Source organism: Nonomuraea sp. NPDC050227 (assembly GCF_044459705.1).
GTDB lineage: Bacteria > Actinomycetota > Actinomycetes > Streptosporangiales > Streptosporangiaceae > Nonomuraea.
Genome location: NZ_JBITJF010000012.1, coordinates 1 through 109446, shown reverse-complemented (window position 1 = coordinate 109446; position 109446 = coordinate 1). Strand labels below are relative to the sequence as shown.

112 protein-coding genes (1 of these 112 only partly in view) are annotated in these 109446 nt (G+C 72.3%); 60 read left to right on the top strand and 52 right to left on the bottom strand.

The features are described from left to right. Both ACIBK9_RS38300 and ACIBK9_RS38295 read left to right on the top strand, forming a co-directional pair. Positions 1 to 416, top strand: partial view of an MOSC domain-containing protein gene (locus tag ACIBK9_RS38300; protein WP_387664154.1) — the 3' portion only. 400 nt of this gene lie to the left of the window's left edge; only the last 416 of its 816 coding nucleotides appear in the window; the start codon falls outside the window, past its left edge; the stop codon is at positions 414 to 416. A gap of 76 nt (positions 417 to 492) precedes the next feature. Beyond that, positions 493 to 1761 (top strand): MFS transporter, encoded by a 1269-nt coding sequence (locus tag ACIBK9_RS38295; RefSeq protein ID WP_397163657.1) that lies wholly within the window; start codon positions 493 to 495, stop codon positions 1759 to 1761. A 4-nt stretch (positions 1762 to 1765) separates the two neighbouring features. Here ACIBK9_RS38295 and ACIBK9_RS38290 read toward each other — a convergent pair whose 3' ends face one another. Together ACIBK9_RS38290 and ACIBK9_RS38285 are read right to left on the bottom strand one after the other, a co-directional pair. Then, the gene (locus tag ACIBK9_RS38290) at positions 1766 to 3340 is read right to left on the bottom strand and encodes a bifunctional 3'-5' exonuclease/DNA polymerase (protein ID WP_397163655.1); all 1575 of its coding nucleotides are present in this window, start codon (positions 3338 to 3340) and stop codon (positions 1766 to 1768) included. Between the two features lie 15 nt (positions 3341 to 3355). After that, positions 3356 to 4843 carry a metallophosphoesterase family protein gene (locus tag ACIBK9_RS38285; protein WP_397163654.1) on the bottom strand — a complete coding sequence of 496 codons (1488 nt, stop codon included), beginning with the start codon at positions 4841 to 4843 and terminating at the stop codon, positions 3356 to 3358. A 129-nt stretch (positions 4844 to 4972) separates the two neighbouring features. On the opposite strand from ACIBK9_RS38285, the gene ACIBK9_RS38280 reads away from it, so the two are divergent. Further along, positions 4973 to 5383: a hypothetical protein gene (locus ACIBK9_RS38280; protein ID WP_397163653.1), complete on the top strand. Its 411-nt coding sequence runs from the start codon at positions 4973 to 4975 to the stop codon at positions 5381 to 5383. On the opposite strand, the gene ACIBK9_RS38275 is transcribed toward ACIBK9_RS38280, so the two are convergent. Then, complete coding sequence (locus ACIBK9_RS38275; protein ID WP_397163969.1) at positions 5362 to 6936, bottom strand: FAD-binding oxidoreductase; 1575 nt, start codon at positions 6934 to 6936, stop codon at positions 5362 to 5364. The two genes, ACIBK9_RS38280 and ACIBK9_RS38275, sit on opposite strands and share 22 nt — an antisense overlap. Positions 6937 to 6967: 31 nt before the next feature. Between ACIBK9_RS38275 and ACIBK9_RS38270 the strand changes: the two genes are divergently transcribed. From ACIBK9_RS38270 to ACIBK9_RS38245, 6 genes are all read left to right on the top strand, one after another. Further along, a complete protein-coding gene (locus tag ACIBK9_RS38270) occupies positions 6968 to 7477 on the top strand; it encodes a helix-turn-helix domain-containing protein (protein ID WP_352363842.1) in 510 nt (169 codons plus the stop codon). Continuing rightward, entirely contained in the window at positions 7470 to 8957 is a 1488-nt protein-coding gene (locus tag ACIBK9_RS38265; RefSeq protein ID WP_397163652.1) for a glycerol-3-phosphate dehydrogenase/oxidase, read from the top strand. Before ACIBK9_RS38270 ends, ACIBK9_RS38265 begins: the two co-directional genes overlap by 8 nt. Positions 8958 to 9068: 111 nt before the next feature. Continuing rightward, positions 9069 to 9938 (top strand): sucrase ferredoxin, encoded by an 870-nt coding sequence (locus ACIBK9_RS38260; RefSeq protein WP_358284847.1) that lies wholly within the window; start codon positions 9069 to 9071, stop codon positions 9936 to 9938. 100 nt (positions 9939 to 10038) lie between these two features. Beyond that, positions 10039 to 10350 carry a WhiB family transcriptional regulator gene (locus ACIBK9_RS38255; RefSeq protein ID WP_125634885.1) on the top strand — a complete coding sequence of 104 codons (312 nt, stop codon included), beginning with the start codon at positions 10039 to 10041 and terminating at the stop codon, positions 10348 to 10350. 329 nt (positions 10351 to 10679) lie between these two features. Continuing rightward, positions 10680 to 11900, top strand: coding sequence for an esterase-like activity of phytase family protein (locus ACIBK9_RS38250; protein WP_397163650.1), 1221 nt, complete (start codon positions 10680 to 10682; stop codon positions 11898 to 11900). A gap of 67 nt (positions 11901 to 11967) precedes the next feature. Continuing rightward, positions 11968 to 12765 (top strand): alpha/beta fold hydrolase, encoded by a 798-nt coding sequence (locus ACIBK9_RS38245; protein WP_397163648.1) that lies wholly within the window; start codon positions 11968 to 11970, stop codon positions 12763 to 12765. 67 nt (positions 12766 to 12832) lie between these two features. On the opposite strand, the gene ACIBK9_RS38240 is transcribed toward ACIBK9_RS38245, so the two are convergent. After that, the gene (locus tag ACIBK9_RS38240) at positions 12833 to 13462 is read right to left on the bottom strand and encodes a TetR/AcrR family transcriptional regulator (RefSeq protein ID WP_397163646.1); all 630 of its coding nucleotides are present in this window, start codon (positions 13460 to 13462) and stop codon (positions 12833 to 12835) included. 83 nt (positions 13463 to 13545) lie between these two features. Between ACIBK9_RS38240 and ACIBK9_RS38235 the strand changes: the two genes are divergently transcribed. Beyond that, a complete protein-coding gene (locus tag ACIBK9_RS38235) occupies positions 13546 to 14178 on the top strand; it encodes a maleylpyruvate isomerase N-terminal domain-containing protein (RefSeq protein ID WP_397163645.1) in 633 nt (210 codons plus the stop codon). Positions 14179 to 14204: 26 nt separating this feature from the next. Here the strand turns inward: ACIBK9_RS38235 and ACIBK9_RS38230 are convergent, their stop codons facing one another. Continuing rightward, positions 14205 to 14438: a DUF397 domain-containing protein gene (locus ACIBK9_RS38230; protein ID WP_352327185.1), complete on the bottom strand. Its 234-nt coding sequence runs from the start codon at positions 14436 to 14438 to the stop codon at positions 14205 to 14207. Between the two features lie 133 nt (positions 14439 to 14571). After that, positions 14572 to 15453 carry a helix-turn-helix transcriptional regulator gene (locus tag ACIBK9_RS38225; protein WP_358284839.1) on the bottom strand — a complete coding sequence of 294 codons (882 nt, stop codon included), beginning with the start codon at positions 15451 to 15453 and terminating at the stop codon, positions 14572 to 14574. A 231-nt stretch (positions 15454 to 15684) separates the two neighbouring features. On the opposite strand from ACIBK9_RS38225, the gene ACIBK9_RS38220 reads away from it, so the two are divergent. Further along, on the top strand, positions 15685 to 16056 hold the full coding sequence (locus ACIBK9_RS38220) for an ATP-binding protein (protein ID WP_364328401.1): 372 nt from the start codon (positions 15685 to 15687) through the stop codon (positions 16054 to 16056). 32 nt (positions 16057 to 16088) lie between these two features. Here ACIBK9_RS38220 and ACIBK9_RS38215 read toward each other — a convergent pair whose 3' ends face one another. After that, the gene (locus tag ACIBK9_RS38215; protein WP_397163643.1) at positions 16089 to 16715 is read right to left on the bottom strand and encodes a phosphoribosyltransferase; all 627 of its coding nucleotides are present in this window, start codon (positions 16713 to 16715) and stop codon (positions 16089 to 16091) included. 85 nt (positions 16716 to 16800) lie between these two features. Beyond that, the gene (gene rsgA, locus ACIBK9_RS38210; RefSeq protein WP_358284832.1) at positions 16801 to 17898 is read right to left on the bottom strand and encodes a ribosome small subunit-dependent GTPase A; all 1098 of its coding nucleotides are present in this window, start codon (positions 17896 to 17898) and stop codon (positions 16801 to 16803) included. Positions 17899 to 18240: 342 nt separating this feature from the next. On the opposite strand from rsgA, the gene ACIBK9_RS38205 reads away from it, so the two are divergent. Together ACIBK9_RS38205 and ACIBK9_RS38200 are read left to right on the top strand one after the other, a co-directional pair. Next, complete coding sequence (locus ACIBK9_RS38205) at positions 18241 to 18729, top strand: sigma-70 family RNA polymerase sigma factor (RefSeq protein WP_352327191.1); 489 nt, start codon at positions 18241 to 18243, stop codon at positions 18727 to 18729. Then, complete coding sequence (locus ACIBK9_RS38200) at positions 18726 to 19448, top strand: anti-sigma factor family protein (RefSeq protein ID WP_397163641.1); 723 nt, start codon at positions 18726 to 18728, stop codon at positions 19446 to 19448. The genes ACIBK9_RS38205 and ACIBK9_RS38200 overlap by 4 nt, the downstream gene beginning before the upstream one ends. Before the next feature lie 55 nt (positions 19449 to 19503). On the opposite strand, the gene ACIBK9_RS38195 is transcribed toward ACIBK9_RS38200, so the two are convergent. Then, positions 19504 to 19827: an ArsR/SmtB family transcription factor gene (locus tag ACIBK9_RS38195; protein ID WP_397163640.1), complete on the bottom strand. Its 324-nt coding sequence runs from the start codon at positions 19825 to 19827 to the stop codon at positions 19504 to 19506. A gap of 87 nt (positions 19828 to 19914) precedes the next feature. On the opposite strand from ACIBK9_RS38195, the gene ACIBK9_RS38190 reads away from it, so the two are divergent. Next, on the top strand, positions 19915 to 20913 hold the full coding sequence (locus tag ACIBK9_RS38190) for a zinc-dependent alcohol dehydrogenase family protein (protein WP_397163638.1): 999 nt from the start codon (positions 19915 to 19917) through the stop codon (positions 20911 to 20913). Positions 20914 to 20968: 55 nt separating this feature from the next. On the opposite strand, the gene glyA is transcribed toward ACIBK9_RS38190, so the two are convergent. From glyA to ACIBK9_RS38170, 4 genes are all read right to left on the bottom strand, one after another. Continuing rightward, positions 20969 to 22222 (bottom strand): serine hydroxymethyltransferase, encoded by a 1254-nt coding sequence (glyA, locus tag ACIBK9_RS38185; RefSeq protein WP_352328178.1) that lies wholly within the window; start codon positions 22220 to 22222, stop codon positions 20969 to 20971. A gap of 148 nt (positions 22223 to 22370) precedes the next feature. After that, positions 22371 to 23303 (bottom strand): YihY/virulence factor BrkB family protein, encoded by a 933-nt coding sequence (locus ACIBK9_RS38180; protein ID WP_358284824.1) that lies wholly within the window; start codon positions 23301 to 23303, stop codon positions 22371 to 22373. A 58-nt stretch (positions 23304 to 23361) separates the two neighbouring features. Further along, entirely contained in the window at positions 23362 to 23736 is a 375-nt protein-coding gene (locus ACIBK9_RS38175; protein WP_352363810.1) for a YccF domain-containing protein, read from the bottom strand. Between the two features lie 54 nt (positions 23737 to 23790). Further along, positions 23791 to 24555, bottom strand: a complete 765-nt coding sequence (locus ACIBK9_RS38170) for a TIGR03084 family metal-binding protein (protein WP_397163968.1) — start codon at positions 24553 to 24555, stop codon at positions 23791 to 23793. Positions 24556 to 24611: 56 nt separating this feature from the next. Here ACIBK9_RS38170 and ACIBK9_RS38165 point away from each other — a divergent pair, with 56 nt between their 5' ends. The 6 genes from ACIBK9_RS38165 (at position 24612) to ACIBK9_RS38140 (ending at position 28295) form a co-directional block, all read left to right on the top strand. Beyond that, positions 24612 to 24737, top strand: coding sequence for a hypothetical protein (locus ACIBK9_RS38165; RefSeq protein ID WP_352328175.1), 126 nt, complete (start codon positions 24612 to 24614; stop codon positions 24735 to 24737). Between the two features lie 67 nt (positions 24738 to 24804). Next, the gene (locus ACIBK9_RS38160; protein ID WP_311132608.1) at positions 24805 to 24888 is read left to right on the top strand and encodes a putative leader peptide; all 84 of its coding nucleotides are present in this window, start codon (positions 24805 to 24807) and stop codon (positions 24886 to 24888) included. Positions 24889 to 24992: 104 nt separating this feature from the next. Next, positions 24993 to 26666, top strand: a complete 1674-nt coding sequence (locus ACIBK9_RS38155) for a nitrite/sulfite reductase (protein WP_397163635.1) — start codon at positions 24993 to 24995, stop codon at positions 26664 to 26666. Further along, entirely contained in the window at positions 26663 to 26806 is a 144-nt protein-coding gene (locus ACIBK9_RS38150) for an Insertion element protein (protein ID WP_103955276.1), read from the top strand. The genes ACIBK9_RS38155 and ACIBK9_RS38150 overlap by 4 nt, the downstream gene beginning before the upstream one ends. Further along, on the top strand, positions 26803 to 27531 hold the full coding sequence (locus ACIBK9_RS38145; protein WP_352328173.1) for a phosphoadenylyl-sulfate reductase: 729 nt from the start codon (positions 26803 to 26805) through the stop codon (positions 27529 to 27531). The genes ACIBK9_RS38150 and ACIBK9_RS38145 overlap by 4 nt, the downstream gene beginning before the upstream one ends. 59 nt (positions 27532 to 27590) lie before the next feature. Beyond that, on the top strand, positions 27591 to 28295 hold the full coding sequence (locus ACIBK9_RS38140) for a sirohydrochlorin chelatase (RefSeq protein ID WP_387664114.1): 705 nt from the start codon (positions 27591 to 27593) through the stop codon (positions 28293 to 28295). A 32-nt stretch (positions 28296 to 28327) separates the two neighbouring features. On the opposite strand, the gene ACIBK9_RS38135 is transcribed toward ACIBK9_RS38140, so the two are convergent. From ACIBK9_RS38135 to ACIBK9_RS38125, 3 genes are all read right to left on the bottom strand, one after another. Beyond that, positions 28328 to 29026, bottom strand: a complete 699-nt coding sequence (locus tag ACIBK9_RS38135; RefSeq protein ID WP_397163633.1) for a hypothetical protein — start codon at positions 29024 to 29026, stop codon at positions 28328 to 28330. 2 nt (positions 29027 to 29028) lie between these two features. Next, a complete protein-coding gene (locus ACIBK9_RS38130; protein WP_352363802.1) occupies positions 29029 to 29529 on the bottom strand; it encodes a SigE family RNA polymerase sigma factor in 501 nt (166 codons plus the stop codon). A 71-nt stretch (positions 29530 to 29600) separates the two neighbouring features. Further along, on the bottom strand, positions 29601 to 30353 hold the full coding sequence (locus tag ACIBK9_RS38125) for a DUF1707 domain-containing protein (protein WP_387664110.1): 753 nt from the start codon (positions 30351 to 30353) through the stop codon (positions 29601 to 29603). 145 nt (positions 30354 to 30498) lie between these two features. Between ACIBK9_RS38125 and ACIBK9_RS38120 the strand changes: the two genes are divergently transcribed. Beyond that, positions 30499 to 31845 (top strand): ankyrin repeat domain-containing protein, encoded by a 1347-nt coding sequence (locus ACIBK9_RS38120; protein WP_358284811.1) that lies wholly within the window; start codon positions 30499 to 30501, stop codon positions 31843 to 31845. 86 nt (positions 31846 to 31931) lie between these two features. Here ACIBK9_RS38120 and ACIBK9_RS38115 read toward each other — a convergent pair whose 3' ends face one another. From ACIBK9_RS38115 to ACIBK9_RS38105, 3 genes are all read right to left on the bottom strand, one after another. Beyond that, the gene (locus ACIBK9_RS38115) at positions 31932 to 32702 is read right to left on the bottom strand and encodes a SigB/SigF/SigG family RNA polymerase sigma factor (RefSeq protein WP_397163630.1); all 771 of its coding nucleotides are present in this window, start codon (positions 32700 to 32702) and stop codon (positions 31932 to 31934) included. A 173-nt stretch (positions 32703 to 32875) separates the two neighbouring features. Then, a complete protein-coding gene (locus tag ACIBK9_RS38110) occupies positions 32876 to 33766 on the bottom strand; it encodes a maleylpyruvate isomerase family mycothiol-dependent enzyme (protein ID WP_397163628.1) in 891 nt (296 codons plus the stop codon). Then, the gene (locus tag ACIBK9_RS38105; protein WP_358284805.1) at positions 33766 to 34317 is read right to left on the bottom strand and encodes a sigma-70 family RNA polymerase sigma factor; all 552 of its coding nucleotides are present in this window, start codon (positions 34315 to 34317) and stop codon (positions 33766 to 33768) included. Before ACIBK9_RS38105 ends, ACIBK9_RS38110 begins: the two co-directional genes overlap by 1 nt. 158 nt (positions 34318 to 34475) lie before the next feature. Between ACIBK9_RS38105 and ACIBK9_RS38100 the strand changes: the two genes are divergently transcribed. Next, positions 34476 to 34901: an OsmC family protein gene (locus ACIBK9_RS38100; RefSeq protein WP_352363790.1), complete on the top strand. Its 426-nt coding sequence runs from the start codon at positions 34476 to 34478 to the stop codon at positions 34899 to 34901. Between the two features lie 33 nt (positions 34902 to 34934). Further along, positions 34935 to 37064, top strand: a complete 2130-nt coding sequence (gene glgX / locus ACIBK9_RS38095; protein ID WP_397163627.1) for a glycogen debranching protein GlgX — start codon at positions 34935 to 34937, stop codon at positions 37062 to 37064. Positions 37065 to 37092: 28 nt separating this feature from the next. Here the strand turns inward: glgX and ACIBK9_RS38090 are convergent, their stop codons facing one another. After that, positions 37093 to 37494, bottom strand: a complete 402-nt coding sequence (locus ACIBK9_RS38090; RefSeq protein ID WP_358284798.1) for a hypothetical protein — start codon at positions 37492 to 37494, stop codon at positions 37093 to 37095. Positions 37495 to 37626: 132 nt separating this feature from the next. Between ACIBK9_RS38090 and ACIBK9_RS38085 the strand changes: the two genes are divergently transcribed. The 3 genes from ACIBK9_RS38085 to ACIBK9_RS38075 are packed head-to-tail and all read left to right on the top strand — an operon-like array spanning position 37627 to position 39848. Then, a complete protein-coding gene (locus ACIBK9_RS38085; protein WP_352325690.1) occupies positions 37627 to 38349 on the top strand; it encodes a pyrimidine reductase family protein in 723 nt (240 codons plus the stop codon). Continuing rightward, entirely contained in the window at positions 38346 to 39482 is a 1137-nt protein-coding gene (locus ACIBK9_RS38080; RefSeq protein WP_397163626.1) for an ATP-dependent DNA ligase, read from the top strand. The genes ACIBK9_RS38085 and ACIBK9_RS38080 overlap by 4 nt, the downstream gene beginning before the upstream one ends. A 27-nt stretch (positions 39483 to 39509) precedes the next feature. After that, a complete protein-coding gene (locus ACIBK9_RS38075; RefSeq protein WP_357964915.1) occupies positions 39510 to 39848 on the top strand; it encodes a hypothetical protein in 339 nt (112 codons plus the stop codon). Positions 39849 to 39873: 25 nt separating this feature from the next. Here the strand turns inward: ACIBK9_RS38075 and pgeF are convergent, their stop codons facing one another. Together pgeF and ACIBK9_RS38065 are read right to left on the bottom strand one after the other, a co-directional pair. Next, positions 39874 to 40581 carry a peptidoglycan editing factor PgeF gene (pgeF, locus tag ACIBK9_RS38070; RefSeq protein ID WP_397163624.1) on the bottom strand — a complete coding sequence of 236 codons (708 nt, stop codon included), beginning with the start codon at positions 40579 to 40581 and terminating at the stop codon, positions 39874 to 39876. 9 nt (positions 40582 to 40590) lie between these two features. Then, complete coding sequence (locus tag ACIBK9_RS38065) at positions 40591 to 41232, bottom strand: GNAT family N-acetyltransferase (RefSeq protein ID WP_397163623.1); 642 nt, start codon at positions 41230 to 41232, stop codon at positions 40591 to 40593. A 57-nt stretch (positions 41233 to 41289) separates the two neighbouring features. On the opposite strand from ACIBK9_RS38065, the gene ACIBK9_RS38060 reads away from it, so the two are divergent. Then, entirely contained in the window at positions 41290 to 42735 is a 1446-nt protein-coding gene (locus ACIBK9_RS38060; protein ID WP_397163622.1) for an aldehyde dehydrogenase family protein, read from the top strand. 17 nt (positions 42736 to 42752) lie between these two features. After that, a complete protein-coding gene (locus tag ACIBK9_RS38055; RefSeq protein WP_358284786.1) occupies positions 42753 to 43640 on the top strand; it encodes a tetratricopeptide repeat protein in 888 nt (295 codons plus the stop codon). A 73-nt stretch (positions 43641 to 43713) separates the two neighbouring features. Here ACIBK9_RS38055 and ACIBK9_RS38050 read toward each other — a convergent pair whose 3' ends face one another. Then, the gene (locus ACIBK9_RS38050; RefSeq protein ID WP_352365635.1) at positions 43714 to 44115 is read right to left on the bottom strand and encodes an RNHCP domain-containing protein; all 402 of its coding nucleotides are present in this window, start codon (positions 44113 to 44115) and stop codon (positions 43714 to 43716) included. Position 44116: 1 nt separating this feature from the next. Further along, entirely contained in the window at positions 44117 to 44485 is a 369-nt protein-coding gene (locus ACIBK9_RS38045) for an RNHCP domain-containing protein (RefSeq protein ID WP_352325680.1), read from the bottom strand. A 319-nt stretch (positions 44486 to 44804) separates the two neighbouring features. Here ACIBK9_RS38045 and ACIBK9_RS38040 point away from each other — a divergent pair, with 319 nt between their 5' ends. Continuing rightward, positions 44805 to 46922 (top strand): acyl-CoA dehydrogenase, encoded by a 2118-nt coding sequence (locus tag ACIBK9_RS38040; RefSeq protein ID WP_397163620.1) that lies wholly within the window; start codon positions 44805 to 44807, stop codon positions 46920 to 46922. On the opposite strand, the gene ACIBK9_RS38035 is transcribed toward ACIBK9_RS38040, so the two are convergent. Next, positions 46882 to 47418: a YceI family protein gene (locus ACIBK9_RS38035; RefSeq protein WP_397163618.1), complete on the bottom strand. Its 537-nt coding sequence runs from the start codon at positions 47416 to 47418 to the stop codon at positions 46882 to 46884. The genes ACIBK9_RS38040 and ACIBK9_RS38035 overlap by 41 nt on opposite strands. A 148-nt stretch (positions 47419 to 47566) precedes the next feature. Between ACIBK9_RS38035 and ACIBK9_RS38030 the strand changes: the two genes are divergently transcribed. From ACIBK9_RS38030 to ACIBK9_RS38015, 4 genes are all read left to right on the top strand, one after another. Beyond that, positions 47567 to 48742, top strand: coding sequence for a sensor histidine kinase (locus tag ACIBK9_RS38030; protein ID WP_397163617.1), 1176 nt, complete (start codon positions 47567 to 47569; stop codon positions 48740 to 48742). Then, positions 48739 to 49386: a response regulator gene (locus tag ACIBK9_RS38025; protein ID WP_397163615.1), complete on the top strand. Its 648-nt coding sequence runs from the start codon at positions 48739 to 48741 to the stop codon at positions 49384 to 49386. Before ACIBK9_RS38030 ends, ACIBK9_RS38025 begins: the two co-directional genes overlap by 4 nt. A gap of 106 nt (positions 49387 to 49492) precedes the next feature. Continuing rightward, on the top strand, positions 49493 to 49687 hold the full coding sequence (locus tag ACIBK9_RS38020) for a hypothetical protein (RefSeq protein ID WP_352325673.1): 195 nt from the start codon (positions 49493 to 49495) through the stop codon (positions 49685 to 49687). Between the two features lie 5 nt (positions 49688 to 49692). Next, on the top strand, positions 49693 to 50505 hold the full coding sequence (locus ACIBK9_RS38015; RefSeq protein WP_397163614.1) for an MBL fold metallo-hydrolase: 813 nt from the start codon (positions 49693 to 49695) through the stop codon (positions 50503 to 50505). 377 nt (positions 50506 to 50882) lie between these two features. On the opposite strand, the gene ACIBK9_RS38010 is transcribed toward ACIBK9_RS38015, so the two are convergent. Further along, positions 50883 to 51455 (bottom strand): hypothetical protein, encoded by a 573-nt coding sequence (locus ACIBK9_RS38010; protein WP_397163612.1) that lies wholly within the window; start codon positions 51453 to 51455, stop codon positions 50883 to 50885. A 324-nt stretch (positions 51456 to 51779) separates the two neighbouring features. Between ACIBK9_RS38010 and ACIBK9_RS38005 the strand changes: the two genes are divergently transcribed. After that, entirely contained in the window at positions 51780 to 52079 is a 300-nt protein-coding gene (locus tag ACIBK9_RS38005) for a hypothetical protein (protein ID WP_358284770.1), read from the top strand. A 112-nt stretch (positions 52080 to 52191) separates the two neighbouring features. Here ACIBK9_RS38005 and ligD read toward each other — a convergent pair whose 3' ends face one another. Beyond that, entirely contained in the window at positions 52192 to 53202 is a 1011-nt protein-coding gene (ligD, locus tag ACIBK9_RS38000) for a non-homologous end-joining DNA ligase (RefSeq protein ID WP_387664074.1), read from the bottom strand. 346 nt (positions 53203 to 53548) lie between these two features. Here ligD and msrB point away from each other — a divergent pair, with 346 nt between their 5' ends. Further along, entirely contained in the window at positions 53549 to 53950 is a 402-nt protein-coding gene (msrB, locus tag ACIBK9_RS37995; RefSeq protein WP_352325044.1) for a peptide-methionine (R)-S-oxide reductase MsrB, read from the top strand. Positions 53951 to 54145: 195 nt separating this feature from the next. Here msrB and ACIBK9_RS37990 read toward each other — a convergent pair whose 3' ends face one another. The 3 genes from ACIBK9_RS37990 to hemG form a co-directional block, all read right to left on the bottom strand. Further along, complete coding sequence (locus tag ACIBK9_RS37990) at positions 54146 to 55036, bottom strand: hypothetical protein (protein ID WP_397163610.1); 891 nt, start codon at positions 55034 to 55036, stop codon at positions 54146 to 54148. Between the two features lie 307 nt (positions 55037 to 55343). Further along, on the bottom strand, positions 55344 to 56045 hold the full coding sequence (gene hemQ, locus ACIBK9_RS37985) for a hydrogen peroxide-dependent heme synthase (RefSeq protein WP_352365611.1): 702 nt from the start codon (positions 56043 to 56045) through the stop codon (positions 55344 to 55346). A 5-nt stretch (positions 56046 to 56050) separates the two neighbouring features. Then, positions 56051 to 57454 carry a protoporphyrinogen oxidase gene (hemG, locus tag ACIBK9_RS37980; RefSeq protein WP_397163609.1) on the bottom strand — a complete coding sequence of 468 codons (1404 nt, stop codon included), beginning with the start codon at positions 57452 to 57454 and terminating at the stop codon, positions 56051 to 56053. Positions 57455 to 57561: 107 nt separating this feature from the next. Between hemG and ACIBK9_RS37975 the strand changes: the two genes are divergently transcribed. Next, complete coding sequence (locus ACIBK9_RS37975) at positions 57562 to 58521, top strand: DUF4349 domain-containing protein (RefSeq protein ID WP_397163607.1); 960 nt, start codon at positions 57562 to 57564, stop codon at positions 58519 to 58521. A 3-nt stretch (positions 58522 to 58524) separates the two neighbouring features. Here the strand turns inward: ACIBK9_RS37975 and hemE are convergent, their stop codons facing one another. Beyond that, complete coding sequence (gene hemE / locus ACIBK9_RS37970) at positions 58525 to 59547, bottom strand: uroporphyrinogen decarboxylase (protein ID WP_397163606.1); 1023 nt, start codon at positions 59545 to 59547, stop codon at positions 58525 to 58527. A 629-nt stretch (positions 59548 to 60176) separates the two neighbouring features. Here hemE and ACIBK9_RS37965 point away from each other — a divergent pair. From ACIBK9_RS37965 to ACIBK9_RS37945, 5 genes are all read left to right on the top strand, one after another. Next, positions 60177 to 60773 carry a DUF3000 domain-containing protein gene (locus tag ACIBK9_RS37965; RefSeq protein WP_352365603.1) on the top strand — a complete coding sequence of 199 codons (597 nt, stop codon included), beginning with the start codon at positions 60177 to 60179 and terminating at the stop codon, positions 60771 to 60773. A 45-nt stretch (positions 60774 to 60818) separates the two neighbouring features. Further along, the gene (locus ACIBK9_RS37960; protein ID WP_397163604.1) at positions 60819 to 62033 is read left to right on the top strand and encodes an HRDC domain-containing protein; all 1215 of its coding nucleotides are present in this window, start codon (positions 60819 to 60821) and stop codon (positions 62031 to 62033) included. Between the two features lie 132 nt (positions 62034 to 62165). Beyond that, positions 62166 to 63311: a Gfo/Idh/MocA family oxidoreductase gene (locus ACIBK9_RS37955; protein WP_358284758.1), complete on the top strand. Its 1146-nt coding sequence runs from the start codon at positions 62166 to 62168 to the stop codon at positions 63309 to 63311. Beyond that, positions 63308 to 64468 carry a DUF993 family protein gene (locus ACIBK9_RS37950; protein ID WP_397163601.1) on the top strand — a complete coding sequence of 387 codons (1161 nt, stop codon included), beginning with the start codon at positions 63308 to 63310 and terminating at the stop codon, positions 64466 to 64468. Before ACIBK9_RS37955 ends, ACIBK9_RS37950 begins: the two co-directional genes overlap by 4 nt. Continuing rightward, positions 64465 to 65325, top strand: a complete 861-nt coding sequence (locus ACIBK9_RS37945) for a sugar phosphate isomerase/epimerase family protein (RefSeq protein ID WP_397163599.1) — start codon at positions 64465 to 64467, stop codon at positions 65323 to 65325. The genes ACIBK9_RS37950 and ACIBK9_RS37945 overlap by 4 nt, the downstream gene beginning before the upstream one ends. On the opposite strand, the gene ACIBK9_RS37940 is transcribed toward ACIBK9_RS37945, so the two are convergent. From ACIBK9_RS37940 to ACIBK9_RS37905, 8 genes are all read right to left on the bottom strand, one after another. Further along, positions 65322 to 66365 carry a glycoside hydrolase family 88 protein gene (locus ACIBK9_RS37940; RefSeq protein WP_397163597.1) on the bottom strand — a complete coding sequence of 348 codons (1044 nt, stop codon included), beginning with the start codon at positions 66363 to 66365 and terminating at the stop codon, positions 65322 to 65324. The genes ACIBK9_RS37945 and ACIBK9_RS37940 overlap by 4 nt on opposite strands. Positions 66366 to 66422: 57 nt before the next feature. Continuing rightward, complete coding sequence (locus ACIBK9_RS37935; protein WP_397163596.1) at positions 66423 to 67025, bottom strand: class I SAM-dependent methyltransferase; 603 nt, start codon at positions 67023 to 67025, stop codon at positions 66423 to 66425. Positions 67026 to 67042: 17 nt separating this feature from the next. Then, the gene (locus ACIBK9_RS37930) at positions 67043 to 69613 is read right to left on the bottom strand and encodes a PEP/pyruvate-binding domain-containing protein (protein ID WP_397163595.1); all 2571 of its coding nucleotides are present in this window, start codon (positions 69611 to 69613) and stop codon (positions 67043 to 67045) included. 34 nt (positions 69614 to 69647) lie between these two features. Beyond that, the gene (locus ACIBK9_RS37925; protein ID WP_397163594.1) at positions 69648 to 70565 is read right to left on the bottom strand and encodes an alkaline phosphatase family protein; all 918 of its coding nucleotides are present in this window, start codon (positions 70563 to 70565) and stop codon (positions 69648 to 69650) included. An 8-nt stretch (positions 70566 to 70573) separates the two neighbouring features. Beyond that, complete coding sequence (locus ACIBK9_RS37920; protein ID WP_387664033.1) at positions 70574 to 71347, bottom strand: sugar phosphate isomerase/epimerase family protein; 774 nt, start codon at positions 71345 to 71347, stop codon at positions 70574 to 70576. A 31-nt stretch (positions 71348 to 71378) separates the two neighbouring features. Continuing rightward, positions 71379 to 72377, bottom strand: coding sequence for a LacI family DNA-binding transcriptional regulator (locus ACIBK9_RS37915; RefSeq protein WP_397163592.1), 999 nt, complete (start codon positions 72375 to 72377; stop codon positions 71379 to 71381). A 124-nt stretch (positions 72378 to 72501) separates the two neighbouring features. After that, positions 72502 to 73605, bottom strand: a complete 1104-nt coding sequence (locus tag ACIBK9_RS37910; protein ID WP_397163590.1) for a hypothetical protein — start codon at positions 73603 to 73605, stop codon at positions 72502 to 72504. Positions 73606 to 73696: 91 nt separating this feature from the next. Then, entirely contained in the window at positions 73697 to 75124 is a 1428-nt protein-coding gene (locus ACIBK9_RS37905) for an FAD-dependent monooxygenase (RefSeq protein ID WP_397163588.1), read from the bottom strand. Between the two features lie 93 nt (positions 75125 to 75217). Between ACIBK9_RS37905 and ACIBK9_RS37900 the strand changes: the two genes are divergently transcribed. Continuing rightward, entirely contained in the window at positions 75218 to 75511 is a 294-nt protein-coding gene (locus tag ACIBK9_RS37900) for a helix-turn-helix domain-containing protein (RefSeq protein WP_352365580.1), read from the top strand. Positions 75512 to 75524: 13 nt separating this feature from the next. On the opposite strand, the gene ACIBK9_RS37895 is transcribed toward ACIBK9_RS37900, so the two are convergent. After that, positions 75525 to 76913: an LCP family protein gene (locus tag ACIBK9_RS37895; RefSeq protein ID WP_397163586.1), complete on the bottom strand. Its 1389-nt coding sequence runs from the start codon at positions 76911 to 76913 to the stop codon at positions 75525 to 75527. Positions 76914 to 77266: 353 nt separating this feature from the next. Between ACIBK9_RS37895 and ACIBK9_RS37890 the strand changes: the two genes are divergently transcribed. From ACIBK9_RS37890 to ACIBK9_RS37875, 4 genes are all read left to right on the top strand, one after another. Continuing rightward, complete coding sequence (locus tag ACIBK9_RS37890; protein ID WP_397163585.1) at positions 77267 to 77995, top strand: hypothetical protein; 729 nt, start codon at positions 77267 to 77269, stop codon at positions 77993 to 77995. 61 nt (positions 77996 to 78056) lie between these two features. After that, a complete protein-coding gene (locus ACIBK9_RS37885) occupies positions 78057 to 79220 on the top strand; it encodes a thiolase family protein (protein ID WP_387656872.1) in 1164 nt (387 codons plus the stop codon). Continuing rightward, positions 79217 to 81304, top strand: a complete 2088-nt coding sequence (locus ACIBK9_RS37880; protein WP_397163583.1) for a 3-hydroxyacyl-CoA dehydrogenase NAD-binding domain-containing protein — start codon at positions 79217 to 79219, stop codon at positions 81302 to 81304. The genes ACIBK9_RS37885 and ACIBK9_RS37880 overlap by 4 nt, the downstream gene beginning before the upstream one ends. A gap of 88 nt (positions 81305 to 81392) precedes the next feature. Next, positions 81393 to 81788, top strand: coding sequence for an SSI family serine proteinase inhibitor (locus ACIBK9_RS37875; RefSeq protein ID WP_397163581.1), 396 nt, complete (start codon positions 81393 to 81395; stop codon positions 81786 to 81788). Positions 81789 to 81830: 42 nt separating this feature from the next. On the opposite strand, the gene ACIBK9_RS37870 is transcribed toward ACIBK9_RS37875, so the two are convergent. Next, on the bottom strand, positions 81831 to 83294 hold the full coding sequence (locus tag ACIBK9_RS37870; RefSeq protein ID WP_358284725.1) for an amino acid permease: 1464 nt from the start codon (positions 83292 to 83294) through the stop codon (positions 81831 to 81833). A 90-nt stretch (positions 83295 to 83384) separates the two neighbouring features. Here ACIBK9_RS37870 and ACIBK9_RS37865 point away from each other — a divergent pair, with 90 nt between their 5' ends. Then, positions 83385 to 84023 (top strand): DedA family protein, encoded by a 639-nt coding sequence (locus tag ACIBK9_RS37865; RefSeq protein ID WP_397163579.1) that lies wholly within the window; start codon positions 83385 to 83387, stop codon positions 84021 to 84023. On the opposite strand, the gene dxs is transcribed toward ACIBK9_RS37865, so the two are convergent. After that, complete coding sequence (gene dxs / locus ACIBK9_RS37860) at positions 83968 to 85860, bottom strand: 1-deoxy-D-xylulose-5-phosphate synthase (RefSeq protein ID WP_397163578.1); 1893 nt, start codon at positions 85858 to 85860, stop codon at positions 83968 to 83970. The two genes, ACIBK9_RS37865 and dxs, sit on opposite strands and share 56 nt — an antisense overlap. Before the next feature lie 140 nt (positions 85861 to 86000). Here dxs and ACIBK9_RS37855 point away from each other — a divergent pair, with 140 nt between their 5' ends. Genes ACIBK9_RS37855 through ACIBK9_RS37845 form a run of 3 tightly spaced genes read left to right on the top strand, consistent with a single transcriptional unit; the run spans position 86001 to position 88549 of the window. After that, complete coding sequence (locus tag ACIBK9_RS37855) at positions 86001 to 86897, top strand: neutral zinc metallopeptidase (RefSeq protein WP_397163577.1); 897 nt, start codon at positions 86001 to 86003, stop codon at positions 86895 to 86897. Positions 86898 to 86950: 53 nt separating this feature from the next. Beyond that, on the top strand, positions 86951 to 87763 hold the full coding sequence (locus ACIBK9_RS37850) for a neutral zinc metallopeptidase (RefSeq protein WP_397163576.1): 813 nt from the start codon (positions 86951 to 86953) through the stop codon (positions 87761 to 87763). 36 nt (positions 87764 to 87799) lie between these two features. After that, positions 87800 to 88549, top strand: a complete 750-nt coding sequence (locus ACIBK9_RS37845; protein ID WP_397163575.1) for a neutral zinc metallopeptidase — start codon at positions 87800 to 87802, stop codon at positions 88547 to 88549. Here the strand turns inward: ACIBK9_RS37845 and ACIBK9_RS37840 are convergent. The 5 genes from ACIBK9_RS37840 to ACIBK9_RS37820 form a co-directional block, all read right to left on the bottom strand. Next, on the bottom strand, positions 88546 to 89751 hold the full coding sequence (locus ACIBK9_RS37840; RefSeq protein WP_352325906.1) for an ROK family transcriptional regulator: 1206 nt from the start codon (positions 89749 to 89751) through the stop codon (positions 88546 to 88548). The genes ACIBK9_RS37845 and ACIBK9_RS37840 overlap by 4 nt on opposite strands. A gap of 35 nt (positions 89752 to 89786) precedes the next feature. After that, a complete protein-coding gene (locus tag ACIBK9_RS37835; RefSeq protein WP_397163573.1) occupies positions 89787 to 91049 on the bottom strand; it encodes a sugar ABC transporter permease in 1263 nt (420 codons plus the stop codon). After that, entirely contained in the window at positions 91046 to 91810 is a 765-nt protein-coding gene (locus ACIBK9_RS37830; protein ID WP_352365555.1) for an ATP-binding cassette domain-containing protein, read from the bottom strand. Before ACIBK9_RS37830 ends, ACIBK9_RS37835 begins: the two co-directional genes overlap by 4 nt. 60 nt (positions 91811 to 91870) lie before the next feature. Next, positions 91871 to 92989, bottom strand: a complete 1119-nt coding sequence (locus ACIBK9_RS37825; RefSeq protein WP_358284711.1) for a substrate-binding domain-containing protein — start codon at positions 92987 to 92989, stop codon at positions 91871 to 91873. 308 nt (positions 92990 to 93297) lie between these two features. Then, positions 93298 to 94347, bottom strand: a complete 1050-nt coding sequence (locus ACIBK9_RS37820) for an aldo/keto reductase (RefSeq protein ID WP_397163571.1) — start codon at positions 94345 to 94347, stop codon at positions 93298 to 93300. Positions 94348 to 94396: 49 nt separating this feature from the next. Between ACIBK9_RS37820 and ACIBK9_RS37815 the strand changes: the two genes are divergently transcribed. From ACIBK9_RS37815 to ACIBK9_RS37805, 3 genes are all read left to right on the top strand, one after another. After that, positions 94397 to 94792, top strand: a complete 396-nt coding sequence (locus ACIBK9_RS37815) for a MerR family transcriptional regulator (RefSeq protein WP_397163570.1) — start codon at positions 94397 to 94399, stop codon at positions 94790 to 94792. A gap of 168 nt (positions 94793 to 94960) precedes the next feature. Then, on the top strand, positions 94961 to 95275 hold the full coding sequence (locus tag ACIBK9_RS37810; protein WP_397163568.1) for a hypothetical protein: 315 nt from the start codon (positions 94961 to 94963) through the stop codon (positions 95273 to 95275). A gap of 89 nt (positions 95276 to 95364) precedes the next feature. Next, entirely contained in the window at positions 95365 to 95904 is a 540-nt protein-coding gene (locus tag ACIBK9_RS37805) for a DinB family protein (RefSeq protein ID WP_397163566.1), read from the top strand. Positions 95905 to 95913: 9 nt separating this feature from the next. On the opposite strand, the gene ACIBK9_RS37800 is transcribed toward ACIBK9_RS37805, so the two are convergent. Continuing rightward, entirely contained in the window at positions 95914 to 96603 is a 690-nt protein-coding gene (locus ACIBK9_RS37800) for a sulfite exporter TauE/SafE family protein (RefSeq protein ID WP_397163564.1), read from the bottom strand. Positions 96604 to 96824: 221 nt separating this feature from the next. On the opposite strand from ACIBK9_RS37800, the gene ACIBK9_RS37795 reads away from it, so the two are divergent. After that, positions 96825 to 97538 (top strand): neutral zinc metallopeptidase, encoded by a 714-nt coding sequence (locus ACIBK9_RS37795; RefSeq protein ID WP_397163562.1) that lies wholly within the window; start codon positions 96825 to 96827, stop codon positions 97536 to 97538. Here the strand turns inward: ACIBK9_RS37795 and ACIBK9_RS37790 are convergent. Further along, positions 97475 to 98155, bottom strand: coding sequence for a TetR/AcrR family transcriptional regulator C-terminal domain-containing protein (locus ACIBK9_RS37790; RefSeq protein ID WP_397163561.1), 681 nt, complete (start codon positions 98153 to 98155; stop codon positions 97475 to 97477). The genes ACIBK9_RS37795 and ACIBK9_RS37790 overlap by 64 nt on opposite strands. Positions 98156 to 98225: 70 nt before the next feature. Here ACIBK9_RS37790 and ACIBK9_RS37785 point away from each other — a divergent pair, with 70 nt between their 5' ends. Together ACIBK9_RS37785 and ACIBK9_RS37780 are read left to right on the top strand one after the other, a co-directional pair. Next, complete coding sequence (locus ACIBK9_RS37785) at positions 98226 to 99164, top strand: ATP-binding cassette domain-containing protein (RefSeq protein ID WP_397163560.1); 939 nt, start codon at positions 98226 to 98228, stop codon at positions 99162 to 99164. A gap of 14 nt (positions 99165 to 99178) precedes the next feature. Further along, the gene (locus ACIBK9_RS37780; RefSeq protein WP_397163558.1) at positions 99179 to 99973 is read left to right on the top strand and encodes an ABC transporter permease; all 795 of its coding nucleotides are present in this window, start codon (positions 99179 to 99181) and stop codon (positions 99971 to 99973) included. A gap of 153 nt (positions 99974 to 100126) precedes the next feature. Here ACIBK9_RS37780 and acnA read toward each other — a convergent pair whose 3' ends face one another. Together acnA and ACIBK9_RS37770 are read right to left on the bottom strand one after the other, a co-directional pair. Continuing rightward, the gene (acnA, locus tag ACIBK9_RS37775) at positions 100127 to 102856 is read right to left on the bottom strand and encodes an aconitate hydratase AcnA (protein ID WP_397163556.1); all 2730 of its coding nucleotides are present in this window, start codon (positions 102854 to 102856) and stop codon (positions 100127 to 100129) included. A gap of 145 nt (positions 102857 to 103001) precedes the next feature. Next, positions 103002 to 103730, bottom strand: coding sequence for a metal-dependent hydrolase (locus ACIBK9_RS37770; protein ID WP_358284688.1), 729 nt, complete (start codon positions 103728 to 103730; stop codon positions 103002 to 103004). Between the two features lie 311 nt (positions 103731 to 104041). Here ACIBK9_RS37770 and ACIBK9_RS37765 point away from each other — a divergent pair, with 311 nt between their 5' ends. From ACIBK9_RS37765 to ACIBK9_RS37750, 4 genes are all read left to right on the top strand, one after another. Next, on the top strand, positions 104042 to 104776 hold the full coding sequence (locus ACIBK9_RS37765) for a PadR family transcriptional regulator (protein ID WP_397163554.1): 735 nt from the start codon (positions 104042 to 104044) through the stop codon (positions 104774 to 104776). A gap of 55 nt (positions 104777 to 104831) precedes the next feature. Beyond that, on the top strand, positions 104832 to 105314 hold the full coding sequence (locus tag ACIBK9_RS37760) for a DUF1707 domain-containing protein (RefSeq protein ID WP_358284683.1): 483 nt from the start codon (positions 104832 to 104834) through the stop codon (positions 105312 to 105314). Positions 105315 to 105407: 93 nt separating this feature from the next. Next, the gene (locus ACIBK9_RS37755; RefSeq protein ID WP_397163553.1) at positions 105408 to 106088 is read left to right on the top strand and encodes a DUF6879 family protein; all 681 of its coding nucleotides are present in this window, start codon (positions 105408 to 105410) and stop codon (positions 106086 to 106088) included. Between the two features lie 166 nt (positions 106089 to 106254). Beyond that, complete coding sequence (locus tag ACIBK9_RS37750) at positions 106255 to 107136, top strand: CAP domain-containing protein (RefSeq protein WP_397163552.1); 882 nt, start codon at positions 106255 to 106257, stop codon at positions 107134 to 107136. A gap of 43 nt (positions 107137 to 107179) precedes the next feature. Here the strand turns inward: ACIBK9_RS37750 and ACIBK9_RS37745 are convergent, their stop codons facing one another. After that, a complete protein-coding gene (locus ACIBK9_RS37745) occupies positions 107180 to 109414 on the bottom strand; it encodes a hypothetical protein (protein WP_397163550.1) in 2235 nt (744 codons plus the stop codon). Positions 109415 to 109446: the final 32 nt, after the last annotated feature.

Here is a 109446-nt window from a genome sequence, read left to right as displayed (position 1 = left end):
CCGGCGACCGGGTGAGCCTGGCCGACGGCTACCCCCTGCTGCTGACCACGACCGCCTCACTCGGCCGGCTCAACGACTGGATCGCCGAGACGGCGGCCGAACGCGGCGAGGAGGTCCCCGAGCCGCTGCCCATGCACCGCTTCCGGCCCAGCGTGGTGATCGACGGAGTGGAGCGGCCGTTCGCCGAGGACGAGTGGAAGCGGCTGCGCATCGGCGCGGTCGCCTTCCGGGTGACCAAGGGCTGCGACCGCTGCGTGCTGACCACGATCGACACCGCGACGTACACCAAGGGCAAGGAGCCCATCAGGACGCTGTCCCGCCACCGCAAGTGGGACGGCAAGGTCTGGTTCGGCATCAACCTGATCCCGGACGCCCCCGGCACGATCACCGTGGGGGATTCCGTCACCATCCTCTGAAAAGGGCACCTTTCCCAATAGAAATGGATGCCTGTCCTCTTTGGGGGGATGTCGGGGGCTATGCGAGACTTCACAGGTGACCAGCGCCCCCACGAAACCCCCCGTCTCCCTGCCTGACCTCGTCAGCGTCCAGCGTCGAACCCTGGTCGTCCTGTCCGCCGCGCAGATCGTGGGCGGCGTCGGGGTGGCCGTCGGCCTGGCGCTCAGCTCGGTGGTCGTGGACGAGCTGTCCGGCTCGACCGTGATCAGCGGGTTCGCCGGAACCGCGACCGTGCTCGGGGCGGCGCTGCTCGCGCTGCCGACCGCGCGGCTGTCGAGCCTGGGGGGCCGCCGGGTGGGCCTGTCGCTGACCTACCTGGCGGCGCTGGCGGGCTGCGCGCTCTCGGTGGCCGCGATCAGCCTGGGCAACTGGCCGCTGCTGCTGGCCGGGCTGGTGCTGGTCGGCGGCGGCAGCGCGGGCAGCCTGGCGGCCCGCTACTCGGCCACCGACCTGTCGCCCAAGGGCCACTCGGCCCGGCACCTGTCGCTGGTGGTGTGGGCCTCGACCGTCGGCTCGGTCGCCGGGCCCAACCTGGCCGAGCCCGCCGACCGCATGGGGATCGAGGCCGGGCTGGCGGCCAAGGCGGGGCCGTTCGCGTTCGCGGCGCTGGCGTTCGCCGTGGCGCTGGTGATCATCATCGGCGGCCTGCGCCCGGACCCGCTCAAGCTGGCCCGCACGCTGGACGGCGCCCCCGAGCCCGGCCCCGGCCGCCACCGCACGATCAGGACGGGCCTGCGCACGCTGCGCGAGACCCCCATGGCCCGCCGCGCGCTCGTCATGATCGCGGTGGCCCACACAGCGATGGTCTCGATCATGTCGATGACGCCCGTGAAGCTCCACCACGACGGCTCGAACCTGAACGTCATCGGCCTGGTGATCAGCCTGCACATCGCCGGCATGTACATGTTCTCGCCGGTCGTCGGCTGGCTGGCCGACCGGGCGGGCAAGGTGCCGGTGCTGGTGCTCGGGTCGGCGCTGCTGCTGGCCGCGGCCGTCCTGGCGGGCACCGCGGGGCACCGGGTGTGGCAGGTGACGACGGCCCTGGTCGTGCTCGGGCTCGGCTGGTCGTGCGGGCTGGTCGCCGGGTCGGCGCTGGTCACCGAGTCGGTGCCGATCGACCGCCGGCCCGCCGTGCAGGGCCTGTCCGACCTGCTGATGAACGTCTGCGGCGCCACCGGGACGATCATCGCGGGCGCCATCGTGGGCATCCTGTCCTACGGCGTGCTCGGCCTGGTCGTCGGCGTCATGGTCACGCTGGCCGGGCTCTGGCTGGTCTCGGCCCGGTACCGCGACAGACCGGCCTGAACGGTCACTTGGCGTCGGCGTAGCACCCCACGGCCACCGTCTCCATCGGGAAGCGCACCGGGGTCGAGCCGAACAGCAGCCTGCTCGCCTCCGCGGCCGCCGCCGTCACCGCCGCGGTGACCTCCTCGGCCTGCTCCAGCGGGCAGTGCACCATGACCTCGTCGTGCTGGAAGAACACCAGCCTGGCGGGCTCGGGCAGCAGCCCGCGCAGCACCGCCAGCAGCGCCAGCGCCCATTCGGCGGCCGTGCCCTGCACCACGAAGTTCCTGGTGAACCTGCCCCGGTCGCGGGCCGCCCGGCCGCCCTCCGGGCCGGACACCAGCTCCTTCCACCGCCCGGACGGCGGCGGGCTGGTCCGCCCGAGCCACGACCGCACCAGCCGCCCCTCCTCCCCGGCCTTGGCCGCGTCCTCCACGAACTGGTACGCCTTGGGGAAGCGCTGGCGCATGACGGCCAGCAGCTTGGAGGCGTCGCCGCTGGTGCCGCCGTACATGGCGGACAGCATGGCGATCTTGGCGTTGTCGCGCTCGCCGCCGAACGACTGGGCCAGCGCCGAGTACAGGTCGATCTCCCCCGCCGCCCTGGCCAGCCCGCCGTCGCCGGCCATCGCGGCCAGCACCCTCGGCTCCAGCTGGGCCGCGTCGGCGACGACCAGCGTCCATCCCGCGTCGGCCACCACGACCCGGCGCATCACCTTGGGGATCTGCAGCGCGCCGCCGCCGCTGGTCGCCCACCGGCCGGACACCACGCCGCCGACGACGTACTCGGGGCGGAAACGCCCGCCGCGCACCCACTGGTCGGCCCACACCCAGCCGTGGAAGCTGTAGAGCCGGGCCAGCTCCTTGTAGGCCAGCAGCGGCGCGACGGCGGGATGGTCGATCTTCTTCAGCTCCCACGACCGGGTCGTCTTCAGCGCCACCCCCGCCCCCTTGAACGCCTTGACCAGCTGCTGCACCGAGTCGGGGTTGACCGGCCGCCCGAAGGCCGCCGCCACCTCGTCGGCCAGCGCCTGCAGCTTGGCCGGGCGCATGCCGTGCACGGGCCGCGGGCCGAGCAGGTCGGTGAGCAGCGCGTCGTGCACGTCCAGGCGCCAGGGCATGCCCTCGTGCGACATCTCGGCCGCGACCAGCGCGCCCGCGGACTCGGCGGCGACCAGCAGCCGGAAGCGGCCGGGCTCGGGCAGCGCCTCGATCCGGCGGAGCTGGTCGGCCAGCACCTCGGCCACCGCCTCGGCCCCCAGCGGCTCCGGCGCGAACAACGTGCCGGGCACGCTCGGCTGGTCGTCGGGCACCGGCAGGCCGTGCAGCCGGGCGTGGGCGGCCCGCGCCGAGCGCGGCTCGCCGTAGCGGCCCTCGTGGGCGAGCAGCAGCCCCTCGGTGAGCGCGAGGTCGTGGCAGCGCGCGACCCGCACGCCCCGCTCCAGCAGCTGAGCGTACGTCTCCCGCGTGTCGGCCCAGACCCACCGCGGCCCGCCCCCGGACTCCAGCTCCCGCACCGCGGACGCCGGGTCGGCCGCGCGCCGGGCCGTTCCTCCGACGGGGAGCACCGTCTCCCCCGCTACCACGACATACACGCACATAAGGGTGCCAAACGGCTACGACAAATCGATGTGCACCTCGTCCTCCAACGGCGGCCGGAGCTCCTGCTCCAGGCAGCCGGTGGCGGCGAAGCAGCGCAGGGTCAGCCGGCCGGGTGTGACCGACGCGTGCAGGAACTGCTTGAAGAACGGCGGCTGGTCCCAGTCGGACAGCTCCGACAGGAAGCGGTGGAACACCTTGTCCACCGGCAGCCGGAACGGCCACGGCCAGGCCCCGAGCAGCCGCGCCGCCCAGCGCATCCGCCGGGTCACCGTGACCGCGCCCTCGACCGGCCGGGCCGGACGGTTGCCGATCTGGCTGGACATGATGCACACCGCCTCGTCGGGGGTGAGACAGAGCCACTTCATCCGCAGGCGGCGGGCGTAGAGCTGGCTGTAGAAGGACAGCGAGTCGCCGCGCAGCGGGTAGCACTTGAAGTCGTCCTCGGCCACGCCGGCGACGTCCACCCTGCCGATGATGTGGGTGGCGTGCATGAAGGCGCCGCCGCCGCCGGTCACGATGTACTGGATCACCCGGTCGCCCACCTTGACCGGATAGCGCTGGTAGTTGTGCACGTCTCCGCCGATGGCCGCGACGTACCGGTGGGCCGGGTCGCGCACGATGTCATCGATCGTGCCGCCTTCCTCCAGCGGTGACGGCTTGTGCACGTTGCCGGTGTAGATGGGCTTCCCGGTCACCAGGATCTTCGGCCGCGGGTCGAGCGAGACGCGGCGCAGCCAGGCCGTCTGGGCCTTGTCGATCACGTTCTTGATGCCGGTGTCCACGCCCACGACCAGCAGGCTGTCGCTCTCGATCGCCCAGTACGGCGCCGGCTGCGCGGCCTGCTGGGCCGGCCGTCCCCGGAGCTCGCGCGCCTCGGCCAGCCTGCCCTCGTCGATCGTCTCCGGCTTGCGCCACAGCAGCCCACGCAGCCCGCGGTCCGGCGTCGGCTTGAGCGGCGGGGCGTCGCAGAAGACCCGCATGAAGCCTCCGAGCCCGTCGTACCAGTCGTGGTTGCCGGGGATCGCGTAGATCGGCGCCTGGTAGTCCTTGTACGGGCGGAAGAACTTGTTCCCGTACTCGTTGCCCGACCCCGTCGGGTAGATGACGTCGCTGGCGATGACCGCGAACGAGGTGTCCTGCCCGAGCCTCAGCATCCCGGGGACGACGGCGTACTGGGAGGCGTCGCCCTCGCCGGTGTCGCCCAGAATCAGGAAATTGAAATGTCCCCCGACGCCGGGCTTGATGCGAAATTCCGGATCTATCCCGCGGGCTTCCTGAGCCGCGATCCACCGTTTCCGCACCTCCCCCGAAGGATCACCGAACAAGGTCGCCAGGATCTCGTTCCTGGACAACCAGAGCGTGCGTAAATTCAGCCAGGTGAATCCGCCCTTGTCCGGTCTGAGCTGGGCGAACGTCCCCGGTTCTGCGCAGGCCCAGCCGGCCCCCGCCTTCGACACCCGTGACGAATGCTGCTTCCCGCGCTCGGCCGCGACTTCCACCATGACCACATCTTTACCGGCATCCACCATTCGCGCACACTCCACGCTCCGTACTCCCGGAAACACAGATGGTGCGGCATGGTGTAACCTCACGTCCCCAAGCAAGCCCTTGGGACGCGGAGGTGGGCTCCCATGAACCGGAACGGCCCGGACGACGCGACCCGGATGGGCAGCCCCGACGCGGCGGCCGTGCAGGCGTTACTCGCCTACGCCCTCACCCTCCCCCGCCGGGGCGGCCGGGGCGTCGACCGGGCGCTCGAAGCCGTCGCCCAGAGCCGGGCGCTGGCCGCCCGCTCCCCCGCCGAGCACACCGGCCTGCTGGCCCACTGCCTGCGCACCACGGCCAGGATGCTGCTCGACCGCTCCCGCGCCACCGAGGCGCTGCCCATGGCGCAGGAGGCCGTGGCGCTCAGCCGCGGGCTGGAGGGCGGCCACCTCGCGGTCTCCCTCTACCGGCTGGCCGAGGCGTACGAGGCCCTCCACCGCTACAGCGACGCCGCCGAAACGCTGGCGGAGGCCGATCAGATCCCCGGCGGCGACTGAGGGACCAGCACCCCCGGGTTGAGGATCCCCGCCGGGTCCAGCCGGTCCTTGACGGCCTGGAGCACGCCCACGCCCAGCGGGCCCAGCTCCGCGCCGTAGGCGTCCCGGTGGTCGCGGCCCACCCCGTGGTGGTGCGAGATCGTCCCGCCGGCCTCGACGATCGCCGCGTTCACCGCCTCCTTGGCCCGCTCCCACTGCTCGACCGGGTCGCCCTGCTGCGGGGTCACCACGGTGAAGTACAGCGAGGCGCCGGTCTCGTACACGTGCGAGACGTGGCACATGACCAGCGGCGAGCCGAGCGCGCCGAGCAGGGCCAGCCGGACGGCGTCGTACAGGCGCGGCAGGTTCGACCAGAACCCGGCCGTCTCCAGGGTCTCCACGGTGGCGCCCGCGCCGAGCAGCGAGTCGCGCAGGTACGGCGCGGAGAAGCGGCCGTGCTCCCACGCCTGGCCGGGCTCGGGCCCCAGCGGCTCGCCGCCGTGCCGGGCCAGGACCGCGGCGGCCGCGGCGTGCCGGTGGCCGATCCAGTCGCCCTCGACGCCGAGGATCACCAGGCAGCCGGAACCGCCGCCGCCGATCGCGTCCGGCCGGGCCAGCCCGATCATGGTCTCGGTCTCGTCGGAGAGCCGCAGCACGGTGGGAAGCGGGCCTTCCTGGGCGAGTGCCCGCACGGCGGCCGTCCCCGCTCGGAACGACTCGAACCGCCAGCCCTCGTAACGGCGCTCGGCCGGCCGCCTGCGCACCCGCAGGCGCAGCGACGTGATGACGCCGAACGCCCCCTCCGAGCCCAGGACGAGCTGGCGCAGGTCGGGCCCGGCCGCGGACTTGGGCGCGCGGCCCAGCTCCAGCGACCCGGACGGCGTCGCCAGGGTGAGGCCGACGACCATGTCGTCGAAGCGCCCGTACCCGGCCGAGGCCTGGCCGCTGGAGCGGGCCGCGGCGAAGCCGCCGAGCGTGGCGTACTCGAAGGACTGGGGGAAGTGCCCCAGCGTGAGGCCGTGCTCGGCGAGCAGCCGCTCGGCCTCGGGGGCGCGCACGCCCGGCTCGAAGTCGGCCACCATCGACTCGGCGTCGATCGAGCGCAGCCGGTCGAGCCGGCCCAGGTCGAGCGCGATCACGCCGGTGAAGCCGGCCCGCGCGGCCACGAGCCCGCCGACGACGGAGGTGCCGCCGCCGAACGGCACGACCGCGATCCGCTCGGCCGCGCACAGCCGCAGCAGCTCCGCCACCTCCTCGTGCGAGCCGGGCAGCACGACCGCGTCGGGGGCGTCGGAGCCGTCTCCCGCGCGCATCCGCAGCAGGTCGGGCGTGGACTTGCCGCGCGTGTGCCGCAGCCTGGCCTCGTGGGAGGTCAGCACGTGCGCGGGCCCGGTGACGGCCGCGAGCGCGGCCAGCACCGGCTCGGGCAGCGCGACCGGCGGCAGCCGGACCTCCTCGATGGCGGCGGCCGGGGTCTCGGGCGCGCGCACGCCGAGCAGGTCGTGCAGCAGCTTGCGGATCTGTTCGGGCAGCTCGCGGGCCTTGGCGGGGTCGCCCCAGCCACACCACAGCATGGGTTCACCGGTCACGCATACACTGTGACACATGACGTCGAACCGTCACAATGAGGGTGTGCTGGACGCGGCCCGCGCGTGCGTGCTGGCCTACGGCGTGCGCAGGACCACGCTCACGGACGTGGCCAGGCGGGCGGGCGTGTCGCGGATGACGATCTACCGCCGCTGGCCGGACGTGCGCTCGCTGGTCGCCGACCTGATGACGCGGGAGTGGGTCGCGGTCGTGTCGGGGCTCGACCTGTCCGATCCGGTGCCCGCGATCGTGGCGGGCGTGCGCGGGCTGCGCGGGCACCCGCTCTGGCGCAAGATCGTGGAGGCGGACCCCGAGCTGCTGCTGCCGTACCTGCTGGACCGGCGGGGGGCCAGCCACGAGGCGGTGCTGGCCCTGCTGGAGCCGGCCGTCGGCGGGCCGGCCAGGGCGCGGGCCGTGCTGCTGGTCGCCCAGTCGTTCCTGCTGTCGGCCCCCACGATGCTCGACCCCGTGACGCTCGACGACCTGGACGCCGAACTCGCCGCCCTGCTGGAGGCCTACCTTGGATAGCTCGCTGAACGCCCGCAGAAGGTCGTACGAACTGGGCGTGGTCGCCGACGGGCGGCTGGACGTGCTGGTGGTGGGGCTCGGCGCGACGGGAGCCGGCGCGGCCCTCGACGCCGCCTCCCGCGGGTTGAGCGTAGCGGCGGTCGACGCGCACGACCTGGCCTTCGGCACGTCGAGGTGGAGCTCCAAGTTGGTCCACGGCGGGCTGCGCTACCTGGCCAAGGGCCAGGTGGACGTGGCCTACGAGAGTGCGGTCGAGCGCGGCATCCTGCTCAGGACGACGGCTCCGCACCTGGTCAAGGCCCATCCGTACCTGCTGCCGCTGACGCCGGCGGTCTCCCCGCGGCAGGCCGCCCTGGTGATGACCGGCTACCGGCTCGGCGACGGGCTGCGGACCGCGGCGCGCACGCCGCGCCGCCTGCTGCCCGGCCCCACGCGGCTCGGCGCGGCGCGCGCCCACACGCTCGCGCCGGTGCTGGCGCGCGACGGGCTGCGCGGCGGCCTGCTGTCGTGGGACGGCCGGCTGCTCGACGACGCGCGCCTGGTCGTGGCGCTGGCCAGGACCGCCGCCGGGCACGGCGCCCGCGTCCTGACCCGCTGCCGCGCCCTGCGGCTCACGGACGAGGGCGCCGAGGTGCGCGACGAGCTGACCGGCGAGCGGTTCACCATCCGGGCCAGGGCGGTGGTCAACGCGACGGGCGTGTGGGCCGGGCAGCTCGACCCGGCGGCGCGGCTGCGGCCGTCCCGGGGCAGCCATCTCGTGCTCGACGCCGGGACGCTGCCGGGGCTGATCGCCGGCATGCACGTGCCCATTCCCGGAGAGAGCAACCGATTCGCGCTCGTACTCCCCCAGGGCGACGGCCGCGTCTACGTCGGACTGACCGACGAGCCGCTGGACGGGCCGGTGCCCGACGTCCCCGAGGTGCCCGCCGAGGACGTCACGGCGCTCCTGGAGGTGCTGAACGGCATTCTCGAGGCTCCGGTGACCCCTGAGGCGGTCGCGGGCGCGTACGCGGGCCTGAGGCCGCTCCTGGCCGCGGACGGCCGCACGGCGGACCTCTCGCGCCGGCATGCGGTGCTGTCGGACGGCGGCGTGGTCACGGTCGTCGGAGGCAAACTCACCACGTACCGGCGAATGGCCGAGGACGCCATCGACCGGGCGGTCTCCCTCAAAGACCTCAAAGCCGGACCGAGCCGGACGAAGCACCTCCCCCTGGTCGGCGCGGGCCCGCAGCCGGACGGCGTGCCGCCCCGGCTGGCCGAGCGGTACGGCAGCGAGGCCGCGGCGGCGTACGAGCTGGTCAAGGCCCACCCCGAGGAGGTCGGGCTCGGCCTGACCAAGGGCGACCTGCTCTGGTCTGTCCGGCACGAGGGCGCGCTCGACGAGGCCGACCTGCTGGACCGCAGGACCAGGATCGGCCTGGTCGCCGCCGACCGCGACCGGGCGCTGCCCGCGACACGCGACGCGCTCGGGACCGGGTGACCCCGGCCCCGAACCCCGCCGATGCGTTAGGTTATCCTTACCTAATTCTTCGGGAAGGGGGAGGCGTTGGCGAGGGGATGCGAGCATCCGGCGGGCTGCCACACGGGAGCCATGCCCACCCTGGCCAGCGCCACCGTGGGAGCCAGGCTCTGGCTGCTCGTCGAGTACGCCGGGCCGTGGCCGTCCCACCTGGAAAGCTTGCAACTTCCTGAAGAAATCTCCGAACTCGTGCGCAGAGCGCTCGAACGCGGTATCAGGCCCCAGCTCATCAGGCGGCCGGGCAAGCGAACCCGCCAGCGGGACCAGGGGATCCGTGTGCTACTGGCCTACGCGGCGGGCGACCGCCCCTGGTTGGCCGGCGGCGTCGTCGCAGGTCCGGACGATCTTGACCTGGACGCCTTCGTGGCCGGAGTGCTCCCGGAGTCCTGCATACTTGAAGACGAGCCGGTATTTCTGGTCTGCACGCACGCCAAGCGCAATGCGTGCTGCGCCCGCATTGGACTACCCCTCGCTCGGTCGCTGGCCGAATCTTTGCCGGACAGAGTGTGGGAAACGTCACACGTTGGCGGCGATCGCTACGCCGCCAACCTCGTGTGCTTGCCACACGGAATTTTCTACGGCAGCATGTCTCAGGCTGCTGCACTGGCAGCGGCTAACGCGTACCGGTCGGGCGAGATCATTCTCGACCGTCTCCGGGGGCGCGCAGGCATCCCTGAGCCATTGCAAGCCGTCGAGCATTTTGCCCGAGCCCATACGGGAGAGTGCTCCGTCGGCGCAGTGGCCGTGGAATCCTCCAGGTCGGACGGCGACGTCACCGAAGCAGTCGTGCGCTGCGGAGACGTCCGGTTCCAGGTTGTGGTTGAGCCATCGGCGTTCACAGCGCCGTGTGGTACGGCTTGCGCCGAGACGATCACCACCTACCGGCTGGTTTCGCTGGACAGGCTCACGCCTGTGCGGTACGCCACGCCCGCCCTCGCCTGACTAGGGAACATCACGGCCCGTCCTTGCGTTGGAACAGTGACGCCAAAAGCGTCCAATGCGGCTCAATTACCGAAATACCTCTCACGAAGGTGGTTTTCTCATGTCTCAGGTACGTCGGCAGCTCGCCCGCCCGCGCCCCAGCTGGGGTTGGCAGGATGATGCCGCGTGCCGGGGTGAGGATCTCGTGCTCTTCTTCGGCCCCGACGGGGAGCGGCAGCCCGAGCGTGACGTACGTGAGCGGAAGGCCAAGGCGATCTGCGCCGGGTGCCCTGTCCGCAACGAGTGCCTAGACTACGCGCTGTCCCGGCCGGAGAAGTACGGCACGTGGGGCGGTCTCAACGAGGACGAGCGCGCCAGCGAGCGTCGCCGTCGCATGCGCCGCGCCGCCAGCGCCGGCATCTCCGCCGCCTGACACACCTCGGCAGCATCAACGATCATCGCGTGATCACTCAGTTGTCCCGATGAACCGGAGCCTGGCCTTCCATGTCCAGGCTCTGGCGAACCCGGTCGGGGCAACTGCCTGATCAGGCCCGAGATCGTCATCCCGCACAAAGCATCGCCCGGCCACCCCCGCCCGACCCAGGGCAGGGGTGGCCGTCGCGTTTCCCGTCGTGCGCGCCTCTCGTCCGGGAATGTGCGCAGGTCACCGGGCTCGGGCGGACCGGCAACGACGTCATGAGCGTCCCTGAAGGTCGTCTCATGTTCGGAATGCCGTCATGTGCCGCCTCTAGCGTGCCCGCCATGAGACGCATCACCACCCTGACGTGCGCGGCGGCCCTGGCGCTCGCCCTCGCCGCCCCGGCCACCGCCGCCATGGCCGACCCCGCCCGGCCCGGGGACCGCGGCCCCGCCGCGTTCGGCCGCGCCACGCTGACCGGCTTCGCCGCGCTGCCCGCGCAGACCTACGTGCCCGGCAGCGAGCCGTCGGGCTCCCTCCTCGGCGCCGCGCCGGTCAACGGCGTCACCCCGCCCTTCCCCGGCCAGCCCGTGCAGGGCTTCAGCGGCATCGCCCGCCGCCACGACGGCACCTTCGACGTGCTGTCCGACAACGGCTTCGGCAACAAGGCCAACAGCGCCGACTTCCTCCTGCGCGTGCACCGCGTCAAGCCGGACTTCGCCGCCAGGACGGTCGAGGTGCTCGGCGGCTTCAACCTGACCGACCCGCGGGGACTCGTCCCGTTCGCCCTGACCCGCCAGGACCGTACGCTGACGGGCTCCGACTTCGACGTCGAGTCGATCGTGCGCGCGACGGACGGCACCTACTGGATCGGCGACGAGTTCGGGCCGTTCCTGCTGCACTTCGACCGCAAGGGCCGGCTGCTCGACGCCCCGATCGAGCTGCCCGGCGTCAAGGCCCCCGAGAACCCCTGGCTGAACGGCGCCCAGCCCAACCTGGCCAGCTCCAAGGGCTTCGAGGGCATGGCCAGGTCGGTGGACGGCCGCCGGCTCTACCCGCTGCTCGAAGGCACGGTGAGCGGCGACCCGGCGGGCACTCTGCGGATGAACGAGTTCGACCTGCGCAAGCGCACATACACCGGGCGCACGTGGACGTACCGGCTGGAGGACCCCGCGCACTCCATCGGCGACGCCGTCGCCCTGGACGCGAACCGCTTCCTGATCATCGAGCGGGACAACCTCCAGGGTGACGCGGCCAAGGTCAAGCGCGTCTACCTGGCCGACACGCGCGACCGCGACCACGACGGCGCCCTGGACAAGACGCAGGTGGCCGACCTGCTCGACCTGGCCGACCCGCGCGGCCTCGGCGGCGCGCCCGGCACGTTCCGGTTCCCGTTCCAGACCATCGAGGACGTCGTCGTCCTCGACGACCGCACCCTGGGCCTGCTGGACGACAACAACTTCCCCTTCTCCAGCGGCCGCACGCCGGGCCGTCCCGACGACAACGAGTTCATCACCGTCCGGCTCTCGCGCGGCCTTCAGGCCGATCCGCGAATTTTCCGGTAGAAGCATGTAGAGAAGCGTGGGACGGCTCCGACCTCCTGCTGACAAGAGCCCGCAGAAGGAGTTCGACATGCAGTCCACGGTTCAGACCGTCACCTCGGCCGACGGCACCCGCATCGCGTTCGAGAGCAGCGGCGAGGGCCACCCGGTGATCCTGGTGGGCGGCGCCTTCAACGACCGCACCACCGTCGCCGCCCTCGCCGCCGCGCTCGCCCCCGGTTTCCGCGCGATCGCCCACGACCGCCGCGGCCGGGGCGGCAGCGGCGACGCGCCCGCCTACGCCGTCGAGCGCGAGATCGAGGACCTCGCCGCGCTGATCGAGCACGCGGGCGGCTCGGCGAGCGTCTTCGGCCACTCCTCCGGCGCCATCCTCGCGCTGGAGGCCGCCGCGTACGGGCTGCCGATCGCCCGCCTGGCCGTCTACGAGCCGCCGTACGTCGTGGACGGCGCGCGCACCGCGCCCGGCGGCGACTTCGCCGAGCGGCTGCGCGCCCTCGTCGAGGGCGATCGCCGCGACGAGGCCGTGGCGCTGTTCCTGACCGAGGGCGCCGACGTGCCCGCCGAGGTGGTGGCGGGCATGCGGTCGGAGCCCGTGTGGGGCTGGTTCACCACCCTGGCGCACACGCTCGCCTACGACGCCGCCGTGTGCGGTCCGGGGCAGTCGCTGCCGGTCGAGCGGCTGTCCGGCATCACCGTGCCCACCCTGGCGATCGGCGGCGACCAGTCCCCGAAGTGGATGCTGGACGCCGTGCGGGCCGTCGCCGACGCCGTGCCGGGCGCCCGGCACGTGGTGCTGCCCGGCGAGGACCACGGCGTGCTCGGCCGGCCGGAGGCGCTGCTGCCGACGCTGACGGACTTCCTGTCCTGAGCGGGTCCATCCAGAAAGAACCGATCCTGAGCGGGTCCGTCCGGAAACGAACCGATCCTGAGCGGGATCATCCGCTTCCGGGGGGCTTGCCGAGGGCGTCGCGGAGCTCCGCCGCCGCCTCCGGGGTCAGCAGGGGGTGGGAGTAGAGGTCGAGCAGGGTGAGCGCGAGCAGGTAGGCGCCCTCGGGGCTGAACACGTCCACGCCGAGGCCGCGGGAGACGTGCTTGTGCAGCACGCCGACCGACAGCGACATGGCCGTGGACACGGTCGCGCGCGCCCTGCGCCCGGCGAACGGCTCGTCGGTGCGGGTCTCGTCGAGCTCCGCCAGCCACCGCTCGCTCAGCTCGGCGATGCCGTCGAACAGCGGCGCGGCCCAGCCCTCGGCCAGCGCCCGCGCCACGTACAGCCGGTAGGGCGCCAGCGCGTCGAGCGCCGCGGCCACGGGGTTGCGCCCGGCGGGCACGGCGCCGGCGCGGACGTCGTCGTCGATCCGCCGGACGAGCCTGATCAGGTGTTCGTCGCACGCCTCGCGCAACGCCTGCTTGGAACCGTAATGGTGGCGCAGCAGCCCCGGGGACACCCCGGCGGTCCCGGCGATGGCGCGGGTCGTGGCCCCCTCGAAGCCGTGCTCGCCGAAGTGCAGCAGCGCCGCCTCCCTGATGCGGGCGCGCGCGGTGAGGTCTTCGGGGTCGGTCATGCGGTACGGCTCCCGTCCGGACGTGCGGATCGTGACGACCCTACACGCGGGCGCACGAAGCGGACGGCGATAAGGTGCCCTGCATGCCGGATTCAGCGCTCGTGACCGCGGACGACCTCGACCAGGCCGTCGCCCTCGCCGTCGACACGCTGCGGGACGCGCCGCCGCAGGCGTGGGAGGCGAAGGCGGGCTCACTGGAGTGGACCTGCTGGGAGACCGTCGAGCACCTCGCCGACGACCTGTTCGCCTACGCCGCCCAGCTCGGGCTCAGCGTGCCGCCGCTGGACACGTACGTGCCGTTCGCGCTGGAGCGGCGCAGGCCCGGCGGCCCCAACAACACCATCCACGCCGACCGCGCGGCCGGGCCCACCGGGCTGCTGCAGGTGCTCCAGGCCTGCGGCGCGCTGCTGTCGGCCATGGTCCGCACCGCGCCGCCGCAGGCGCGCGGTCATCACATCTTCGGCATGGCGGACGCGTCGGCGACCGCCGCGATGGGCCTGGTGGAAACGCTCGTGCATATGCACGACGTGTCCGAGGGGCTGGGGCTGGCCTGGGAGCCGCCCGCCGGCCTGTGCTCGCGGGTGCTGGCCCGCCTGTTCCCCGACGCCCCCGTGGACACCGCCCCCTGGGCCACGCTGCTGTGGGCGACCGGCCGCGGCGAGCTGCCCGGACGGCCGCGCCAGACCAGGTGGCGCTGGTACAACGAACCCCGCTGATCAGACGGGGGGATCAGACCGGGTGCTCAGACGATGAGGTCGTCGAACTCGCCGTCCTTGGCCCCCAGGACGAACGCGCTGATCTCGGCCTGCGTGTAGACCAGCGCCGGGCCGTCGGGGAACCGGGAGTTGCGCATGGCGATCTCACCCGTGGGCAGGCCCGCGACCTCGACGCAGTTGCCGTTGGGATTGCTTCGCCTGCTCTTGCGCCACACGACGGGGAGGTGACCGGCGGGCGTTCCGTTCCGGAACTCGTGCATGGGGGAAGCTCCTAGCGATCTTACGGATGCACGTGCATCCGCGTTTGCGCTGACCATACGACAGCACGACAGACTCCATATACCGGATGACCAAAAATCCGACTATGGAGTGGATCACAGGAGTTTCAGCAGCTCATCCGGAAATGAGCTGTTCCAGAAAGCGCCGGGTCTGCTTCGGCTCCAGGGCCTGGATGCTCAGCCGGTCCATGACCTCCATGTAGTGGTCGGAGTCGGCCGGCTTGTCCAGATAGAGGGCGCTGGTGAGCTGCTCCATGTAGACCACGTCGGGCAGCTCGCGCTCGGGGAAACGCAGGATGCTGAACGAACCGCCGGCCGCCGCGTGCCCGCCGCTCTCGAACGGCATCACCTGGACGGTGACGTTGCGCTCCTCCGTGGCGTCGAGCAGGTGGCGGATCTGCTCCCGCATGACGCCGGCCCCGCCGAGCCCCCGCCGCAGGACGGCCTCGTCGATCACGGCCCACAGCTTGAGCCCGCTCTCCAGGCGCTTCTGCCGGGTGGTGCGCAGGGTGACGCGGCGGTCGAGCTCGGGGTCGAGCGCCTTCTCGTTGCCGAGCCGGATCACGGCCTTGGCGTACGCGGGCGTCTGCAGCAGGCCGGGGACGAACTGGTTCTCGAACGTGCGGATGGCCGAGGCGGCCCCCTCCAGCCCGATGTAGACCTCGAACCAGCCGGGCAGCAGGTCGCCGTACTTGTGCCACCAGCCCGGTGCGTTGGCCTGCCGGGCCAGGGCGAGCAGCGGCTCACGGTCGTCCGGGGCGGTGACGCCGTAGAGGGTGAGCAGGTCGGCGACGTCCCGTTGTTTGAAACTCACCTGACCGAGCTCAAGTCGGCTGATCTTCGCATGAGATGCGCGAATGGAGTATCCGGCATCCTCCCGGGAGATCCCCTTCTCGGTACGGAGCCTGCGCAGTTGCGTACCCAGCAGGATCCGCAGCACCGTCGGGCTTCCCGGCGTGTAGCTGAGAAGCTTTCCCTCCGCGCTCTGTGCGCTCACTCGACCGCTCCTAGATCATCTGCACGTGCAGATGGTATTCGCATCGGTAAAACACGAAAAGTCTTGCATCACTACGCACACCCCGTAAAGATGGGCACTGGATCACCAGACCGCGCTTCGGGGGCCAGAATGACGACTTTCGACGCTCGGCCGCAAGCCGCCATCGGTTCCGGGCCACCAGGGTGGCTCGCCACCATTCTGGTGGATGGGCGTGCCGAAGAGTGCGACGCGGTGTTCCCCTTCCACGAGCGCACCGCGTTCGAACCGGCCTGCGTCGCGACGGCCCGGCGGTTCGTGGACCAGACGCTCACCTCGTGGGCCGCCGCCGACCTGGCCTACGACGTGCAACTGGTGGTCTCCGAGCTGGTCACGAACGCGATGCGGCACGGCGGCGGAGCCGTGCAGCTCCGGCTGCTCTTCCGCCGGCCCGAGCTGGCCTGCGTGGTGACCGACCACAGCCAGACCGTCCCGGTGGCGGCGCCGGCCGACGTGTTCGCCGAGTTCGGGCGCGGGCTTCGGCTGGTCGACGCGCTCTGCAGCGCGTGGGGCTGGTTCGCCCCCGGCGGCTCGCGGAAGCTGGTCTGGGCGGTCCTGTCCGCATAGACACCGGTACGAGCGGCGCCGTCCGGTGAAGGTCACCGCCGCTCCAGGAGGTCGAGCACGTCGTCGTCGGTGAGCTGGTCGAAGTGCTCGTACCACTGGCCGACCGCCCTGAAGTCGACCGGGGTCAGCAGCACCACCACCTCGTCGGCCTCCGCACGCATCATCTCGACGGTCTCCGCGGCGCCGACCGGCACGGCCAGCGTCACCCTGGCGGGGCGGGCCGCGGCCACCGCGCGCAGGGCGGCCCGTGCCGTCCCGCCCGTGGCCAGGCCGTCGTCCACGACGATCACCTCACGTCCGGCCAGCGGCGGCAGCGGCCGGTCGCCCCGGTAGACCCGCACCCGCCTGGCCAGCTCGTGCCGCTCCCGCTCGACCACGTCGGCCAGGTCCTCGGGCGTCAGGCCCAGCCGGTCGAGCATCGTCAGGTCGAACACCGGCTCGCCGCCCTCGGCGATCGCCCCCACGCCCAGCTCGGGAGCGGGCGGGTAGCCGATCTTCCGGGTGACGAGCACGTCCAGCTCGCCGCCGAGCCGGCGGACGACCGGCACGGCCACGGCGACCCCGCCGCGCGGCAACGCCAGCACGACGGGGTCGCGCACCTCCGGCAGCCGCTCGGCCAGCAACGCCCCGGCCTCGGCCCGATCCGCGAACACCTGCATGACCTGTGCATACCCGCACGACCGGCTCTACTCGCCTTCCTCCCGCACCAGCCAGGAGGAAGGCGAGAAAGCCGGCCGGAGACGGTCAGGGGCGGTAGCGGCTGGAGCGGCGCATCTCCTTGTGGATGATCTTCCACTTGTTCTGCTGCTCCTTGCGCAGCCGCGCATCCGTGCGGGACGCCATCCACGCGGCCTCGCGCTGCAGCTTGCGCCAGCTCTGCAGCCGGCGTTCGGGCAGCTCGCCGTTCTCCATGGCGTCCAGGACGGCGCAGCCCGGCTCGCTCACGTGCCCGCAGTCGGCGAAGCGGCACCGCTCGGCCAGCTGCTCGATGTCGGCGAAGACGAGGTCGACGCCCTCGCCGATGTCGTAGAGGCCGATCCGGCGGATGCCCGGGGTGTCGATGATCAGGCCGCCGCCGGGCAGCGGGATCAGCTCCCGGTGGACGGTGGTGTGCCGCCCGCGCCCGTCGGCCGCGCGCACTTGCTGGGTGTCCATCACGCCGGTCTCGGCCAGCGCGTTGACCAGGGTGGACTTGCCCGCGCCGGAAGGCCCGAGCACGACCGCCGTACGGGAGCCGTGCAGGTAGCTCGCGGCCAGCGAGACCCCCTCCCCCAGCACCGAGGAGACGGCGTGCACGTCGACGCCCGGCGCGGCGGCGCGCACGTCGGCCATCAGCTCGTCGAGGCCCGCCTCGAACAGGTCGGACTTGGTCACCAGCACGACGGGCGTGCCGCCGGACTCCCAGGCCAGCGCCACCAGGCGCTCGATGCGGCCGAGGTCGGCGAAATCGGTCGAGTGCATGGACGGCTCGGCCACGAAGACGACGTCGACGTTGGCCGCGAGCACCTGGCCCTGGCCGTCGCCGGACAGGCCGCCGGTCGAGTGGCGGCTCACGCCGCCCCGGATGAACGCGGTGGTCCTGGAGAGCACCTGGTCGAGCTCGTACCGGCCTTCGGGCAGCCATCTGAGCGCGACCCAGTCGCCGACGCACGGCAGGGCCACCGGGTCGTCGGCGGAGGAACGGCGCACGCGGGCGCCGTAGCGGACATGGTGCTGACCGTCGGCGGCGATCACCTCGGCGGCGCCGCGGTCGACGCGGGCCACCCGCGCCGGGACGGTGTCAGCAGGGAGCTCGGCGGCGCGCAGATCGGTCCAGCCGAGCAGGGAAAGGTCGTAAGACAAGACGGTGAAACCTTTGATCGAGAAGGAACGGGCAGCTCAGACGAGGGCCCGGAGGTAGACGGACGACAGGCGGAACAGAACGACCCGCATAGCCCTCACCTCCTCGATCGGTTACGAAGGCGACTCTAACCACCCTGTCCCGGCAGATGCAATCGCATTATGTTCGGCGATCCGTTGAACCCCGCCAGGGCGGCCGAGCGTACTCCCTCCCGACGGACGCGAGAAAGGGGAATGATGCGGATCAGCGCGTATCCCCCGCCCTCGGCCGAGGGGACGGCCCCGGTGGGCAAGCCGCGCCTACGCCATCTGATGCGGCGGGTGCGACCGGACGACGAGGTGGTCGTGTCCGCGCTCTACCGGGAGTACCACCGGCCGCTGCTGGCCTTCGTGGTACGGCTGACGGCGGGCGACCGGCAGTGGGCGGAAGACGTGGTGCAGGAGACGATGATCCGGGCCTGGCGCAGCGCGGAGCGGCTGGACCCCGACTCGGTCTCGCTCATGCCCTGGCTCGCCACGGTGGCCAGACGCATCGTGATCGACGACCGGCGGCGCAGGGAGGCGCGCCCGCCGGAATCCGGCGACGGGGCGCTGGACAGCGTGCCGGTGCCGGACGAGCTGGAGGGGCTGCTGCGCCAGGTGGTCGTGTCGGAGGCGCTGAAGGCGTTGTCACCGGCGCACCGCGAGATCCTGAACGAGACGATCCTGCGGGACCGGTCGGTCAACGACGCCGCCGCCGCGCTCGGCATCCCGGTGGGCACCGTGAAGTCGCGGGTCTACTACGCGGTCCGCGCGCTGCGGGTCGCGCTGGAGGAGCGGGGGGTGACGGCGTGACCTCGCAAGTCGAGCACACCGACGTGGGCGCCTACGCCCTCGGCCTGCTGGAGGAGGACGACCGGCTGGCCTTCGAGTCCCACCTGCGCACCTGCCCCTCCTGCCGCTTCGAGCTGTCGGACCTGGCGGGGGTCGCGAGCGTGCTGCACGGCATCGGCCCTCTGGAGGACGCCGGCCCTCCTCCCCGTGAGGGGCAGGCCGGCGTGGTCGACCTGCTCCTGCGCAAGAAGGCGGCCGACCGGCGGGCCCGCAGGGGGACGTTCCTGCTCGGGATGGCCGCGGCGGTCGCCCTGGTGGCCGGCGGGCTGACCGTCGGCACGCAGCTCACCGGCGGCGGCGACCCGCCGCAGGCGATGGCGGGACGCGCCGACCACATGGGCCCGGCCGAGCAGTTCTACGCCGACGGCACGCCGATCGCGGGCAAGGGCGTCGGCGGGGTGTCGGGCGGGCTGGTGGTGGAGTCGAAGGGCTGGGGCACGCACGCCGCGCTCAAGCTGTCGGGGGTGAAGGGGCCGCTGGAGTGCGAGCTGGTGTCGGTGGGCAAGTCGGGCGAGCGGCGGGTGATGACCGGATGGTCGGTGCCGGCGCCGGGTTACGGCGTGCCGGGCTCGCCGGCCCCGCTCTACATGCACGGCGGCAGCGCGACGCCGCTGGCGGAGATCGACCGCTTCGAGGTGGTCACCAGGACGGGCACGACCCTGCTCACCGTCAGGACCTGAGGGTCGCGGACCCGTGTGAGGCCCTTCCGCCGCGGGCGGGAGGGCCTCGCCGCGTTCAGGCGGACGCGCGGTCGGCGGTGACGACGGCGTCGAGCAGGCCGGGGAACGCCTGGTCGAACTCGGCCCTGCGCAGGGTGTTCAGGCGGGAGGTGCCGGCGTAGTGCTGCCGGATGAGGCCGGCCTCGCGCAGCACCCGGAAGTGGTGGGTGGCGGTGGACTTGCTCACCGAGATGTCGAACCCGCCGCAGCTGATGTCGTCGGCGGCGGTGGCGAGCTGGGTGACGATGCTGCGCCGGACCGGGTCGACGAGGGCTTCGAGAACCCGTTGCAGGGTGACTTCGCGCAGGTCGGGGTGGTCCGGGGTGCGGTCGGCGTCCATGGGTCCATAGTACGACATCCATCGAAGTTTGACGGCGGTCGTACTTCAGCGGTTGAATGGCGGCCTCTGACGCGGAAGGACGATGTGATGACCAGGACGGTGCTGTTCCACGAGCTCGGCGGGCCCGAGGTGCTGGAGCTGGCGGACGTGGCGGCTGGCGAGCCGGGGCCCGGCGAGGTGCTGATCCGGGTGGACGCGATCGGCCTCAACCGGGCCGAGGCGCTGTTCCGCAGCGGCCACTACATCGAGCCCGTACGGAGTTTCCCCGCCCGGCTGGGCACCGAGGCCGCCGGGGTGGTCGAGGCGGTGGGCGCTGGCGTCACCGGGTTGCGGGCCGGGCAGCCGGTGAGCACGGTGCCGGCGTTCTCGCAGAACGACTACGGCGTGTACGCCGGGCGGGCGGTCGTGCCGGCGGCTGCGGTGCTGCCCCGTCCGGAGGGGGTGGACCCGGTGGAGGGCGCGGCCGTGTGGATGCCGTACGTGACGGCCTACGGCGCGCTGGTGGAGGTGGGCGGGATGCGTCCCGGGGACACGGTGGTGCTGAACGCCGCCTCCAGCAGCGTGGGCCTGGCCGCCATCCGGGTCGCCGACCGCATGGGCGCCACGCCGATCGCGCTCACCCGCACCGCGGCCAAGAAGGAGGCCCTGCTGAAGGAGGGCGCGGCCGAGGTGATCGTCACCGGGGAGGAGGACGTGACCGAGCGGGTGCTGGCGGCCACGGGCGGGCGCGGCGCGGAGTTCGTCTTCGACGCCGTGGCCGGGCCGGGCGTGACGGACCTGGCCAGGGTGGTCGCCCCCGAGGGGCTGCTGCTGGTGTACGGCGCGCTGAGCGGCGAGCCGACGCCCTATCCGGGGATCGACCTCGGCATGCCGGCGCTGAACATGCGGACGTACACGATGCACGAGACGACGCGGGTGCCCGAGCGGCTGCGGCGGGCGGCGGCGTTCGTGGCGTCGGGGCTGCGCTCGGGGGCCTTCCGGGCGGTGGTGGACCGCACGTTCGACCTGGAGGAGATCGTGCGGGCCCACCGGCGCCTGGAATCGAACGCGCAGTTCGGCAAGATCGTGGTGACGGTCCGGCACTGACCGTCCGGCCGCCCGCCGCGAGGGGCGGGACGGGCCGGACGGACGGGCCGCCGGATCAGGACAGGCCGGGGGCCGGGAACTGGGCGGTCAGCTCGCTGACCTCGTGGTGGACGCGGGTGATGACGTCCTCGGCGTCGCCCTTGGCCAGGGCCGTGACGACCTCGTCCATCCAGGCGCCGATCTGCCGCATCTCGGCCTCGCCCATGCCGCGCGAGGTGACCGACGGGGTGCCGATGCGGATGCCCGACGGGTCGAACGGCTTGCGGGTGTCGAACGGCACCGCGTTGTAGTTGGTCTCCAGACCGGCCCGGTCGAGCGCCTGGGCGGCGGGCTTGCCGCCGATGCCCTTGGGCGTCAGGTCGAGCAGGATCAGGTGGTTGTCGGTGCCGCCGGAGACCAGGTCGAAGCCCCGGCTGGACAGCTCCTCGGCCAGCGCCTTGGCGTTGGCGACGACCTGGTGGGCGTAGTCGCGGAAGGACGGCTGAGCGGCCTCGTGCAGCGCGACGGCGATGGCGGCGGTGGTGTGGTTGTGGGGGCCGCCCTGGAGGCCGGGGAAGACGGCCTTGTTGAGCGCGGTGGCGTGCTCGTCGCTGGTGGCCATGAGCATGGCGCCGCGCGGGCCACGCAGCGTCTTGTGGGTGGTCGTGGAGATCACGTCGGCGTGACCCACCGGGGACGGGTGGGCGCCGCCCGCGACCAGGCCGGCGATGTGCGCGATGTCGGCCGCGAGCACGGCGCCGACCTCGCGGGCGATGGAGGCGAAGCCCTCGAAGTCGATCGTGCGCGGGATCGCGGTGCCGCCGCAGAAGATCAGCTTCGGCCGGTGCTCCAGGGCCAGCTCGCGGACCTCGTCGAGGTCGACGCGGCCGGTGTCGCGGCGCACGCCGTAACGGACCGGGTTGAACCACTTGCCGGTGGCCGAGACCGACCAGCCGTGGGTCAGGTGGCCGCCGAAGGGCAGGCCCATGCCGAGCACGGTGTCGCCGGGCTGCAGGAAGGCCAAGTAGACGGCCAGGTTGGCGGGCGAGCCCGAGTACGGCTGGACGTTGGCGTGATTGACGCCGAACACGGCCTTGGCCCGCTCGATCGCCAGCGTCTCGATCTGGTCGATGACCTGCTGGCCCTCGTAGTAGCGCTTGCCCGCGTAGCCCTCGGAGTACTTGTTGGTCAGGACCGTGCCGGTCGCTTCGAGCACGGCCTTGGACACGTAGTTCTCGGACGCGATCAGCTTGACGGTGTCGGCCTGGCGGCGCTCCTCCGCCTTGATGAGCTCGGCGAGCTGCGGGTCGGCGCTAGCAAGAGAACTCATGACTCCCCTGTCATCATTGACAATTGGCGAAGACCCAGGCGCTCGGCCTCCGCTCCCGGTTGATTCGCTCCCTGGTGGTCGATCCCACCGAATGCGCCAGTCGCGTCGCCCTAGACGATAGCGGATGCGCAACCGGCCGCTCGTCCCGCTACTTGGTCCGGCTCACACCCGGCCAGAGCCGGTCGACCTCGGCGTTGAGGATGGCTCCGATGAGCACGGCCAGGGCGGTGATGTACAGCCACAGCAGCAGCGCGATCGGGGCGGCCAGGGAGCCGTAGACCGACACCGGCGAGAACCAGGCCGCCAGCACCGCCCGCAGCACGGCGGCGCACACGATCCACAGGAACAGGGCCAGGATCGCGCCGGGCAGCTCCCGGTACCACTTGGTCCGCACCGGCACGCTGACGTGGTAGAGCACGGTCAGGAACAGCACCGAGCCGCTGATCACGACGGGCCAGTAGAGGATGTCGATGAGGATGCCGTACTCGCCGGGGAGGGCGTCCTTGAGCAGGGTGGGGCCGATGACCAGGATCGGCATGACGATGATGCCGATGATCAGGCCGACGACGTAGAGGCCGAACGACATCAGCCGGGTGCGGATGATGCCGCGCTCCTCCCCCAGCCCGTACGCGACCGAGATGAGGTCGACGTAGACGTAGAGCGCCCGCGAGCCCGACCACAGCGACAGCAGGAAGCCCAGCGAGATGATGGACACCTTGTTGGCGTCGTCCCTGAGCACGTCGGTGATGAGCGGGTTGATGACCTTCTTGACGGCGTCGTCGGTGAACAGCAGCCCGGCCTGCTCGATCACCCAGCTCTTGACCTCGGTGACGACGCCGCCGCCGAGCCAGGTGCCGAGCTTGCCCAGCACGCCGATCAGGCCCAGCACGAACGGCGGCAGCGACAGCAGCGCGAAGAACGCGGCCTCGCCGGCCAGGCCGGTGACCCGGTAGTTGACACCGGCGTTCGTGGCCGCGCGCACGATCGCCCACGACTTGGTGTCGAGCACCCAGTTCAGCCTGGCCCGGGCGTTCGAGGCGAGCCGCCTCCTGGACCGGGAAGGCGCATTGGTGGACGTCATGGCACCCAACGGTATTTCGCAGTGACTCTCCGGGACAGCTTACGTCCCGGCTCCTGCCCTAGTCGTTGTCCACGATGCGCGCGCCCAGCGGGAGGAGGGAGACGGGGATCAGCTTGAGGTTGGCGATGCCCATGGGGATGCCGATGATGGAGATGAACAGCGGGATCGAGGTGACCACGTGCCCGATCGCCAGCCAGATGCCCGCGACCACGCACCAGATGACGTTGCCGATGAGGGAGAAGACGCCGGCGTCGGGATCGCGCACGACCGTACGGCCGAACGGCCACAGAGCGTAGGCGGCGATCCTGAACGAGGCGATGCCGAACGGGATGGTGACGATGAGGATGCAGCAGATGATCCCGGCCACGGCGTAGCCGATCGCCAGCCAGATGCCGGCGAACACGAGCCAGATGACGTTCAGAATGGTCCGCATGCTCACAGCATGTCACCGGCCGTACCGCCGACGTCATCCGGTACGACCCTGAACTTACCCTGACCTGGGCGGCCGCCCGCTCCCCGGCGGCCCGGCGAACGCCTGGGCGATCTCCAGCCAGGCGCGGGCGGGCTCGCCGGCCGGCTCCAGGGCGGTGTCCGACAGGTGCACGCGCTGGGTGACGAGCAGGCAGAAGTCGAGCATCGGGCCGCGCACGGCGGCGGGCGCGTCCGCGGGGCCGGCGGTCCACAGGTCGCCGCCTGGGGTGGTGAGCTCGACGCGTACCGGCCCGGCGGGCTCGGGCAGGCCGCGGGCGGCGAAGCTGTAGGGCCGGGCGCGGACGCCGAGCAGGGCCACGTGCCGCAGCCGTTCGGTGGGCTCCCGGGCGACGCCGAGCGCGTCGGCCACGTCCTGGCCGTGGGCCCAGGTCTCCATCAGGCGCGCGGTGACGAAGGACGCCCCCGACATCGCCGGCCCGAACCACGGCACCCGCACGCGCGCGCCGAGCGTCGCGAACGCCTCCAGCGACCGGGCGCGGGACGCGCGGAACCAGGCGTGCAGCTCCCCCGGCGGCAGGCCGCGCGCGGCCTGCGCGAGCTCGTCCACCGAGCCGGCCCGCGCGGCCAGGGCACGGAAGCCGTCGGGGTCGGTGACCGACACCACGGCGGCGTCGTCGAACCAGGCCAGGTGGCTCACCTGGTCGCGCACCGCCCAGCCCGCGGCGGGCGTGGGCGTCTCCCAGTCGGCGGGGCGCAGCGGCGCCAGCAGCGCCTCCAGGGAATCGCTCTCGGCCCGGAGGTCGGCCAGCAGTCCGGCCATGAGGTCCACGCGCGCCAGCCTAACCCGAACAACGTTCTGGGAGAATAATCGAAGACGTGATCTGCGAGAGCTGCAAGGACAAGCGTCACGACGACTGCCGCGGCGGCTCCTGGTGCGACTGCCAGCACCAGAGCGAGGAGCGGCCGCAGGAGTCGCCGCTCGACTGGCCGCGTCAGGGTTAGGGGCCCGCGGAGTCCAGACTCTGGACCCCATCTTGGACATCCGGGATCTCCGGAGTATCTTCAAGGTATGCCAGCGGACCCCATGCTCGTCGGTCGACGCCACGTCGACCTTCAGCGTGTCCGCAGTGCCATCTGTTGCGACGCCCGCTAACTCATCTTTCTTTACCGCAGAGCGCGTCGCATTCACCTGAACCCCTGCACTCGATGACGAGGCAGGAGGAACGCTGCGCGCGCCCACAAAACGAAGGACGCGCAATGAGCACCCCTGCCAGCCGGCATCACAAGCGCCCGCGCGGCGAGGGCCAATGGGCCCTCGGTTACCGGGAACCGCTGAACAAGAACGAAGAGAACAAGAAGAACGACGACGGGCTCAACGTCCGTCAGCGCATCATCGACGTCTACGCCAAGGGCGGCTTCGACTCGATCGACCCCGCCGACCTGCGCGGCCGGATGCGCTGGTACGGCCTCTACACCCAGCGCAAGCCCGGCATCGACGGCGGCAAGACCGCGATCCTGGAGCCGGAGGAGCTCGACGACCGCTACTTCATGCTCCGCGTGCGCATCGACGGCGGCCAGCTCGACCTGCGCCAGCTCCGCACGATCGCCGACATCGCCAACGAGTACGCGCGCGGCACGGCCGACCTCACCGACCGGCAGAACATCCAGCTCCACTGGATCGAGATCGAGTCGGTGCCCGACATCTGGGAGCGCCTGGAGGCCGTCGGCCTGTCCACCACCGAGGCGTGCGGCGACACCCCGCGGGTGATCCTGGGCTGCCCGCTGGCCGGCATCGACGCCGAGGAGGTGCTGGACGCCACCGACGACATCCACTCGATCAACCGGCAGTTCATCGGCAACCCCGAGTACTCCAACCTGCCGCGCAAGTTCAAGAGCGCGCTGAGCGGCTGCCCGGCCCACTGCACGGTGCACGAGATCAACGACGTCGCCTTCGTCGGCGTCGTCAACGAGCACGGCGAGGCGGGCTACGACCTGTGGGTCGGCGGCGGCCTGTCCACCAACCCGATGCTGGCCAAGCGCCTCGGCGTCTTCGTCAGCCCCGACCGCGTCGACGACGTGTACGCGGGCGTGATCGGCATCTTCCGCGACTACGGCTACCGGCGGCTGCGGCACAGGGCCCGGCTGAAGTTCCTGGTCAACGACTGGGGCGTGGAGAAGTTCCGCGAGGTGCTGGAGACCGAGTACGTCAAGGAGAGCCTGCCCGACGGCCCGGCGCCCGCCCTGCCGCGCGGCAGCCGCCGCGACCACGTGGGCGTCCACCCGCAGAAGGACGGCAACTTCTACGTGGGCTTCGCGCCCAAGGTGGGCCGTCTCGACGGCGACAAGCTCCACGTGATCGCCGACATCGCCGAGCGGCACGGCTCCGGCCGGGTGCGCACCACCGTCGAGCAGAAGATGGTCGTCCTCGACGTCGCACCCGACCGGGTGGAGTCCATCGTGGCCGAGCTGGAGGCCAACGACCTGCAGGTCAACCCCTCCACGTTCCGCCGCCAGACGATGGCCTGCACCGGCATCGAGTACTGCAAGCTCGCCATCGTCGAGACCAAGGCCACCGCCGCGAACCTGATCGACGAGCTGGAGCGGCGGCTGCCCGACTTCGAGCAGCCGCTCACCATCAACGTCAACGGCTGCCCCAACTCCTGCGCCCGCATCCAGGTCGCCGACATCGGCCTGAAGGGCCAGCTCGTCGTGGACGAGAACGGCGACCAGGTCGAGGGCTACCAGATCCACCTGGGCGGCTCGCTCGGCGTGAACTCCGGCTTCGGCCGCAAGGTGCGCGGCCTGAAGACCACCGCCAAGGCCCTGCCCGACTACGTCGAGCGCGTGGTGAGCAACTACGACGCCCAGAAGAAGGAGGGCGAGTCCTTCGCCGACTGGGTGCAGCGCGCGGACGAGGCGGACCTGAAATGACCACGCGAGCGGTCCCCTTCCACTGCCCGTACTGCGGTGACGAGGACCTGGAGCCCTACGAGGGGGACGGCGGCTGGTACTGCCGCGCCTGCGCCCGCGCCTTCAAGCTGAAGTTTCTCGGAATCGGAGTGAAGATATGACGCTCGTCGACATCGAGGTGGGTTTGCGAGATCAGCGTGGCACGCTCGACCTGCAGGACATCGTCGAGTCCGCCGCCACGTTCCTTGAGGGCGCCCCGGCCCGGGAGATCATCCGGTGGGCCGCGGCGACGTTCGGCGACCGGTTGTGCCTGACGTCCTCCATGAGCGACGCCTTGCTCATCGACCTGGTGAGCCGCGTCAAACCGGGCGTGGACGTGCTGTTCATCGACACCGGCTACCACTTCGCCGAGACGATCGGCACCCGTGACGCCGTGCGGCAGGTCTATGACGTCAACGTGATCGACATCAAGCCGTCCAGGACGGTCCAGGAGCAGGACCGCGACCTCGGGCCGCGCCTGTTCGGCCGCAACCCCGACCTGTGCTGCTACCTGCGCAAGGTCGAGCCGCTCAACCGGGCGCTGGAGCCGTACCTGGCCTGGATCTCCGGCATCCGCCGGGACGAGTCGTCCAGCCGTACGGACACCAGGGTCGTCGAGTGGGACGCCAAGCGCCAGATGGTGAAGGTCAACCCGATCGCCGCCTGGACGCAGGAGGACGTCGACAACTACATCGCCGACAACGGCGTGCTGATCAATCCCCTGCACTACGACAACTACCCCTCGATCGGCTGCGCGCCGTGCACGCGCCAGGTCGCCGAGGGCGAGGACCCGCGCAGCGGCCGCTGGGCGGGGCTGGGGAAGGTCGAATGCGGCATTCACCTGTGATCCCCGGCAGGGGCCGCGTCCCGTTGGCAGACGGGCCGGCCCCCGGGCGCGTGCCACTGGTGGCGGTCGCGCACGGGTCGCGCGACCCGCGTGCCGCCGCCACCGTGGCCGCGCTGCTGGACCGGGTGCGCCTGGCGCGTCCTGACCTGCCGGTGCGGGTGGCCTACCTCGACCACTGCGCGCCCACGCTGGGTCAGGCGCTCGACGGGCTGAGCGAGGCCGTCGTGCTGCCGCTGCTGCTCACCGAGGCCTACCACAGCCGGGTCGACCTGCCCGCCGCGCTCAACGAGGCCCGCGCGCGCGATCCGCGCCTGCGGGTCCGCTACGGCACGACGCTCGGGCCGCACCCGCTGCTGCTGCCGGCGCTGGAGCGGCGGCTGGCGGAGGCGGGCGTGCCGGCCGGCGACCCGGAGACGGCGGTCGTGCTGGTCTCGGCCGGGTCGAGCGACGCCAGGGCCAACGAGGTGATCGCCGGCATGGCCCGCGCCTGGCGGCGCGCCGGCTGGTGGACGGTGACCGCGGCCTACGCCTCGGCCGCCGGGCCGACGCCCGGGGAGGCCGTCGCGCGGCTTCGGGCGGCGGGCGCGCCGCGCGTGGCCGTCGCCCCCTACCTGCTGGCTCCCGGCTTCTTCGCCGACCGGATCCGCCGGGCCACCGCCCCGGCCGTCTGCGCCGACGTGCTCGGCCCGGCGCCCGAGCTGGTGGACGTGCTGCTGGAGCGGTACGAGTCGGCCCTGCGCGAGCGCCTGCCCGTGGCCGGCTGAGCCCTCAGCACCGAACTCTCAGCACCGGGCCCTCAGCACTGGGCCGTGATCACGCCGGTCCTCGGATCGACGCTGACCACGTCGGGCCGGCACGCGCGGGTGCGGGCGTCCACCAGCGTCAGCCGCCAGTCGGCGGGGTAGGAGGCGGTCCAGGCCAGCAGCTCGTCGGCGCGCTCGGCGGTCATCGTGCCGGTGCCCGCGTCCGCGGCCTTCACCACGGCGGCGCTCAGCTCGTTCACGCCGTCGCGGGCCGTGGCGTCGCCGAACCAGCCGGGCGGCTGCCGGACCGTGGGCCCGCACGCGCCGGTGGCGGCCAGCTCGCCGTTGAGCCAGACCAGCCCGTAGCTGCCCGACGGGCAGGTGAGGGCGAAGGACACCTTCCCGGCCTTCGACTCGAAGGTGAACGTCTCCCGCCTGCCGCCCTGGGTGTAGCCGTGGAAGAGCGGCGGCCGGAGCTGGGCGCGCGTCGGCGCGGGCTGGGCCAGGGAACCGGCCCACAGGTCCCGGGCGGCGGGGGCGGACACGGGAACGGGCCGGGCGTCCACGGTGAGCACCGTGACGGCCGTGACCGTCAGTGCCGCCGCCGCCACCGAGGCCGCCGCCCGGCCCCGGCGCCGCCGGATGCGGCGGGCGCGGGCGTCCACGTCGGCCAGCCGCACCCCGCCAGGGGGCGCGTCGGCGGTGTCGTGTTCGAGCAGGTCACGCAGGTCATGCAGGCGCTGTTCCGTCATCGTCAGCTCCCCGTCTCCGCCGCGGCCCTGGCCGCGGGGTCGAGCCGCAGCTTGGCCAGCGCGCGGCTGGCCTGGCTGCGTACGGTGGACACCGAACAGCCCACGATCTCGGCGATGGCCTCGTCGGGCAGGTCCTCGAAGTACCGCAGCACGACCACGGCCCGCTGCTTGGCCGGGAGCGCGGCCAGGGCGGCCCTGAGCGCGTCCCGGGTGCCGAGCCCGGCCGTGTCGTCCGCTTCCTGGGGACGGTCCGGGAGCTCGCCCGTGGCCACCTCGCCCCGCCAGCGCCGCCGCCACCAGGAGGCGTGCGTGTTGGTCAGGATGCGGTAGACGTACGGGTCGGGGTTCGCGCCGACCCGCCGCCAGGCCAGCCAGGCCCTGGCCAGCGCGGTCTGCGTCAGGTCTTCGGCCGTGGCCCAGTCGCGGCACAGCAGGTACGCCGTCCTGAGCAGGCGGGCCGAGCGCTGCTCGACGTATCGCTCGAAGTCGGCACGATCCCGCATCGAGGGGTCCTCACTGTCCGGTGATGTTCACCGATCACTACGCCGAAGACCCCCGCCCGCGTTGCACGGCCTCAGTAACCCCTGTAGTCGCGGCGGCGGTCGCGGCGCTCGCGCTCCAGGGCGCGGTGCTCGTCGCGGATCTGCCGGCCGACCTCGCGGGCGTCGTCGCGCATCTGGCGGCCGACCTCGCGCCAGTCGTCGCCGTGCAGCGCCCGCCAGTGCTCCCGCCAGGCGGCCAGGCCGCGCTTGACCGGCTGGGCGCGGGAGTCGCCGAGCACCTTGACGTCGCCCATCACGGCGTAGGCGCGCACCCGGATCACCGGCACGTTCATGCCGGGGGCCGCCTCCAGCACGTCGACCTTCTTGTCTCCCATCACGGCGACGCCGTCGAGGTCGACGTTCACGCCGTCGGGCACGATGATCTTGACGTCGCCCATCACGGACACCGCCGTGACGTCGACCACGTCCGTGCGCACCTCGGCCTCGCGCAGGTCGAGCAGCACGTCGCCCATGACGGCGACCGCGCCGAGCTCCTGGTCGATGCGCCAGGTGCCGCGCCGCTTGGTGTCGCCCATGATGCCGACGAACCAGCGCCGCTTGCCGCCCTCGCGGGCCGGGGCGGGCGTGGGCGCGGGCCCGCCGCCCACGGGCAGGTCCTGGGTGAGCAGGGCGAGCTCGGCGTGCGTGGTCGCGGTGTAGGCGGCCTCGGTACGGTCGGTCAGCTCGGCGAGCGTGAGCCGGCCCTCGACCGAGGCGACACGGAGCTGTTCCACGACGGCCTCGCGCTCGGCGTCCGACGCGCGCACCTCACCCGGATCTGTCATAGACGCAACATATCGCGTCTTGGGCCGGTTGGGGCTCCTCCCCTGGGAGGAACATCCGTACACCCTTGGATGGGTCCCAGGGCCGCCAGACCGTCCGTCAGCGTGCTCCGGCGACCGCGGGCTGCGAAGACGCTAGGGTCCTGTCATGCATGAGGAACAGCTCTATCGCGCGGCGTTGAACGGCGAGACCGAGACCGTGGGCAAGCTGCTCACCGGCGGCGCCGACCCCAACAAGGCCAGCGAGGGCGAGGAGGCCGGGCTGCCGCTCTGCGCGGCCGCCGCCTGGGACCGCGTCGAGGTGGCCGAGGCGCTGCTGGCGGCCGGGGCCGACGTCAACGGCCGCGAGGCCGGCGGCTGGACGGCGCTGCTCTGGGCCGCCGCCAACGGCCACGCCGCGACCGCGGGCGTGCTGATCGAGGCCGGGGCCGAGGTCGACGCGGCCAACGACGACGGCGACACGCCGCTCACGCTGGCGGCCAGGCGCGGGGCGCTGGGCGTGGTCCAGACGCTGCTGGAGGCGGGCGCCGACCACGAGAAGTTCGACGGCGACGGCGACAGCCCGCTCGACATCGCGGCCGACTGGGTGGGCGTGCACCTGGAGTCCGCGCTGCTCGACCAGATCGCCCAGGAGGGCTGGGAGTACGTCGTCGGCCGCCAGTACGCCAAGGACGGCACCGAGCTGGTCACCGTGGCCGGCCGCTCCCCCGACGGCTCGCAGACCGAGCAGGTGCAGGCCCAGCGGGGCCACGCCGCCGTGGCGACCGTGCTGGAGGACGCGGCGGGCGTCCACACGCCGGTCGACCAGCTCGTCGCCAGGGCCGTCGCCCACCGCGACGTCGACGAGGACGCCGAGACCTGGTGGATCGTGGCCGACTCGCTCGGCCGGCGGGCCGACGACGAGACGTACGAGGCCCTGTCCCGGCTGTGCGTGAGCGAGGACGCGCGCGAGCGGGAGTTCGGGGTCGACGCGATCGCCCAGTTCGGGTTCGCCGACGGCGAGAAGCCCTACCTCGACCGCACGCTGGCGCTGCTGCAGAAGATGGTGACCACCGAGGGCAACCCGCAGGTGCTGCGCTCGGTGCTGGCCGCGCTGGGCCACCAGGGCGACCCGCGCGCGCTGCCCGCCGTGCTCGACATCATCGGCCGGCCGGGCCACAAGCGCACGATGACGGACGCCATCGCGCTGGCCGACGTCCTGCCCGCCGACCACGAGGAGGGCCTGTCGCTGCTCATCGAGATGTCCCGGGACGAGGAGGCCGAGATCCGCGACTGGGCCACGGCCGGTCTGGCCGGGCTGTCGGCGGACACGCCCCGCATCCGGGAGGCGCTGGCCGACCGGCTGGCCGACGCCGACCTGCGCACGGTGGCCGAGGCGGCGCGGGGGCTCGCGGCGCGCGGCGACGAGCGGGCCGAGCAGGGCGTCAGGCGGGTGCTGGAGGAGAGCGACGACGACTACGCCAGAGACCTCGTCACGGGGATCGGCGGGGAGTGACCCTGTCGCCCCCGGCGGCCGCCCGCTGGGCGGGGCCGCCGGGGGCCGGGTTCTTGCCCTGGAGCAGGGGCCGCCCGCCCACCCGGTCAGTCCGACAGGGCGGCGCGGAGCTGGTTCAGCACGGCGCGCAGGATGCGGGAGACGTGCATCTGCGAGATGCCGAACTCGGCGGCGATCTCCGACTGGGTCATGTTGCCGTAGAAGCGCATCAGCAGGATGTTGCGCTCCCGCGACGGCAGGGCGTCGATGAGCGGCTTGACGGAGTACTTGCCGAGCAGCGTGTCCAGCGACTCGTCCTGCGAGGGCAGGAAGTCGCCGAGGTCGGCGCCGTCGTTGTCGCCGCCGACGGGGGCGTCCAGCGACAGGGCGCTGTAGGCGGTGGAGGCGTCCAGGGTGAGCAGGACGTCCTCCTCGGTGATGTTCATGTGCGCGGCGAGCTCGGAGACGGTGGGCGAGTGGCCGAGCGTCTGGGTGAGGTCGGCCGTGGCCTTGTTGAGCTCCAGCCGGCGCTCCTGGTAGACGCGCGGCACCTTGACGGCCCAGGTGCGGTCGCGGAAGTGCCGCTTGACCTCGCCGACCATCGTGATCATGGCGTAGCCGCGGAACTCGTGGCCGAGCTCGGGGTCGAAGCCGTTGATGGCCTTCATCAGGCCGACGTACGCGGCCTGGCGCAGGTCCTCCATCGGCTCGCGCTGGTGGCGGTAGCGACGGGTGACCTCGGTGACGAGGGAGTCGTACATGGTGACGACGCGCTCACGGATGCGGGCCTTGTGCTCGTCCGAGGCTTCCGGCCTGTTCATCTCAGCCAGAAGCTGTTCGGCGGTCATTTCGTCGAGTGCGATATCCAGGACGGCCATCTGAGTAGCTCCATATGCCCGAAGGCGGCCCCGTCCATGGAAAAAGCCCAGGCAGAGGCACGCCACGTTTCTACGTGAGTGAAGCCCTCTGCTGGACTTCGGATCAAAGGATTCCCTATGGATCCCGATTTATCACCCTATATTAGGTCACAGATCGATCACAGCTTACCAGCTCACGGTCCCGACAGGGCGGGAGCCGTGGTCAGGACGTCGCGGGCCAGCGCGAGGTCGCCCGTCAGCTCGGCGGGGAAGGCGTCCGGCTCGCCCCTGCCGCCCAGCAGGAAGCAGAACGCGACCACGTCCGCCGTCAGGTGGGCGTCCGGCGGGCCCGGGGCGGTGTCGGCGACGCCGAGCGGGATGCGCCAGTCGCCGCCGCCCGCGCCGGTGAGGGTGAGACGCAGGGTGCGGCCGGAGCCGTCCAGGCCGGACAGGAGCATCGTCCAGGGCAGCAGGCGGGCGCACAGGTCGGCCGTGGGGCGGATGTGCTCGGGCACCGGGTCGGGCAGGCGCACCCCGGCCGCCGTGGCGGCGTCGGCGGCGTGCACCCACGTCTCCAGGCTCCTGGCCAGGACGTGGTCGCGCACGACCGTCTCCATGCCGTCCACCGTGGCCGGGGTGGCCGGGTCGAGGCCGCCCAGGTGGCGGCAGAGGGCGTCGGCCTGGGCCCGCCAGTCTCGCCTGGTCTGCTCGGGGCTGCGGGCCCGCTCGTACGCCTGCACGTCCGCCGTGCGGCCGGCCGCGTCCCGGGCGGCCAGCGGCGGGCCGAGCACGGGCGCGCCGATGGAGGCGGCCAGCAGGCCGTCCTTGGCGGCCAGGTGGGCCACGAGCTCCTGGAGCGTCCAGCCCTCGACGATGACGCGTGCCCAGTCGTCGTCCGCGGCCGAGGCCAGCAGCGCGTCCATGGCGGCGACGCGGCCGGCGTACGGCAGCGCCCAGCCGGCGGTCGGCGCCGCGGGGCGGCGGCGGGCCCTGGCGCCGGCCAGGAGCTGCGGGCGCAGGGAACGGACCGGCACCGCCGGGTCCTCCATCAACGTGTCCAGATACAGGCGCTCGACAGGATCCATCACGCTTCTTCCTCCGCCAGCGCGTCGGCCAGGCGCCGCAGCGCCAGCCGGATGCGCGACTTGGCCGTGCCCTCGGGCACGCCCAGCTCCTCGCTCACCTGCCGGTACGTCCGGCCGCCGAAGTAGGCCAGCTCCACCGGCCGGCGCAGCCCCTCGGGCAACGACGTCACCGCCTGCCGCACGCGCTCGGCCTCCTCGGCGGCCAGCACGGCCTCCTCCAGCCTGGCGGGCTCGCGTTCGAACAGCCTCGGTCCGAGCGCGGAGACCCGGCGGCGCTCCTCGGCGCGCACGTGGTCGACCGCGCGGCGGTGGGCGATCGTGGCCAGCCAGGCGCGCAGCGGGCCGCGTCCGGGGTCGTAGGCCAGCGGGCGCTCCCAGAACACCAGGAACACCTCCTGCGTGATGTCCTCGGCGATCACGCGGTCCCTGGTGACCCGTAAGGAGAGCCCGAAGATCAGTGCGGACAGCCGATCGTAGACCTCCCCCAGCGCCGACTCGTCGCCGCCGACCACCCGCTGGTGCAGCAGGCGGTCGTCGTACGGTGCCTCCACTGGCACCACACTCCCGTGGTCCGGACCGAGGCGGGCGGGTGCGCCGCGACCCGAGCATGTCACCATTCGCCGGAAATGTTGAGGCGAACGCCCCCCGCCACCCGCTCCGCGGCCCCGCGATAGTGTCGAACGGACGACGACCGGAGGGATCACCCGCCATGGCCACCACCCGCACCGCCACCACGCAATGGAAGGGCGCCCTGCTCGACGGCTCGGGCACCGTCTCGCTCGACAGCTCGGGCGTGGGCACGTTCGAGGTCTCCTGGCCCTCCAGGGCCGAGGCTCCCGGCGGCCGCACCTCCCCCGAGGAGCTCATCGCCGCCGCCCACTCCTCCTGCTTCTCCATGGCCCTGTCGCACGCCCTGGCCGGCGCCGGCACGCCGCCGGAGTCGCTGCGCACGAGCGCGGACGTGACGTTCCAGCCGGGCGAGGGCATCACGGGCATCGTGCTCACCGTGCAGGGGCACGTTCCGGGCATCTCGGCCGAGCAGTTCCAGGAGGCCGCCGCGACCGCCAAGGCGAACTGCCCGGTCAGCAAGGCGTTGGCGGGCACCACGATCACCCTGAAAGCCGAACTCCTCTAACAGGAACGCATTCGCGTGCGACAATTGGGTCACATGCGCGAGGTCTGGCCGGGCGAACCCTATCCACTCGGCGGCACCTGGGACGGCGTCGGCACCAGCTTTGCCGTGTTCTCCGAGGTCGCCGAGCGGGTCGAGCTGTGCCTTTTTCACGACGACGACAGCGAGGAGCGGGTGCCGCTCCCGGAGGTCGACGGCTTCGTCTGGCACGGCTACCTGCCGGGGATCCAGCCGGGCCAGCGGTACGGCTACCGCGTCCACGGGCCGTACGAGCCGTCGCAGGGGCGTCGCTGCGACCCCTCCAAGCTGCTGCTCGACCCCTACGCCAAGGCCATCGACGGTGAGCTGACCTGGAACGAGGCGCTGTTCCCCTACTACTTCACCGATCCGTCGGTGCGCAACAGGGAGGACAGCGCCCCGTACATGCCGAAGAACGTGGTGATCAACCCGTTCTTCGAGTGGGGCAACGACCGGCCGCCGCGCATCCCGTACCACGAGACGGTGATCTACGAGGCGCACGTGCGGGGACTCACCATGCGCCACCCGGGCGTGCCGGAGGACCTGCGCGGCACGTACGCCGGGGTCGGGCATCCGGCGATCATCGAGCACCTGCTGTCCATCGGGGTGACGGCGGTCGAGCTCATGCCGGTGCACCACTACGTGCCCGAGCACTTCCTGGTGGCCCGGGGGCTGACCAACTACTGGGGCTACAACACGATGGCCTACCTGGCCCCGCACGGCCGCTACTCCGGCTCCGGCACCCGCGGCCAGCAGGTGCTGGAGTTCAAGGCCATGGTGCGGGCGCTGCACGAGGCGGGCATCGAGGTCATCCTCGACGTGGTCTACAACCACACCGCCGAGGGCGACCACATGGGCCCCACGCTGGGCTTCCGGGGCATCGACAACGTCAACTACTACCGCCTGCACGACGGCGACCGGCGGTACTACCTCGACTACACCGGGTGCGGCAACTCGCTCAACGTGCGCTCGCCGCACGCGCTGCAGCTCATCATGGACTCGCTGCGCTACTGGGTGCTGGAGATGCACGTCGACGGCTTCCGCTTCGACCTGGCCTCGGCCCTGGCCAGGGAGCTGCACGACGTCGACCGGCTGAGCGCGTTCTTCGACCTCATCCAGCAGGACCCGGTGATCTCGCAGGTGAAGCTGATCGCCGAGCCCTGGGACGTCGGGCCGGGCGGCTACCAGGTCGGCAACTTCCCGCCGCTCTGGACCGAGTGGAACGGCAAGTACCGCGACATCGTGCGCGACTTCTGGCGGGGCACCAACTCCGCGCTCCCCGAGTTCGCCTCCCGCCTGACCGGCTCGGCCGACCTGTACGAGTCCTCCGGCCGCCGCCCGGTGGCCTCGATCAACTTCGTCACCTGCCACGACGGCTTCACCCTGACCGACCTGGTCTCCTACGACCACAAGCACAACGAGGCCAACGCCGAGGAGAATCGCGACGGCACCAACGACAACCGGTCCTGGAACTGCGGCGCCGAGGGCCCGGTGGAGGACCCGCACATCGTCGCCCTCCGCCGCCGCCAGCGCCGCAACTTCCTGACCACGCTGTTCCTGTCGCAGGGCGTGCCGATGCTCTCCCACGGCGACGAGATCGGCCGCACCCAGCGGGGCAACAACAACGCCTACTGCCAGGACAACGAGCTGGCCTGGATCGACTGGTCGATGCTGCACGCCGAGTCCGACCTGCTGGAGTTCGTCAAGACGTTGTCGAAGCTGCGCCGCGAGCACCCGGTCTTCCAGCGTCGCCGCTTCTTCCACGGCCGCCATCCCGACAACGGCAAGCGCGACCTGGTCTGGCTGACCCCGGGCGGCAAGGAGATGACGGCCGGCGACTGGCACACCGGCTACGCCAAGTCGCTGATGGTCTACCTCAACGGCGAGGCCATCACCGAGCCGGGCCCGCGCGGCGAGCGGATCGTGGACGACTCCTTCCTCCTGCTCATCAACGCCCACCACGAGAACCTGTCGTTCACGCTGCCCGGGCCGGAGTTCGGGTCCGAGTGGCTGCCGGTGCTCGACACCTGTCACGACGTGGTGGAGGAGGCGTTCGGCGACGAGCGGTGGCGGGCGGGCGACCTGGTGGCGGTGACCGGCCGGTCCTTCCAGGTCCTGCGGCTGCCCAGGGAGCCGCAGACGCCCTAGCCGCCGGGCCGATGTCGCCGGCGGGCCGTCAGAAGACGCGGGCGATGCCGGCCGTGACGAGGAGCAGCGCGAACGTGGTCACCCCGGCCACGCCGTGCAGGACCACGGCGAGCACCGGGAAGCCGGTGGCCCGGCGCTGGTGGCGTCCGCCGCCGAGCCAGCGGGTGAACATCGTGAAGCCCAGCAGCGCGGCCACGGTGAGCCCGCAGAGGGCGAGCCAGGCCAGCGGGGCGCGGCCGGTCAGCAGGTAGGCCACCCAGCAGGCCAGCGACGCGGCCGCGAGCGCCGGATGGGACAGCAGCAGCGTCACCGGGAAGCGGGTGACCTTGGCCTCCTGGCGGCGCAGGCCGCCGGCCGAGAGCCAGCGGTAGAGCAGGTAGATCCCGATCAGGGCGGCGATCGTCCATGTGACGGCGGTGAGCAGGCCCATGTCCCCTCCCGGCGAGGCTCTGCCGCCACCGTATGCAGACTCCGGGCCTTTCGTCCTTCAGTTACTCAAAAGTGCTGTCAGCCGCAAAACCCCCGGGGACGGTTTGTCGGTGGGGTGTGCCAAGGTAGAGGAGTGCGGCGCATCTATCCCGACTTTCAAGACAATCCGGACATCCCCGAGGCGTACGCCTACCCCGAGGGGCGGCCCTGGCTGCGACTCAACATGGTCTCCAGCGCCGACGGCGCGGCGTGGCTGCAGGGGCGCTCGGGCGGGCTGTCGAGCAGGGGCGACAAGCGCATCTTCGCCGTCCTGCGCGGGTTGTCCGACGTGATCGTCGCGGGGGCGGCGACCGTCCGCACCGAGGGCTACGGTCCGGTCAAGCCGCGCGCCTCCTGGTCGTCGATCCGGGCCGGGCGTCCCGACGTGCCGCCGATCGCGGTGATCACCCGCAGCCTCGACCTCGACCTCGACGGCGAGCTGTTCACCGACGCGACCAACCCGACGATCGTGATCACCTGCGAGTCCGCGCCCGCCGAGCGCCGCAAGCTGGCCGGCCGGCGGTCCGACCTGATCATCGCCGGCGACGACGGCGTCGACATGCGGCTGGCCGTGCGCGAGCTGCACGAGCGCGGCCTGACCCGCGTCCTGTGCGAGGGCGGCCCGCGCATCAACGCGCAGCTGTCGGCCGACGACCTCATCGACGAGTTGTGCCTGTCGGTGAGTCCCATGCTGGTCGCGGGCGGCGCGGCCCGCATACTGAACGGCGTGGCCGCGCAGGTCCCGCTTGACCTCCGCCAGGTCCTGGAAGAGGAGGGGGTCCTCTTCTGCAGATACACGAGGGAGCAGAGCCCATGACCGAGCAGCCCGTCGAAGAGCCGGAGCCGGTGCCCAACCTCCCGGTCCGGCCGCCCGTGCCGCCGATGCTGGCCAAGCCGGTCAAGGCCATGCCCAAGCAGGACGGCACCCTGTTCTACGAGCCCAAGTGGGACGGCTTCCGCTGCATCGTGTTCAGGGACGGCGACGAGGTCTACCTCGGCAGCCGCAACGAGCGTCCATTCACCCGCTACTTCCCCGAGCTGGTCGAGGCGGTCAAGGCCGAGCTGCCCGGCAAGGTGGTGATCGACGGCGAGATCGTGCTGCCCCGGGGGGCGCAGCTCGACTTCGACGCCCTCCAGCAGCGCATCCATCCGGCCGCCTCGCGGGTCAAGCTGCTCTCGGAGCAGACGCCGGCCCAGTTCATCGCCTTCGACCTGCTGGCCGTGGGCGAGGAGTCGCTGATGGAGGAGCCGTTCGCCGAGCGGCGGCGGCGGCTGGAGGAGCTGTTCCCGCACCAGGGCGGGTCCGTGCGGCTGACGCCGGTCACCACCGCCGACGAGCAGGCGCGCGAATGGTTCGACGCCTTCGAGGGGGCCGGCCTCGACGGCATCATCGTCAAGCCGGGCGACCAGCCGTACGTGCCCGACAAGCGCACGATGTTCAAGGTCAAGCACGAGCGCACGGCCGACGTGGTGATCTGCGGCTACCGCGAGCACAAGACCGGGCCCATCGTCGGCTCCCTGCTGCTCGGCCTCTACGGCGACGACGGCCGGCTGCATCACGTGGGCGTGGCGGCCTCGTTCCCCATGGCGCGCAGGGCCGAGCTGGTGGAGGAGCTCAAGCCGTACCTGGCGGAGCTGAGCGAGCACCCGTGGGGCCACTGGGCCGAGCAGGCCACGGCCAACGCCGGGCAGCCGGCGGCGGGGCCCGCGACCGGCGGGCAGCGGGTGCCGGGCGCGGTGTCGCGGTGGAACGCCAAGAAGGACCTGTCGTTCATCCCGCTCCGGCCCGAGCTGGTGATCGAGGTGGCCTACGACCAGATGGAGGGCGACCGGTTCCGGCACACGGCGCACTTCCGGCGGTGGCGGCCCGACCGCACGCCCGAGTCGTGCACGTACGAGCAGCTGGAACGGCCGGTCAGCTACGACCTCGACGACATCCTCGCCCGTTAGGGGGCAAAGCGGTCTAGTCTCTCCCTTATGACCACCGGTGATGAGCTCAAGGCGGCCGTGTCCGCGCGGCGCGACCTCGGCCCCGACTTCGAGGACGCCCTGGTGGAGTCGTTCCTCGACAAGGTGGGCCAGGAGGTCGACCGGCGGGTCGACGAGCGCCTGGCCGGCACGGCCCCGCGCGCCAAGGCGCCCGCCAGGGGGTCCGACGGCCAGCGGCTGGCGCTGGCGATCGTCTCGCTCTCGCTGGGCACGCTGTCCACGGTCGCGCTCGCCTTCGCGGGGGGCGGACGGGCGATGGCGCTGATCCCGATCTGGGTCGGGATCATCATCGTGAACGTCGTCTTCAACGGCTCCCGCGAGAAGTAACCCCCTCCGGGGGCGGGCTTCCGGGTCAGGTCAGCCAGATGAGGCCGGCGAAGCGGCCGCCGGGCTGTTCGCGGCGGTGGGAGTAGAGCTCGGCGGACTCGATGGTGCAGCGCGCGTCGTGCCGCACGTCGGCGACGCCCGCCGCCCTGAGCTGGGACTCGATCCCGGCCCGCAGGTCGAGCGCCGGGGTCCCCCACGACGTCGTGGACCACGTCGGCGGCACCTTCGAGGCCACCTGCTCGCGCAGGTCCTCGGGCACCTCGTAGCAGCGGCCGCAGGCGCCGGGGCCGATCAGCGCGACCATCCGGCCCGGCCGGGCGCCCTTGGCCGCCATGGCCTCGACCAGGGCGGTGGCCACGCCCGCCTCCGTGCCGGGACGTCCGGAGTGGGCGGCGCCGACCATGCGCGCCTCGGGGTCGGCCACCAGCACGGCCGGGCAGTCGGCGCCCAGCGAGGCCAGCGCCAGGCGCGGCTCGGTGGTGAACACGCCGTCGAGCGGCGGCGGGTCGGCGCCGAACGGCTCGCTCACGTAGGCGACGTCGGCGCTGTGGACCTGGCGCATGTAGACGACGGCGCGCACGCCCAGCTCGGCCGCCAGGCCCTCGCGGTTGGCCCGTACGGCCGCCGGGTCGTCGCCGACCATGCCGCCGAGGTTGCGTGAGCCGTACGGCGGGGCGCTGACCCCTCCGTGGCGGTCGGTGACGACGGCGTGCACTCCGGGGGCCAGCAGCATGCCCCGATCCTATCCGGGCTGAGGCGAGAAGCCGGGGCCGCCCGGGGAGTCGCCGGGCTGTGGGGAGGAGCCGGGCTGTGGGGAGGAGCCGGGGCCGCCCGGGGAAGAGCCGTGCAGGATGGTGCCGGGCGGGCGGCCTAGCTCCAGGTGCATGTTCACCTCGTCGAAGCGCCATTCGCCCACCTCGACCACGTTCGGCAGCCGCCCCCACTCGCGGAACCCGAGGCTCTGGTACAGCGCGATCGCGCCGTGGTTGTTGCCGCGCGCCCGCAGCGTGAGCGTCTCGATGCCGGCGGCGCGGGCGTCGTCCGCGAGACCGGACACGACCACCCGGCCGAGCCCGAGCCCGCGTGCCTGCGGGTGGGCCATGACCTTGCCGATCTCGCCGGAGTGCCGGAAGACCGCCTCCTGGCCGCGCCGCCACAGGCCCATGGCCTGCACCGTGCCGTCGACCGTGGCGAGGGCGAGCCGCCCCTCGCCCTTCCTGGCCATCGCGAGCGTGGCCTCCACCCAGGGGTCGGTCTCGTCCCTGGTGGGCGGCGCGAGGTAGCCGACCGCGCCGCCCAGCTCGACGACGGCGTGCAGCACGCGGTGGACGGCGGCGAGCAGGGGCTCGTCGGCGGTTTCCGGCCAGGTCAGGTCGATTTTCACGGAAGACCATTATGCCCCGATCCATCCGGGGCTGGCCCGCTCATGGCAAGCAAGCATATGCTTGGGCGCGTGCCTGACTACCGCAATCTCATCGGCGGCGAGCTGGTCCCCGCGGACCGGACGATGGACACCGTCAACCCCGCCACGGGCGAGGCGTGGGCCCGGATCCCGGCCAGTGGCGCGCGCGAGGCCGAGGCCGCCGTGGCGGCGGCGCGGGCGGCCTTCCCCGCCTGGTCGGCCATGCCCGCCCTGGGCCGGGCGCACTTCCTGCGCAAGGTGTCGGAGGTGTTCACCCGGCACGCCGAGGAACTGGCCCGGCTGGAGACCCGCGACAACGGCCGCATCCTGCGCGACACGCTCAAGAAGGACCTGCCGGGCATGGCGTACCTGTGGCAGCTGGCCGCCGGGCAGTGCCTGGAGGCGGTCAAGGGCGACACCGTCCTGCTCGGGCCCGACACGCTCGGGCTGACGCGGCGCGAGCCGTACGGGGTGGCGGTCTGCATCATCCCCTGGAACTCCCCCATCTCCACCTTCTCCGCCAAGGCGGCCTACGCCCTGGCCGCCGGGAACACGGTGATCGTCAAGCCCGCCGAGCAGGCCGGCGCGTCGGTGCTGCGGCTGGGCGAGCTGCTGGCCGAGGTGTTCCCGCCGGGCGTGCTGAACATCGTCAGCGGGCTCGGGGAGGAGGTCGGCGACGCGCTCGTCCGGCACCGGGACGTCGGCAAGATCAGCCTCACCGGCTCCACGGCCACCGGCCAGGCCATCACCCGGGCCTCGGCGGACGCGCTGAAGCCGCTGACGTTCGAGCTGGGCGGCAAGTCGCCCAACATCGTCTTCCCGGACGCCGACCTGGACGCCGCCGCGCAGGGCGTCACCGTGAACTCCGTCTACACCGGCAACGCCGGGCAGGTGTGCGTGGCCGGCTCACGCATCCTCGTCCACCGGTCGATCTGGGACGACCTGCTCGGGCGGATCAGGCACATCTGCGCCGGGCTGGTCCTGGACGACCCTCTCGACCTGGCCACGACCATGGGCCCGATCGTGTCGGCCGGGCAGTTCGAGCGGGTGCGCTCGTACCTGGAGACGGCCGAGAAGGAGGGGGCCGAGCTGGTCTTCGGCGGGCGGTCGGGGGCCGAGGTGGTGCCCGGCCTGCCGGGCGGCTACTGGGTGGCGCCCACGCTCTACACGACCGAGGACAACGGCCTGCGCATCTGCCAGGAGGAGATCTTCGGGCCGGTGGCGGTGGCCATCCCGTTCGAGAGCGACGAGCAGGCGCTGGAGATCGCCAACGACTCGCCGTACGGGCTGGCGGCCGGGGTGTGGACGCGGGACCTCGGACGAGCGCACCGGTTCGTGCGGGATCTGCAGAGCGGCACCGTGTGGGTGAACACCTACCGCCAGATGCCTCCGGGCCTGCCGTTCGGCGGCGTGAAGGACAGCGGGTACGGCCACGATTCCGTCCTGGAGTACACCCGGGAAAAGGCGGCCATCATCCAGATTTAGTTAGATAGATTCCCTCCATGAGCGAGGGGATCAACGACCAGTCCGAGCTGACCGAGCTGTCCGAGGCAGCCGCCCAGTCGCGGGCGTCCGTGCTGCGCAGCCGAGCCGAATCGTACATCGCGCTGTCGCGGCACGAGGCCGCTATCGCCGATCTGACCGAGTCGATAACGCTGGTCCCGGACAACGCCCGGGCCTGGCGGCTGCGCGGCGAGAGCCATCGGGTCATCGAGCGGTACGAGGCCGCCCTGGCCGACTTCGACGAGTCGTTGAGACTGGAACCCGACAGCGCGTACGCGCTGGGCTCGCGCGGCCAGGCGTACGCGGCGCTCGGCCGGCTGGAGGAGGCGATGGACGACTTCGACCACGCGCTCACCCTCGCCCCCGAGTCCCTGTGGATCCTGGAGGCCAAGGCCGACGCCCTGGTGGACATGGACCGGCTGGACGAGGCCCTGGACGAGCACGCCAAGATCATCGCGTTGAACGAGGAGCTGGCGTACTCGTGGGTGGCGCGCGGTGACCTGTACCAGCGCATGCACCTCTACAGCGAGGCCATCGCCGACTACACCAGGGCCCTGGAAGCCGACCCCGATCACGTGCGGGCGCTCAGCCGGCGCGGCGAGGCGCTGCGCATGACCGACCGCTACCAGGAGGCGCTGGCCGACCTGAACCGCGCGGTCGAGCTCGACCCCGACAACGACCGCGCGTTCGGCAGCCGGGGCGCGGTGCTGAGCGAGATGGGCGACAACGAGGCCGCGCTGCGCGACCTGGACCGCGCCATCGAACTGGACCCCGAGTACATCTGGGCCTACCGGGTGCGCGGCGAGATCTTCCAGGAGATGGAGCGGCACGAGGAGGCGGTGAACGACTTCACGCTGGCCCTGCGCCTGGAGTTCGGCGACGACTAGGCCGTCGCGAGCGGCGGGCCGCCCCGGAGGGCGGCCCGCCGTCGTCAAGGCACCTCTTTGACAGCGCCTTGTGTCAGAGCGCCAGCAGGGCGTTCACCGGCAGGCGGCTGTCGGACAGCGGCCGTACGGCGATGCGCAGCAGGGCCAGCGCGTTGTCGTCGCCGGCGATGCGGTTGGCGCTGAGCCCGCCGCACGCCTGGCAGTGGTGGATGATCAGCCACTCCCCGTCCGGCCTGACGGTGACGCTGAGCGCCGCCATCGGGCCCCGGCAGCCCGCCCGCCGGTCCCCCGGGATCCGGTGGTCGACGTGCAGGCTGGTCAGGCAGTGCGGGCAGTGGTTGCGGTGCGCCGTGCCGGGCGCGTCCATCGGTACGTCCAGCCGGCAGCCGACGCAGCGGAACGCGTCGCCGCGCTCGTCACGTCGCACGGCCTTGGGCTGTTGCGGCCTGGCCCGGCCAGGGTTTCTCCTGGGCATGTCACAGGTCGCCGAACGCTTCGAGCGGGAACGGCGGCTGCGCGAGCGGGCGTACGGCCATGCGCATGAGGATGAGCTGGTTGTCGTCCCCGCAGATCGGGTTGGACGTCAGCTCGCCGCAGCGCGAGCAGCGATGGATGATCATCCAGTCGCCGGTGCGGAGGACCGCGATGGAGATCGGGTTCATCCGCGACCGGCACTCCGACGGGCCGCCCTCCACCCGGTCGAGCACGTGCAACGAGTGCAGGCAGCTCGGGCAATGGTTACGGCGGACGCCGCCGGGCGCGTACGCGGCGACGGTCAGGCCGCAGCGGACGCAGGCGAAGGTGTCGGTGCTGATGATGGAACGAGGTTTGCCGTTGGCAGACAACCTGGGTTCTCCTTGCCGGATTTGTCGTGAAAAAGGCAGCAAGGGAGCGCCGAGCGGGCCTCACAGGCACGCTGGTGCCACAGGCGGTCCGGCCCATTGAGGCCAGGACTTCAGATGCTCGTCCTCAGGCTCTGGAACACAGGGAGGCGAGCACACCCGCGGCACGAGAGAGGCGCGCTGGGCGCCGTGCCGGTCATCAACCCACCTCCACAAGTCGCACCGAACAGGACGGTTGCCAGGCTAACCGCCCCCTCCGGTCGCGCGCCAACGATTTTCCCGGGCCCTGGAGATCGACCGAATATCGTTCTAGTGTTCGTCCATGGGGATCGGGCTGACCGAGGAACACCGGGCGCTGGCGGCCTCCGTGCGGGGGCTGGCGGGGCGTACCGTCGAGCACCGGGCGCTGGCCGGGCAGGGGCTGCTGGGGCTGCACCTGCCGGAGGAGCACGGCGGGCAGGGGTACGGGCTGGTCGAGTTGTGCGTGGCGCTGGAGGTGCTGGGCGAGCTTCGGGTGGCGGGGCCGTACCTGCCGGGCGTGCTGGCCTCGGCGGCGCTCGCCCGGTCCGGGAGGCCGCCCGCGCCCGGCCTGCTGCGCGGGCTGGCCGACGGGTCGCTGACGGCGGCCGTCGTGCTCGGGCCGCTCGCCCTCGGGGCCGCCGCGGCGCTCGGGCCGCTCGCCCTCGGGTCGTCCGGGGCCGACCTGTTCCTCGTGCCGCACGGTGACGGGTGGGCGCTGCTCGACCGGGCCGGCGTGCGCGCCGAGCCCGCCGAGGGCGTCGACCTGGACCGGGACCTGTGCACGGTCACGGCCGTCGCGGGCCGCGACGTCCCGCCGGAGCGCCTGCTGGGGCCGGTGCCGGTGCGCGAGCTGGCCGCGGTGCTGCTGGGCGCCGACGCGTGCGGCACCGCCGCCTGGGCGGTCGGCGCGGCCGCCGCCCACGCCAAGGTACGCGAGCAGTTCGGCCGCCCGATCGGCCAGTTCCAGGGCGTCAAGCACCGGGTGGCGGCCGCCCTGGTGGCCTTGGAGCAGGCCCGCGCCGCCGTCTGGGACGCCGCCCGCGCCTTGGACACCCCACCTACGGACGCCCCGCCCACGGACGGGCCCGCCGGGCTCGGCGGGCTCGGCGGGCTCGGCGGGCTCGGTGACGACGTGCGGCTGGCCGTCGGGGTGGCGGCGGTGCTGGGGCCGGACGCGGCGGTGCGCTGCGCGGCCGACGCCATCCAGGTGCTCGGCGGCATCGGTTACACCTTCGAGCACGACGCCCACCGCCACTACCGCCGCGCCCTGTCCGGCCGCATGCTCGCCGGCGACCCGGGGCCGTGGGCCGAGCAGGTCGCCGCGCTGGCCCTGGCGGGCGCCCGCCGCGCGATGGAGCCCGACCTGCCCGAGGAGTCCGTCCCGCTCAGGGAGGCGATCAGGGCGGAGGCCGAGTCGTTGCGGCGCGAGGAGCCGCTCGCCCGGCTGGGCCGGTTCGCGCGGGAGGGCTGGATCATGCCCTACCTGCCCAGGCCGTGGGGCCGCGCGGCCACGCCGCTGGAACAGGTGATCATCCACCAGGAGTTCCGCGACCTCAAGCGTCCCAACCTGGGGATCGCCGCCTGGGCGGTCCCGTCCATCGTCACGTACGGCACCCCCGAGCAGCGGGACCGTTTCCTGCCCAGGACGTTCACCGGCGAGCTCGTGTGGTGCCAGCTGTTCAGCGAGCCGGGCGCCGGGTCCGACCTGGCCGGCCTGTCCACCAGGGCCACCCGCGTGGCGGGCGGCTGGTCGCTGACCGGCCAGAAGATCTGGACGTCCCTCGCCCAGTACGCCCACTGGGGCATCTGCCTGGCCCGCACCTCCCCCGGCAGACCCAAGCACGAGGGGATCACGTACTTCCTGGTGGACATGTCCGCCCCCGGCGTCACGGTCAGGCCGCTCAAGGAGATCAACGGGGACGAGATCTTCAACGAGGTCTTCCTCGACGACGTCTTCGTCCCGGACGACCTGGTGGTGGGCGAGGTGGACGCCGGCTGGCGGGTGGCCCGCGACACGCTCTCCCACGAGCGGGTCGCGCTCGGCGACTCCTGGGGGCCCGGCTCCCGGCACACCGACATGATCCGGCTGATCGGGACCCTGCCGCCGCTGCGGCAGTCGCAACGCGAGCAGGCGGGCCGCCTGTGGGCCGAGGGCCAGGCGATCTCGGCGCTCGGGCTGCGCGTGACGCTGTCCAGGCTGGCCGGGGCCGCCTCGGGACCCGCCTCCAGCGTGCGCAAGCTGCTCGGCATGCGGCACGCGCAGGCGGTCTCGGAGTTCTGCTGGTCGCTGGCGCCGTCCGACCGCCACTGGAACCGCATGATCCTGACCACCCGGGCCTTCACCATCGGCGGCGGCACCACGGAGGTGCAGCTCAACATCATCGCCGAGCGCGCGCTGGGCCTTCCCCGCGATCCGTGACGCCCGCCCGCACGCACCTGACCTCGGCCGACATCGCCAGGTGACGGGCGGCGAGCCCGGGCATGGCGGTCACCCCGAAGGCGGTCCGGTCCACGCGGGCGGCGACCACGACGGTGAAGCCGTTCGCGGTCACGTCGCAGCGCTCGACGGTGAGGGTGAGCGGGCGCTCGACGCCGGTGACGGTGAGCGTGCCGGTCAGCGTCCCGTCGCCGGTGGGCCCGCCGGTGAAGGTGATGACGGGGTGGCGGGCGGCGTCGAGGAAGCGGGACGAGCGCACGGTCTCGTCGCGCCGGTGGTTGCCGGTGTGGAAGCCGGCGGCGTCGATCTCCACGCGCACGCGGGAGTCGGCGAGCGGTTCGGCGACGTCCACGGTGCCGCCTGCGACGTCGAAGGTGCCGCGGGCGCGGGCGAGGCCGTACAGGTGCCGGGTGGTGAAGTGGATCGCGGAGTTCTCGGTGTCGATCTCGTAGCGGCCCAGCGGGGGGAGGTTCGTCATAGGTCCATTGCACGGCGGCGGGGTGGCCGTGCGGCAGAGCGGGCCGTCGCTGGTGGGGGCGACGATCGGCGGGAGCGCATGCGACTTTCGTATGGTTTCCCACTTACCCGATATTTACGACATACAGGGATGTCGTAGCGTTTGCGGCATGGGTGCAGGGGCGTGTCGCCGTTCCCGCGTGCTGGACGTGGTCATCGCGGGCGGATTCGCGCTGCTGGACACCGGCTCGACGCTGCTCGGCCTGTCGTGGTGGCCCGAGCGTCCGGGTCCGCTCGCCTGGGCGCTGCTGGCGGTCCAGGCGGCCGCCTGCCTGTCGCTGGTGGCCCGCCGCCGGGCGCCGCTGACGGTCCTGGGCGTGCTGGGGACGTACACGCTGGTGGTGACGTTGCTGATCTCGCCGGGCGGGGTGCTGGTCCCGGCCGGGCAGGGGAACGTGTGGGCGCCGTTCGCGACCATCGCGGCGGCGTACGGGCCGCTCTACGACCGCAGGGACCGGCGGATCGCCGTCGCCGCGCTGGCCGCGTACACGATGGTGATCGCGCGGGTGTGGGACCCGTCGGCCGGCGTGCTCATCGACGGGGTGCTGCGCACGGCCGTCGGCCCGCTGCTCGCGCTCTACCTCGACGGACGGCGGCGGGTGCTCAGGATGCTGGTCGAACGGGCCGAACGGGCCGAACGCGAGCGGCACCTGCTGGCCGAGCAGGCCCGCGCCGAGGAGCGCGCCCGGCTGGCCGGCGAGATGCACGACGTCGTCACTCACCGGGTGAGCCTCATGGTGCTGCAGGCCGGCGCGCTGCGGGTCACCGCGGCCGACGAGCACACCCGGCAGACCGCCGAGGAGCTGCGGGCCGCGGGCTGCCAGGTGCTCGACGAGCTGCGGGACCTGATCGGCGTCCTGCGCACCGCGCCGGAGCCGGAGGTGCCGCCGTCGGCGGCCGACTTCGCCGCGCTGGTCGCCGAGTCCGCCTCCGTGGGCACCCCCGCCGAGCTGGTCGAGGAGGGCGACCGGGCGCTGGCCTCGCCGGTGGTGGGGCGCACGGCGTACCGGATCGTGCGCGAGGCGCTGACCAACGTGCGCAAGCACGCGCCGGGCGCGCGGGTGGAGGTGCGGATCGAGTACGGCCCGGCGCGGGTACGGCTCACGGTGCGCAACACGCCGCCGACCGGCCTGCCCGGCGGCCCCCTGGCCGGCACCGGCTCCGGCCTCGGCATCGCCGACCTGCGGCGGCGGGTCGAGGTCGTGCACGGCACGCTGCGCGCCGGGCCGGCCCCCGACGGCGGGTTCACCGTCGAGGCCGTTCTTCCGGCGTACGTGGCGACATGATCAGGGTCGTGGTCGTGGACGACGAGCCGATGGTCTGCCGTTTCCTGCGCACCATCCTCGGCTCGGCGCCCGACATCGAGGTCGTGGACGAGGCCCACGACGGCGCCGCCGGCGTCGAGGCGGTCGTGCGCAGCCGTCCGGACGTCGTGCTGATGGACCTGCGCATGCCCCGCGTGGACGGGCTCACCGCGATCGAACGCCTGGCCGAGCTGCCCCGGCCGCCGGTCGTCGTGGTGCTGACGACGTTCGACGCCGACGAGTACGTCCTGCGCGCCCTGCGCGCGGGGGCCGCCGGCTTCCTGGTCAAGTCCACGCCGCCGGAGGACCTGATCGGGCTCGTCCGGGTGGCCGCAGACGGGCACACCGTGCTGTCGCCCATCGCCGCCCGCAGGCTGGTGGCGGCCTCGGCCGCCGCGGACCCGGCCCGCGCCCGCGCCCGCGAGCTGCTGGAGTCGCTGACCGGACGCGAGCGCGAGGTGCTGGCCTGCCTCGGCGAGGGGCTGTCGAACGCGCAGATCGCCGCCCGCCTCCACCTGGCCGAACCCACCGTCAAGGGGTACGTGTCGCGCCTGCTGGACAAGCTGGGCTGCCACAACCGCACCCAGGCGGGCCTCATCGCCCACGACGCGGGCCTGACCCGGTAGGCGCCGCGGGCGGCGGGGTTGGCAGCGGGGTTGGCAGCGGGTTTGGCGGCGGGTTTGGCGGCGGAGCAGCGAGGTAGGTGATAAGCCGCAAAGGGGGACAAAAGCCATGAGTAATCCGCAACAGCCCGAACTTCGCCGGTCGGGTAAGTCCGGCGCGAACTCGAAATCCACCGACGCCGTGCCGGAGTCCAAGAGCGGCGGCAAGCGGGCCGGCCGTCCGCACGGCAGCGACAAGGGGCACAAGGGCGGCGGCAAGGGCGGCGGCGTGCCTCCGGGCCAGCACCCGCCGTATCCGGGGTGAGCGGGATGAAGGGCAGCCTGCAGTTCATCGGCAACGCGACCACGCTGATCCGCTACAACGGCTTCACGCTGCTGACGGATCCCAACTTCCTGCACCGCGGCCAGCGGGCGTACCTGGGCTACGGCCTGAGCTCGCGCCGGCTGAAGGACCCGGCCATCGACGTGTCGGACCTGCCGCCCATCGACGCGGTGGTGCTGTCGCACCTGCACGGGGACCACTGGGACCGGGTGACGGAGAAGGGCCTGGACAAGGGCACCCAGATCATCACCACCCGGCAGGCGGCGCGCACGCTGCGCCGCCGCGGCTTCGGCCGCAGCACGGGCCTGGAGGTGTGGGAGCAGCACGAGCTGAGCGGCCCGCAGGGCAGCGTGACCGTCACCGCCCTGCCCGCCAGGCACGCGCCCGGCCCCGCCGAGACGCTGCTGCCGCCGGTGATCGGGACGATGCTGGAGTTCCGCGGCTCCGAGGGCCTGGTGGAGCTGCGGCTGCACATCAGCGGCGACACCCTGCTCGACCGCCGTCTGGAGGCGATCCCGCGTCGCTTCCCGGAGGTCGACCTCGCGCTCGTGCACCTGGGCGGCACCCGCCTGCTCGGCACCATGCTGGTCACCATGGACGGCGAGCAGGGCGCGACCTGGGTCGACCTGATCAACCCGCACACCGTGGTGCCGGTGCACTACGACGACTACGGCGTCTTCAGCTCACCGCTGGACGACTTCCGGCACCACATCGAGCAGGTGGGCCTGGCCGACCGGGTGGTCTACCTGGAACGCGGCGAGACCCGCGAACTGGCGCCGCACCACCTCGTGCGCCGCTGACCGCTCGCTCCACACCCGTCCGGGCCCCGCACCCGCCCGGACGGGCACCCGTCCGGAGCCCGCACCCGCCCGAACCCGCACCTCCCCGTGGCCCGCACCCGCACCCGTCCGAACCTGCACCCGTCCGAGGCGCGGCACCCGTCCGAGGCCGTTTCGGGACGGGTGCTTCGGCGTTTCGCCGGGGATGAGGTTTCTTCTACTCGGATGAGGAATCCCCTACCGGGGGCGGAAGTTTGCATATCCGATTTCTCCCCCAGCGGGAGGTACGGGAGTTACCTTCGATCTCGGCCGCACCTCCTGTGCCGCCGCACGGCCGGGCCGTCGGGTCCCGTCCCAGGCGCCGGGTCCGGCCGTGCGGCCCACAGCCGCCATCCTGCTCAGGAGAGCTTGGCCAGCTTCTCCGACGTCCGCTTGAACGCCTTGCCGGTCCACTTGTAGGTCTGGCGGACGAGCAGGTCGGGGCAGCACCGGGGAGCCTTGTCGCTGACCACCTTGCCGCTCAGGCGCACCTCGCCGTTCTGAATGGCGACGGTCTGGGTTTTGAAGTACCGGTTCTTGCCCAGCGTGCCGATCAGCCGCGGGGCCGAACGCCGGGACGCGCCGTCGTAGACGAAGGCCAGCACCGGGTTGCCCGCCGTGGGGCTCGGGCAGGACGAGGTGACGACGGTGTCGGGACGCCCGTCCCGCGTGAGGTCGCCGACGGCGGCGACCCGGGCGCGGACGACGTACCACTTGTCCTTCGGCCCCGGCTTGGGGCAGTGCAACGCCCGCTCCACGACGGGCGCCCAGTCGATGCCCTGGAACGGGTCGGTCGCCGCCGGGCCGGTCGCGGCGAAGGCGGCGCCCGTGGCGAGGATCGGCGCCAGTGAGGTCGACAGGGCGACGGTCGACGCCCAGACGCGGAGTCGGCGGGCCATCGGGCTGCTCTTGTGCGTGGCGCTTGAGTTCATGACCGTTTCGATGCGGGAAACGCCTGACTAGTTCGGCCCGAACCGCGTGACTTCCGGCGTCATGCCGTCCGGAGCATCTTGTCCGTCGTGCCATCCGGTGCGTTTCGTCAGGCGGAAGGGGTGCAGGGCTTTGTGGGGACTCGACCACATTTTCGGAAGCGTCGTCCCAGCGTTACGCGCGACACGCCCAGACCTGCGGCTCGCATCCTGTACCAGCTCACGATCGCCACCGCCGTTATCGATCTGAGATGTTCGCTTATGTCTCCACCTCGCCCCCTGCCCAGGCAGCCGCCTGGCCGAGGCCGGAACGGAAGGACACCTCACATGCGCCCAGCCACCCGAGCAGCCCTCACCACCCTCGCCGTCGCGTGCTGCACCTTCAGCTCGCTGCCGGCCTGGGCGGCGCCGGCCGGGAACGCGCCGTCGTGCGTGACCGTCTGGCAGAACACCGGGACCATCACCAAGACCGGCTACGCCCGCAACGACTGCGGCTACCGGCTCCGACTGAAGATCATCTGGGCGCGCGGGACAGACGGCGCCTGCCAGACCGTGGACCCCGGCGAGACCATCTACTCGCGCGTGCCGCGCGGCGTGCGCACCTTCGACGGAGCCGACACCTGCTGACCGGCTCCCGCGAAAAGGCCGGCCCCACGACGGGGGCCGGCCTTTCGGGTTGCCGACACCGAAGGTCAGCCGTCGGTGACCGGAACTCCCGCCGCGCCCGGCACGTGAGTGATCACTGCTCCTCCGGCGCGTTCCTGGCCTTGCTGGGCTGGACGCGCTTGGGCTCGCCCGGCATCTTCGGGTAGTTGGGCGGGTAGGGCAGGTCGCCGCGGTCGTCGGCGGCGTACATCTCCAGCAGGGGCTCGATCGAGTACGCCCGGTCGTCGATGGCCGCGTGCACGTCGCCCAGCTTGGCGAAGCGGGCCGGGACGGTGCGGATGTCGAAGTCGCGCGGGTCGGCGTCGGCCAGCTCGTCCCAGGTCAGCGGGGTCGAGACGGGGGCGTGCGGCTGGGCCCGGACGGAGTAGGCGCTGGCGACGGTGCGGTCTCTGGCGTTCTGGTTGAAGTCGATGAAGACGCGGTCGCCGCGCTCCTCCTTCCACCACGCGGTGGTCACCAGGTCGGGATCGCGGGCCTCGACCGCCCTGGCCAGCGCGATGCCGGCATGGCGCACCTGGACGAAGTCCCAGCGGGGCTCGATGCGCACCGCGATGTGCACCCCGCGGTTGCCCGAGGTCTTGACGAACCCGGCCATGCCCAGCTCGTCGAGCACCTCGCGGGTGCGCTCGGCGGCCCGGCGCGCGGCGTCGAACTCCAGGCCGGGCTGCGGGTCGAGGTCGATGCGCAGCTCGTCGGGGTGCTCGACGTCGGCGGCCCGCACCTGCCAGGGGTGGAAGTCGATGGTGCCCAGGTTGGCGCAGTAGGCGATCGCGGCGACCTCGGTGACCCGGAGCGAGTCGGCGGTGCGGCCGCTGGGGAAGGTGACCGTGACCGACTGCAGCCACTCGGGATGCCTGGGCGGCATGCGCTTCTGGTAGATGGCCTCGGTCTGGACGCCGTCGGGATGGCGCTTGATGTTGGTCGGCCGGTCTCTGAGCGCGCGCAGGGCCCCTTCGCCGACGCTCACGTAGTACTCGACCAGCTCCCGCTTTGTCGCCCCGATCTCCGGGAAGTAGACCTTGTCGGGATTGGTGACCTTGACGGTCCGCTCCCCCACCTTGAGCTCTATGAACGGCGATGCCATGCCACCGAACCTACTCCCCCGCGCCGACAGAACAGCCGACGACAGAGCCGACGTGAGAGGTGGGCCCGTCCCGGAGCCGCGTCGGTGGCGGGACCGGGGCTCGACGGGACGGACCTAAGATCATCCATCGCCGTTCCGGGCGCTGGCGCGCCACCCGGCCGGCCATCTCGGGTCGCCAGCGGCGCCAGCACGGGCGTGGGCTGTGCCGCTACGGCGAGCCGCGGACGATCTCACCCCTTGGCAGGAGGCGATGACACCCCCTTACCGACAAAGACGCGAATTCGGCCGAGAAAGGATGCTTCACCCTGCGGAGATCTCTTTTTGCCGGATCTCGTAGTCTGGACGCATGGACAAGGTGGTCAAGAGCGAGGCCGAATGGCGGGCCAGGCTCTCTCCTGAGGAGTTCCACGTGCTCAGGGAGGCCGGGACCGAGCGCCCGTTCACGGGGGAGTACGTCGACACCAAGACCGAGGGCGTGTACTCGTGCCGCGCCTGCGGCGCCGAGCTGTTCCGGTCCGACACGAAGTTCGAGTCGCACTGCGGGTGGCCGAGCTTCTTCGAGCCGTCGGGGTCGGAGGCGGTGAGGCTGATCGAGGACAACAGTCACGGCATGGTGCGCACGGAGGTGCGCTGCGCCCGCTGCGACTCCCACCTCGGTCACGTCTTCCACGGCGAGGGTTATCCGACGCCGACCGACGACCGTTACTGCATCAACTCGGTCTCGCTGAGGCTCGAACCCAAGGGGTGATCGATCAGCGACAGAGCGTACCGATCGTCCACAAGGGGTAGGGGCCTGCTTGTGGGCCGTGTCCATCTTCGCCACCGCTGGGTGACGATTGAGACGATCGGGCGTGTCGTGACTCAGCGGTGTGAGGTGTGCTCGAAGACGAGGGTCCGGGTGCGCTAGCCCGCCTCGGGGGCTCTCGCGGTTTCCCGGCGCGCGTCAGTTCGGCCGGGGGTACGTGACACGGCAGCTGTGATCGGACGGGCCCAGGATGTTGGCGAGGACGGGGTTCCCGTTCTCGCCGAACTCCGCCTGCACGAACACGATCGGACGCTTCACGCCGTTCGCCCTGAGGTACTCCAGGCCGCGTTTGCAGAGCGTGATGGCCGCGGCGGAGTTGTCGGCACTGTCCGGTAAGTTCGTGTAAATGCGCAGATATCCGCCTACGGTGCGGATGTCCTTGAGGTGTTTCATCGCCTTGTCGCCCCGCCCCCAACGGGCGCGGAAGTACTCGGCGGCCTCCCGGTCGGTGTGCCGCGACGGCCCGTCGGCCTTGTAACCGGCCGAGTCGCCGCCCTTCGCCTCGCCCTGGTCGTCGGCCTCGGGCAGGCTGACCTGGGCGTCGCCGGTCTCGGTCTTTCCCGTGACGGTGTCCGGCTTGCCCTGGACGGCGTCCGGCTTCGCGGCGGGATCGGCGGCGCCGGTCCTGGCGGGCGTCCCTGAGCCGGCGGGGTCGGCGGCGGCCGGGGTGCTCGGCCGGGCCTGGCCCTTCGGCAGCTCGCGCGCCTCCGCGGCGCCCTTGCCGCTGGCCGGCGCCCGTCCCGGGTTCGCCGGGACGCCGCCCTCGGCCGCCGGGTCCTGCCGGGCCGTGGCGCCGTCCGCGCCGGCCGGGGCTCCGGAGGCGGCGACCGTCCCGCCGAACGCGCCGTTCAGGCCGAGCAGCAGCGCCACTCCCCCGGCCAGCGCCACCGCGCCCGCGGCCAGGCCCCGAGTTCCCGCACGCCCGCGCCGCCGCCGCCGCCCACGCCGCCCGCGTCCCGCACGCACCTCCGCCGGGCCGCCGATCGCCCGCGCGTGACCCGTGCGCGCCTCCGCCGGGCCGCCGGTCACCCGCGCGTGACCCGCACGCGCCTCAGCCCGGTCGCCGGTACGGGGTTCCGCCCGGTCGCCGGGCTGCCGGGCGGACGGTGTCGTGTCCCGTAACGCCGCATGACGGCCTGGCGCGCGCCGGCGCCCGGGGCCCTGACCTTCCGCGGACTGTTCCACCCGGCCCTCCTAGCCCCTGCGTGGACCGTGCCACCGACGTCACGCCACCGAAAGGGAATTCACCCTCGATTGTGACAAAGGGGATAGATCACTTCAGGGAGATCGTCAAGTTGGCCTCGACGTTCCTCCCCGCCCGGGGCCGCCACGGTCGCTAGGGCAGGGCCGCGACGAGCTCCTGCACCGGCTTGCGGGCGCCCGTGTAGAACGGGATCTCCACGCGGGTGTGACGGCGGGCCTGCGCGCCGCGCAGCGTGCGCATCAGGTCGACGATGCGGTGGAGCTCGTCGGCCTCGAACGCCAGCATCCACTCGTAGTCGTTGAGCGAGAAGCAGGCCACGGTGTTGGCCCGCACGTCGGGATAGTCGCGGGCCATCCGGCCGTGCTCGGCCAGCATCGCCCGCCGCTCGGAGTCCTCCAGCAGGTACCACTCGTAGGAGCGCACGAACGGGTAGACGCTGACGTACGCCCGCGGCTCCTCCTCGGCCAGGAAGGCCGGGATGTGGGACTTGTTGAACTCGGCCGGCCGGTGGAGCGCCATGGCCGACCAGACCGGCCTGCTGTGCCGGCCGAGGCCGGTGCGGCGGAACCGGGAGTAGACGTCCTGGAGGTCCTCGGGCGTGGGAGCGTGCCACCAGAACATGTAGTCGGCGTCGGCACGGAAGCCGGCGACGTCGTAGACCCCCCTGGTCACGACGTCCTTGCCGGCCGCCTGTGCGAGCAGCTCCTCGACCTCGTCGGCCATGTTCTCCCGGTTGCCCGGGACCTGCTCGGTCACCTGGAAGACCGACCACATGGTGTAACGGATCACCTGGTTGAGATCGCGGGCCTTCGGCCGCGGCGCGCCCTCTGTCATGTCCTTCATTCTCCTTCTCGCGACAGGTGGTCCAGAATCCGGGCCGCGGCCGTGCGGGCGGTCGCGATGCAGGCGGGGACGCCGATGCCGTCGTAGGCCGCGCCGCACACGGCGAGCCCGGCGGCGCCCGAGACCGCGGCGCGCACCCTGGCCACCCGGTCGAGGTGGCCCACGTTGTACTGCGGCAGCCCGCCGCCCCAGCGGGTGACCCGGCTGTCGACCGGCAGGCCGCGCACGCCGATCACGTCGGCCAGCTCGGCCGTGGCCAGCGACACCAGCTCGGCGTCGTCGCGCTGGAGCAGGTGCTCCTCGCCGATCCTGCCGACCGAGCAGCGTACGAGCAGCAGGTCCTGGGCCAGGTGGGGCCACTTGACCGAGCTGAACGTCACCGCCTTGACCGGCCGGCCCTCCACCGGCGGCACCAGGTAGCCGCTGCCGGTCGGCGGCTGCGGGAGCGCGTCGATCGGGTAGGCGAGCGTGACGACGGCCATGCTGGCGTACTCGATCCTGGCCAGGTCGGCGGCGGCCTTGGGCACCTCGTCCTTGAGCAGGCGGGCGGCGGCGGGCGCGGGCGTGGCCAGGATGACGGCGTCGGCCTCGATCACCTCGGGCCGCGGCACCGGCCCGGCGACCAGCCGCCAGCCGTGCTCGGTGCGGTGGAGCTCGCGCACGGTCACGCCGGTCCGGACGTCGGCCCCGGACGCCTTGGCCACCGCCTCGGGCAGGCCGCCCAGGCCCTGGCGCAGCGTCGTGAAGACCGGCCCGCCGTTCTTGGGCGCGTCCTCGACGATGTGCCGGGCGGCGCTCAGCAACGAGCGCTCGGCCCTGGCGACGGCCGCGACCTGCGGCATCGTCGCCTCCAGCGACAGCATGTCGGAACGGCCGGCGTAGACCCCGCCGAGCAGCGGCTCGACCAGGCGCTCGACGATCTCACCGCCCATCCTGGCCCGGATGTAGGAGGCCACGGACACGTCGGTGCGCACCAGCGTGGGCGGCAGGACCTGGTCGAGCGGCACCCGCAGCAGGCCGCCGGGTGAGACGATGCCGGACCTGGCCAGCTCCGCCAGGTCGGCCGGCACGCCCATGACGTGCCCCTTCGGCATCTGCCGCAGCGCGCCCCTGGAGTAGACGGCCGACCGCACGGTGCCGGGGAGGACCAGCTCGTCCTCCAGCCCGACGGCCTTGGCCAGCTCGACGCCCTCCGGCCGGCGGGCCAGCATGGCCTCGGCCCCGGCGTCGAGGCTCACCCCCGCGACCTCGGAGGCGTGCAGCTTGCCGCCGAGGCGGGGGCTGCCCTCCAACACGGTCACCTTGACCTGCTCGCTCGTACCCTGACGGAGGAACCACGCGGCCGCCAGGCCGGAGATCCCACCGCCGATGACGACGACGTGCGCCCGTTTCCCTTCCACGTCTCCTGACGCTACCGCCTCGGCAGACCGCCCAGCTGATCGGGGCACGTGACCCTACCGTGATGTATGTCGCCAAACCGGGGTGATCGAGTTTCCGTCATAAGGGCATGAGGAGAATCCGGTTAGGCATCGCGTTCTCGGCCTGCGCCACTCTGCTGCTCGCGGGCTGCGGCGGCGGCAACGTCGAGATGACGTCGGGCGGCTCGCCCGCGGTGGCCTCGCAGGGCATGGCCGCCCCCGAGGCGCGGGACCTGGCCGCGCCGCAGAAGCAGGCCGCGCCGCAGGACGGCGACAGCGCGGTCTCCGGCGTCAAACTGGCCCAGCGGCAGCTGGACCGGCAGGTGATCTACACGGGCAGCATGACCGTACGCGCCAAGCAGGTCACCTCGGCCGCGCAGCAGGCCAAGCAGCTCGTCACGGCGGCGGGCGGCTACCTGTCGAAGGAGGAGGCCGAGTCGGCCGGCGACACCGAGGACTCGGCCCTGCTGGAGTTCAAGATCCCGCCCACCCGGTACGCCGACGTCACCGCCAGGCTGGGCAAGGAGCTGGGCAAGCAGCTCTCGATGAGCCAGGGCACCCAGGACGTCACCCTCCAGGTCGCCGACGTCGAGAGCCGGCTGAAGTCGGCGCAGAAGTCGCTGGAGTCGCTGCGCACGCTGCTGAAGAAGGCCGAGACCATAGGGCAGGTGCTGCAGGTGGAGCGGGAGATCAACTCCCGCGAGGCGGACCTGGAGGCGTTGCAGGCCCAGCAGAAGGAGCTGACCACCCAGGTCGCGATGGCCACGCTGACGCTCCGGCTGGTCGGGCCGGTGACCGTGGTCGAGGACCCGGCCGAGGAGCCGGCGGGCTTCCTCGGCGGGCTGAAGACCGGGTGGGAGGCGCTGGTGTCGTTCACCAAGACGGCGCTGACCGTGGTCGGCGCGCTGCTGCCGTGGCTGCTCGTCCTGGCGCCGCTGGTGGCCGTGGCGGTGTTCCTGGTGCGGCGCAACCGGGCGCGCCGCCCCGCGCGCCCTGCCGCGCCCGACCCCGCGCCCGAGCCCGCCGAGCCCGGGCCGTCGGCGGCGTGAGGGTCAGGCGCCCGCTTCGTGCACCAGGTCGGTCAGGCGCTTGAGCTGGTCGGGGTCGGTCGAGGGGAGCACGCCGTGGCCGAGGTTGAACACGTGCCCCTCGGCCGCCGCGCCGCGCCGCAGCACCTCGCGGGCCCTGCGCTCCACGACCTCCCACGGCGCGAGCAGGATCGCCGGGTCGAGGTTGCCCTGGAGCGCCTTGCCCGGCCCGACGCGCCGGGCCGCCTCGTCGAGCGGCACCCGCCAGTCAACGCCCACGACGTCGGCCCCGGCCTCGCCGAGCACGCCGAGCAGCTCGCCGGTGCCCACGCCGAAGTGGATGCGGGGCACGCCCGCGACGCCCTCGAAGATGCGCCGGGTGTGGGGCAGGACGAACTCGCGGTAGTCCTCCGGGGCCACCGCGCCCACCCACGAGTCGAACAGCTGGATCGCCGAGGCGCCGGCCGCGATCTGGATGCGCAGGTGCTCCAGCACGATGTCGGACAGGCGTTCCATGAGGGAGTGCCACAGGGCGGGCTCGCCGTACATCATGGCCTTGGTGCGGTCGTGGTTCTTCGACGGGCCGCCCTCGATGAGGTAGGACCCGAGCGTGAAGGGCGCGCCGGCGAAGCCGATCAGCGGGGTGCCGCCCAGCTCGCCGACCAGGGCCGAGATCGCCTCCGTCACGTACGGCACGTCGCCCGGCTCCAGCGGGCGCAGCGCCTCCACGGCCCGCGCGTCGCGGATCGGGTCGGCGACGACCGGGCCGACGCCCGGCTTGATGTCGAGGTCGACGCCGATGGCCTTGAGCGGGACGACGATGTCGCTGAAGAAGATGGCCGCGTCGACGCCGTAGCGGCGCACGGGCTGCATGGTGATCTCGACGATCAGGTCGGGCGTCGCGCAGGCGGTGAGCATCGGCACACCCTCGCGGACCTTCAGGTATTCGGGCAGCGATCGCCCGGCCTGCCTCATGTACCAGACCGGGGTGTGCGGGACGGGCTGCCTGCGGCAGGCGCGCAGGAAGGCTGAGTCGGCGAGATTCACCCTCCAAGGGTGCCATGGCACCCGATCGGCCGGGACATCGGCGCGGGGTGACCGGATCGGCCGGGACATCGGCGTGGGGTGTCGGAAAAACATGCATTGGATACCCAAAATCATGATCAGATAGCCAGATGAAGGTTTACCGGTCTGCCCGGCAGCGGCGTCGCACACGGGTCGAACACACCCCATGCCCGCCCAGAGAGCCGGTCTCGACTGGACCAAATGTTCACCAACCCACCGCGCGGCACCGATTCAGCGACCACTTTCGGGACACGCCGAGCGCGTTGCGGGGAATTGTCAGCGGCTCGTGCCAACGTCGGAGCCACGACCCGAAGAAAGGCCCCGGTTCGATGACTGGTGCGATGACCGCGTTGTGGAGTTCCCCGGAGGTTCGCAGCGAGCGCTGTGCTGCCTGCGCCGGCGAGCGGCTGTTCGAGCAGCCGCCCTGCTTCGACGGGCACGGTCCTGGCGAGTGCCCGGAATGGGCCTGCGCCGAATGCGGCCACGCGATCCTGCTCGGCTCGGCCGAGACCACCCGACCGGTTCGCCAGCTGGTTACGGCAGCGGCTTGATCACCAAGGATGAGCACCCCCGTGGTCCCCTTCCGTCCGTCCTCGACCTACGCTTCGGCTATGACCCTCGGTGACCAGCCACCGCCGCCCGCCGCGTTCACCCGCGCGGCGCAGAGCCTGCGGCTGTCCGAGGTCAGGCCCGAGATCGAGCTGGAGGACCTCCCCGCGCCGCAGCGGCTGGCCCCCTACTCGGCCGCCATCGGCGCCTCGGTCTACCGCGACGACGACGAGCTCGCGGTCGGCCGGCTGATCCTGCTCTACGACCCCGACGGCCAGCGCGGCTGGGAGGGCCCGTTCCGGCTGGTGGCCTACGTCCGGGCCGACATGGAGCCGGAGATCACCTCCGACCCGCTGCTCGGCCCGGTCGTGTGGAGCTGGCTGACCGAGGCCCTGGAGGCGCACGAAGCCGACTACTCCGCCGCGGGCGGTACCGTGACTAGAGCCGTGTCCGAGGGCTTCGGCAACAAGGCGGAAGACCCGGTCACGACCGAGCTCGAGCTGCGTGCGTCCTGGTCGCCCGCCGAGGAGGATCTGTCCGGCCACGTCGCCGCCTGGTGCGACCTCATGTGCCTGGCGGCGGGGATCCCGCCGCTCCCGCCCGACGTGGCCGCGCTGCCGCGCCGACGTGATGATCCGGAGAGTGACCGTACGAAGTGAGGGCACCAGTCAAGACAGCACCAGCGTCATGAGGTCGGTGAGCTCATGACAGAAGAACGCATCGTCGAGCCCCTGCTCGAACCCCGCGAGGGCATCCCCCCGGTGATCGCCGACGCGCACGGGCTGGCGCGGGTCGTCGACGCCTTCGCCGCGGGCACCGGCCCCGTGGCGGTCGACGCCGAGCGCGCCTCCGGCTACCGCTACGGCAACCGGGCCTACCTGGTCCAGCTCCGCCGGGCCGGCGCCGGCACCGCGTTGATCGACCCGGTCGGCTGCCCCGACCTGTCGGCGCTCGACGCCGCGCTCACCGGCACCGAGGTCGTGCTGCACGCCGCGTCCCAGGACCTGCCGTGCCTGATGGAGGTCGGCTTCAAGCCGCGCGAGATCTTCGACACCGAGCTGGCCGGCCGGCTGCTCGGTTACGAACGCGTCGGGCTCGGCACGATGGTCGAGACCGTCCTCGGGCTGCGGCTGGAGAAGGGCCACTCGGCCGCCGACTGGTCCACCAGGCCGCTGCCGGAGGACTGGCTGCGCTACGCCGCCCTCGACGTCGAGGTGCTGGTCGAGCTGCGTGACATGCTCCACGAGGAGCTGGCCGGGTCGGGGAAGCTGGAGTGGGCGCGCGAGGAGTTCGCGGCCGTGCTCAACACCCCGCCGCCGGCGCCGCGGTCCGACCCGTGGCGGCGTACGTCGGGCATCCACAAGGTGCGCAACGTGCGCGCGCTGGCCATCGTGCGCGAGCTGTGGACCATGCGCGACACGATCGCCAGGGAGAACGACCTGGCCCCCGGCCGGGTGCTGCCCGACGCCGCGATCGTCACCGCCGCCCTTGAGGGGCCCCGCACGAAGAAGGCCCTGACCGAGATCTCGGCCTTCACCGGCCGCAGCGCCCGCCGGTACATGAACGACTGGCTGGCCGCCGTCAACCGGGCGCGGACGTTGCCCGACGCCGAGCTGCCCCAGCCGAGCACGCCCGGCGACGGGCCGCCCCCGCCCAACCGCTGGGCCGACCGCGACCCGGCGGCGGCCAAGCGTCTGGCGGCGGCGCGGGCCGTGGTGGCCGCGCTGGCCGAGGAGCACCGCATGCCCACGGAGAACCTGCTCCAGCCCGACGCGGTGCGCAGGCTCACCTGGGAACCCCCCGCTGAGATCACCGACGAGAGCGTGACCGCGCGGCTGCGGGCGCTCGGGGCGCGTGAGTGGCAGCTCTCGCTCACGGCCCATCCCATCGCCAAGGCGCTGGCCCGGCTCGACGGCTAGCCTTCCCCGCCGGCGTACGGGCGGAGGGCCCGCCTCCGCCCGCCGGCGTCACCGTCCCACTTGACGCTCGGAGGGGGACGGCCGTACGTTTCGGGAAAGCGCTTTCCCCATCCGTTGCCTGAAGGGATCCCCATGAGCGTGCGCACCATCGGCGTCGTGATGAACGGCGTCACCGGACGAATGGGCTATCGCCAGCACCTCGTCCGCTCCGTCCTGGCCATCAACGAGCAGGGCGGCGTCACGCTCTCGGACGGCGACCGGGTCAGGCTGCGCCCGGTCCTGGTCGGCCGGAACGCCGACAAGCTCGCCGACATCGCCGACCGGCACGGGATCCCCGACTTCACCACCGACCTCGACGCCGCCCTCGCCGACGACGACAACCTGATCTACTTCGACGCCCAGGTCACCAGCGCCCGCGTCAAGGCCGTGCTCAAGGCCATCGAGGCGGGCAAGCACGTCTACGCCGAGAAGCCCACGGCCGAGTCGGTGCAGGAGGCCGTCGCGCTGGCCGAGGCCGCCACGGCCAGGGGCGTGAAGAACGGCGTCGTGCAGGACAAGCTGTTCCTGCCGGGCCTGCTCAAGCTGAAGCGGCTGATCGACGGCGGGTTCTTCGGCCGGATCCTGTCGGTGCGCGGCGAGTTCGGCTACTGGGTGTTCGAGGGCGACTGGCAGGAGGCGCAGCGCCCGTCCTGGAACTACCGGGCGCAGGACGGCGGCGGGATCGTGCTCGACATGTTCCCGCACTGGCACTACGTGCTGGAGAACCTGTTCGGCCGGGTCCGGTCGGTCTACGCCAAGGCCGTGACGCACGTCCCGTCCCGGGTGGACGAGCAGGGCCGCGCGTACGAGGCCACCGCGGACGACGCCGCGTACGGGATCTTCGAGCTCGAAGGGGACGTGATCGCTCAGATCAACTCCTCCTGGACGGTCCGCGTGAACCGCGACGAGCTGGTCGAGTTCCAGGTGGACGGCACGCACGGCAGCGCCGTCGCGGGCCTGCGCAACTGCCGCTTCCAGCACCGGGCCGCCACCCCCAAGCCGGTCTGGAACCCCGACCTGCCCGCCACGGCCCGCTTCCGCGACGACTGGCAGGAGGTGCCGGACAACGCCGAGTTCGACAACGGGTTCAAGGTGCAGTGGGCGGCGTTCGTCCGGCACGTGCTGGAGGACGCGCCGTTCCCCAACGACTTCGCCTCGGGGGCGCGCGGCGTGCAGCTCGCCGAGCTGGGCCTGCGCTCGAACGCCGAGGGCCGCCGGATCGAGGTGCCGCAGCTGTGAGGATCGACCTGCCGGGCGGCGCGTACGAGCTGCGCGAGCCGGTGACCTGGCCGGCCTCGGCCGCCCCGGCCGCGAGCCGGGTGGTCTACGCGGCCGCGCACGTCGTCGCCGACCCGCTCGGCGACAACACGCCGGGCTCCCCCGCCGCCGTGGACTGGGAGGCGACGCTGCGCTTCCGCCGCCACCTGTGGTCGCACGGCCTGCGGGTGGCCGACGCCATGGACACCGCCCAGCGCAACATGGGCCTGGACTGGGCGGCGACCAGGGAGCTGATCCGGCTCAGCGCCGAGGAGGCGCGCGCCTTCGGCGACCCGGCGGCGCTGGTGGCCTGCGGCGCGGGCACCGACCACGCGCCCGGCGCCGCCGACCTGCACACGATCACCGCCGCGTACGCCGAGCAGGTGGAGGCCGTCCAGGCGGCCGGGGCGGGCGTGATCGTGATGGCCTCCCGGCAGCTGGCCAGGGTGGCGGCCGGGCCCGCCGACTACCACCAGGTGTACGGCAAGGTCCTCGGCCTGGCCGACCGCCCGGTGATCCTGCACTGGCTGGGCGAGATGTTCGACCCGCAGCTCGCCGGCTACTGGGGCGCCCCGGACGTGGACGCGGCGACGGAGTCGTTCCTGGAGCTGGTCCACGCCCACGCCGCCGTGGTGGACGGCGTCAAGGTGTCGCTGCTGGACGAGGAGCACGAGGTGCGGCTGCGCGCCGCGCTCCCCGAGGGCGTCCGGCTCTACACCGGCGACGACTTCAACTACCCCTCGCTCATCAGGTCGGGCTCGCACGCGCTGCTCGGCATCTTCGACGCGATCGCCCCGGCCGCCGCCGCCGCCCTGCGCGAGCTGGACGCCGCCGAGGCGGCCAGTGGCGAGGAGGCGGCCCGCCACCTGGCCCGCTACGACGAGATCCTGGCCCCCACGGTCGCCCTGTCGCGGAAGATCTTCGAGGCGCCGACGTACCACTACAAGACCGGCATCGTCTTCCTGGCCTGGCTCAACGGCCACCAGGACGCGTTCGCCATGGTGAACGGCGCCCAGTCGGCGCGCTCGCTGCGCCACCTGGCGGAGGTGTTCAGGCTGGCCGACCGGGCCGGGCTGCTGGCCGACCAGGAGCTGGCCGTGCGCAGGATGACGGCGCTGCTGGCGGTGAACGGCCTGTGAGCCTGTCGCTGAACCAGTGGACGACCAGGCGCTGGTCGGTCGCCGAGGCCGTGGACGGCTGCGCGCGGCACGGCCTGGAGGCGATCGGGCTGTGGCGCGAGAAGGTGGCCGAGGAGGGGCTCGCGCGCAGCGCCAAGCTGGTGCGCGAGGCCGGGCTGCGGGTGTCCTCGCTGTGCCGGGGCGGCTTCCTCACGGCGGGCGGGCTGCCCGGCGAGGAGGGGCGGCGCGCGTTCGAGCGGGCGCTCGACGACAACCGGCGGGCCGTGGACGAGGCGGCCGAGCTGGCGGCCGCGTGCCTGGTGATGGTGGTCGGCGGGCTGCCGGGGGTGCGGCCGGGCGAGCCGCTGCCGTCCGGTTTCTCCAAGGACGTCGCCGGGGCGCGGGAGCGCGTCGCCGAGGCGCTGTCGGTGCTGGCGCCCTACGCCGGCGAGCGCGGCGTCAGGCTGGCGCTGGAGCCGCTGCATCCGATCTACTGCCCCGACCGGGCGGTGCTGTCCACGCTGGGCCAGGCGCTCGACCTCAGCCTGCCCTACCCGGAGGAGCAGGTCGGGGTGGTGGTGGACACCTTCCACGTGTGGTGGGATCCCAGGCTGGCCGAGGACGTCGCGCGGGCCGGGCGGCGCATCGCGTCGTACCAGGTGTGCGACTACCTGCACCCGCTGCCCGCCGACGTGCTGCTCGGGCGGGGCATGATGGGCGACGGGGTGATCGACTTCGCGCCGATCACCCGGGCCGTGCTGGCCGCCGGGTACGCGGGCGACATCGAGGTCGAGATCTTCAACGCCGACGTCTGGGCGGCCGACCCGGACGAGGTGCTGGCCACGATGAAGGCCCGCTACGCCGGGCTGGTGGTCTAGACGCGGCCGGGGTCGATCGTGCCGTCGAGGGTGAGGGCGGCTTCGAGCAGGAAGTAGTCGCCCCAGACCAGCTCGTGGGCGGTGGCCAGGCCCTTGCGCCGGTCGTAGCAGCCGTCCACCAGGCCGCCGTGCTCGTTGAGGTGGTCGCGGGCCAGCGCGTCCAGCGTACGGGCGGCCTGCTCGCGGTAGCCGTCCTTGGCCAGCGGCGCGAGCTTGGCCAGGGCGGCGGCGGCGATCGCGGTGGCCGAGGTGTCGCGGGGCGCGGCGGGGATGCCGGGGTCGTCGAAGTCCCAGTAGCAGACCAGGTCGGACGGGACGTGGGCCAGGTACCAGTCGGCGACCTCGGTGGCCGGGCCGATGAACTCGGCCGACAGGTGGGCGGCCTGGGCCAGGCCCAGCATGGCCCACGCCTGCGCGCGGGCCCAGGTGCTGGTAGGCGAGGAGCCGTTGACGGCGCCGGCCGAGGTCTGGGCGACCGAGCCGTCCTCCCGTACGCACATGGCGTAGCCGGTGCGGGCGTGGGACTCGGCCATCACCAGCAGCTCGCGGGCTCCGGTGCGTTCGCAGGCGAAGGCCAGCAGCGGGACGGTGCCGGGCAGGCCGTCCACGCAGGCGCCGGGGCGCGGCCAGCCGTATTTGACGACGTCCTCCTCCTGGGGCGGCAGCAGGCCGGCCAGCGGGTCGAAGCCGATGCTCAGCGACCGGGCGGCGGCCACGGCGGTCGTGGCGCCCGGCTCCTCGTCGCCGGCGAGCACGGCCGGGAGCGCGGCGCCGTACCAGAACAACATGCCGCGCAGCAGCGTGGGGGCGTCGGTGCGGGCGGCCAGCCGCTCGGCGACCTGGCCGGCGGCTCGGGCGTAGCGGGGCTCGCCGGTGGCGACCGACGCCAGGGACAGCAGGCCGCCCCAGAAGCCGCCGCACCAGTCTCCGTCCTCGGACCAGGTCCATTCGCCCGTCACGGGGTCGGCGTAGAGGGGGAAGCGCCCTTGAGACTGCGCGAGGGTCCCGCCGACCCTGCGCACCAGCTCTGTGACCAGCATGGAACCGCCTCATCCGGAAACGTGATGCCTCCTCCGGTTACCCGGGGCGGCACGGGCTTAACGGGACGCGTCCCAGACGATCAGGTAGCGCCGCAGCAACAACCGGCGGAACCGGCAGCCCGGCAACAACCGCCTGGCGGCCCGCCCCACCTCGGCCCACGCCATGTCGGGGTCCATGACGGGGACGGACGGCCCGCTCTTGGGCCCGTGGCGGAGCTGGTGGACGCGGGTGACGACCTGCGCCGTGCCGCTGATCACCCAGTCGAGCGGCGAACGGTTCCTGGCATGCCCGACGACCACCAGCCGGCCGCCGGGCGCGAGCAGCCGCCGCAACGCCCCGACGGCCGCGCCGAACTCGGCGTGGTGCACGACGGCCACGGCGCTGACGAAGTCGTACCCGGACTCCGGCAGCGCGGCCGGGTCGAGGTAGTCGGCCTCGGTGAAGGCGAGGCCGGGCCGGTCGCCGTGGCGGGACCTGGCCAGGGCGACGGCCTGCGCCGACCGGTCGACGCCGGTCACGTCGGGGACGCGGGCGGCGAGCTTGCCCGCCAGAAGGCCGTCGCCGCAGCCGACGTCGAGGGCGCGGGACGAGCCGGGCGGGATCAGGCTGAGCACCAGCCGCTGGTAGTGCACGTTGTGATTCCAGTACGGATCGGGCACCTGATCACCATAATGCTCTAAAGGGTCACCGTGCCCGCCGCTCCGTCGACGGTGATCTCCTGGCCCGTGGCGATGCGGCCGGTGGCGTCGCGGACGCCGACGACGGCGGGGATGCCGTACTCGCGGGCCACCACGGCGCCGTGCGACATGGCGCCGCCCATCTCCATCACCAGGCCGCCGGCCGTGAGGAACAGCGGGGTCCAGCCGGGGTCGGTCGAGGGGCAGACCAGGATCTCGCCCGGTTCGAGATGGGCGCCGTTCGGGTCGAGCACCACCCTGGCCAGGCCGGTGACCGTGCCGGCCGAGGCCGCCGTGCCGGTCAGCGCGCCGCCGGGGACGGGCCCGGCCAGGGCCTCGGGCTCGGTGCCGTCGGAGAGCATGATCCGGGGCACGTGCCGGCGGCGCGACTCCCGCTCGTACGCCGTCCGCCGCTCGCGCACCAGGTCGCGCAGGTCGCCGCCGGACAGGGCGGACCTGGCCTCCTCCAGGCGCAGGAAGTACACGTCGGCGGCGTCATCCAGGACGCCGGCGGCGGCCAGGTGCTCCCCGACCGCGCGCAGGCTGTGCCGGACGGCGGCGATGGCCCTGACCGCGTGGTACTTGGGCAGTTCGCGCAGCCCCGCGTACGCCCGGGTGCGGCCGAGCGCGAAGCGCACCACGGGCGCCCGCCACCGGCCCCTGCGCGCGGCCAGCGCGGCGACCCGCTCGACCTCCTCCCGCGCCGCCCGCGCGCCCCTGGCGAACAGCGCGTCGGGGGCGAGGGCGGCGCCGGCGTCCATGCGCAGGTAGTTGGCCAGTACGCCGAGGATGTGCGTGGGGTCGTCGGACCAGCGGGGCACGCCGACGTCGATCTCGGCCACGCCGCGGTGGCCGTACCGGCCGAGGAAGGCGGCGAGCTCCTTCTGGGCCAGCGGCGGCAGCTCGCCGGCCCGGTAGCGGCGGGCCAGCTCGGCCGCGGGCGCCTCACGGAACGCCTCGGGCTCGACGCGGCCGGCCAGGTCCCACAGTTCCAGGTCCATCTCGGTGGTCGGGTTGTTCGGGACGCCGCGCAGGACGTCCTGCAGGTCGCCCACCCGCGTGCCGGAGAGCCGGGCGGCCAGGCCGAGCAGGGCGTAGCCGGTGATCACGATCGGCATGATCGAGACGATGGCCGGGAACGTCCCGGCGAGCAGGCGTTCGGCGTGGTCGAGGCGCTGGGCGGGGGTGGCGCCGGGCGGCGGTTCGAGCCTGCGGTCCAGCTCCTCGCCGACGCGGGCGGCGTGGGCGAGCGCCCTGGCCGGGCTCAGCAGCGCGTCGCGGACCCGCGCCGGCGCGTGCACGCGGCGCGCGAAGCGGCGCAGCCCGCGCAGGAACGGGCGCGGCGAGGTCTGGACGACCGACAGCCGCGGGTCGCCCGCCAGCTCCCGCACGACGGCCGCGGCCCGCGCCTCCCCCAGGGGCATCATGCGGGTCAGGACCGCCCGGCCGGTACGGCTGCGCAGCGGCGTGGTCAGGTCGATCCACAACCGCTGCCCCGCCTCGGACAGGAACGCCGGGCCGTCGAGCCGGTCGGCGGGCGCGTGCCCGAACAGGGTCGCCGCCCCTGAGGCGACCAGGTTGAACACCGACACCCCCATCGGCGTAAGAGGCCCCATCACGCCCTGGGCGACGTTGAGCGACAGGTGGACGCGCAGGCCGGGCCCGGCCGGCCGGGGCAGCGGATAGAGGGTGGTGATCGGCCTGGCCTGGGTGAGCCAGAGCGTGCCGTCCTGGCCGATGGCCCACTCGGTGTCCTGCGGCGTGCCGTAGTGGTCCTCGACGCGCGCGCCGAGCTCGGCCAGGGCGAGCACCTGCGCGTCGGTCAGGCACAGGCCCCCGGCGGCGGTCTCGACGCGTTCGACGCCGCCGCCGGGCAGCGGCCGGACGGCCAGCTTCGGGCCGCCCGCCCGCCGTTCCAGCACCTCGCCGCCCGAGACGACGAACCGGTCGGGATCGACGGCTCCGGAGACGACCGCCTCGCCGAGTCCGGGGGCGGCGTCGAGGACGGTCTCGCGCCGCCTGCCGGTCACCGGATTCGCGGTGAACATCACCCCGGCCACCCGCGCGTCCACCATCACCTGGACGACCACCGCGAGCCGGACGCCGGCGTGGCCGACGCCGCTCGCCTCCCGGTAGGCCACGGCCCGGTCGCTCCACAGCGAGGCCCAGCAGCGGCGCACGGCGTCGAGCAGCGCCTCGGCGCCCACCACGTTGAGGAAGGTGTCCTGCTGGCCGGCGAAGCTGGCGAACGGCAGGTCCTCCGCCGTGGCCGAGGAGCGCACGGCCACCGGGACGTCCGCGCCGAGCCGCGCGTAGGACGTCACGATCTCCTCGCGCACCGGGGCGGGCATCTCGGCCCGCAGCAGGTGGCGCCTGGCCCGCGCGGCGAGCCCGTCGCCCGGGGTGAGGTCGAGCCCCGCGGCGACCTGCCGGTAGGCGTCGGTGGTCAGGGCCCAGCCGGGTGGCACGGGCAGGCCGGCGCGGGTCAGCTCGCCGAGGTTGGCGGCCTTTCCGCCCACTTCGGCGAGCATCGTGGCGTCGATCTCGGAGAGGTCGAGTGTGGTCCTCATGGAAGGCACCCCCTCTCCCGAGTCTGCCATAAATTCACCAACTGTTGAACAGCGGTGCCCCGTCCAGTTCCCAGGCCGGGTCGAGCGGCACGCCGAGCAGGGCCAGGGCGGTCGGGCCGACGTCCACCAGGCGGGGCTCGGCCAGCGGGCGGCCGCCGAGGTCCGCGTCCAGCCGGTTCGCGATGACGAACACCGTGCGCTCCTCGGCCGAGGCGCCGCCGTGGCCGCCCTCGTCCACGTGGCCGTGGTCGGTGGTGACCAGCACGGTCCAGCTCTCCCCCGGACGGGCGCGGACGGCGTCGAGCAGGCGGCCCAGGTAGGCGTCCTGGGCGTGCAGGGCGGCGGCGTACTCGGGGCAGTGGGGGCCGAGGGCGTGGGCCACCTCGTCGGTGTCGCCGAGATAGACGAAGGCGAGGTCGGGGCCGGTCTCGGCGAGGTGGCGCTCGGCGGCGTCGGCGATCTGCCGGTCGGCGGCGGTCCAGGTGAGGGCGTAGCCGTCCAGGACAATGCGGTGGTCGATGGCGGGACCGAACGCGCCGTGCTCGCCGAGGGCGGCCCAGGAGAGGAAGGCGGCGGTCACGAGGTCGGGGCGGGCATTCTTCGCACGACTCAAAAAGTCCGGAAATTTCGTGAACTGGGGGCTGGTGAAGCTGTTGTCCACGACGCCGTGTTTGTCGGGCCAGGCGCCCGTGGCGATCGACGACCAGCCGGGGCCCGAGTCCGTGCGCGACCTGATCACGCGGCCCGCCGCCGGCGGCTCCGCAGCCTTGGGCACGACCTCGCCGGGCGACTCCGTCCTGGGGGCCGCCGCCTCGCCGTACGGGAGCCGGCTGGTGCCGTACGCGCCGAAGGCCATCAGTGACGACAGGACCGGCGGGGCCAGGGCGACGAGCCGGTCGAAGCGCAGGCCGTCCATGCCGACCACGAGGACTTTGTTCTTGTTAAGGGGCATTTCCCTATCTAAGCGGTGAACCGTCGCACCCAGGCGACCGCGCCCGGCAGGATCTCCTCGACCGGCGCCACGTCCGGGTACCAGGTGCGCTCCCACTCCAGCGAGACCCATCCGGCGTACCCGGCCGCGCGCAGCAGGTCGCCGGCCTCCTCCAGCGGGACCGAGCCCGTCCCCATCGGGACCGGGGTGGTGTCCTCGGCCGAGACGGCGTCCTTGACCTGCACGTAGGCGAGCGAGGGGCCGAGCGCGGCCAGCGTGGCGGCCGGGGACTCGCCGTGCCGCCAGGGGTGCAGCAGGTCCCACAGCGCGCCGGTGACCTCGGGGCGGCCCGCCTCGGCCAGCAGCCCGGCCACGGCCGCGCCGGTGGGCATCCGGTCGTGCGTCTCGACCAGGACGCGTACGCCGAGGGCGGCGGCCGTACCGGCCACAGACCTCAGCCGGCGGGCGCCGACCGCCGGATCGTCGCCGCGCGGGAACACCCGCACGCCCGGCGCGCCCAGGTCGGCGGCCAGCCGCAGATCGGCGAGGAGCGCGTCGGCGACCGGCTCGTCCGGTCCCGGCTCACAGATGCCGACATATCCAGCCAGGGCGGCGATCTCCAGCCCCGCCCGCTCCACCCGTTCCCGCACCGCGCGCCGCTCCCGCGCGGTGAGCCCGGCATGGACGCCGGTGTCCGGATGCAGCCGCAGCTCAAGCCCCTGGCAGCCGTGCGCGACGGCGATCCCGGCCGCCCGCTCCAGCCCCTCCCCCGGCATCCCCAACGTGCTGACCGCAAGCTTCACGCCGTCACCCCGGCTTCCGCGCCCGTCACGCTCACGCCATCCTCCTGACGCTCTCCCGCAGCACGACCTCGCCCGCGACGTGCTCGACCACGGGGGCGGCGGCGTCCTCGCGGCCGAGCGCGAGCTCCAGGGCCCGCGCCCCCATGTCCGGCAGCGGCAGCCGCACGGTCGTCAGCGCCGGCACATGATCACGCAGCGTGACGATGTCGTCGAACCCGGCCACCGAGACGTCCTCGGGCACCCGGATCCCGCGCTCGCGGCAGGCGGCCAGCGCGCCCACGGCCATCACGTCGTTGACCGCGAACACGCAGGTCGCCGCGCCGATCTCGGTCGCGGCCCGGTAGCCGCCGTCGCGGTCGAACGGCCCGTGGACCACGACGGGCTCGGGCAGGCCCAGCTCCCGCAGCGCCTGCGTGAACCCCTCGCACCGGTCGGCGGCGGTCACCAGGTGGGGCGGCCCGGCCAGCACGGCGAAGCGGGTGTGCCCGAGCCCGGCCAGCGCGCGGGCCATGGCCGCGGCGCCGGCCCGGTTGGCGGGCGCGACGGTGTCCACGCCGAGCAGGTCCTGGCCGACGCACGCGGCCCGCCCGCCGCCCTCCTGGTAGCGGGCCAGCTCCTCGCGCAGCCGCCCGGTCACGGCGGGGTCGGCGACCCGCGAGCCGACCAGCAGCACGGCGCGCACGCGCTGGGCGTTCATGGTGGCGACGTAGGCGATCTCCTGCTCGGGGTCGCGGTGGGTGGTGCCCACCATGACGAGCATGCCCTCGGCGGCGGCGGCCCGCATCGCGCCGTCGGCCAGCGCGGCGAAGTAGGGGTCGGTCAGGTCGTGGACGACGATGCCGATGACGTTGCTCGCCCCCCGGGCCAGCGTCTGGGCGGCGATGTTGGCGCGGTAGCCGAGCTCGTCGGCGGCCCGTTCGACACGGGCCCGCAGGGTCGCGCCCACCTGGCGGGTGCTGCCGTTGAGCACCCGCGAGGCGGTGGCGAGGGAGACGCCGGCCTGTTTGGCGACGTCCTCAAGCGTGACCACGAGACCTCCCGGAAAGCGGTTTCCAAGTCTGCCAGACGACGACCTGGCTCCGCATCCTCGCACGCCCGCCGACGGCGGCGACACAACTCGCGGCACCGCGCTCACCAGGACGGCGACGGGACCCTCACGCCCAGGGGAACAGGATGTCGAACAGGCCCTTCTTCTCGCTCGGCGCGGGGGCGGGCTGCTCCTGCTGCGCGGGCGGAGCCTGGGTGGGGGGTGCGCTCTCCTGCCGCTCCGGCTGCCTGGTGGCGGGCGCCTTCGCCGACTCCTCGGCCGAGTCCTCGGGGGTCCCGTCGGAGGTCTCGTTCATCCCGTCCTGCGGGCCGTGGGTGACCTTCTCGTCGGGCGTGGCCGTCGGACGGCTCTCGCGGGTGGCGGTGGGCCGCGCCGACGGCTCGCGGGTGGGACGGGGGCGGCGGGCCACGGGGGTGGGGGTTACGGTCTCGGACACGGTCGGCTCGGCGGTGTCCGTTTCCTCGGGCTCGGGGGCGGACTCGGTCTCCTCCGGGAGCGCGCTCTGCGGCGGGGCGGTGACCTGGCTCGCGCCGGCGCAGGCGCCGACCCCGCACGGGTCGTCGGAGGAGGTGCCGGTGAGCAGCCAGCCCGCCCCGGCGCCGACCAGCACCACCGCGGCGGCCGCCAGCACCAGCACCCTGGTACGCCGGCGCACCTCGCCATCGCGCCCGGCGCCGCCCCGGCGGTCGTCGGCGTCGTCGGTCCAGCCGGAGCCGAGGAAGCCGCGCCGGGTCTCACCCGCGTCGTCGTCGCCGTCGGGCTTGTAGCCCTGATCCAGCGGCAGGTAGGGCAGGTCGTCGTCGGCCGCCGGGTCACCGCCGGGAACGCCGGGCCCGTCCGCCTCGACGACGGCGTGCGGCCCGCTCAGGCCCTCGTAGGGCCCGGCCAGCGTCTCGTGCGGCCCGCTCAGGGCCTCATGGGACCCGCTCGGCCCGTCCAGGACGTCGTGCGGGCCGCTCGGGCCGTCGAGCACGTCGTGCGGCGCGTCGGCCGGGGTCGCGGGAGGCGCGGGGGTCGCCGGGGTTTCGACGGGCTGCGCGGCCTGGCCGGCCGGGAGGATGTAGGTCTCGTTGCCGGAGACCTGGATCGCGGGCTGCTCGTCGGTGTCCTCGGTGCTCCACCGGGGGGACAGCACGTCTCCGGTCAGCTCCGGGTTTAACGGTTTACCCTGCCCATCCTCGTACGGCCTGTCGTTCTCGTCGCGCGCCACGATGGAACCTCTCTAGCTCTGAATACGGACCGCGACCTTTCTTAACAGACTTGTCCGGATATTTCACATGTTTCCCTAAAGTTACTCTGCGTCACATTCGCCCCAGCCAGCGGGCGAGCGCCGCCTCCAGCGGATGCCCCCGCGCCTCCGACGTCCAGGCCGTGTAACCGTCGGGACGCACGAGCAGCGCCTCGGCGTCGTGCTCCGCGCCGCCCCGCACGATCTCCAGCCGGTCCGCCCACGGAGCGGCCGCCGCCACCAGGTCGTCGCGCCCGCCGAGGTCCAGCAGCAGCGCCCGGCCGCCGCGCAGCAGCTCCGCGGTGCGCACCACGCCGCCGGCCGTCTTGACCGCCAGGTCGGGAGCCATCCGCCCGGCTCCGGGCACGCCCACGTCGTAGGCGGTGTCCACCCCGGCGATCATCCCGCTCAGGTACTCGTTGACCTGGTCGAACCGCATCAGCTCGGCGAACAGCTCGCGCAGCGGGTCGACGGCCGGGTCGGGGTGGGCCAGCGCGCTCTGGGCCCGGACGTTCCACAACACCCGCGCGCCGACCGGATGCCGCTCCGCGTGGTAGCTGTCCAGCAGCCCGGCGGGGGCCTCGCCGCGCACCTCGGCGGCCAGCTTCCAGCCCAGGTTGAAGGCGTCCCCCAGGCCGGTGTTGAGCCCCTGGCCGCCCCACGGGAAGTGCACGTGCGCGGCGTCCCCGGCCAGCAGGACGCGGCCCGCGCGGTAGGTCTCGGCCTGCAGGGCGGCGTCGCCGTACCGGGACAGGTTGCGCGCGCCGGCCATCGGGACCGGGACGCCGAGGATGTGCTCGGCCGCCTCCTGGAGCTCCTCGATCGCGACGGGCGCCTCCCGGTCGGCGTGCGGCGCGCGGAAGTCGTAGGTGGTGACGCGGCTGTGCCCGGCGGGGTCGAGCCAGACGATGGCCCAGCCCCGCGGCGTACGCGTGTAGCCCGGCGGCACCGTGTACGGGTCGAGCAGCCGCACGTCGCCCATGAGGGCGGCGACGCGGGCCCCGGCGCCGGTGAACGGGATGCCGGCGGCCTTGCGCACGACGCTGCGCGCGCCGTCGGCGCCGACGACGTACCGGGCGGTCAGCTCGCGGCCGTTCACGGTCAGGGCGACGTGGTCGTCCCGCTGCTCCAGGCCGGTGACCTCCTGGCCGCGCCGGATCTCCGCGCCCACGGCCGCCGCGCGGCGGGCGAACACCTGCTCGGCCCACGCCTGCGGGCTGCCCACGATGCTCGGGCCGCCGTCCGAGACCGCGCCGAGGTCGAGCCCGAACATGCCGGAGAAGTGGAAGCTCACGCTCCCGTACGTGGACCGCCCCACCGCCTCCAGCAGCCCGCGCCGGTCCAGACTCCGAGCCGTGCCCGCGTGCAGCGTCCCGGCCTTGGACTGGCCGGTCGGCACGGCGAGCCGTTCGAGCACCAGCGGCCGCACCCCCTGCAGGCCCAGCTCGGCGGCGAGCAACATGCCCACGGGCCCGCCACCCACCACGGCGACATCGAACACAGGAGCCTCCTCGAACCCGGATGAGTACGTAATCTTCGTACATACGAACAATGTCCGTCAAATCACCGTTCGTGTTATCCGTACAATGGCGGCATGCTGCACCCGTCGCGTGACCAGATCCAGTTGGTGGAGGTGCTCGCCGCGCTCGGCCATCCCGTACGCGCCAAGATCGTGCGCGCGCTGGCCTCGGGGGACGAGCTGTTCTGCGGCGAGGTCGTGGCCGACGTGCCGAAGTCGACGCTGACCGCCCACTGGCGGGTGCTGCGCGAGGCCGGCGTCATCTGCCAGCGCCCGGAGGGCCGCAAGCTGTTCATCCGGCTGCGCCGCGACGACCTCGACGCCCGCTTCCCCGGCCTGGTCGATCTGCTGCTGGCCGAGGACCTCTAACCCGCCGGCCGGGTCACAGGCAGGGGTTCGTGGTGGAGTCGACCACCTTGTCCTTGAGCGAGCCCGGGATCGCCGACGCCACCCGCACGCCCGGCCAGTCGGCCCCGATGACGAGCTGCACGATCGGCCCGTCGGGCAGCGGGGTGACCTTGGTCGCGTACGGCTTCGGGTTCACCGGGGCGACCTTGCCCGCCACCGGCGTGCGCTTGTCCTTCGACAGCCGGGCGGCCACGGCGTCCCCGTAGACGGCGCCGTTGTCGGCATCCTTCTTCGCGTACCGGATCGACGTGGTGGCCACCGGCGCGGCGTTGCCGACCTGGACGACGGCGAACCCCTGGTCGGCCAGCTCGTCGGCCACCTGACCGGCCTTGCCGAGCTCGGTGGTGCCGTTGAGCACCTGGACGCGCACCTGCCCGTTCTCGACCTTCGGCTTGGCGGCGGCCGAGGGCGGGGTCACGTTGACGTCGGAGCGCACGGCCTCGAAGAAGTTGCGCGCGTCCGGCTGCTTGAGCTGCACCCGGTTCTTGTCGGCCGGGTACGCCTCCACCGGCACGGTGATGCCCTTGAGCTCCTTGGCGGTCAGCCCCTGGACACTTCTGGCGATCTCCAGCATCCGGTCCGGCTGCGCGAGCTCGCTGTCCAGGGAGACGGCCTTGACCCCGGCCCGCAGGAACGCGTTGAGCTTGGCGGGGTCGGTGAGCAGCCCGCCATCGGTGATCTTGTCCAGCACCTTGGTGAGGAAGACCTGCTGGCGCTGGATGCGGCCGAGGTCGCTGCCGTCGCCGAGGGCGTAGCGGGTGCGCACGTACCCGAGGGCCTGCTCGCCCTTGACGACGTGCTTGCCCGCGCTGAGCACGAGCTTGGCCTTGGGGTCGTTGACCGCCTTGGGCAGGCAGATCTCGATGCCGCCGAGAGCGTCGACGATGCCCTTGAAGCCGGTGAAGTCCACCTTCACGATGTGGTTGATCTTGATGTTGGTGAGCGACTCCAGCGTGCGGACCGTGCAGTTGATGCCGCCGTCGTTGAAGGCGGAGTTGATCTGGCGCAGCCCGCCGGCCAGCATCGTGCCGGTGCGGCTCCGGCACTGCGGGATCATGACCATGGTGTCCCGGGGGAAGCTGATCATGGTGGCCTTGTCCCGGTCCGGGGAGATGTGCAACACCATGATCGTGTCGGTGCGCTCGCCGAGGCCCTGCGACTTCGCGCCGTACTTCTTGTTGTCGCCCTCGCGCGAGTCCGAGCCGACGAGCAGCACGTTGAGCGCGCCGGTCTCGGGCGGCCGCGACCCGGCCTCCACGGGCGGCAGGATCGGGATGTCGGCGAAGATGCTGCGGTAGTACGCGTACCCGCCCAGCGTGACGACGACCAGCACGAACGTCAGCGCCATGCTCACCCACGCCATCGGCGTGATCCGCCGCGCAGGCCCCGGAGGCCGGTCCAGGCGACGGTCGGGGCGCTGATCGGGGCGGCGGTCGGGGCGGCGGTCGGGGCGATGCTGCGGCCGTTCCGGCGCTCTCCGGCCCTCGCTCACGCGCCCCCCTCTACGCGCGCCCGCACAGGACGCACCCCCGCGCGCCCCTCGCAGAGCGCGGCCCCCTCTGGTGTGACGCGCAGCATACTGATAATCCGCCGTATATACGGCGTGTCGCAAATTTCACCCCATAGCAGCCTCCGGCGGACGCGTCCGGCGAGGGCTCCATGCAATGCGCGCGAATCCACGGCGTCACTACGGTCCGTGACGCCATCATGACGTCCATGCTTCTGACCGAGATGGCGCCCCCTCCAGGCGCCGAGGCGCTGGCCGGGCTGCGCACCGCCGCCCGGACCGCCCGCCGGGCCGTCTTCGTCGCGCTCGCCGGCTCGATCGCGCTGCTGGCCACGTCACAGGTGCTGGCCGACCGCGCGCCGACCAGAGAGCAGACGTTACCGCTCGCCGTGCTCTCGCTGGCGGTGTTCGCGATCGCGCTGCCCGTCCTTGTGGTCACCCAACTGGTGTGGGGCGCGCGGGCGCGCCTGGTGCGCCGGCGCGAGCGCGAACTGTTCGCCGTGCCGCCTTCGGCCCGGCGGCGTCCGCTGAGCCGGCTCGGCGTCGCGTCCGGCTGGGCCGTGCTGCTGCTGCTCGGCGCCACCTCTCCAGGCCAGTTCAGGGCGGCCGCTCTGTACGCCTTCGCCGACGCCCTGAGCTGGGCCGTCGAGGCCGCCATGGTGATCGGCCTGGCCGCGGGGGTGTCGTTCCTCATCTGGTGGGCACGGGACGCCCTGGGGATAGTGGCGCGCGCCGGTCGTCCGGGAGGATCACCTGGCGATCCGTGGGATCCCGGCCGGGGCGCGCGTCCACGAGGGGGCGCGGCGCTCTGGACGGGCGCGGCCGTGGCGGTCGCCGCCCTGCTCGGAGCCCGCGCCCATCTCTGGGAACCGCCCATGCCGATCGTTTACGCGCTGCTGACCGCCGCCCTCGTCTGCGGGGTGGTTACCGACGAGTAGCATAGGCGCGGAACCCCATCCAAGAACGAGGAGCGAATCCGTGCCTTCCTCTCGTGACGTAGTGTTCGTCGACGGCGTACGCACGCCCTTCGGCAGGTCAGGGCCGAAGGGACTGTACGCGGAGACCCGCGCCGACGACATGGTCGTCCGCGTCATCCGCGAGCTCATCCGGCGCAACCCCGGTCTGCCTCCCGAGCGCGTGGACGAGGTGGCCATCGCCGCGACGACCCAGATCGGCGACCAGGGCCTGACCATCGGCCGCTCGGCGGCGGTGCTGGCCGGACTGCCCAAGAGCGTCCCCGGCTACGCGATCGACCGCATGTGCGCGGGCGCGATGACCGCGGTCACCACGGTCGCGGGCGGCATCGCCTTCGGCGCCTACGACGTGGCCATCGCCGGCGGCGTCGAGCACATGGGCCGCCACCCCATGGGCGAGGGCGTGGACCCCAACCCGCGGTTCCTGTCGGAGAAGCTGGTCGACCCGAGCGCGCTGGTCATGGGCATGACCGCCGAGAACCTGCACGACCGCTACCCGTCGATCTCCAAGGAGCGCGCCGACGCCTACGCGGTGCTCTCGCAGGAGAAGGCGGCCAAGGCGTACGCCGACGGCAAGATCCAGCCCGACCTCGTGCCCACCGCGGTCCGGACGGCCGAGAAGGGCTGGGGCCTGGCCGCCGAGGACGAGGCGCCGCGCCCCGGCACCACGATGGAGGCGCTGGGCGCGCTCAAGACGCCCTTCCGCCCGCACGGCAACGTCACCGCGGGCAACTCCTCCGGCATCAACGACGGCGCCACCGGCTGCATCGTGGCCGCCCGCGAGGTCGCCGGCGAGCTGGGCCTGACGCCGAAGATGCGCCTGGTCTCCTACGCCTTCGCGGGCGTGGACCCCGAGGTGATGGGCGTGGGCCCGATCCCGTCCACCGAGCGGGCGCTGCGGCTGGCCGGGCTGTCCATCGGCGACATCGGCCTGTTCGAGATCAACGAGGCGTTCGCCGTCCAGGTGCTGGCCTTCCTGGAGCACTTCGGCATCGCCGACGACGACCAGCGCGTCAACCCCTACGGCGGCGCGATCGCCTTCGGCCACCCGCTGGCCTCCTCGGGCGTGCGGCTCATGACGCAGCTCGCCCGCCAGTTCGGCGAGCGGCCCGACGTGCGGTACGGCATCACCACCATGTGCGTCGGCATGGGCATGGGCGGCACTGTGATCTGGGAGAACCTGGCATGAGCGACATCGAGACCTGGCGCGCGCTGCTGAGCGGGCGCAACACCGACGAGGTCGTCACCAAGGCCCTCGTGCGCGACGTGCCGCTGCCCGGCGGCGCCGGCACGATGGCCCTGATCACCCTGGACAACGGCTTCGACCACACCAAGCCCAACACCTTCGGCCCGCACGGCCTGTTCGCGCTGGAGGAGGCCCTGTCGCGGATCGCGGAGCGCACCGACCTGGCCGCCGTGGGCGTCACCGGCAAGCCGTTCATCTTCGCCGTCGGCGCCGACCTCAAGGGCGCGGCCGCCGTGGCCTCCCGCGAGGAGGCCGAGGCCATCGGCGCGCTGGGCCACCACGTCTTCCGCAGGCTGGGCGAGCTGCCGATCCCGACGTTCGCGTTCGTCAACGGCGCGGCCATGGGCGGCGGCCTGGAGATCGCGCTGCACTGCGCGTACCGGACGATCTCCTCCGGCGTGCCCGCGGTGGCGCTGCCCGAGTGCTTCCTCGGCCTGGTGCCCGGCTGGGGCGGCACGCAGCTGCTCCCCCGCCTGATCGGCCCGGCGAACGCGATCAAGCTGATCATCGAGAACCCGCTGTCGCAGAACCGCATGATCAAGGGCGCGGACGCGTACAAGCTGGGCGTCGCGGACGCGATGTTCGAGCCGGCCGACTTCCTGGAGGAGTCGCTGCGCTGGGCCGCCCGCGTGGTCAAGGGCGAGGTCGCCGTCGAGCGGCAGGAGCACGACGGCTGGGACAAGGCCGTCGCCGACGCGCGCTTCCTGGTGGACATGAAGCTGCGCGGCGCCTCCCCCGCCCCCTACCGGGCGCTCGACCTGATCGCGCTGGCCGCGACCGCCTCGCGCGACGAGGGCTTCGCCGCCGAGACGCAGGCGCTGGCCGACCTGCTGATGGGCGACGAGCTGCGGGCCGGGCTCTACTCCTTCGACCTGGTCCAGCGCCGGGCCAAGCGTCCAGCCGGCGCGCCGGACAGGTCGCTGGCCCGCAAGGTCACCAAGGTCGGCGTCGTGGGCGCCGGGCTGATGGCCTCGCAGATGGCGCTGCTGTTCGCCCGCCGCCTGGAGGTCCCGGTCGTGCTGACCGACCTCGACCAGTCCCGCCTGGACAAGGGCGTGGGGTACGTGCACGCCGAGGTCGACAAGCTGCTGGGCAAGGGCCGCGTCTCGGCCGACCAGGCCAACCGGATCAAGTCCCTGGTCACCGGCTCCCTGACCAAGGACGCCTTCGCCGACGCCGACTTCGTCATCGAGGCCGTCTTCGAGGACATGGCGGTCAAGAAGCAGGTGTTCGCCGAGGTCGAGGCCGTGGTGTCGGCCGAGTGCGTGCTCGCCACCAACACCTCCTCGCTCTCGCTCACCGAGATGGGCGCCGGGCTGGCGCACCCCGAGCGGCTGGTCGGGTTCCACTTCTTCAACCCGGTCGCCGTGATGCCGCTGCTGGAGATCATCAGGGGCGCCTCGACCGACGACGCCACGCTGGCCACGGCGTTCGCGGTGGGCAAGTCGCTGCGGAAGTCGTCCGTGCTGGTCAAGGACGCGCCGGCGTTCGTGGTCAACCGGCTGCTGACCTGCTTCATGGGCGAGGTCGTGGCCGCCGTGGACGAGGGCACGCCGCTGGAGGTCGCCGAGCACGCGCTCGACGGCCTGGGGCTGCCGATGACGCCGTTCGCGCTGCTGCAGCTCGTCGGCCCGGCCGTCGGCCTGCACGTCGCCGAGACGCTGCACGCGGCCTTCCCCGAGCGGTTCGGCGTCTCGGAGAACATGGCCAAGCTGGTCGCCTCGGGCAAGCCGGGCGTCTACCGTCCGGACTTCTCGCTCGACCCGGAGGCGGTGGCCCTGTTCGCCGGCGGCACGTCGCCGTCCACGGCCGAGCAGGTCCGCGAGCGCGTGCTCGGGGCGCTGTCCCGGGAGATCCGGATCATGCTGGACGAGGGCGTCGTCGCCGGGCCGCAGGACATCGACCTGTGCATGATCCTGGGCGCCGGCTGGCCGTTCCATCTGGGTGGCATCACGCCTTATCTGGACAGGTCGGGGATCGCCCAGCCCCGGTTCCTTCCGCCCGGTGTGGCCTCGCTGCCCGCGTGATTTTACGGAGGCCCGCCCGGCGGGTCTCCGTACGTCATGGCCGACTTCGCCGTAGCGTACTGTGCCGTCCTACGAACGGAGAGTAACCATGATGCGAGCAGTCGGCACGATCGCTCTGTGCGGAGCCCTCGTGCTGGGCGCGTCGTCGCCCTCCCTGGCGGCGGCGCCCCCCACCCCCAAGGCCGTCCTCAAGGTCACCGTGGCAGTGAAGAACGGCCCCACCAAGGGCGCCTGGCTCAACTGCAGCCCCGACGGCGGCACCCACCCCTCCGCCCACGCCGCCTGCGAGCTCCTGCGCAAGGTGAAGGGCGACCCGGCCAAGATCAACGTCTCGCCGAAGGCGGCCGCGGCCTGCGGCAAGGAGGTGGAGCCGCGCGCCGTCATGATCCTCGGCAAGTGGTACGGCAAGACCGTCCAGTGGGGCAAGGTCTACACCAACGCCTGCACGATGAAGGCGGGCCTCGGAACGCTCCTGGCGATCTGAGCGGGTGAGGGGGGCGGGCGGCCGGCCCGCCCCCCTCGCGCGTCACCGGCCGGGCACTGCGCCCCGCCTGCTGTGCCGGTAGCCGTAGGCGAAGTAGACGACCACCCCGATGATCATCCAGACGACGAACCTGAGCCAGGTCTCCAGCGGCAGGTTGAGCATCAGGTAGAGGCAGGCCAGCACCGACAGGATCGGCAGCAGCGGCACCATCGGCACCCGGAAGGCCCGCTCCAGGTCCGGCCGGGTGCGCCGGAGCACGATCACGCCGACGGACACCACCATGAACGCGAACAGCGTGCCGATGTTGACCAGCTCGGCCAGCTCCCCGAACGACACGAACCCGGCCAGCGCCATGGTCACCAGGCCGATGAGGACGGTGAGCCTGGCGGGCGTGCCGAAGGTCGGGTGGACGACGGCCAGCCGGCGCGGCAGCAGGCCGTCGCGGCACATGGCGAACAACACCCGGGTCTGCCCGAGCAGCAGCACCAGCACCACGGTCGTCAGACCGGCGATGGCGCCCACGCTGATGATGGCGGCCAGCCAGGGATGGCCGACGGCGGTGAACGCGTCCGACAGCGGCGCGCTCGTGCTCAGCTGCTTGTACGGCTGCATGCCGACCACGACCAGCGAGACGGCGACGTAGAGGATCGTGCAGACGGCCAGCGAGCCGATGATGCCGCGCGGCACGTCGCGCTGCGGGCGCACGGTCTCCTCGGCGGCGGTGGCCACGATGTCGAAGCCGATGAAGGCGAAGAACACGATCGCCGCGGCCGAGAAGATGCCGATCACGCCGAACGCGACGGGCGTGACCCCGAACAGCACCTGGATCAGCGGCGCCTTCAGCCCCTCGACCCGCGGCGAGGCCACCGGCTCGGGGATGAAGGGCGTGTAGTTGGCGGCCTTGACGAAGAACAGCCCCGCCACGATGACCAGCAGCACCACCGTGATCTTGGTGATCACCAGGATCAGGTTGACCCGCGAGGAGATCTTGATGCCGGCCACCAGGATCGCGGTGAGGATCAGCACGATGGCCACCGCGGGCACGTTGACCACGGGATCGTCGCCCGCGATGGAGGCCGGCAGGTGGATGCCGACGGAGTCGAGCATCGAGGCGAAGTAGCCCGACCAGCCGACCGACACCACGGCCGCGGCCAGCGCCAGCTCCAGGATCAGGTCCCAGCCGATCACCCAGGCGGGGAACTCGCCGAGGGTGGCGAAGGAGAAGGTGTAGGCGGACCCGGCCACGGGGATCGTCGAGGCGAACTCGGCGTAGCACAGCGCCGCCAGTCCGCACACGACGGCCGCCACGACGAACGAGACCGCGACCGCCGGCCCGGCCACCTCCTTGGCCACCTGGCCGGTGAGCACGAAGATCCCGGTGCCGACGATCACGCCGATGCCGAACACCATCAGGTCCATGGCGGTCAGGCGTTTACGCAGCTGATGCTCGGGAGTCTCGGTGTCGCGGATCGACTGTTCGACGCTCTTCGTGCGAAAGATGTCCACGATCAGCGATCCTTCCCAGACCCTCCGTGATCATGCGCTCGGGCCGCGCCGGCCGGTGAAGCGCCTCGTCGGGGGTAGCGGACCCGCATCATGGTGGACGACCTGCTGGACACGCTGGCCGGTCAGGACGTGGCGGTGGTGCTGGCGCTCGTCCTGGTCTTCCTGACGCTGGACGCCTCGGTCGGGATCGGCCTGATCACGCCGGGCGACGGCCTGCTGATCGTCGCGGGCGCCACGTCGGGCGGCGTGCCGGAGACGCTGGCCCTGATCGGCACCGGCGTGCTGGCCTGCCTCCTGGGCGCGACGGGCGGCCACCGCCTGGGCCGCCGGTACGGCCCCCGCCTGCGCGACAGCAGGCTCGGCCGGCGCGTCGGCGAGGAGCGCTGGAGCCGGGCGGAGCAGATCCTGCGGCGCAGCGGCTGGGCGCTGGCCCTGGCCTACTTCCTGCCGGTGGTGCACGCGCTGACGCCGGCCCTGGCGGGCGCGGTGGGCATGCCCTACCGCCGGTTCATGCCGTGGGCCCTGCTGGGCAGCACGGCGTGGGTGAGCACGTACGTCGTGCTGGGGGCGGTGGCCGGGCAGATGGCGCGGCGGGAGGCGGGCCTGCTGCTGCCGGCGGCGGCCGCGGCGGTGGTCGTCATGCTGGCGATCACCGCCGTGGTCCGCCGGGTGCTCAACGGCGGACCGGCTGCTCCACGCGGGAGGTCCGCTTCGCGACGGCCTCGGTGATCTGGCGCGCGAGGTCCTGGCCGGTCAGGCCGATGCGGCCGAGGATCGCGGCCCGCTTGGCGTGGTCGAGGAACTCCTGCGGGATGCCGAAGGTGCGCACCGGGACGTCGACGTCGGCGTCGCGGAGCAGGCGGGCCACGGCGTCGCCCACGCCGCCCACGCGGCCGTTGTCCTCGACCACGGCGACCAGCTTGTGGGCGCCGGCGGCCAGCGTCAGCGCCTCGTCGAGCGGCTTGACCCAGCGCGGGTCGACCACGGTGGCCGAGATGCCCTGCGCGTCGAGCAGGACGGCCGCCTCCATGCACACGTGCGCCATCGGGCCGACGCCCACCAGCAGCACGTCCGGCTCGCCCTCGGCGGCCCGCAGCAGGTCCATCTCGCCCAGGCGGCCCACGGACTCAAGTGGCTCGGCCACCGGGCCCTTGGGGAAGCGCAGCACGGTCGGCCCGTCGGTGACCTCCACGGCCTCGCGCAGCAGCTCGGTGACGCGGTCGCCGTCGCGCGGCACCGCGATCCGCAGGCCGGGCACGACCTGGAGGATCGACAGGTCCCACATGCCGTTGTGGCTGGCGCCGTCGTCGCCGGTGACGCCGGCCCGGTCGAGGACGACGGTGACCGGCAGCCGATGCAGGGCGACGTCCATCAGGAGCTGGTCGAAGGCCCGGTTGAGGAAGGTGGCGTAGACGGCCACGACCGGGTGCAGGCCGCCGAGCGCCAGGCCGGCGGCGCTGGTGAGCGCGTGCTGCTCGGCGATGCCGACGTCGTAGATGCGGTCGGGGAAGGCGTCGGCGAAGGCGTTGAGGCCGGTGGGGTGGAGCATGGCCGCGGTGATGGCGACCAGGTCCTCGCGCTCCTTGCCGAGCCTGACCAGCTCCTCGCTGAAGACGTTGGTCCAGATGCGCGGCTTGGGCTTCTCGGCGCCGGTGGCGCGGTCGAAGGCGCCGGGCGAGTGGAACTGGTCTTCGTCGTGGTTCTCGGCGGGGGTGTAGCCGCGGCCCTTCTGGGTGAGGGCGTGGACGATGACCGGGCCGCGGAAGGCGCGGGCCTTGCGCAGCGCCGCCTCCATGGCCTGCTCGTCGTGGCCGTCGATGGGGCCGACGTACTTCAGGCCGAGGTCCTCGAACATGACCTGCGGGGCCAGGACGTCCTTGACGCCCTTCTTGAAGCCGTGGAGGGCGTCGTAGAGGACGGGAACGTTCCCGAGCTTGTCCTTGACGTATTCGAGCATGTCCTCGTAGCGGCGGTTGACGCGCAGCGAGGACAGGTGGGAGGCCAGGCCGCCGATGGTCGGGGAGTAGGAGCGGCCGTTGTCGTTGACCACGATCACGACGGGCAGGTCTTTGATCGCGGCGATGTTGTTCAGCGCCTCCCAGGCCATGCCGCCGGTGAGCGCGCCGTCGCCGATCACCGCGACGACCGTGCGCTCGCGCTCGCCGCGCAGCTTGAACGCCTTGGCCAGGCCGTCGGCGTAGGACAGCGCGGTGGAGGCGTGGGAGTTCTCGACGAAGTCGTGCTCGGACTCGGTCTGGCTCGGGTAGCCGGACAGGCCGCCCTCCTGCTTGAGCGCCTCGAAGCCGGCCGCGCGGCCGGTGAGCAGCTTGTGCACGTACGCCTGGTGGCCGGTGTCCCAGATGACCGGGTCGCGCGGGGAGTCGAAGACGCGGTGGACGGCAATGGTGAGCTCGACCACGCCCAGGTTCGGCCCGAGGTGGCCGCCGAACCTGGCGCAGGCGTCGACGAGCAGGTCACGGATCTCCCCCGCGAGCCGCGGCAGCTCCTCAACAGCGAGCCGTTTGACGTCGTGCGGTCCCTCTATCGAGCCCAGCAACCCGCTCACGGATGCGACTCCCCTCTGCCTCGTTCGCCGTCTGTTCCTTTTCGACGACGCAGAAGAGTCTAGTTCGCCGACGTCTCGCTGACTCCATCGAGTCAAATCCGCCCACCTATGTCAGATCTTGACCTAGTCTTGCAGGACATATGAACTCCGTCCCTAAAGGTAAGGTCGCGGCATTGGTCGGCGCGGCCATCGCGCTCGCCCTGGCCGCCGCCTCCCTGGTGCTCGTGCTCGCCGACGTCGCCACGACCTCGACCGAGCGCTCGCCGATCAACGAGGCGCAGCAGGTCGCCTCGCCGCCGGCCAAGGCGACCGCCAAGAGCAAGGGGCCGGCCACCTCCGGCGGCAGGACACTGGCCACGGCCAACCCGCTGTACAAGACCGGCAAGCTCGTGGACGTGAACTGCGAGCCCGGCGACCTGCCCGCGGGCAGCATGATCGCCTACCGCCGCTACCTCACCCGGGTCACGAACTGCCTCAACAAGACGTGGGCGGCCCAGTTCCGCAAGGCGGGGCTGCCGTTCACCAAGCCGCGCCTGCGCATCATCACCAAGAAGGTCAGGACGCCCTGCGGCGCGTGGAACACCGGCGCCGACGGCGTCTACTGCTCCACGGACCGCACCATGTACCTGATGATCAGCCGCGACCAGCTCCGCAACCCGTTCCCGCTCGGCATCACCCGCCTGGTCGCCCACGAGTACGGCCACCACGTCCAGCAGGCCTCCGGCATCTGGAACTACTACTGGACGGCCAGGTCCACCGCGAGCAAGGCCAGGCGCCTGCAGTTGTCGCGCAACTCCGAGCTCCAGGCCGAGTGCTTCTCCTCCATCTTCATGAGCACGATGAAGGAGTCGCCGCTGGTCACGCAGTCCGACTGGGCCTACACGGTGGAGTGGTTCTACAAGAACGGCGCCAAGGGCTGGCCGCAGAACGACCACGGCAAGGGCCCGACGCAGGCGGCCTGGATGACCAGGGGCTTCAACCGGGGCGCGCCGGGCTCGTGCAACACGTGGGCGGCGGCTGCACGAAACGTCCAGTGACGTCTGGCATTTCCGCTTTACCTTGATCTCTCTCTTTTGTAGTGTGCCTTCCCATGCGTACCCCCCGATTGGCGATCATTGCCGGAGCACTGGCGAGCGTTTTCGTCGCCGGTACGGCCCACGCGGCCGTGGCCGCCCCGGCGAGCAAGCCGGTCCTGACGAAGAACCCGATCTACAAGACCGGCCGGCTCGCGCTCAGGACGTGCGAGGAGCCGCCGGTCCGGTCCGGGACCGAGGACGAGGCTCGGGTCTACTTCGAGGCGGTGCTCGAATGCCTCGACAAGGCCTGGGCCCCCAAGCTCAAGCAGGCGGGCTTCGCCTTCAGCAAGCCGAAGTTCCAGGTGATCACCAAGCTGGGCGCCCCCACGGGCTGCGGCGGCTTCCCGGGGGAGGCGCAGGCGCTGTACTGCCCGGTCAACAAGACGATGACCCTCCTGCTCAGCCCGAACGTCGTGGAGGAGCCGTCGGACCCGGTGCTGATGCTGGTGGTGGCCCACGAGTACGGCCACCACGTCCAGAAGCTCACCGGCATGCTCCGGCACAACAAGCGCGGCGAGTACGTCCTGGACAACCCGAAGAACCTGGAGCCGGTGCGCCGTACCGAGCTGCAGGCCGAGTGCTACGCCGGGGTGTTCATGGGCAGCGTCTGGGACTCGCTGGGCCGTAGCCAGAAGGAGTTCGACTCCCTGCTCAAGGGCACGCACGACCCGGCCGACCTGAGCGCGCTCGGCGTGAAGACGCGCTCCTCGGCCGACCTGAGCCACGGCTCGGACGCCAACGTCGCGTGGTGGCTCAAGCGCGGCTTCACCGGCAAGTCGGCGGGCTCCTGCAACACCTGGGCCGCCCCCAAGGGCAAGGTCAGCTAAGCCAAACTCGTACAAACTCCTCTAAGATCCGCGATCGTGCGCATTCCCCTCATGGCGCTCGCCATGTGCATGATCGCGGTTCTTCTGTCGTCGGCTCCGTCGGCCGCGGCGGGCCGCCCGGCGCGAGGGGGGTTGTCGGCCGCGCCGGTCGTCTCACGGGAACGCCTGGCCTGCGCCGTCCCCGCCATCCGGGCGGGCAGCGCAGCCTCGCTCAAGTCCTTCCACCGGGCCATGGCCAGGTGCGCCGACCGGTTCTGGGCCGGCCGGTTCGCGGCCGCGGGCCTGACCTACACCCCGCCCGAGGTGACCGTCACCACCGGCGCCGACTCGGTCTGCGGCCGGATCACCGCCAACGGCGCGCAGTACTGCCCGGTGCAGCGCACGATCGTCATCCGCGTCATGAAGCACGACCTGGACGACCCGTTCCGGATGAACATCGCGCACTCCGTCGCGCACGAGTGGGGACACCACGTCCAGGAGCTCACCGGCGTGCTGGACGCGCAGAACGCCCTGTACCAGCCCGCCTCCACGGGGGCCCGCACCCTGCTCAGCCACCGGCTGGAGATGCAGGCCGAGTGCTTCGCCGGCGTCTTCTACAGCGCCGCGCTCACCTCGATCAAACCCGACGTCACCTGGCGCGAATGGCTGGACGCCGTCCGCCGGGCGGACTACAGCAAGATCCACGGAGCCCCGCGCAACCTGGCCTACTGGCAGAACCGCGGTTACCGCGACGGCTCCGCCGCCGCCTGCGACACCTGGACGGCCCCCAAGGCCCGGGTGCGCTAGGAGCTGACCCTGGCCAGCACTTCCAGCGGGTCGGCCAGCACGTGGGCGAAGGCCAGCTCGGCCGCCCCGACCAGGGTCACATGGTCGCCGAGCGCCGACGTGCGCAGCCGTACGTGCTCGCGCTGGGGGGCCATGGCGTGCAGCGCCAGCCGGGTGCGGACCTGCGCCGCCGAGCCGAGGTAGACCTCCCGCAACATGCCCCCGAAGATCACCATCTCCGGGTTGAAGATGTTGACCAGGTTCGCCACGCCGAGCCCGAGCCAGTCGCCGACCCGGCTCAGCGCCTCCTGCGCGACGATGTCGCCCCGGTCGGCCGCGTCGACCACGGCGCGGACCGCGTCGCGGCCGTGCTGGCCGGGCCCGAAACGGCCGGCCAGCTCCAGCAGCGCCCGCTCCCCCACCTCGGCCTCCAGACAGCCGTGCGAGCCGCAGGAGCACTCGCGCCCGCCGGGGTTGACGACCATGTGGCCGACCTCGCCGCCGTAGCCGTCGAAGCCGCCGAGCAGGTGGCCGCCGGTGATGATGCCGCCGCCGATGCCCACGTCGCCGTGCAGGCAGATGAGGTCGCGCACGCCCACGCCGAGGCCCCGGCTGTGCTCGGCCAGGGCCGCCAGGTTGGCGTCGTTGCCCACGCTGACCGGCAGCCCGAGGCCCAGCCTGCGGCCCAGCTCCTCGCCGAACGGCACGTCGTGGGCCATCAGATTGGGCCCGAACGTCACCACGCCGTCGCCCTTGCGCACCCCGCCGGACACGGCGGCGGCGGCGCCGACGCACACGGTGTCGTCGCGCGTCTTGCGCCGCATCTGCCTGGCGAACCCCGACAGCACCCCGGCCAGCTCGTCGAGGGCGAACCTGCCCCGGTCGCGGGTGGTCTCCCTGCGGTCGAGGATGACGCCGCCCAGCCCCACCCGCGCCGCCACGAGCCGGTCGGGGCCCACGTCGAACGCGAACACGTAGACGCGCGCCGACTCCGGGCGCACCACCAGCGAGGGCCGGCCGGCCCGGCCGGTCTCGCGCGGCAGCTCCTCCCGCACCAGCCCGGCGGCGGTGAGGTCGGACGTCAGCGCCATGATGGTGCTGCGGTTGAGCCCCATCTTCGAGGTCAGCTCGGCGCGCGAGATCGGCCCGCCCAGATGGACATGGCGAAGCAGCGCGCCGAGATTGTGGCGCCTGATGTCCTCCTGGGACGGTCCGGCACGCATCGTCTGGGGTTCCTTCAGGGGCTGCGGGTCGCTGATCACCTTAGACCAGCAGCAGCCGCCCGCTTGCGCGCCAGGGCGTCGACGCCCGCGGCGAGCAGCAGGACGCACCCGGTGACCAGGTACTTCACGCTGGCACCGTAGCCCATCAGGCCCATGCCGTTCTCGATCACGGCCACCACGGCGCCGCCGAGCACCGCGTCGAGCACCCGCCCCTTGCCGCCGAACAGGCTGGTGCCGCCGATGACGGCCGCGCCGACCGCGTACAGCAGCACCGAGCTGCCGCCCGTGTTCGGGTCGACCGAGCTGGCCCGGGAGGCGGCCACGATCCCGCCGACCGCCGCCATCGCGGAGCAGATCACGAACGCCGCGATCTTGATGCGGTCGACCGGGATGCCCGCCCGGCGCGCGGCCTCGGTGTTGCCGCCGACCGCGTACAGGTGCCGGCCGAACGCGGTGCGCCGCAGCACCAGCGTCCAGACCACCAGCAGCACGACGATCACCGGCACCACGATCGGCACGCCGGTGAGCGAGACCAGCGCGGGGTTGCGGCTGCGCTCCAGGTTGAGCACGTAAACCGCGAGCCCGCCGAGCAGCGCCAGGGCGCCCACGCGGGCCGCGATCAGCGACAGCGGGTCGGCGACCAGGCCGCGCGCGGACCGGTTCCTGGCCCGCAGGAGCTGCACGGCCGCGAAGCCCGCCACGCACACCGCGTACAGGATCCAGCCGAGCAGCGGCGGCAGGTTCTTGTTGGCGACGGCGACGATCACGCTGTCCCGGACGGAGATGTTCGTGCCCTCGTTGACCAGCACCAGGACCAGGCCCTGGAAGGCCAGGAAGGCGGCCAGCGTGACCACGAACGACGGTATGCCGACCTTGGCCACCAGCGTGCCCAGGACGATGCCGATGAGCACGCCGGTGGCGATGGCGGCCAGGACGCAGACGTACCAGGGCAGGCCGAAGGTGGCCAGCGTGACGGCGAGCACCGCGGCGCAGACGCCGCTGGCGAAGCCGGCCGACAGGTCGATCTCGCCCAGCAGCAGGACGAACACCAGGCCCATGGCGATGAGCGTGACGTTCGCGCCCTGGGTGAACAGGTTGGCGAAGTTGATCGAGGTGACGAACGCGGGCCGGGCCAGGGCGAAGACCGTGCAGAGCACGATCAGGCCGAGCACGGCGGGCAGCGCGCCCATGTCGCCGCCCCGGACGCGCTCCCAGTACGCCCGCACGCTGTGCGCGATCGACGGGGACTGCGCGGCGGCGACGATGGCCTCGCCCGGGAGTTCCTTGACCTTGCTCATGGGGTGACCCCGTTCTTGAGGCCGAGTTCGCCGCTGCGACCCGAGGTGATCAGTTCGACGACCTGGGCGTGCGTCACGTCGGCGGTCTTGACCTGGGCGGCCATCCTGCCGAGGTAGAGCGCCGCGATCCGGTCGGAGACGGCGAACACGTCGTTCATGTTGTGCGAGATGAGGACGACCGCGAGGCCCGTGTCGGCCAGCCTGCGCACGAGTTCGAGCACCTGCGCCGTCTGGGCCACGCCGAGGGCCGCGGTGGGCTCGTCGAGGATGACGACCTTGCTGTTCCACAACACGGCCTTGGCGATCGCGACGGTCTGCCGCTGGCCGCCGGACAGGCTGGAGACCTGCTGCCTGATGGACTTCACCGTGCGCACGGACAGGCTGCTGAGCGTCTTCTCGGCCAGCTCCTCCATGCTGTCCTCGTCGAGCAGGAAGCCGTTCTTGCGTTCCCTGCCGAGGAACATGTTCTGGACGATGTCGAGGTTGTCGCAGAGCGCCAGGTCCTGGTAGACGATCTCGATGCCGAGCTCGCCCGCGTCCCGGGGGGTGTGGACGGCGACCTGGCGGCCGTCGAAGAGGATCTGGCCCGAATCGATGGGGTAGATGCCGCCGATGCACTTGACCAGCGTCGACTTGCCGGCGCCGTTGTCGCCGACCAGCGCCGTGACCTCGCCGGGGTAGGCGGAGAACTCGACCTCGTGCAGCACCTTCACCGGACCGAAACTCTTGTCGATCCCGCGCACTTCGAGGAGGGGGGTCATGGGGCTCCCTAAAGAGGGGCGCGGCCTCGCGCCGGTGGCACCCGGCCGCGCCCGTCCATGCTATTGAATTCCGGCCTCAGTGCACTTCTTGGCGAAGTCGGCGGTGCAGAGCTCCTCCTTGGTGACGTAACCGTCGGCCACGACGTCCTTGACGTTGTCGAAGGTGATGGCCTGCGGCTCCAGCAGCTCGGAGGGCACGTCCTGGCTGGTCTCGGGGTCCTTGACGCTGGCGCTCGCCGTGGGCTTCTCGCCCTTGGCCAGCGCGACGGCGAGCTTGGCCCCGGCGTCGGCCTCCTTCTTGACCGCCTTGTAGACCGTCATGCACTGGTCGCCCGCCAGGATGTTCTGCAGGCCCTGGACGGTGGCGTCCTGGCCGGTGACCGGCACCTTGCCGTTGAGGTTCTGCTTCTTCAGCACGGTGATGGCGGCGTTGCCGAGGCCGTCGTTGGCGGCCAGCACCCCGGCGATCTTCGGCTGCTGGGTGAGCATCTGCTCGAAGATCGTCCCGGCCTGGGTGTTGTCCCAGTCGGGCACGGCCTGGTCGGGGCCCTTGACGTACTCGCCGGCGTCGAACTTGGGCTTGAGCACGCCGTCGTAGCCGTTCTTGAACAGGGTCGCGTTGTTGTCGGTCGGCGAGCCGTTCAGGTAGGCGACGATGGGCTTGTCGGCCTTCTTGTCGGCCAGGCACTTGCTCAGACCCTCGCCCTGGAGCGTGCCGACCTTGGTGTTGTCGAAGCTGACGTAGTAGGCGGCGCCGCCGCCCAGGGTCAGGCGGTCGTAGTCGATGGTGGCCACGCCCTGCGACTTGGCCTTCTCGATGACGGCCTTGCCGCTGCCGCTGTCCAGGTTGACGATCATCAGGACGGTGGCCCCGTTGGTGATCATCTGGTCGGCGATGGTCTGGAACGCCGTCTTGTCGTTCTGGGCGTTCTGGATGTCGTACTGGACGCCGGCGGCCTTGAACGCCTCTTCCAGGTACTTGCGGTCCGCCGTCTCCCAGCGCGCCGACGACTTGCTGTCCGGGAGGATGACGCCGATCTTGCCGGCCTTCGCGGCCTGTGTCGCCGAGGCGGAGGAGGTGGAGGTGGTGCCGGTCTGACCGCTGTCGCCCCCGCAGGCGGTGAGACCGAGGGCGAGCGTCGCCGCCGCGGCGGTCAGGCTGAGGATCCCCTTGCGCATGATGCAGGGTCCTTTCTTCCGGAGGGGCCCGGATGAATGTTGTTTGCGGCAACGTATTCCGCCGCGGCCTGCTTTGGAAGACCCTTCCGTCCGGCAGTTTGTTGTTTCCGGTAACAATCCAGAAACACGAGGACGCGGTTCCGTGACCGGGAGCGGGCCGGCGTGGCGGGAAGCGGCCGACTCCGGGGCGGCCGGGACCGGCAGAAGCAGCCGGCTTTCAGGGGCCGGGGCCGGTCGGGCGACGTGGCGGGACCGGGGCGGGTGCCGGCCGCCGGAGCTCGTCGCGCGAGCTCCGGCGGACGTCCGGGTCAGCTCGCGGCGCGGTCGCCCAGGTGGCGGCGGCGCAGCGCGGGATCGGTCAGGGGGGCGGGGCTCCAGAGGCCGACCGGGTGGTAGACGTTGGTGCCGGGCGGCACGAGCTCGTCGATCCGGTCCATCACGGCGTCGTCGAGCAACAATGAGGCGCCCTTCAGCGAGCCCTCCAGCTGCTCCATCGTGCGCGGGCCGAGAATGACCGAGGTGACCGCCGGATGCGACGTGACGAAGGCGACGGCCAGGGCCGGCAGGGTGCAGCCGAGCTCGTCCGCCAGCTTCACCAGCTCCTCGACGACCTCCAGCTTGGCCGCGTTGACCGGGATGGACGGGTCGAACCGTTCCGGCGCCCGCGCGGCGCGACCTCGCGACAGGTCGATCTGCTGTCCCTTGCGGTAGCGTCCGGTCAGGAAACCCCAGCCCAGCGGGCTGTAGGTGAGCACGCCCATGCCGAGCCGCTGCGCCGTGGGCAGCACGTCGCCCTCGATGCCGCGGGCCAGGATGTTGTACGGCGGCTGCTCGGTGCGGAACCGGTACAGGCCGCGCTGCCGGGCCACGTGGTAGGCCTCGACCGTCTCGTGCGCCGGGAAGGCCGAGCTGCCGAAGGCGCGGATCTTGCCCTGCCGCACCAGGTCGGTGAGCGCGGAGAGGGTCTCCTCGATGTCGGTCCGGTGGTCGGGGCGGTGGATCTGGTAGAGGTCGATCCAGTCGGTGCGCAGCCGCCTGAGGCTCGCCTCCACCTCGCGGACGATCCAGCGCCGCGAGTTGCCGCCCCGGTTGGGCCCCTCCCCCATCGGGAAGTGCACCTTGGTGGCCAGCACCACCTCGTCTCGCCTGCCCTGCAACGCCTTGCCCACGATCTCCTCCGACTCGCCCGCCGAGTACATGTCGGCGGTGTCGACGAAGTTGATCCCTTGGTCGAGGGCGGCGTGGATGATGCGGATGCTGTCGTCATGGTCGGGGTTGCCGGCCGAGCCGAACATCATGGTGCCGAGGCAGTGGGCGCTGACCTCGATGCCGGTGCCGCCGAGGATGCGATATCTCATGTCCCGGAACCGTAGGTTCTAGAGTCGGCTCTAGGTCAAACTGGGCGACATGGCAGGTTTGAGCATTGGCCAGGTCGCCGAGCGCACCGGGCTCAGCGTGCACACTCTCCGGTTCTACGAGCAGGAGGGCCTGCTGGCCCAGCCCGTACAGCGGGGAGCCACAGGACGCCGGGTCTACAGCGAGGGTGACGTCGACTGGCTCGGCGTGTGCATCCGGCTGCGCGCCTCCGGCATGCCCCTGACCGACATCCGGCGCTACACCGAGCTCGTCAGGGCGGGCCAGGGCAACGAGGCGGAACGGCTGGAGGTGCTGCGCGAACATCAGGAACGGGTGCTCGCCCGGATGCGGGAGCTCGACGGCTGCCTCAAGCTGATCACCAACAAGGTGGCGGTCTACGAGGGACGCCTGGGCCTGCGCGACGACATCCCGGAATGCACTCCCTGATCCATCACGGAGAGTAACCATTCGCGGACGACCACATCGGGCGACGCACCTGCCCAGCAGCTCGGCGCATGATTCATGGCGAGATCGAATGTCACCTTACGGTTACTGTGCGTGACGTGTGAGGCGCATGAGGATTGAGGAGCCCTCGAAACGGAAGGAATCCCGCCCATGCGCTTCTCTGCTCGCCTGGCCGCCCTGCCCCTGGTCCTCGCCTCGGCGACCGCGCCGCTCGTCGCGGCCGCCCCCGCCCGGGCCGCGACCGGCCAGGTGGTCGTCTTCCAGGTCGAGACGCTCCCCCTTGAGGTCTACAACGACCCCAGGGGCTGCACGAAGCTACCCCTCGCCGCGCACGTGCTCAACAACCAGACCGATCAGGTCGTCCGCATCTACGGCGACCCGTTCTGCTTCGGGTCGTCCGTCACGGTCCGGCCCGGCCACGGCAGCCACGTCCCGGCGGGGTCGGGCAGCTTCTCAGCCGCCTAGGCGAGCGCCGATCGGCCCCCGCGTCCGCGGGGGCCGTCGTCGCGCGTGGGCGTCCTCCTGGCTTGAACCCGTCGGTAGACTGCCCGCTCATGACCGAATTCGACGAGCAGGGACGCCCGGAACCGCCCTTCATGGGCGACGAGACCGAGACCCTCCTGGGCTTCCTCGACTTCCTGCGGGCCACCCTGGAGTGGAAGTGCTCCGGCCTCGACGCGGCGGGCCTCGGCGCCACCACCGCCGCCTCCCCGATGACGCTCGGCGGCATGCTCAAGCACCTGGCCTACGTCGAGGACCACTGGTTCTCCCGCCGTCTGCACGGGAACGACCCGCACGCCCCCTGGGACACCGTCGACTGGACGGCCGACCCCGACTGGGACTGGCACTCCGCCGCCCACGACTCCCCCGACGAGCTGCGCGCGCTCTGGCGGGACGCGGTGGCCCGCTCGCGCGCCCTGACCGCCGAGGCGCTGGCCGCGGGCGGCCTCGACCAGCCCGCCCAGCGTCCCTGGCCGGACGGCCGCCGCCCGCACCTGCGCTGGATCCTCGTCCACATGATCGAGGAGTACGCCCGGCACAACGGCCATGCCGACCTCATCCGCGAGTCCGTCGACGGGCAGACCGGCGAGTAGCCCGGCGGATCAGGCCAGCAGGCTCTGCGCGATCAGGGCCAGCGCCGACGCGGTCGCCACGACCAGGACGGCCGTCCGCACCTTGCCGCCGTCCAGGTGGCGGCGCAGCGGCCGGGACGCCAGGAAGCCCAGGATCATCGGCACGATCAGGGTCGCGCCGGTGGCCAGGGCGCGGGCGGGCAGGTGGCCGACGAACGCCAGGATGGCGATCGACTGCGCGGCGCTCAGGAAGAAGAACATCGCCAGGGTGGCCCGGATCTGCGGCCCCTTGGCACTCTGGTACACCAGCGCCAGGGGCGGGCCGCCGATGCCCGTGGCGGTGCCGGTGATCCCGGACACGAAGCCCGCGCCGGTGATCGTCGCGCCGTTGCGGACGACGCTGACCGTACGCGCGGTGAGCCCCACCGCCAGCAGCACCATCACCCCGACCAGCACGCCGAGCGCCTGGACGGAGACGTACACGACGATGACGGCGCCGACGGCGCTGCCGGGGACCCGGCCCAGCAGCGCGAACCCGAGCCCCCGCCAGTCCACCCGCCGCCACTCGGCGGCCAGCGTGAACAGCGGCAGGGTCATGTTGACCACCTGGATCGCGCCGGGCATCAGGCTGTGGTCGAGCATCGTCAGCACGGGCGCGGCCACCAGCCCCAGCCCGAACCCCACACTCCCCTGCACGACCGCGCCCAGAAAGACCGCCATACTCCCGACAAGCAACACAAATCCCGCATCACTCACGCCGAAAGTCAACCACCCTCACCCAGCGTCACCCCTGATGGACAGCCCCACCGGGCGAGCGGGCCACGGGGCGCGAGGGCGGGAGGCGGGGCGCGAGGGCGGGGTGCGAGGGCGGGGTGCGGGGTGCGTTGGCCGGAGTCCGTTGGTCGGGGTGCGGGGGCGGGTGCGTTGGTCGGGGAAGCTCTATGCTGCTCACCGTGCACTCCCCCGCTCCGCGTGCCCTCGTCGCCCTGTCGGTGCTGACGGTCGTCCTTCAGGCCGGGCCCGTGGAGGCCGTCGCGGCGCCGAGGCTCGCCCGGTCGGCCTGCCCCGAGACGCCGATGAGCTCAGGCGGGATCCCCAGGAGCCGCGAATACCTCACCGCGGTTCTGAAGTGCCTGGACAAGTCGTGGTCCGCCCATTTCAGGCGCACCGGCCGGACGTTCCGCAAGCCCGTCGTCCGCTACTACGACGAGCCGGTGCGTGAGGTGTGCGGGTTCGCCTGGCCCGAGCACGCGGCGGCCTTCTACTGCATCGGCCGTGACACCCTCGTCCTCCCGCTGACCGGCGCCTGGATCGAGGACCGCACCGACCTCTACCCGTTCAAGGTCGTCGCCCACGAGTACGGCCACCACGTGCAGAGCCTCCTCGGCGTGCGCAAGGGCGCGCAGAGCCGGCGCTACGAGCTCCAGGCCGACTGCCTGGCCGGCGCGTTCCTGGGCAGCGTGTGGCCGTCGCTGAGCCGTACCCGGCAGGACTGGACGGCGCTGCTCGACGCCACCAGGGCCGCCGGCGACGAGGGCGAGGAGCACAGCCACGGCACGGGCGCCAACCGGGTGCGCTGGCTGGAACGCGGCTACCGGGCGGTCTCGCCGGCGGCCTGCGACACCTGGTCGGCCCCCGCCTCGCAGGTCTCCTGACGGTCGAGGCGGGCCTGCATGCCGTCGAGGATGAGCCGCAGCCCGTCCTCGAACGACCGCTCCCCCTGCGGGTCGCCCACCTCCGCCAGCCCGGCCGTCAGCCGGGGGTGGGCCCGCTGGAAGGCGGCCATGTCGGGCATGGCGCCGTCGGCGTCCGGCCGGGTCCGGTCGGCCTGCTCCTCCAGCACGAACCCGGCGACGTACACGCTCATCGCGAACAGCCCGCGGACGGCGTCGCCCACCGCGAACCCGGCCGACTCCAGGGCCGCCACCGACCGCTCCACCACCTCGAACAGCACCGGTGACGGCCGGGTGCCGGCCACCAGCCGGGCGCCGTCGCGGTAGGAGTTGAGCATCGCCCGGTCGCGGTGGGCGTGGTCCCTCATCCACTCGCGCCAGGCGGCGGGCTCGGTGAGCGCGGGGCGGGTCATGTGGGCGGCGGTCATCGCCTCGGCCATCGCGTCGAGGAGCTCCTGCTTGTTCGTGAAGTGCCAGTAGAGCGCGGGCGCCTGCACGCCCAGCTCGCCCGCGAGCCGCCGCAGCGTGAGCCCGTCGAGCCCGGTCTCCTGCAGCAGCCGCAGCGCGGCGGCCACGATGGTGCCCTTCTCAAGTGCCACGGTTGACAGCTTAACAACGTTCAATGCATCCTTAACGCTGTTAGATTTAACGCCGTTAAGGAGCCTCGCGATGATCTGCGCGGAGGGTTTGCGGAAGCGGTACGCGGCCACGGAGGCGCTCAGGGGCATCGACCTCGACGTCCCGGCCGGCACGGTGTGCGGGCTGCTCGGCCCCAACGGAGCAGGCAAGACGACGACCGTGCGCATCCTGGCCACCCTGCTCCGCCCGGACGGCGGCCGGGCCGAGGTCGCCGGGCTCGACGTGGTGCGCGACGCGGCCCGGCTGCGCTTCCGCATCGGCCTGGCCGGTCAGCACGCCGCCGTGGACGAGCTGCTGACCGGCCGGCGCAACCTGGAGCTGTTCGGCCGCCTCTACCACCTGTCCAGGGCGCGGGCCAGGAGCAGGGCCGAGGAGCTGCTGGAGCGGTTCGGACTGGCCGCGGCCGGGCGGCGGCTGGTCAGGACGTACTCGGGCGGCATGCGGCGGCGGCTCGACCTGGCCGCGAGCCTGATCGTCGCGCCGCCCGTGCTGTTCATGGACGAGCCGACCGCGGGGCTCGACCCGCGCAGCCGCCGCGAGCTCTGGGACGCGCTGCGCGACCTGGTCCGCGAGGGCACCACGCTGCTGCTGACCACCCAGTACCTCGACGAGGCCGACCACCTGGCGGACCAGGTCGTGGTGCTGCGCGAGGGCCGGGTCGCCGCGGCGGGCTCCCCCGGCGCGCTCAAGAGGCAGGTCGGCGGCGACCGCGTGCAGATCGTCTTCCGCCACCCCGGCGACGCGGCGGCGGCCCTCGGAGCGCTCGGGCCCACGCTCGGGCCCACGTCCGGGCCCACGTCCGGGCTCGCCTTCGAGCCGGGCGGGACCCGGGTGACCCTGCCGGCGCCCGACGGGGCCCAGTCGCTGGTCCGCGTCGCCCGCGCCCTCGACGTGGCCGGGATCGCCGTCGAGGATCTCGCGCTCCGCCGTCCGACGCTCGACGAGGTCTTCCTCCACCTGACCGCATGACAGGAGCCACGAGCATGAACCTGCGCTGGACCGTCACCGACTCCCTGACCATCGCGGGCCGCACGTACTCGCGGTGGAAGGCCCAACCGGGGGAGATCGCCGGATTCCTGGTGTTCCCCGTCATCATGACCGTGCTGTTCGGGTACGTCTTCGGCAGCGCGATCACCCTGCCCGGCGGCGGCGACTACCGCAGCTTCCTCATGCCGGGCATCTTCATGCAGGTCATGGCCATGACGGCGACCGCGGCCGCCACGGCGGTGGCCGAGGACATGGAACGCGGGATCATCGACCGGTTCCGCGCGCAGCCCATCGCCCGCAGCGCCGTGCTCATCGGGCGCAGCGTGGCCGACCTGTCGATGCACCTGATGTCGCTGGCCGCCATGGTCGCGGCGGCCGTGCTGCTGGCCGGCTGGCGTGCGCACGGCTCACCGGGCCAGACGGCGGCGGCGTTCGGGCTGCTGGCGCTGTTCGGCCTGGCGATGATCTGGGTGGGCACCTGCATCGGCCTGTACGTGCGCAGCGGCACGCAGGCCGACGCGGCCACGTTCGGCTGGCTGTTCCCGATGACCTTCCTGGCCAACACGTTCGTGCCCACCGAGGGCCTGCCCGCCTGGCTGCGGCCGGTGGCCGACTGGAACCCGATGAGCGCGACCGTGGCCGCCGCCCGCCGCCTGTTCGGCAACCCGACCTCGGCCGGGGCGGTCTGGCCGCTGCAACATCCGGTCGCGGCGAGCCTGCTGTGGTCGGCGGCGCTCATCGCCGTCTTCGCCCCGCTGGCGACCCACCGTTACCGCACGTCCAGCCGCTGAGACGTCGCTGGACAGCGGAGAGCCGCCCGGCGGAGGGTGTTCCGCCGGGCGGCTCTCACGGGTCGGGTGAAACCCCCGATGCGGGCGCGTGAGGATCCGCGCCCCGTCCCCGGCCCGCGTCCGGCTCTTGACCGGGCGCGGGCGCGGGAAGTTCTACTTGGCCAGCAGCGAGCGCAGGACGTACTGCATGATGCCGCCGTGCCGGTAGTAGTCGGCCTCGCCGGGCGTGTCGATGCGGACTACCGCGTCGAACTCGACGTCGCCGGCCTTGACGTGCACGGTGGACGGGATGCCGCCGCCGTTGAGCGCCTCGACGCCGGTGATGTCGAACGTCTCCTCGCCGGTCAGCCCGAGCGAGGCCGCCGTGGCGCCCTCGGGGAACTGCAGCGGGAGCACGCCCATGCCGATCAGGTTGGAGCGGTGGATGCGTTCGTAGGACTCGGCGATCACGGCGCGCACGCCGAGCAGCGCGGTGCCCTTGGCCGCCCAGTCGCGCGAGGAGCCCGAGCCGTACTCCTTGCCCGCCAGCACCACCAGCGGCGTGCCGGCCTCGGCGTAGTTGACCGAGGCGTCGTAGATGAACGACACCGGGCCGTCGGGCTGGGTGAAGTCGCGGGTGTAGCCGCCCTCGGTGCCCGGCGCGATCTGGTTGCGCAGGCGGATGTTGGCGAACGTGCCGCGGATCATCACCTCGTGGTTGCCGCGCCGCGAGCCGTAGGAGTTGAAGTCGCGCACCTCGACGCCGTTGGCCTGCAGGTACTGGGCCGCGGGGGTGCCGACCTTGATCGAGCCGGCCGGGGAGATGTGGTCGGTGGTGACCGAGTCGCCGACCTTGACCAGCACGCGGGCGCCCGAGATGTCGGTCACCGGCTCCGGCTTCTCCGGCATGCCCTCGAAGTAGGGGGCCTTGCGCACGTACGTGGAGGACGGGTCCCACTCGAAGGTGTCGCCGGTCGGGATCGGCAGCGAACGCCAGTGGTCGTCGCCCTTGAACACGTCGGCGTAGTCGCGCTCGAACATGTCGCGGCCGATCGAGGAGTTGACCACCGCGGCGATCTCCTCCGGCGCGGGCCAGACGTCGCGCAGGAACACCGGCTGCCCGTCGGAGCCGAGGCCGAGCGGCTCGTTGTCGAGGTCGATGTCCATCGTGCCGGCCAGCGCGTACGCCACGACGAGCGGCGGCGAGGCCAGGTAGTTCATCTTGACGTCGGGGTTGATGCGGCCCTCGAAGTTCCGGTTGCCGGACAGGACCGCGGTGACCGCGAGGTCGTTGGCCTGGATGGCGTCGGAGATCTCGGTGGGCAGCGGGCCCGAGTTGCCGATGCAGGTGGTGCAGCCGTAGCCGACCAGGTTGAAGCCGATCTTGTCGAGGTACGGCTGCAGCCCGGAGCGCTCGAAGTAGCCGGTGACGACCTGCGAACCCGGGGCCAGCGAGGTCTTGACCCACGGCTTGCGGGTCAGGCCCTTCTCGACGGCGTTGCGGGCCAGCAGCGCCGCGCCGATCATGACGTACGGGTTGGAGGTGTTGGTGCACGAGGTGATCGCGGCGATCGACACGATGCCGTGGTCGATCTCGAACGACGTGCCGTCGGCCAGCGTGACCGGGACCGGCTTGTGCGGCCGGCCGCCGTCGGCGCGGGCGTTGGAGGCGGGCGCGTCGGAGGCCGGGAAGGACTCCTCGCCCTCCTCGTCGACGCCGTCGGCCACGTAGTTCTGGACGTCGCGGCGCCAGGCGTCCTTGGCCGCCGACAGCTCGATGCGGTCCTGGGGACGCTTGGGGCCGGCGATCGACGGCACGACCGTGCTGAGGTCGAGCTCGATGTACTCGGAGAAGACCGGCTCGGGGCCCTGCGGGTCGAGCCAGAGGCCCTGGGTCTTGGCGTACGCCTCGACCAGCGCGATCTGCTCCTCGGAGCGGCCGGTCAGGCGCAGGTAGTCGACGGTCTGGCCGTCGATCGGGAAGATGGCGCAGGTGGAGCCGAACTCGGGGCTCATGTTGCCGATCGTGGCCCGGTCGGCCAGCGGCACGGAGGAGACGCCCTCGCCGTAGAACTCGACGAACTTGCCGACCACGCCGTGCTTGCGCAGGATCTCGGTGATCGTCAGGACCAGGTCGGTGGCGGTGGCGCCCGCGGGCAGCTTGCCGCTGAGCTTGAAGCCGACCACGCGCGGGATCAGCATGGAGATCGGCTGGCCGAGCATGGCGGCCTCGGCCTCGATGCCGCCGACGCCCCAGCCGAGCACGCCGATGCCGTTCTCCATCGTGGTGTGGGAGTCGGTGCCGACGCAGGTGTCGGGGTAGGCCTTGCCGTCGCGGATCATGACGACGCGGGCCAGGTGCTCGATGTTGACCTGGTGGACGATGCCGGTGCCGGGCGGCACGACCTTGAACTCGTCGAAGGCCGTCTGGCCCCAGCGCAGGAACTGGTAGCGCTCGCGGTTGCGCTCGTACTCGCGCTCGACGTTGCGCTGGAAGGCGTCGGGGTGGCCGAAGTAGTCGACGATGACGGAGTGGTCGATGACCATCTCGGCGGGCGCGAGCGGGTTGATCCTGGCGGCGTCGCCGCCCAGGTCGCGCACGGCCTCGCGCATGGTGGCCAGGTCGACCACGCAGGGGACGCCGGTGAAGTCCTGCATGATGACGCGGGCCGGGGTGAACTGGATCTCCACGCTGGGCGTCGCGGCCGGGTCCCAGCCGCCGAGCGCCCGGATGTGGTCGGCGGTGACGTTGGCGCCGTCCTCGGTGCGGAGGAGGTTCTCCAGCAGGATCTTCAGGCTGTACGGGAGGCGTGCGGCGCCCTCGACGGCGTCAAGCCGGAAAATCTCGTACGACGCGTCGCCGACGCGTAGCGTGTCACGGCTGCCGAAGCTGTTCGCGGACACGGTGATTCGCCTCCTCCATCAGACAATTGCTCAGTTGAATCCTGCCGCACCCACGGAACGACACGTACGTTAGGTGAACCTAACTTGCGGGGCTCGCGGCGGATGTCTCGACGTCAAGATATTACTACGGTATCTCGACATCAAGTTAAAGCGGGGCGAGCCGCCAGAAGAGCAGGCCGATGATGGCGACGGAGAGGATCGGCGCGAGGATCTTCTGCTCGAACTTCTTGCCGGTCTTGATGCCGATCTTCCACGGCAGCACGAACTTGGCGCCGAGCGGCCACAGCACCGGGCAGCCCCGTTCCGTCATGCAGTCGCCGACGACGTGGATCAGGCAGCCGACGCCCACGGCCAGCCCGAGCCAGGCGTAGCCGACGTTCAGGGAGAGGAACACGGCGTAGAGCCCGGCCGTCATGCCGATGTTGATCATGATGGACCCGGCCTTGTTGCCCGGGATGCCGATGCCGATCGCCCGCAGGGCCAGCCCGATCATCAGCACGACCGTGATGTCACGGGCGATCGGATAGGAGTTGACCAGCCAGTGGACGCCGAACCCGAGCGCCGCCGCGAAGGCCAGCGAGTGCGTCATGCCGCGGTGGCCGCCGCTGATCCAGGACACGAACTTGCTGAGCAGCCAGGTGACCGGGCCGAAGGTCTGGGCGATGGTCGCGCTGGGATGGTCGAGGTCGGGCAGCATGGCCGCCCCCGCGCAGACCAGGGCTCCGGCGATCAGCTCGGCCGGGCCGAGCGCGCCGGCCATGATGCCGGTCTCGATGAACCGGGAGCTCTCGTTCAGCAGCGGCAGTGCGGCGAGCGGCGGCGCCAGCGCCAGCCACGCGATCGCCCCGGTCATCGCGTGCGTGTGCCCCATCATGATCGGGACTGTATTGCAAAGAGCCGCTTTACGCGGAGATCCCGGCCGCCAGGTTCTGCTGACGCTGGAACGGTCCGTCCGAAAACACCCGCAAACGCAGACGAGGTCGTCTCCGCGGCGACAGCACCCCCCAGCCCTGCCGACGCGGAACGACCTCGTCTGCTCTGTTCAACGGCGGACATCCCAAGACTGTTCCCCAATTCCGCAACTTTTTCGTGATCTGGCTCACTCTGTGCCCCGCCTTGCCAACGAAACAGTAGCGATATATCGTCGACACATCGAGAACAGATCGCGATATAGGGAGAAAGAGCATGACTTACGCACACGCAGCGGGCGACCAGTGGTTCGGCCCGCGGGAGAACCTGCGCGCGGCCCGCGAGAAGCTGAGGGCCATCGCCGACGCCTTCGAGCAGATGGGCGGCCATCACCACCATCACCGGGGCGGCGGCGGGCCGGGCGAGCGCAGGCAACGCGGCCGGCGCGGCGGGCCGGGCGGACCGTTCCCGTTCGACTTCGGCCGCGGCGGCCCCTTCGGCCCGGGCGGGCCCTGGGGCGGGCACCACGGCTGGGGCGGCGGCCGGGGCCGCAAGGCCAAGCGGGGCGACGTCCGCGCCGCGATCCTGGCCCTGCTGGCCGAGGAGCCGCGCAACGGCTACCAGATCATCCAGGAGATCGCCGAGCGCAGCGAGGGCGGCTGGAAGCCCAGCCCCGGCGCCGTCTACCCGGCGTTGCAGCAGCTCACCGACGAGGGCCTGGTGATCGCCGAGGAGAACGAGGGCCGCAAGACCTTCCGCCTCACCGACGAGGGCCGCGCCTACATCGACGCGCACGCCGACGAGGTCCGCGCCCCCTGGGACGAGATGCGTCCGGACATCGACGACAACACCGCCGATCTCTGGCACATCGCCCGACAGTCGGCATTCGCCATGATGCAGGTTCTTCAGACCGGAAACGACGCACAAATCCGCGAAGCGCGTAAGACTCTGGTTGAGACCCGGCGCAAGCTCTACCAGATCCTGGCCGACGGCGAACCGGGCGAGGAGTAACCAGGTGACCGGCTCCGCAGCGACAGGCCGGTTCGGGGAGAGCGAGGAACCAGACATGGACCACAACGATCTCCGCATCGGCGACGCCGAGCGCGAGCAGACGATGGCGGCCCTGCGCGAGCACTTCGCCCAGGGCCGCCTGACCCACGAAGAGCTCGACGAACGCCTCGACCGGGCGCTGGCCTCCAAGACGGTCCGCGACCTGTCCCAGGTGACGGCCGACCTGCCCGGCTCGTCCCCCTCCTACGCCCACCCTCAGCAGATGCCCCAGTTCGACCGGGACGCCTGGCGGCAGGCGATGAGGGCGCACCGCCACCAGATGCAGACCATGCGCCACGCGCAGGCCGGCCGTCCCTGGCACGACCATTCCCGCCGTCACTGGCGCGGCCACCGCGGTCCCGGCCTCCTGCCGCTCCTGATCGTCTTCGGGGTGCTGGGGCTGGTCTTCGGGTTCGGCCTCTTCAAGATCCTGCTGGCGGTCTTCCTGGTGGCCACCGTGTTCAACCTGGTGCACCGCCGCTTTCACTACCGCGGGTGACCTTCGCGTCCCTTCGTGACGTTGGGCCTTGACCAGAATCAACTGACATTTCATGATCTGGCGGGCGGATCTCACCGAACGAAGGGGCGTCGTATGACCGAGCCGGGTTCCGTGGTGGCCGTCACGAATCCGTTCGCCGCGGTGGGCGGCGCCGACGCGCTCGTCCTGGACGCGCCCGGCTATCTGGCGGCCTTCGAGCGCGACCACGCGGACTGCGTCGTCCCCCTGTGGAAGCTGGAGCGCGCCCAGAGCTTCTACGAGCCGGACGTGGCGAGCTGGCGGGCCATGATGGACGGCGACTGGGCGGGCTCCCTCTCCCTGGCCGAGCAGATGGCGCCGCTGGTGGCCGGTTACTTCCGCCACCGGATGCCGGTGAGCCGGGTGCGCGTGGTGGAGTTCCCCGTCAGCGCGTACCTGCAGTGGGAGATGCATCTGCTGGACATGCGGGCCAGGGCGGGCTCCCCCTGCCGGGTGGTGCCCGCGGCGCGCATGGCCGCCCTCGAACCGGTGCCCGAGCTGGTGATCTTCTCCCCCGTCCTGATGTACGAGGTCCTCTACGACGAGTACGGCGGCGGCCGGGGCGGCCGGCGCATCACCGATCCCGGCGTGATCGGCCCCTGCCTGCGGGCGGTCCAGGAGCTGTTCGCCGAGGGCGAGGACGTGCGCGACTTCCACCGGCGGGAGATCGTGCCGCTGCCGCCGCCGTCGGTCACCGACGAGATGCGGGCCGCGGTGCCCCCGTACGCCCACCGGACGGAGGAGTTCCGGGTCTGAGCGCGCCCGAAGTTCCGGCCCGCGGCTGGAACGGGCCACGACGCATCTCCTGACACTTTGGTTTACCCGGACATCAGGGAAATTTCGCAAATTTCGTGACACAGGGGTTGCGGTCCCACCAGAATGCGGTGCGATCCAGCGTCCATCGCAACTGGAGGAAGCCCCCATGCGCAGACCCCTAGGGGTACTCGCCGGCCTGGTGAGCCTGGCTGCACTCGGTACGCCGACGACCCCGGCGAACGCCGCGACGGCAGCCGCGGCCGGCAGCGAGGCCGCCGGCCGCTGCCGGGTCACCGTGGCCACGCCTCGCGTCAACGACACCGCTCAGATCGTCGCCTCCGCCGCCCGTCAGGGCTGCCTCACGGACGCGCTCCTGCGTGTCCGGCTCAAGCGCGCCGTCCCGGGCACGGACCCCGTCGTCAAGAGCGGCTCCACCCGGTCCGGCAGCGTCGCGCTCACCCTCCCCTGCGCGCCCGGCGTCTACTACGCCGTCGCCACCGACCACCGGGGCCGCGGCGCGACCTCCAGGGCGGTCCGGCTGACCTGCGCCCCGGCCCCGACGCCCACGGCGTCCCCCAAGCCCACCCCGACCGCCACCCCGACGGCCACCGCCACCCCGGCCCCTCAGCCGACCGCGACCGGCCCCGCCGGCACGGTGGGCACCGCCGAGGAGAACGAGGTCCTGCGCCTGGTCAACGCCGAGCGCGCCAAGGGCGGCTGCCAGCCGCTCAAGCACGACGCCCAGCTGCGCGCCGCGGCGTACGGCCACTCCGCCGACATGGCCGCCAAGGGCTACTTCAACCACACCTCGAAGGACGGCCGCAGCTTCATGGACCGCATCAGGGCGGCCGGCTTCACCGGCGGGACCGCCTTCGCCGAGAACATCGCCAGGGGCCAGGCCACCCCGGCCGCCGTGATGAACTCCTGGATGAACAGCTCGGGTCACCGGGCCAACATCATGAACTGCCGGTACACGGTGATCGGCGTGGGCGCGGCCAGGAACGGCCAGGGCCCCGTCCACTGGACGCAGGACTTCGCGGCCAGGTAGCCCTCGACGGGTGCCCCGCGCGCGTCGCGGGGCACCCCCGGGGTCAGACGCGGGTCAGCAGGACGTTTCCGTCGCCGGCCTTCCTGACCACGATGACCGCGTACAGCCCGGTCACCTTCGGGTCGCTGATGGTCAGGCGTTCCATCTTGTTCGGGCCGCCGCTCGCGGACTTGCGGGCGGCGGAACGCGGCAGCCCCCACGCGGCGGAGTCGGGCGCCATCACGAAGAGGTCGAGGTCCTGCCCGTTGCGCGGCACGACCGTGAGCGTGGCGGGCACGCCCTTCTCGATCCACGTCGTGCGCACCTCGGCCAGCCGGCCGGCGGCGATGGGGAACTCCTGCGGCGTCCCGGCCTCCAGGTTGCCCGCGGCCGCCTCGGTCACCTCCATCGCGTACTCCTCGTAGTCGGCGTCGGAGCTGACCGAGTTGACGAACCAGTTGCGGGTGGCGGAGCTGGGCTGCACGGCGACGAAGTCCGCGCTGGTGGCGGTCCAGTCGGCGCTCCTGACGGCGTCGCCGCCGGCGTTGGGCGCGGTGGTCAGGTCGACGTCCGCGCCGTCCGGTCCGGTGACGGCGGCCACCACGTGCCATTTGCCGGGCGTGGTGACGAAGGCCGTCTGCAGCGGGACGTTGGCGGGCCGGCGGATCGGATGCCGGTCGGCCAGGTCCTCCACGTGCTGGGTGGAGACGGCGTTCTGGAACAGCGCCGCCTCCGCCAGGTCGTGGTGCTGCGGGTCGAGCAGGGTCAGGAAGTGGTCGAGGTCCTGGGCGACCGCCTTCCTGAACGCGGCCACGACGGTCTCGGGCCCGACGCCGCCGAGGTCCCAGTACTTCTCGTCCCGCGTTCCGGAGTCGGCCAGGTCGAGCAGCACCCCGGCCACGCGGCCCTCGGTCCTGCCCGCGTCCGCCCCGGTCGGCCAGCCGTCGCTGAACCAGCGCGGGCTCTCCAGGTCGATCGCGGAGGTCGGCCACCGGTAGTGCGTGTCGTCGTAGGTCTGGACGGCGACCCAGTCGGCCCACCCCTCGATCCAGGCGCAGGTCGGGTTGATCATCGGCGCCCACATGAAGTGCTGTCCGCAGGCGCCGCCGGTCGACGGCCGCACGCCGGTGTAGTCCATGATGAAGTGCCCCAGCTCGTGGGGAAGCGTCATCTTCTCCAGCGGTATCGAGGCGTCCAGGTTGATCTGGAAGCGGCCCAGGCAGTCGGGGCCGGCACCCGGGCAGTAGTACGACGTGGGCAGCACCTTGTCCGGCCGCCAGATGATGGTCACCGACTGGCAGTTCTGCTCGCCCGGCTTCCAGCAGTCGTCGGCCGGGTCGTTCAGCCAGCCGGTGTAGGCCTTCCACGTGTCGTAGGCGGCCGAGTGCAGGCGGAACGCCCCCTCCATCGGGTCGCCGGCCGCGCTGCGGTAGTCGATGACGGTGACCGACGTGCCGGGAGGGACGTCCGGCGTGGTCGGGCCGGCGTCGGTGTAGATGTCGCCGGCCTTCTCCGAGAAGCCCACGGACCAGTAATTGCTGACCGGGCTGACCTCGATGTTGACGTCCTGGCCCGTGCCGTCCTCCTCGGTGCCGGGGAAGCACAGCTTGTAGGCGCCGGACGCGTCCGTCTCGGCCCAGCCGAGACTGAGCCGGCCGTTCGTGTCGGTGTCGAACGCGTCCACCTCGGCCATGGGCACGCCGCCGACGGTTCCGTCCGCCTTGAAGTAGGTGACGCGCCCCTGCACGCACGTGTCGCCGGCCGCCGCCCTCGCGGTCCTCTCCGTACGGCGCCCGCGGCCCTCGCGCGGCATGCCGAACACCGACGACTGCGCGCCCACGGTGACGTAGGCGAGCCCGCCGGAAGCGGGCCCAGGACGCCCGTCGCGAGCCTGGACGCGGATGGAGGCGGGGCCGGGCCCGACCGCCGTGACGACGCCCTCGTACCGGACCGTCCGGCCCGCACGGGCCCGCCAGGTCCGTGTGGCCCGGTCCACCGGGCTGCGGCCGATCGTCGCGGCGGCGCGGTCGAGCCCGGCGGGCGGGGTCGCCCACTTCAGGGTGTCCGGCAGCTCGATGATCGTGGTGGCGTCGGGCAGGTCCTGTTTCGGGGTCACCTCGACCGTGAGCTTCGCGCTCTGCCCCACGGCGGGGGCGCGATCGAGCGAGACGTCGACGGTGAAGCAGTCCCCCGGGACGCAGGACGGCTGTCCCGGGGCTGCGGCGTGGGCCGGGGTCGTGGTGAGTCCCACGGCCGCCAGCACCCCCGCCAGGATGGTCGCCATCAGACGGCGTGACATCGGCATGTCTCCTGATCAGCCCGCGCAGGCCA

Excerpts from the sequence above, each read along its gene's own strand:
- ACIBK9_RS38290 (WP_397163655.1), bottom strand. The coding sequence starts at position 3,340 with ATGTGCGTGTATGTCGTGGTAGCGGGGGAGACGGTGCTCCCCGTCGGA.
- ACIBK9_RS38285 (WP_397163654.1), bottom strand. The coding sequence starts at position 4,843 with ATGGTGGAAGTCGCGGCCGAGCGCGGGAAGCAGCATTCGTCACGGGTG.
- ACIBK9_RS38280 (WP_397163653.1), top strand. The coding sequence starts at position 4,973 with ATGAACCGGAACGGCCCGGACGACGCGACCCGGATGGGCAGCCCCGAC.
- ACIBK9_RS38275 (WP_397163969.1), bottom strand. The coding sequence starts at position 6,936 with ATGCTGTGGTGTGGCTGGGGCGACCCCGCCAAGGCCCGCGAGCTGCCC.
- ACIBK9_RS38270 (WP_352363842.1), top strand. The coding sequence starts at position 6,968 with ATGACGTCGAACCGTCACAATGAGGGTGTGCTGGACGCGGCCCGCGCG.
- ACIBK9_RS38260 (WP_358284847.1), top strand. The coding sequence starts at position 9,069 with ATGCCCACCCTGGCCAGCGCCACCGTGGGAGCCAGGCTCTGGCTGCTC.
- ACIBK9_RS38255 (WP_125634885.1), top strand. The coding sequence starts at position 10,039 with ATGTCTCAGGTACGTCGGCAGCTCGCCCGCCCGCGCCCCAGCTGGGGT.
- ACIBK9_RS38250 (WP_397163650.1), top strand. The coding sequence starts at position 10,680 with ATGAGACGCATCACCACCCTGACGTGCGCGGCGGCCCTGGCGCTCGCC.
- ACIBK9_RS38245 (WP_397163648.1), top strand. The coding sequence starts at position 11,968 with ATGCAGTCCACGGTTCAGACCGTCACCTCGGCCGACGGCACCCGCATC.
- ACIBK9_RS38240 (WP_397163646.1), bottom strand. The coding sequence starts at position 13,462 with ATGACCGACCCCGAAGACCTCACCGCGCGCGCCCGCATCAGGGAGGCG.
- ACIBK9_RS38235 (WP_397163645.1), top strand. The coding sequence starts at position 13,546 with ATGCCGGATTCAGCGCTCGTGACCGCGGACGACCTCGACCAGGCCGTC.
- ACIBK9_RS38230 (WP_352327185.1), bottom strand. The coding sequence starts at position 14,438 with ATGCACGAGTTCCGGAACGGAACGCCCGCCGGTCACCTCCCCGTCGTG.
- ACIBK9_RS38215 (WP_397163643.1), bottom strand. The coding sequence starts at position 16,715 with ATGCAGGTGTTCGCGGATCGGGCCGAGGCCGGGGCGTTGCTGGCCGAG.
- ACIBK9_RS38195 (WP_397163640.1), bottom strand. The coding sequence starts at position 19,827 with ATGGACGCCGACCGCACCCCGGACCACCCCGACCTGCGCGAAGTCACC.
- ACIBK9_RS38190 (WP_397163638.1), top strand. The coding sequence starts at position 19,915 with ATGACCAGGACGGTGCTGTTCCACGAGCTCGGCGGGCCCGAGGTGCTG.
- glyA (WP_352328178.1), bottom strand. The coding sequence starts at position 22,222 with ATGAGTTCTCTTGCTAGCGCCGACCCGCAGCTCGCCGAGCTCATCAAG.
- ACIBK9_RS38180 (WP_358284824.1), bottom strand. The coding sequence starts at position 23,303 with ATGACGTCCACCAATGCGCCTTCCCGGTCCAGGAGGCGGCTCGCCTCG.
- ACIBK9_RS38175 (WP_352363810.1), bottom strand. The coding sequence starts at position 23,736 with ATGCGGACCATTCTGAACGTCATCTGGCTCGTGTTCGCCGGCATCTGG.
- ACIBK9_RS38170 (WP_397163968.1), bottom strand. The coding sequence starts at position 24,555 with ATGGCCGGACTGCTGGCCGACCTCCGGGCCGAGAGCGATTCCCTGGAG.
- ACIBK9_RS38160 (WP_311132608.1), top strand. The coding sequence starts at position 24,805 with ATGCCAGCGGACCCCATGCTCGTCGGTCGACGCCACGTCGACCTTCAG.
- ACIBK9_RS38155 (WP_397163635.1), top strand. The coding sequence starts at position 24,993 with ATGAGCACCCCTGCCAGCCGGCATCACAAGCGCCCGCGCGGCGAGGGC.
- ACIBK9_RS38150 (WP_103955276.1), top strand. The coding sequence starts at position 26,663 with ATGACCACGCGAGCGGTCCCCTTCCACTGCCCGTACTGCGGTGACGAG.
- ACIBK9_RS38145 (WP_352328173.1), top strand. The coding sequence starts at position 26,803 with ATGACGCTCGTCGACATCGAGGTGGGTTTGCGAGATCAGCGTGGCACG.
- ACIBK9_RS38135 (WP_397163633.1), bottom strand. The coding sequence starts at position 29,026 with ATGACGGAACAGCGCCTGCATGACCTGCGTGACCTGCTCGAACACGAC.
- ACIBK9_RS38130 (WP_352363802.1), bottom strand. The coding sequence starts at position 29,529 with ATGCGGGATCGTGCCGACTTCGAGCGATACGTCGAGCAGCGCTCGGCC.
- ACIBK9_RS38125 (WP_387664110.1), bottom strand. The coding sequence starts at position 30,353 with ATGACAGATCCGGGTGAGGTGCGCGCGTCGGACGCCGAGCGCGAGGCC.
- ACIBK9_RS38120 (WP_358284811.1), top strand. The coding sequence starts at position 30,499 with ATGCATGAGGAACAGCTCTATCGCGCGGCGTTGAACGGCGAGACCGAG.
- ACIBK9_RS38115 (WP_397163630.1), bottom strand. The coding sequence starts at position 32,702 with ATGGCCGTCCTGGATATCGCACTCGACGAAATGACCGCCGAACAGCTT.
- ACIBK9_RS38110 (WP_397163628.1), bottom strand. The coding sequence starts at position 33,766 with ATGGATCCTGTCGAGCGCCTGTATCTGGACACGTTGATGGAGGACCCG.
- ACIBK9_RS38100 (WP_352363790.1), top strand. The coding sequence starts at position 34,476 with ATGGCCACCACCCGCACCGCCACCACGCAATGGAAGGGCGCCCTGCTC.
- glgX (WP_397163627.1), top strand. The coding sequence starts at position 34,935 with ATGCGCGAGGTCTGGCCGGGCGAACCCTATCCACTCGGCGGCACCTGG.
- ACIBK9_RS38090 (WP_358284798.1), bottom strand. The coding sequence starts at position 37,494 with ATGGGCCTGCTCACCGCCGTCACATGGACGATCGCCGCCCTGATCGGG.
- ACIBK9_RS38080 (WP_397163626.1), top strand. The coding sequence starts at position 38,346 with ATGACCGAGCAGCCCGTCGAAGAGCCGGAGCCGGTGCCCAACCTCCCG.
- ACIBK9_RS38075 (WP_357964915.1), top strand. The coding sequence starts at position 39,510 with ATGACCACCGGTGATGAGCTCAAGGCGGCCGTGTCCGCGCGGCGCGAC.
- pgeF (WP_397163624.1), bottom strand. The coding sequence starts at position 40,581 with ATGCTGCTGGCCCCCGGAGTGCACGCCGTCGTCACCGACCGCCACGGA.
- ACIBK9_RS38060 (WP_397163622.1), top strand. The coding sequence starts at position 41,290 with ATGCTTGGGCGCGTGCCTGACTACCGCAATCTCATCGGCGGCGAGCTG.
- ACIBK9_RS38055 (WP_358284786.1), top strand. The coding sequence starts at position 42,753 with ATGAGCGAGGGGATCAACGACCAGTCCGAGCTGACCGAGCTGTCCGAG.
- ACIBK9_RS38050 (WP_352365635.1), bottom strand. The coding sequence starts at position 44,115 with ATGCCCAGGAGAAACCCTGGCCGGGCCAGGCCGCAACAGCCCAAGGCC.
- ACIBK9_RS38040 (WP_397163620.1), top strand. The coding sequence starts at position 44,805 with ATGGGGATCGGGCTGACCGAGGAACACCGGGCGCTGGCGGCCTCCGTG.
- ACIBK9_RS38035 (WP_397163618.1), bottom strand. The coding sequence starts at position 47,418 with ATGACGAACCTCCCCCCGCTGGGCCGCTACGAGATCGACACCGAGAAC.
- ACIBK9_RS38030 (WP_397163617.1), top strand. The coding sequence starts at position 47,567 with ATGGGTGCAGGGGCGTGTCGCCGTTCCCGCGTGCTGGACGTGGTCATC.
- ACIBK9_RS38025 (WP_397163615.1), top strand. The coding sequence starts at position 48,739 with ATGATCAGGGTCGTGGTCGTGGACGACGAGCCGATGGTCTGCCGTTTC.
- ACIBK9_RS38020 (WP_352325673.1), top strand. The coding sequence starts at position 49,493 with ATGAGTAATCCGCAACAGCCCGAACTTCGCCGGTCGGGTAAGTCCGGC.
- ACIBK9_RS38015 (WP_397163614.1), top strand. The coding sequence starts at position 49,693 with ATGAAGGGCAGCCTGCAGTTCATCGGCAACGCGACCACGCTGATCCGC.
- ACIBK9_RS38010 (WP_397163612.1), bottom strand. The coding sequence starts at position 51,455 with ATGAACTCAAGCGCCACGCACAAGAGCAGCCCGATGGCCCGCCGACTC.
- ACIBK9_RS38005 (WP_358284770.1), top strand. The coding sequence starts at position 51,780 with ATGCGCCCAGCCACCCGAGCAGCCCTCACCACCCTCGCCGTCGCGTGC.
- ligD (WP_387664074.1), bottom strand. The coding sequence starts at position 53,202 with ATGGCATCGCCGTTCATAGAGCTCAAGGTGGGGGAGCGGACCGTCAAG.
- msrB (WP_352325044.1), top strand. The coding sequence starts at position 53,549 with ATGGACAAGGTGGTCAAGAGCGAGGCCGAATGGCGGGCCAGGCTCTCT.
- hemQ (WP_352365611.1), bottom strand. The coding sequence starts at position 56,045 with ATGACAGAGGGCGCGCCGCGGCCGAAGGCCCGCGATCTCAACCAGGTG.
- ACIBK9_RS37975 (WP_397163607.1), top strand. The coding sequence starts at position 57,562 with ATGAGGAGAATCCGGTTAGGCATCGCGTTCTCGGCCTGCGCCACTCTG.
- ACIBK9_RS37965 (WP_352365603.1), top strand. The coding sequence starts at position 60,177 with ATGACCCTCGGTGACCAGCCACCGCCGCCCGCCGCGTTCACCCGCGCG.
- ACIBK9_RS37960 (WP_397163604.1), top strand. The coding sequence starts at position 60,819 with ATGACAGAAGAACGCATCGTCGAGCCCCTGCTCGAACCCCGCGAGGGC.
- ACIBK9_RS37955 (WP_358284758.1), top strand. The coding sequence starts at position 62,166 with ATGAGCGTGCGCACCATCGGCGTCGTGATGAACGGCGTCACCGGACGA.
- ACIBK9_RS37940 (WP_397163597.1), bottom strand. The coding sequence starts at position 66,365 with ATGCTGGTCACAGAGCTGGTGCGCAGGGTCGGCGGGACCCTCGCGCAG.
- ACIBK9_RS37930 (WP_397163595.1), bottom strand. The coding sequence starts at position 69,613 with ATGAGGACCACACTCGACCTCTCCGAGATCGACGCCACGATGCTCGCC.
- ACIBK9_RS37925 (WP_397163594.1), bottom strand. The coding sequence starts at position 70,565 with ATGCCCCTTAACAAGAACAAAGTCCTCGTGGTCGGCATGGACGGCCTG.
- ACIBK9_RS37900 (WP_352365580.1), top strand. The coding sequence starts at position 75,218 with ATGCTGCACCCGTCGCGTGACCAGATCCAGTTGGTGGAGGTGCTCGCC.
- ACIBK9_RS37895 (WP_397163586.1), bottom strand. The coding sequence starts at position 76,913 with ATGGCGTGGGTGAGCATGGCGCTGACGTTCGTGCTGGTCGTCGTCACG.
- ACIBK9_RS37890 (WP_397163585.1), top strand. The coding sequence starts at position 77,267 with ATGCTTCTGACCGAGATGGCGCCCCCTCCAGGCGCCGAGGCGCTGGCC.
- ACIBK9_RS37880 (WP_397163583.1), top strand. The coding sequence starts at position 79,217 with ATGAGCGACATCGAGACCTGGCGCGCGCTGCTGAGCGGGCGCAACACC.
- ACIBK9_RS37875 (WP_397163581.1), top strand. The coding sequence starts at position 81,393 with ATGATGCGAGCAGTCGGCACGATCGCTCTGTGCGGAGCCCTCGTGCTG.
- ACIBK9_RS37865 (WP_397163579.1), top strand. The coding sequence starts at position 83,385 with ATGGTGGACGACCTGCTGGACACGCTGGCCGGTCAGGACGTGGCGGTG.
- ACIBK9_RS37855 (WP_397163577.1), top strand. The coding sequence starts at position 86,001 with ATGAACTCCGTCCCTAAAGGTAAGGTCGCGGCATTGGTCGGCGCGGCC.
- ACIBK9_RS37850 (WP_397163576.1), top strand. The coding sequence starts at position 86,951 with ATGCGTACCCCCCGATTGGCGATCATTGCCGGAGCACTGGCGAGCGTT.
- ACIBK9_RS37840 (WP_352325906.1), bottom strand. The coding sequence starts at position 89,751 with ATGCGTGCCGGACCGTCCCAGGAGGACATCAGGCGCCACAATCTCGGC.
- ACIBK9_RS37835 (WP_397163573.1), bottom strand. The coding sequence starts at position 91,049 with ATGAGCAAGGTCAAGGAACTCCCGGGCGAGGCCATCGTCGCCGCCGCG.
- ACIBK9_RS37830 (WP_352365555.1), bottom strand. The coding sequence starts at position 91,810 with ATGACCCCCCTCCTCGAAGTGCGCGGGATCGACAAGAGTTTCGGTCCG.
- ACIBK9_RS37825 (WP_358284711.1), bottom strand. The coding sequence starts at position 92,989 with ATGCGCAAGGGGATCCTCAGCCTGACCGCCGCGGCGGCGACGCTCGCC.
- ACIBK9_RS37820 (WP_397163571.1), bottom strand. The coding sequence starts at position 94,347 with ATGAGATATCGCATCCTCGGCGGCACCGGCATCGAGGTCAGCGCCCAC.
- ACIBK9_RS37815 (WP_397163570.1), top strand. The coding sequence starts at position 94,397 with ATGGCAGGTTTGAGCATTGGCCAGGTCGCCGAGCGCACCGGGCTCAGC.
- ACIBK9_RS37810 (WP_397163568.1), top strand. The coding sequence starts at position 94,961 with ATGCGCTTCTCTGCTCGCCTGGCCGCCCTGCCCCTGGTCCTCGCCTCG.
- ACIBK9_RS37805 (WP_397163566.1), top strand. The coding sequence starts at position 95,365 with ATGACCGAATTCGACGAGCAGGGACGCCCGGAACCGCCCTTCATGGGC.
- ACIBK9_RS37800 (WP_397163564.1), bottom strand. The coding sequence starts at position 96,603 with ATGGCGGTCTTTCTGGGCGCGGTCGTGCAGGGGAGTGTGGGGTTCGGG.
- ACIBK9_RS37795 (WP_397163562.1), top strand. The coding sequence starts at position 96,825 with ATGCTGCTCACCGTGCACTCCCCCGCTCCGCGTGCCCTCGTCGCCCTG.
- ACIBK9_RS37785 (WP_397163560.1), top strand. The coding sequence starts at position 98,226 with ATGATCTGCGCGGAGGGTTTGCGGAAGCGGTACGCGGCCACGGAGGCG.
- ACIBK9_RS37780 (WP_397163558.1), top strand. The coding sequence starts at position 99,179 with ATGAACCTGCGCTGGACCGTCACCGACTCCCTGACCATCGCGGGCCGC.
- ACIBK9_RS37770 (WP_358284688.1), bottom strand. The coding sequence starts at position 103,730 with ATGATGGGGCACACGCACGCGATGACCGGGGCGATCGCGTGGCTGGCG.
- ACIBK9_RS37765 (WP_397163554.1), top strand. The coding sequence starts at position 104,042 with ATGACTTACGCACACGCAGCGGGCGACCAGTGGTTCGGCCCGCGGGAG.
- ACIBK9_RS37760 (WP_358284683.1), top strand. The coding sequence starts at position 104,832 with ATGGACCACAACGATCTCCGCATCGGCGACGCCGAGCGCGAGCAGACG.
- ACIBK9_RS37755 (WP_397163553.1), top strand. The coding sequence starts at position 105,408 with ATGACCGAGCCGGGTTCCGTGGTGGCCGTCACGAATCCGTTCGCCGCG.
- ACIBK9_RS37750 (WP_397163552.1), top strand. The coding sequence starts at position 106,255 with ATGCGCAGACCCCTAGGGGTACTCGCCGGCCTGGTGAGCCTGGCTGCA.
- ACIBK9_RS37745 (WP_397163550.1), bottom strand. The coding sequence starts at position 109,414 with ATGTCACGCCGTCTGATGGCGACCATCCTGGCGGGGGTGCTGGCGGCC.